This window comes from Citrobacter sp. CK206 (genome assembly GCF_030333125.1).
Taxonomy (GTDB): Bacteria; Pseudomonadota; Gammaproteobacteria; order Enterobacterales; family Enterobacteriaceae; genus Citrobacter_B; species Citrobacter_B koseri.
Map to the genome: position 1 here is coordinate 1 of NZ_JAOWGM010000030.1, position 115343 is coordinate 115343.

Sequence of the window (115343 nt, forward strand, 5' to 3'; positions counted from 1 at the left end):
CTAAACCGACGTTTTTTATAATGTATTTTGTCCATGCATCCGATAACTTCACCTGATTTTTTTGACTAAAAAGGTGATTAAAAACTATGCAAATAGGCTATGTCAGGGTGTCAACAAATGACCAAAATACGGATCTCCAGCGACAGGCCCTGGAACGAGCAGGATGTGAACAGATTTTTGAGGAAAAAATGAGCGGAACGGTTGCAAACAGACCGGCACTAAAACGGCTGCTGCGAGTCCTGAAAGAGGGAGATACGCTCGTTGTTTGGAAACTGGATCGGTTGGGGCGCAGTATGAGAAATCTTGTGTTGCTGGTTGATGAATTGCGTCAACGAGGAGTGCATTTTCGAAGCCTGACAGACAGCATCGATACATCAAGCCCGATGGGACGCTTTATTTTCCATATTATGTCAGCGCTGGCAGAAATGGAGCGTGAATTAATTGTCGAACGAACCAGGGCAGGTTTAGCCGCTGCGCGAGAGAAAGGGAGAATAGGAGGGCGTAGGCCAAAGTTAACGGCAGAACAGTGGGCGCAGGCTGGCAGACTGATAGCTAACGGTGTAGACAGAAAACAGGTCGCGATAATTTATGATGTGGCTGTATGCACGCTCTATAAAAAATTTCCAGCAGGAGAGCGGTAAATTGCCGCATCAGAGCGTATGCAAGACCCTGATGCGGCCAGCTGGCGATCGTTCGATAGTGCGAATATAGAATGGTTGCCAGCCGCCGCGGATTGTATCTGCCCGGCATAACGGATCAATGCGTTTTATCTGAAACTGGTATTAATGCCACGTCTTTTTACTCAGGCTGGTGATAGCTGAAATGGCATGTGCTGAATCATCAAAAAGCCGGGTCAGTACAGGAACCCACTGCCTGTTTTTGTACTCAAGCACCAGATGTCCAGGCAGGTCTTTGCTGACGATGGCAAATGTCCTGAGTTCAGGCGTTGGAACAGGGAGATCGGTGCCAAGCGGGAAATATATTCTTACCCCGGCAATAATCATGTTGTCCATGCTCATCATTCGTTCACCAGCCACATATCGGCTTCTTCAAACATCTCTTCCAGCATACGGTTAAGTCGTTCTTTTTCGGTCTTTGTGCAATCGCTGTTTAATGCGTTAGCCTGCATTGGCTTAACTCTCACGTTGGCATCGGGGAAGATCCGGTGTACGCGCTTTGTCAGCTCGTTAAGAATGATGTTTCTTGCGTCCGGTAGCCCCTCGACATTGCGTTTGTCGTAAACGAGTTCCACAAACATAAAATTCTCCTTTTACTGGTTGGATATACAGTTAAATTTAAACTGTATAAATAAACAGTGTCAAGGTGTTGATGACGATGTTAAGAGGATCTGTGAAATGGTTGTTTTGACGGCGCTTTTACCCCAGTTTTACCCCGAAGCTTCCCCGTTCAAAAAACAGGCATAAAAAAACCAACCGTAAGAGGTTGGTTTTTCTAAGGGATTTTGGTCGGCACGAGAGGATTTGAACCTCCGACCCCCGACACCCCATGACGGTGCGCTACCAGGCTGCGCTACGTGCCGACTTGTGGATGCCAATACTACCGCTTTCCACCACGAATGCAAGGGGATGTCTTGCTAACTGATTTATAATTAATCAGTTAGCAATGAATCGTTTCTCGTCGGTCAGTACCTGCAACAACAGGCTCAGCTGCGGCTTCTGGTCTTTGATCTTCTCGCCGTGTAGATCGTATGTCTGATAGGTGCCGTTATTGTTCAGTACCAGCGTCATTTCCGGCGTGGTAATCGCCAGCGTACTGCCGTCCGCCGCGGTCACCCAGTAATGGCGGCGCGTGGCGTTGAACAGATCCTGTCCCTGCGAGTACTCATTGGCTGGCGTACTGACGTGCAACAGTCGCTGCATCAGCGTCGTCATCAAATCCGTATGGTCGGTCAGAGTGTTGATTCGCTGCGCTGGCGTGCCCGGCCAGTGAATGATCAACGGCACTTGCAGATGGCCGCGAGACCAGGCGAAATGGCTTTCTTCCTGCACTAACGGTACGCCGCGACCGCCCGTAATGATCACCACGGTGTTGTTGAGTTTCCCTGCGTCACGCAGTGCGCTGAGCACCCGGTTAATCTGGGCATCCACGTTCTCTGCGGCGCGGGCATACCGTTTCGCAAAGTCTTTCTGGTTGCTGTCGTCAACGTTTGTGCCGTTGAAGGAAACCCATGAGAACCAGCGGTTATCTTCCTGGGCGTAACGTCCTAACCAGTTAATCCACTGGCTCGCCGTTTGCTCGTCGGACTGCGTTTGCACAGTTGGCATGGAGAAGTCTGACAGCAGCGCCTGGCGGTAGAGCGGGCTGGTGAAGCCGTCAGAAGAGAATAACCCTAACTGATAGCCTTGCTGGTTCAGCGCTGAGATCAGCGCGGCAGGCGTTCTGGTTGACAGAATACCGTCCATATAGCTGGGCGATACGCCATAGAACAGACCAAATATTCCATTGTCAGACGTGTTGCCTGAACTCATGTGGCGCGTGAACGACGTATTCTGTTCGGCGAATGCGGCCAACGCGGGCATCTGTTTTTCATAGCGGGAGTAGTTCAGCGCGTCGACCGTAATTAACAGTACGTTCTGGCCGGTGCCCATGTCGCGATACTGCAAATCGCTCAGCGGATACTGAACGGAAACGGCTTCCGGGTTGCCTTGTTCCACCAGACGGCGCTGATACTCCTGCGCATCCAGCAGACCGTGTTTTTCCAGAAAACGGCGCGCCGTCATCGGGTATGACAGCGGTAAATTCGCGCGCTGCATGGTGATTGGGCGATAGAAGTTGGCGTCTGCCCAGATATACACCACATGCGAAGCGATAAATGAGACGAAAAAGAACGCGGCAAGCGGTTTGGCGAAATGGCGACGTCGCGTCAGGCTGCGCAGCTTTTGCCAGCTCCAGGTCGCAAACAGCATTTCGATTAACAGGATGACCGGCACGCTAATAAACATCAGTTGCCAGTCGCGCGCCATCTCGTTCTGATCGGGGTTAATGACCAGTTCCCAGACAATGGGATTCAGGTGCAGGTGGAAGCGGGTAAAAACTTCGCTGTCGATCAGCAACAGCGTCATGCCCGCCGTCGCCAGGATAGCTGACAAAAAACGCATCAGCCGCTGGGACATGACAATAAATGTCAGAGGAAACAGGATCAGCAGATAGGCGGCGAACACCAGAAAGCTGAAATGCCCGACAATGCTCAGGTACGAGTAAATACGCCCTGCAAGCGTTGTCGGCCAGTCTGCGACAAACAGGTAACGGCTACCGAGCACCATGGCCAGCAGAATGTTGAACAGTGCAAACCAGTGCCCCCAGCTAACCATCTGGGAGACTTTTTCACGGTAGCGCTGACGATGAGTTACCATAAATAGCCGTTCGTTTCCCTTAATGCGCTTTGTCGTCGTTAATTGAAGACTGTAATGCGCGGGCAAAAGAGTTCGCAATCGCCTGGCGTTGAGCCGGTGCGATGCTGGTGTTGATAAGGTTGGTGACCATGTTTCCCAGCACCATCAGGGAAAGGTCGGTCGGTGCCTTATGTTTTTCCAGTACGTTGAGCAGGTCACTCAGTAATTGTTCAACGTGTTCGTCACTATAGCGGGAGTGTTGTGGCATAAATCGCAATCAGTTTGTTCATGAAAGGGCAACATATTACCGTAGCAACAGTTTTTTTTCTGCTTTTTTATCTCCTGTTGCGTCACCGCCCGTCAGGTGATTGAATACCGCCCGGTCATAAAGGAGAGTTTATCATGAGTCTGGATATCAACCAGATTGCCCTGCACCAGCTTATCAAACGTGATGAGCAAAATCTTGAGCTGGTCTTGCGCGATTCATTACTGGAGCCGACAACCACCGTTGTCGATATGGTGGCTGAACTGCACCGGGTCTATAGCGCCAAGAACAAAGCGTACGGCCTGTTCAGCGAAGAGAGTGAACTGGCGCAAACGCTGCGGTTGCAGCGTCAGGGCGAGGAGGATTTTCTTGCCTTTAGCCGTGCGGCGACAGGCCGTTTACGCGACGAACTGGCGAAATACCCGTTTGCGGACGGCGGTATTGTCCTGTTCTGCCATTACCGTTATCTGGCGGTGGAGTATCTGCTGGTGGCGGTGCTGAACAACTTAAGCAGCATGCGCGTGAATGAGAACCTGGATATCAACCCGACGCACTATCTGGATATTAACCATGCGGATATTGTGGCGCGTATCGATTTGACCGAATGGGAAACGAACCCGGAATCCACCCGTTATCTGACCTTCCTGAAAGGCCGGGTAGGGCGCAAAGTGGCCGATTTCTTTATGGATTTCCTGGGCGCCAGCGAAGGGCTGAACGCGAAAGCGCAAAACCGGGGGCTGTTGCAGGCGGTGGACGATTTCACCGCAGAAGCGCAACTGGACAAAGCTGAACGTCAGAATGTCCGTCAGCAGGTGTACAGCTACTGCAATGAGCAATTGCAGTCTGGTGAAGAGATTGAGCTTGAATCGCTGTCGAAAGAGTTATCCGGCGTCAGCGAAGTCAGCTTCAGAGAATTTACCGCTGACAAAGGCTATGAGCTGGAAGAGAGTTTCCCGGCGGACCGCAGCACGCTGCGTCAGCTGACGAAATATGCCGGGAGCGGCGGTGGGTTAACCATCAACTTCGACGCCATGCTGTTAGGTGAGCGGATTTTCTGGGACCCGGCGACCGATACGCTGACGATCAAGGGAACGCCGCCAAACCTGCGCGATCAGCTCCAGCGTCGGACGTCCGGCGGTAATTAACGGTTTTGACGTTATGTGTTGTAACGCCGGATAGCGGTGCAGGCACCTTATTCGGCTTACGGTTCATCGCCTTGTCGCGCACCATAAAAAAACCCCGCCGTGGCGGGGTTTTTCTTCAACTTGTTGGCGATTACGCGCGAACGAAGTCGATGTGAGTCAGCTTCGGCTTGAACGCGTGACGCTGTACAGCCTGAGCTTTAACTTTTACTTCTTTACCGTCAACAACGATGGTCAGAACTTCGCTGTAGAACTCAGCTTTAGCTTGCATGTTCATAACCTGGTCGTGGTCCAGTTCGATAGCAATCGGGGCTTCAGCGCCACCGTAGATGATTGCCGGGAACTTGTTAGCGGCGCGCAGGCGGCGGCTCGCACCCTTACCCTGCTCTTTACGTACTTCTGCGTTGATAGTAAACATTTAAAATCTCTCTTAAATAATTCCTGTTACAGGCGACCCAGCAACAGGTAAGTGATCTGCTTTGCGTATGCAAAAGCGGGCGAGATTCTATACTCAAATGGCTATCACATCAATCAAAAGTACGATTAACCGCGCAATTCATGTGCCCGCCGGAAGCGGCCTTCATAATCGAAGACTTTTTCGCGCACCTGCCAGTACTGACCTTTCATGCGGGCGACGACAAAATCAGGGTGGCGAAGCAGCGCCTGCTGCGCCAGGATATCCGCCGCAGCGATCCAGCGTAACGGAATACCCGGCGTGCGGGTATGCGGGCGAATAAACAACTGTTCAAAGGCGGTGCGTTGAGCGGGCGTCTGCAATCGGAAGCGCTCACTCACATCGGCGCCGTCCTCATCGTAGTAGGTGATTTTCAGCCATTCGCCTTTCCCATCATGCCCGTGTTGTAACGCCATCCCGCTACAGCGCAATACCAGCGCATCTTTGAGTTTTAGCGCCGCTTTCAGCATATCGTCCGGGTCGACCAGAATCGTGTCGCACTCCCGGCAGCGCCGGGCGGCGATATCGTTTTCCGCGTTGCACTGCGGGCAGTTTTTAAAGCGGAAGCGAAAATCGCACTGTTCGCGATGCCCGTCATCATCTTCAAACCAGCCCTGGCAGCGGCGACCGAAATGCTCAATCAGCGTGCCGTCAGCGGTGGTTTTCCCCCAGAAGGTATTGGCGAACCCGCAGGCTGGGCAGAACACCTGCACGGGAACGTTGTCACTTTTGCCTTTTGGCGTGCCCACTTCCGGCGCATACAGATCGTGCGGGTTTCCGGCATAGTCGAGGATCAGACAGTCGGTTTTTCCAGGCGCAAGCCGCAGACCACGCCCCACGATTTGTTGGTAAAGACTGACTGACTCTGTCGGGCGCAGGATAGCGATAAGATCGACATGCGGCGCGTCAAACCCGGTCGTCAGCACGGCGACGTTCACCAGATAACGAAAGCGCTGGGCTTTGAAATCGTTAATCATCACGTCGCGCTCTGCGCCCGGCGTGTCCCCGGTAATCAGCGCCGCATCATCGGTGGGCAGCAAACCCACAATCTCTTTGGCATGTTCGACGGTGGCGGCGAAAATCATCACCCCTTTGCGGGTTTGGGCAAATTCAACAATCTGGCTGATGATGTGCGGGGTCACGCGCTGCTGCTTTTTCAGCTCGCGATTGAGGTCAGCTTCGCTGAACAGGCCGTTACTCTGTGCCTGCAGGCGGCTAAAATCATACTGCACCACGGGCATATCCAGACGCTCCGGCGGCGTCAGATAACCATGCTTAATCATGTAGCGCAGCGGTAACTCATAAATGCAGTCGCGAAAGAGCGCTTTTTCGTCGCCGCGCACCATGCCGTGGTAATGGAAATGATAAATCCAGCCTTTGCCTAACCGGAAAGGGGTGGCCGTCAGGCCGAGCAGACGTAAGTGGGGATTCACTTTACTCAGGTGCGCCAGGATTTGCTGATACTGACTCTCTTCATCGTCGCCGATGCGGTGGCATTCATCGACAATCAACAGCGAAAACTCGCCCTGGAAGGCGTCAAGGTTACGGGCGACCGACTGCACGCTGCCAAACACCACCTTGCCGTGGCTCTCTTTACGCTTCAGACCGGCGGCGAAAATGTCGGCCTCCAGCCCCAGCGCGCAATATTTGGCATGGTTTTGCGCGACCAGCTCTTTTACATGCGCCAGCACCAGCACGCGCCCACGCGCCACTCGCGCCAGCTCGGCAATCACCAGACTTTTGCCTGCGCCGGTCGGCAGGACAATCACAGCAGGCGTGCGGTGGCGGCGAAAATGGTTGAGCGTGGCATCCACGGCTTCTTGCTGGTAAGGACGAAGTGTAAAAATCATGGTCTCACTACGATGAACGGTACAGGGAATAGTATGCCATGAATCATTTCCCTTGAGCGATGGTTAGAGCCCGTTATACTGGATGGACAACGGCTTCATTTTTCGGGCGTTATGCCCGATTTCCGTATTATTACAGGCAAAATCAAACTCATGCGACTTGATAAATTTATCGCTCAGCAACTCGGCGTCAGCCGTGCTATTGCCGGGCGTGAGATTCGTAGTAACCGTGTTATCGTCGATGGCGAAATCATCCGAAACGCGGCGTTTAAACTCCTGCCAGAACATAATGTCGAGTACGATGGCAACACGCTGGTTCAGCAAAATGGTCCGCGCTACTTTATGCTTAATAAGCCTCAGGGCTATGTCTGTTCAACGGACGACCCGGATCATCCCACGGTACTCTATTTCCTTGATGAACCTGTCGCGTACAAGCTGCATGCCGCCGGGCGGCTGGATATCGACACCACGGGACTGGTGTTGATGACGGATGATGGCCAGTGGTCGCACCGGATCACCTCTCCGCGCCATCATTGTGAGAAAACCTATCTGGTCACGCTGGAATCGCCGGTAGCTGCGGATACCGCCGAACAGTTTGCCAAAGGCGTGCAACTGCATAATGAGAAAGACCTCACCAAACCGGCCGTGCTGGAGGTGATCACCCCGACGCAGGTGCGTCTGACCATTAGCGAAGGGCGCTACCACCAGGTGAAGCGGATGTTCGCCGCCGTGGGGAACCATGTTGTCGAACTGCACCGCGAACGCATCGGCGCAATTGTGCTGGATGACGACCTCGAACCTGGCGAGTATCGCCCGTTGACCGAAGAAGAAATCGCCAGCGTCGGTTTATAGACCCGGTGAGCCAGGCGCTTTACGTCCCGCTAAATTCAGGAGTTCATTTGTGACCACCCGGCAGCACTCATCCTTTGCCATTGTTTTTATCCTTGGCCTGTTAGCCATGCTGATGCCGCTGTCGATTGATATGTATCTTCCGGCGCTGCCGGTGATTTCTGCCCAGTTTGGCGTACCGGCGGGCAGCGCGCAGATGACCCTCAGTACCTATATTCTGGGGTTCGCCGTGGGGCAGCTTATTTACGGCCCGATGGCGGACAGTCTCGGGCGCAAGCCGGTTATCCTCGGCGGGACGCTGGTGTTTGCGGCGGCGGCGGTGGCATGCGCGCTGGCGCAGACTATCGACCAGTTGATCATCATGCGTTTCTTCCACGGTCTTGCCGCCGCTGCGGCGAGCGTGGTGATCAATGCTCTGATGCGCGATATCTACCCGAAAGAAGAGTTCTCCCGCATGATGTCATTCGTCATGCTGGTGACGACAATCGCGCCGCTGATGGCGCCGATTATTGGTGGGTGGGTTCTGGTGTGGTTGAGCTGGCATTACATCTTCTGGATTCTGGCGGTGGCGGCGATTCTGGCATCGGTGATGATCTTCTTGTTGATTAACGAGACGCTTCCCGTTGAACGCCGTCAGCCGTTCCATATTCGTACCACGATAGGGAACTTTGCCTCGCTGTTCCGACACAAACGCGTACTGAGCTATATGCTGGCCAGCGGATTTAGCTTTGCGGGAATGTTCTCGTTCCTCAGCGCCGGCCCGTTTGTGTACATCGAGATTAACCATGTGTCGCCGCAGCATTTTGGCTATTACTTTGCGCTGAACATTGTGTTCTTGTTTGTGATGACCATTATCAACAGCCGCTTCGTGCGCCGGGTTGGGGCGTTGAATATGTTCCGTACCGGGTTATGGATTCAGTTTGTGATGGCGGCCTGGATGGTATTCAGCGCGCTGTTTGGCGTGGGCTTTTGGGCGCTGGTGGTTGGCGTCGCGGCGTTTGTCGGATGCGTTTCTATGGTCTCTTCAAACGCGATGGCCGTTATTCTGGATGAATTTCCGCATATGGCGGGCACCGCCTCGTCGCTGGCCGGTACGTTCCGGTTTGGCATTGGCGCGATTGTTGGGGCGCTGCTGTCGCTGGCAACCTTTACCTCCGCCTGGCCGATGATTTGGTCGATTGCTTTCTGCGCAACCTGCTCCATTCTCTTCTATCTCTACGCCAGCCGCCCGAAAAAACGGTGATCTAATACACAACATGGAAGCCGGAAGGCTTCCTTTGTTGACGTACATCAACGTCAAATCCATCATTTTTTCCATTTATGTTTATTTTATGTAAAATCAATTTATGTAAAAAGTCACATCATTGTAGTTAAAAAGGTTGAGTTAGATCGCAGAAACGGGTACATATAGCCCGCAAATACGTCCGGCACTGGCAAAAAATATTTTAATAACGGGCTGTACAGGCCGCTCAGACCAGGGATGTAAGCGTTTTCGATCTGTTTAAGGACGGGTTGTCAATGATGTGTTAATATGGATGTAAATAAATTGTGAAGTGAATGTGCTTCCGGGGAAAGAAAGTGACTACATTACAACTCTCAATCATTCATCGTTTACCGCAGAACTATCGGTGGTTAACGGGTTTTGCAGGTTCAAAAGTTGAACCGATTCCGCAAAACGGGCAGAACACAGAAAACAGTCTGGTGGCGCTCAAACTCCTGAGTCCCGATGGCGATAGCGCATGGCCGGTGATGCATACACTTAGCCAGGCGCTTAGCGACATCGAAGTGCCTTGCTCTGTTCTGGAGTGCGAAGGCGAGCCGTGCCTGTTTGTTAATCGTCAGGACGAATTTGCCGCGACCTGCCGCCTGAAAAATTTCGGCGTAGCGATAGCGGAACCCTTTTCGAACAACAATCCTTTTTGAGCGTCAGCTTAGCGCGAGCAACTGACGCGTATACTCCTGTTGTGGTGCGGTAAAGACACGCTCACATTGCCCCTGTTCCACCACTTCTCCTTGTCGCAGTACAATGACCTGATGGCATAATGCGCGCACAACATGCAGATCGTGGCTGATGAAAATGTAAGCCAGGCGATGCTTTTGTTGTAAAGATTTCAACAGCGCCAGGATTTGTGCCTGAACCGTTCTGTCCAGCGATGATGTCGGTTCATCCAGAATAATCAGCGACGGTTTCAGTATTAGCGCCCTGGCGATAGCGATACGCTGGCGCTGGCCGCCGGAAAATTCCGCCGGGTAACGATGGCGCGTCTCAGCATCCAGACCCACTTCCTTCATGACGGCGATAACCTGTTCTTCGCGCTGCCCGGCAGAAAGGGCCGGTTGATGGACGCGTAAGCCTTCTTCAATAATTTGCAGTACGTTGAGGCGGGGGTTCAGCGATGAGTTCGGGTCCTGAAATACCACCTGAATACGGTGACGAACCGGCAGCAACTGACGGCGGGTTAAATTTTGCAACGGCTGGCCGTCAAAAGTGATGCTGCCCTGCGAACGAATCAACCGCAGCAAGGCCAGGCCGGTGGTGCTTTTCCCTGACCCGGATTCACCGACCAGCCCCAGCGTTTCACCGGGTCGAAGCGCGAAACTCACCTCGTTAACCACGACGTTATGATCCACCACGCGTTTCAGAACCCCTTTTCGAATCGGGAATGCGACGCGAAGCTGGTTCACTTCCAGCAGCGGCGACGACTCACCGGGCAATGGAACCGGGGAGCCGGTGGGTTCGCTGTTCAGCAACTTCTGCGTATAGGGATGCTCAGGCGCGCTAAGCAACGGCAACGCACGGTTTTGCTCCACGCATCGTCCGTTTTGCATCACCGCCACGGTGTCCGCCAGTTTTTTCACAATGCTGAGATTATGGGTGATAAACAGCATACCCATATTCAGTTCGCGTTGCAGTTCACGCAGTAGTTGCAGGATTTGCGCCTGTACGGAGACATCCAGAGCGGTCGTGGGTTCATCGGCGATTAACAGTTCAGGATGCGTGAGCAACGCCATTGCGATCATCACGCGCTGGCGTTCACCGCCTGAGAGCTGATGGGGATAATCGCTCAGCCGTTTCGCGGCCTGACGAATCCCTACGCGATCCAGGCAGCTCAGGATTTCGGCCCTGGCGGCCTCACGGCGCATTCCCCGGTGCAGGGACAGCACTTCGTAGAGCTGTTTTTCCAGCGTATGCAACGGGTTTAGCGATACCATCGGTTCCTGAAAAATCATGGCGATTTTATTGCCCCGCACGCCGCGCAGCGTCTGCTCGCTGGCGTGGAGCAATGACTCGCCATGAAAACGGATATCGCCCGCGAGATACACCGCAGGCGGAGAGGGCAGCAACCGCAGAATCGACAGCGCGGTGACGCTTTTACCGGAGCCGGATTCGCCCACCAGCGCCAGCGTTTCGCCTGCGTCAACCTGTAGAGAGATGTCGTTAACAACCGTGCGCACGTTCTCCTGATGGCGAAAACCTACCGATAAATTCTCAATAGTTAACAGAGGATGCGTCATCTTATACCGCCTTGTTGGGATCAAACGCGTCGCGTACTGCTTCGCCAATAAAAATCAGCAGCGACAATAACACCGCGACGGACAGGAACGCGGTGATCCCAAGCCACGGCGCCTGCAAATTATTTTTACCTTGCAGGAGTAATTCGCCGAGGGAAGGGGAGCCGAGCGGCAGGCCAAATCCGAGAAAATCCAGTGACGTCAATGTGGTAATCGAGCTGCACAAAATGAACGGTAAAAAGGTCAGCGTGGCGACCATCGCGTTGGGCAGCATGTGACGCAGGATAATGCTGCGATCGCTGACGCCCAGCGCCTGCGCGGCGCGGATGTAGTCGAAATTGCGCGTGCGCAGGAATTCCGCGCGAACCACCCCGACCAGGCTCATCCAGCCAAACAGGACGGTAATGGCCAGCAGCCACCAGAAATTGGGTTGCACCACGCTTGAGAGCAGAATAATCAGAAACAGCGTCGGCATTCCTGACCACACTTCGATGAACCGTTGCCCCCACAGGTCGATTTTTCCGCCGTAATACCCCTGCAACGCGCCCGCCAGCACGCCCATTACGCTGGAACAGAGGGTAAGCATCAAACCAAACAGGATAGAGATTCGCGTGCCGTAGAGGATGCGCGCCAACACGTCGCCGCCATTCGCGTCGGTTCCCAGCCAGTTTTGTGCGGACGGCGGAGAGGGGAAGGGTTTATCAGTGGCAAAGTTGATGCTGGTGGCGCCAAAACGCACGGGCGCCCACAGCACCCATCCGTGGTTTTCAAGCTGCTTTTGCAGCCAGGGGTCCTGATAATCCGCCTGCGTTGCGAACGGCCCGCCGAAATCGCTTTCGCTGTAGTTTTTGACCAGCGGAAAGTACCAGCTTCCCTCATAGCGCACCAGCAGCGGTTTATCGTTGGCGACCAGTTCGGCGCACAGACTCAGGCCAAACAGCACCAGGAAAATCCACAGTGACCAGTACCCCCGGCGATTATGACGAAAACGCGCCCAGCGGGCCTGGTTTGCAGGGCTTAATCGCGGCATCAGCGTCCCTCAAAATCAATGCGTGGATCAACCAGCGTATAGCTGATATCGCTCAGGATATTCAGCAGCAAGCCGATCAGGGTGAAAATGTATAACGTGCCAAACATTACCGGGTAGTCGCGTGACACGGTCGCTTCGTAGCCCAGCAACCCCAGCCCGTTTAAGGAAAACATCACTTCAATGAGCAGCGAACCGGTGAAAAACATGCTGATAAAGGTGGCGGGAAAACCGGCGATTACCAGCAGCATGGCGTTGCGGAAAACGTGCTTCCACAGAATGTTTTTTTCGCTCACCCCTTTTGCACGCGCGGTGACAACGTACTGTTTGCGGACTTCATCCAGAAAAGAGTTTTTGGTCAACATGGTCAGCGCGGCGAACCCGCCGATCACCGTCGCCAGTACCGGTAACGTGATATGCCAGAGGTAGTCGGTAATTTTCTGATACCAGGGCAGGGAATCAAAATTGGCGGATACCAGGCCGCGCAGCGGGAAGAGGTCGTAATAGCTACCGCCAGCAAAGAAAACGATCAATAAGATGGCGAACAGGAAGGCGGGGATAGCGTAGCCAACGATGATAAAAGCGCTGCTCCAGATGTCGAAACGGCTGCCGTTATATACCGCTTTGCGGATGCCCAACGGGATCGACACCAGATAAATGATGAGCGTACTCCACAATCCGAGCGTAATGGACACGGGCAGACTGTCTTTGATTAACGTCAGTACGGATGCGCTGCGAAACAGGCTGTCGCCGAAATCGAAACGAACATAGTCCCAGAGCATTTTAAAGTAGCGCTCATGAACAGGCTTATCAAAGCCGTAGCGATGCGTGATCTCCGCGATCACCTCGGGATCTAACCCACGTCCGCCGCGATAGTGGCTGTCGCTAATATTCCCTACGCCGGTCTGGGCGTGGCTGGCGCGAACGCCTTCGCTACCGGCGCCGGGCAGGGCGCCAGACTGGCCGAATTCAATGGCCGCGATCGCCTGGTCAACCGGGCCGCCCGGTGCGATCTGGACAATAAAAAAGTTGATTGTAATGATGGCCCACAGCGTCGGGATCACCAGTAACAGACGTCGAATCAGGTAGGTGCCCATTTATTCTCCCTGTCGTCTGGCGGCGGGAAGTTTTGCCGCTTTGTTGACGTCATACCACCAGGTATCCAGTCCAATGGTGTAGATCGGCCGAATGGCCGGATGGGAAAATTTATCCCACCAGGCGAGCCTGTCTTCCGCCATATACCACATTGGCAGCATGTAGTAATTCCAGGTCAATACCCGATCCAGCGCCCGCCCGAGGGGAACCAGCTTCGTTTTATCGCCCTGGGCGGCAATGATTTGGGCAATCAGTTTATCAATGACCGGGCTTTGCACGCCTGGCGCGTTATAGCTGGAGTCAATGTATTCAGACGCCCAGGATATTTGTAGATCGGAGCTGGGCCACGGCATGGCGCGCCACAGTCGCGGCATCATGTCGTAGTCGCGACTGCGCATACGGTTGGTGATTTGCGAGTTATCAACCTGGCGGATGTTCATCGTGATGCCAAGACGCTGCAAATTATGCTGGAAGGGAAGAACCCACTGGCTGTTGCCGCCTGCCGGAAGCAGCAGTTCAAAGCTCAGCGTTTTGCCGGTCGCGCTGTTAACGCGTTGCTGGCCTTTCAGTACCCATCCCGCCTCTGTGAGTAATTTATCGGCCTTCAGCAGGTTTTCCCGATCGTAGCCATCGCCGTTTGAGACTGGCGGCTGATAAATCCGGGTAAAGACCTCCGGCGGCAGATCCTTTTTCATGGGTGCGAGTAAGACCAGTTCGTCTGCACTGGGGTAGTTTCTGGCGGCATACTCGGTATTCTGGAAATAGCTGTTTGCCCGGCTCCAGGCATTATAAAACAATGCCTTGTTCATCCATTCGAAATCAAATGCCAGGGTTATCGCTTCACGCACGCGACGATCGTTAAATACCGGACGCTGAATATTAAAGGTCAGCCAGCGCGTATCCTGTGCGGATTCATTTTTCTGTTCGTCTTTAACGATGTAATGGTTATCAAAGTTTTTACCGGTGTAGCGCGTTGCCCAGTTTTTCGCGTCATTCTCCAGACGCAGGTCAAACGCCCCGGCCTTAAAGGCTTCAAACGCAACGTTGTCATCAAGGTAATAGTCGTAGCGGATGGTATCAAAGTTCCAGCGCCCCCGGTTTACCGGCAGGTTAGCAGCCCAATAGTTTTTTACCCGGGAATAGACAATATACTGGCCCATTTTCCACTGGGTTATGCGGTACGGGCCGCTGGCAAGAGGAGGCTTAGAGAGTGGGTCGCTGAGCTTATGATCCTTCCAGAATTTTTCCGGCATGACCGGTAAAGAAAACAGGCTGAGCATATCCTCTTTACCGGGTTTGGCTAATTCAATGCGGACGGTAAGCGGAGCGATGGCTTTGACGGTCGTGCCTTTGTACACCAGACGAAATTGCGGCACGCCCTCAGTCATAAATTTATGGAAGGTGAAGGCGACGTCGCGGGCAGTGATGGGCGAACCATCATGAAAACGGGCGCGTGGGTTGATGGTCACTTCCACCCAGGAGTAATCCTCCGCATATCGCGCGTTGTCAGCAATGAGCGGATAGTAGCTGCCGGGTTCGTCGTCAGAGGTGGTAAAAAGCGTGTCGTAAAGCTGCTCGGTACGTGCGCCAGGATTACCGCGCATGGAATAGCGGTTGAAATTATCGAATGTCCCGGTCGCGGAAAGCGTTATCCGCCCCCCTTTTGGCGCCGCCGGATTGACATAATCGAAATGATTAAAATTGAAGGCGTATTTGGGTTCGCCAAGCACGGAAAAGGCGTAACTTTCTTTGATGGCCTGAGCCTGTACGCCAAAGCTGGCCAGGGCGACAAACAGAAGCATTACGCGAGCAATCATCGGAAAATGGTTTCCTTTTCTTATCACCTGCCACCGTCAGGCAAGCGTCAATCCTGAATAATAAGTGACGCAGCCTCTGTTGTGAATCCATTCGGGCAGAAGAGTGCCGTCACCATTTCGGCGCGGGCCGGGTATTCATCCAGTGAACGAAGTCCTCAAGCGCTAAAGGGCGGCTAATCCAGTACCCCTGGAGGAAGTTGACGCCATGATCGCGTAGCCATCGGGCCTGCTCCGGGGTTTCCACTCCTTCCGCAACGGTCAGCATATGCAGGCGCTTAGAGAGCATCAAAACCGCATCCAGAACTGGAGAGGTCACGGTTTCCGTACCAATCGCATTAATAAAGCCCCGGTCGATTTTCAGGTAGTCCAGCGTAAAGCGTTCCAGATAGATGAGGGCGCTATGGCCGGTGCCAAAATCATCAATTGCGATTTCGAATCCAGCGCAGTGCAGCCACTCAAATAATTTAGCCGCTTCATGTTGATTGAGCATATCGCGTTCGGTAATTTCCAGTACGATCTGAAAATGATGCGGCGGTAAGGATTCCGCCAGGAGACGGATGTCCTCTTTAAAGCTGTTGCTGTGCAGGTGGTCAGGCGCGATATTGATGCCAAACTTTGCCCCGACAGGCAGTACCTTCTGCAATGCGGGGGCGTCGCGCGCCACGAGTTTAAACAGATGCTGGGTGAGCGGCACAATAAGCTGCTGGGCTTCTGCGTAATGAATAAACGCGTCAGGCGGGATTTCGCCTGCCGTAGGGTGACGCCAGCGTAACAGCACTTCCAGACCCGTGACCCTGAGCGTTTGGGTATCAACGACCGGTTGATAGACCACATAAAATTGTTCGCGCTTGATAGCCACCAGGATCTCTCGCCCTGGCTTCAGGCGGATAGAGCTGATGTAGTAGCAGAGCAGGGCGGCGATGATACCGCTCATACTGCCCAGCAGCAGGGCATAGCCCACGTCGTTATAGGTCCAGCTGTCGGCGTATAACTGTATCTTCAGCGGCAGCCCTTTTATTGTCGCCTGGCGCGAAGGCGTACCCGACAGCTCTTCCACGGTCATTAAATGCGAAGAAAACGTCGAGAGCACGGTATCGCCAATAATTAATGCGATGCCATCAAAATCTTCCTGTCGGGCGGTGTAAATAAGGTAGGGCGTCAGGTTGATATTCAGCGAGGTAAATACGCCGCTCTCTTTTAATAACGGGTTGCGATACCAAATCGCCATCGCCGGTTTATCCGGCATCATCGGCGTGCCGGGAAGTATCGCCATATCAATTTCTTTGCGGATGTCGATATTGGATACCAGGTCGGTAAGCGGCGTGTCCATCGATCCGGTTGCCGACGAGCAGAAGGCGATTTTGTCTTTGACGAGCAAAAAGGCGCGCACATTCAGGCTAAAAGCGGCGCGGGAGGTCAGCTCGGAAGAGACTTGCTGGCAGTCATTAAGCGTCAGGGGCTGTAACACATCCGTCGTGGCTTTAAGGTCGGCGAAGTAGCTCACCAGATAATGTTGTACGTCGGATATCAGCGTGTCGTATTTGACTTCACGTTTATGCCATGACATTAAAAATTGCAGGCTACTGATAAGTAACGCGACGATGACCCCTGTGAGAATGCAGGTGAGCAGGATTTTTCGCGAGGACGAGGAGGCGCGTGTGAACATAGTTACTGGTTCTACCTGAGGTAACCGAATGCGATTAAAATGCTTGATTTAAAAGACTATAACCTGGATTAAACCGCATCGTCATACTTTTCTACAGGGATGCGATAGAACGCAAAAAAAGCACCGCCGAAGCAGTGCTTTTTATGTGTCTCGTCAGGATTGCCAAGGGATAGCGGTCAGACGAAAAATTAACTGCGGCTCAGAACCCGGCGCCCTTCGTTGTAACGTTTTTTCCAGTAAGGCTCGTTCATGCTGGAAATAATAACGCCGCTACTGGTAGACGCATGAACAAACTGGTTGTTGCCGATGTAGATGCCTACATGACGGCCCGTCGAACCGGCGCGGAACAGAACCAGATCGCCCGTGCGCAGGTTATTGCGCGAAACGGATTTGCCCATTTCCTGCTGCTCATAGGTTGAGCGAGGCAGTTCTAAACCAAATTGTTCACGGAATGTACGCTGTACAAAGCTGGAACAATCGACACCTTTTTTGGTGCTGCCGCCAAGGCGGTAACGCACGCCTTTCCAGTCAGCATACTGATCCATAATCCGCGATTTAACATCGAGGTTACGCACCATATTTTCAAATTCATCCTGAGAGGCTTGCAGTGAAGAGTTATCTCCATTGCCCACAGCATGCGTCTCAGAATGCACGTTCTTTGCGGTATTTGTAGTGCTACATGCAGAAAGCAGAACCGCCACTGCAATCGCGGGAATTCCCCGCAGGATATATCTCAAAATCGGTTGAGACCTGACCATGTTGTTTGTTTTCCCTTGAAGTCCTTAACGACAAATATCGTTATAAAAATGCCAAACGTGACGAGACTAATTACCTGCGCACAATGAGACAATTCTTTAAGGTCAAATCTGTGGCGGAACGCACAAATTTATTCGCAAAGAGAATAATTATCCAGCGAGGCAAAACGAGTTCAAGATTACCCGATCGTTGCTGCCATTGCGAGCAGTTTGGCGGGATTTTTTATAAGAAATTATGATACTGAAAGTGAATTAGTGGCATTGGCTAAATTAAACGCAAATGAGGCGAATAACAGGCAATGCGTTCATTTTCAACGGGAAGAAGATGACAGGAAGATGACGGCGGGGCGGGAAATAATCGACGATCGCCATCAGGAGTGAGAACGCTCTCTGATGGCGATGTTAATTGATGTGATTTATTTGTTTAAATTTTGTTTGTTTTTACCGGGCAGATAATTATCGAAAAACCGTATCACGCGATCGCTGAACGACGTCATTAACAGCCAGGGCAATCCAATCAGCACCGTTGTCAGCGAACCGACCGCAATATCCGTGAACCAGTGGGCGCCGATCATTACGCGCGGAAAGGCAAAAACCACAAATATAATAAGGGCGATGAAACCTGCGACTTTTCCGAAATAACGCAGCATAAATGCGGAAAAAATAAGCAGCATCATTCCGTGATCGCCAGGGAAACTGTCTTTTGACGCATCCTTGGTGGGAATATGCAGGAGATCGCTGACGCGGTGAATATTTTCAAGCGTCAGCGTAGGGCTGGCGCGTTTGACCGGAATAAACGCCTGACCTAACTGATTCACCACAACCGCAGATAAAAGCATCACCAGGCCGATGATGATAATACGCCGACGGCCCGCCGGGGTCTCTTTTAACCAGAAGCTCAGCATCAGGCAGCCCATCGCCAGCAGCGCGCAACCATCAAACGCCCGGTTATTGGTGATCGCCACCAGCCAGAGAAATGCGCGGCTTTCAACCAGCTTCTGGTTAAAGAAGTGGAAAATGTTCGCGTCGAGAGGAGACCAGAATCCGTGATTGACTGGAATATACCACGACAAAAACAACGCCAGACCCGCAGCGTTAATCAGCAGTATGAGGGGATACCGGGTTTTCATTATCATCTCGCCATTCAGTAAAACGGAGGCAACCTTACGCGTCCTCGGCTAAACGAAGCTTCAACAATGCGGTCTGTAATGTATTCCAGTCTGTTTCACTGTCTGAGATGAGTTCGATGCGGCTGTCCGGCGGCGCGACGTTTTGGGTCTCAATATGAAGATCGTCACCCTGACGATTAATACGCACCAGCCCCTCCTTAATGCGCATAACGCCTTTCACTCGTCCAACCGGCGCGAGGCGCGCCCATTCGAGCAGGCCGATGGTGTCGAACACGGTATCTGCATCAAAAATCCAGCCGCAGGCCTGATGCCCCTGGCCGCTGTTCAGGCTGCGACGCCAGCGCTGTTGCGCCGGCAGGCTAAGCGCGGCGAGCCCTTTTCTTTCGGCATGCTGGTGCGCGTGGGCGGCGCTGGCGGGCAGTTCCGCCAGATTCTGGCGCGGTAAATCCAGCAGCTGTCCGTTGATTTGCCCGTGGTCGGCATGAACCAGTTGACGATTGTCGCCGTACTGTTGCCACCAGGTTTGCAGGGCGCTTTCGCTTTCCGGCGTAGCGCGATCGGTTTTATTCGCGACGATGACATCGGCGGCAGCCAGCTGGTCGCGGAAGTTTTCGTTGGCGACGCTCTTTTCATCCAGCAGTAAACGCGGATCAAGGATGCACAGCGTAGCGCGCAGGTCGATCCACGGCTCGTAAACCGGCGCGGTTAACAAATCGAGGATCTGCTTCGGATGGCCAAGTCCTGTCGGTTCGATCAGCAAGCGATCCGGCTTGCCCTGGCGCAGCAGGGTATTTAGCCCCACCTGCATTGGTAATCCGTTCACGCAACACATGCAACCACCGGGGATCTCTTTCAGCAATGCGCCGCTGTCCGCAAGCAGCGCGCCGTCAATGCCCACTTCGCCAAATTCGTTGACCAGCACGGCCCATTTTTCCGCAGGATCTTTGTTGGCTAACAGATGAAGGATAGAGGTTGTTTTTCCACTGCCGAGAAAGCCGGTAATGAGGTTGGTTTTGGTCACGTCTGCTCCAGAATAATGATATGCCGTAACGGCTCGTGCTAATCCTGGCGAAAAAAAACGAAAAAGAGAAGGGCAGAGCGGACGAAGAATTTTTTCGTCCGCTGGAAAGACAGAAATTGTTAATTTTTTAACGTATCAATGACCGCCTGATGCGCGCCATGTTGCGCAATGCGCCGCCAGGCTTGCTCAATGGCCTGCACAAACAGGGGATTTTTCACGAGATCCGTGCCGAAAACCTCCTGCAACGACAGCAGCGCGCTAACCCGCTCCGCGTCACTGCTGCTTTCAACAAGTAGGCGAATTTTTTCACTGAGCGGGTCCCGAATATCAATCGTTGCACCAGCGTCGTCCACGCCGCTGACGTAGCGCATCCAGCCTGCGACGCCCAGCGCCAGCAGCGGCCAGTTACTCCCACGCGTCAGATGTTCGCGAATGCCTTCCAGCATCCGCTGCGGTAATTTCTGGCTGCCATCCATCGCGATTTGCCAGGTCCGGTGCTTCAGCGCCGGATTGGCGAAGCGTTCAATCAGGCTGGCGGCATAGCGGGATAAATCGACGTTGGTGATGCGCAATGTCGGCGCCTGTTCATTCATCATCAGGCGGTAAGCGGCCTCGCGAAACGCGCTGTCCTGCATACAATCGCTGATGTGCTGGAACCCGGCCAGATAGCCGAGATACGCAAGGAACGAATGGCTGCCGTTGAGCATGCGCAGTTTCATTTGCTCCCAGGGCAGCACGTCATCAACCATCTGCACGCCAGCGACTTCCCACTGCGGGCGGCCTGCCACAAAGTTATCTTCAATGACCCACTGTATAAACGGTTCACAACTGATGGCGCAGGGATCGGCGACGCCCAGCTCGCGGGTAATTTCGTCCAGCGACTCCTCTGTGGCGGCAGGCACGATTCTGTCTACCATCGTTCCCGGGAAGCTGACGTGCTGCTGAATCCACGCCGCCAGCTCCGCCGCGCGTTTTTCCGCCATGCCCAGAACGGCGTTTTTAACCACATGGCCGTTATCCGGGATGTTATCGCAGGAGAGAACCGTGAAAGGCGACAACCCGCGCTCACGCCGACGATGCAGGGCCTCCACAAGAATCCCCGGCGCCGAGTGCGGCTCCGTGGGGTGTTGCATATCGTGAATAATGCGCGGGTTTGACACGTCGAGCGAACCGGTTGCCGGATCGATGCAATATCCTTTTTCGGTGATAGTGAGTGACACTATCGCCACCTGCGGCTCGCAAAACTTTTCGATAATAGCGGCAAGCGAATCCAGCTTTGCGTTCAGACACTCCTTGACCGCGCCGACGATAATCGCCTGATTGCCGTTCGCGCCTTTTTCCAGCACGGTGTACAAGTGATTCTGCTCGCGAAGCTGGCTCATCAGGCGATCGCCGCTGAACAGGCTGATCTCGCAGATCCCCCAGTCTCCGCCTTGCGCATTCAGCACTCTGTCGGTCAATAATGCCTGATGGGCGCGGTGAAACGCGCCAAAACCGAAGTGCACAATCCGGGTTTGTAGTTGTTGTCGATCGTAGCGGGGCGTCAGTACGCCTTCCGGGAGTGGGGCAGAGGCAATAGTCTTCATTAAGAACACACCTGATTAACCATTAATTAACAATGGTAGTGTAAAGTTATATGACACCAAATTGAATTGGTATGCCGCATTTATCCGGGGATTGTGAGCTGGATCAATCAATCATGCGCCCTGCGTTGACCATTTACGCGATACCTGTATGGTAGTCATCACTCAGGTAAACTAATTTGGTATAACAACTTGTGAGGTGAAGCAATGGAACAAACCTGGCGTTGGTACGGGCCTAACGATCCGGTATCGCTTGATGATGTGCGTCAGGCTGGCGCAACGGGGGTTGTGACGGCATTGCACCACATTCCGAACGGTGATGTGTGGCCGGTTGAAGAGATTAAAAAGCGCCAGGCCATTCTGGCTGAGAAAGGGCTGACCTGGTCTGTTGTCGAAAGTATTCCGGTGCATGAAGAGATTAAAACCCGCTCCGGGCAGTACCAGACCTGGATTGCAAACTATCAGCAAAGCATCCGTAATCTGGCCGCCTGCGGTATTGATACCGTGTGCTACAACTTTATGCCGATTCTCGACTGGACGCGTACCGACCTTGAATATCCGTTGCCCGATGGTTCCAGAGCGCTGCGTTTCGATCAGATTGCCTTTGCGGCTTTCGAACTGCACATCCTGAAGCGTGACGGCGCGCAAGCGGACTACAGCGAAGAAGAACAGCGCCAGGCGCTGGACTACTTCAACGCCATGAGCGCTGCGGATATCGAAAAACTGACCCGGAATATTATCGCCGGGCTGCCTGGCGCTGAAGAGGGTTATACGCTGGATCAGTTCCGTGCGCGTCTGGCGGAATATAACGGTATCAGCAAAGAGGATTTACGCGAAAATATGGCGGTGTTCCTGCGTGCGATTGTGCCGGTGGCAGAAGAAGTCGGCGTGCGCCTGGCGGTGCATCCTGACGATCCGCCGCGCCCCATCCTCGGCCTGCCGCGCATCGTTTCTACCATTGAAGATATGCAGTGGCTGAAAGAAACCGTAGACAGCATTAACAACGGGTTCACCATGTGTACCGGTTCGTACGGCGTACGCGCGGATAACGACCTGGTGAAAATGATCGAGACGTTTGGCGACCGCATTCACTTTACCCATTTACGCTCAACCTGCCGTGAAGATAACCCGAAAACCTTCCACGAAGGCGCGCATTTGCAAGGGGATGTCGATATGGTCGCGGTGATTACCGCAATTCTTACGGAAGAACAGCGTCGTAAGCTGGCAGGCGATCTGCGTCCGATCCCAATGCGCCCGGATCACGGTCATCAGATGCTTGACGATCTGCATAAGAAAACCAACCCCGGCTACTCCGCTATTGGTCGTCTGAAAGGGCTGGCGGAAATTCGAGGCGTTGAACTGGCGCTGAAAAAGACCCAGTTCCGCGATTTGCTGTAACACTTGTTGGTCATAAAAAAGGACAGCCCTGGCTGTCCTTTTTTGTTGGTGCGTCGGCGACGGGCGCTTAGTCCGCGCGGCCCATGTAGCGGCGTTCTTCAATGTGAATACGGATTTTTTCACCGGCGCTCAGGTATTCCGGCACCTGAATCACCAGACCGGTGCTCAGCGTTGCGGGTTTGTTGCGGGCGCTGGCTGACGCGCCTTTAATGCCCGGTGCGGTTTCCACGATTTCCAGATCAACCGTCTGCGGCAGTTCGAGCGCCAGCAACTGACCGTCCCAGGTCAGCACCTGCATATCCGGCATTCCGCCTTCAGGAATAAACAGCAGTTCTTCTTCAATCTGATCTTTGGTGAAGGTATACGGGGTATAGTCTTCTTTATCCATGAACACATATTCGTTGCCGTCGATATAAGAGAAATCGACGCCACGGCGGCTCAGGGTGACGGTATCAACGATGTCGTCGCCTTTGAAACGCTCTTCGACTTTCAGACCCGTACGGACGTCGGAAAAACGCATTTTGTACAGCGTCGCGGCACCGCGGGCGGTCGGTGACTGAATATCAATATCTTTTACAATCAGCAGTTTGCCGTTGTAGTTCAGTACCATACCTTTTTTAATTTCGTTCGCTCTTGGCATCGAAAAAATCCTGTTGTAGAGAATGTCTAAAATATCGCGTCAAACTACTCGCGCCGGGCGATTCAGGCAAGTGGAATTCACATTCACTTGCTGCCTCGGTGCATCCCGGATGATTTTGTGTATACTGTTCGCCCACTTTCAGTCCGGTGGCTTACGAATAGAGAATACTGTATGGAATGCCGCCCGGATTGCGGAGCATGTTGCACCGCGCCTTCAATCTCCAGCCCCATTCCGGGTATGCCTGACGGTAAACCCGCAAACACGCCGTGCGTCCAGCTTGATGAACATCAACGCTGTAAGATCTTCGGTTCGCCGCTGCGTCCAAAGGTCTGCGCAGGCCTGCAACCCAGCGCCGATATGTGCGGTCAGACAAGGGCACAGGCAATGATCTACCTCATTGAACTGGAAACGCTCACGGCGCCTTAAACGTCTTTAATGCGTGCCAGACAAACCATCGTCGCGAGGGCCATCACCAGCGCAAACCAGAATACGGCGTGGTAATTCCAGATTTCCGCCGCAATCCCCGCCAGCGATCCGGCGATAATCCAGCCTACGCGGATGGTATTGGTATACAGCGTGGTTGCTGAACCCGCCTGGCCGGGCATCAGATCCTGAAAATAGAGCATCCCGATGCCGCCGAGAATGCCGATGTAAATTGCGTTCAGCAACTGCAAGCCGAGCAGAACGACAGGCGAGTGCGCCAGCAGCATACCCGCGTAAAAGCAGAACCCCGCCACGATGGCGATCCGCATCAGCAGACGTTTCCCCAGCCGTTTAGCAAAATAGCCTGCAATCAACATGGTGGGAATTTCCAGCCCGGCGGCAGTCCCCATCATGACGCCGGCAAGTTTTTCCGGCAGATGCAGTTCGTTAATGATAAACAGCGGCATATTAATGATATAGAGGCTGTTGGTTCCCCACATTAATGTGCAGATAACAAAAAGCAGCAGCGTATCGCGGCGATTACGGCGCGGCGCTTCAAGGGTTCCGGCAGCAAGCGGTGCATCTTTACGCATTGACGGTAAAAACAGCCAGACCATTACGCCACAGACGACAAACGCCGCCGCCGCGCTCAGGTACATCACGGTAAAGCTGAACCCCATCGCCAGCGCATAGGCCAGCGGCGGCCCGATCACCCACGCCAGCGAAACCTGGGCGCGCAATATCGAGCTGAACATCACGGCTTCGCGACCGGTGCGATCGGCATGTTCGCGGGCAAGGGCGAACATTTGCGGGTTCGCGGTCGAACCAAAACTACTCAGGAAAACGCCGACGAACAGCAAAATAAAATAGTTGCGGTTCCAGGCAAACAGCACGCAGGCTAACATGCCCAGCACACAGCAAAAAACGATCAGGCTTTTGCGATCGCCTTTTTTGTCGGAGCGCCCGGCCAGAAACTGGCTCACCAGAATGCCGATAACGGCGCTGCCGGTAAAAAAGAAGCCAACCATCCCCGGACGAGCGTGTACCTCATCCGTCAGAAAAAGACTGAGCGTCGGCGTCTGTAACGCACCGGCGATACCCGTCAGAAATGCGACGAGCAGGAATGCCGAAGACGTCAAATCAAACGTTTTTGGTGTGGCGGCAACGGGGGTGTTATGCATGTTTCTGTATCAGTGGTGTGAAGAGACGCGGAGTTTACGCTGCTCGTCAGGAAATAAACAGGTGCCCAAATCAAAATCGCCACAAAAAATCAAAATAGCATTTCAGTCTATGAAGGGAAGATGCTGACGGTGCTGAAACAGATCGTTTTACGGGCAATTCATTTCAGCATTTATTACCTTCCTGAATGAAAAGTGTGCTTTATCTCTAAATTCTGTCATCAATTTTACGACTTTACTTGCGTGCTGAAGCAGAAAGCGCAAGACTTCTTGAAACGTTTCAGCGCTATTTTGTTTTTGATTACAAGTCAGATTAGCGCCTTTTTTCTCATGTTAGCTGAATCGTTTCAAGTTCAGCAGGAGAGGAGAACTATGTTCCAGTTATCGGTTCAGGACATTCATCCGGGCGAACAGGCCGGAAACAAAGAAGAGGCCATTCGCCAGGTTGCCGCTGCGTTAGTGCAGGCGGGCAACGTCGCAGACGGCTACGTCGACGGCATGCTGGCGCGTGAGCAACAGACATCCACTTTCCTTGGCAACGGTATCGCCATTCCGCACGGAACGACCGACACGCGCGATCAGGTGCTGAAAACCGGCGTGCAGGTGTTCCAGTTTCCGCAGGGCGTAACCTGGGGCGAAGGGCAAGTGGCCTATGTGGCGATTGGTATTGCCGCCAGCTCCGATGAGCATCTTGGGTTGCTGCGTCAGCTGACGCACGTATTAAGCGATGACGCTGTGGCTGAACAGTTGAAATCCGCCACGACGGCAGAAGAACTGCGCGCGTTGCTGATGGGTGAAAAGCAGAGCGAACAGCTGAAGCTGGATAACGACACCCTGACGCTGGATGTGACGGCCAGCGACCTGGTGACGCTACAGGCGCTGAACGCCGCGCGCCTGAAAGAAGCAGGCACTGTGGATGCCGCGTTTGTCGCCAGAACCATCAATGAACAGCCGATGAATCTCGGCCAGGGCATCTGGCTGAACGACAGCGCGGACGGCAACCTGCGCAGCGCTATCGCTGTGAGCCGTGCGGCTACGGCGTTTGACGTAGAGGGCGAAGCGGCTGCGCTGCTGGTGACTGTCGCGATGAATGACGATCAGCCCGTCGCCGTGCTGAAGCGCCTTGGCGATCTGCTGCTGAACAATAAAGCTGACCGTTTGCTGAAAGCGGATGCCGCCACCGTGCTGGCGCTGCTGACCAGTGATGAAGCATTGACTGACGACGTGCTGAGCGCCGAATTTGTCGTGCGCAATGAGCATGGCTTACACGCCCGTCCGGGCACCATGCTGGTGAATACCATTAAACAATTTAATAGCGAAATTACCGTGGCAAACCTTGATGGAACCGGAAAACCGGCAAATGGACGCAGTTTGATGAAAGTGGTGGCGTTAGGCGTGAAGAAAGGCCATCGCCTGCGCTTTACGGCGCAGGGCGAAGATGCTGAACAGGCGCTGAAAGCGATTGGCGACGCCATTGCCGCTGGTCTTGGGGAGGGCGCGTAATGAGCAGACGTGTTGCTACTATCACCCTTAATCCGGCATACGACCTGGTCGGTTTCTGCCCGGAGATTGAACGCGGCGAAGTGAACCTGGTGAAAACCACGGGTCTGCATGCGGCGGGTAAAGGCATCAACGTTGCCAGAGTTCTGAAAGATTTAGGTATTGATGTCACGGTTGGCGGTTTCCTGGGTAAAGACAACCAGGACGGTTTCCAGCAGTTGTTCAGCGAGCTGGGCATTGCCAACCGTTTTCAGGTGGTGCAGGGGCGTACCCGCATCAACGTTAAGCTGACGGAAAAAGACGGTGAAGTGACCGACTTTAACTTCTCCGGTTTTGACGTGACTCCGGCTGACTGGGAACGTTTTGTGAACGATTCGCTGAGCTGGCTGGGTCAGTTCGATATGGTCTGCGTCAGCGGCAGCTTGCCGACAGGCGTCAGCCCGGAAGCGTTTACCGACTGGATGACGCGTCTGCGTAGCCAGTGCCCATGCATTATCTTTGATAGTAGTCGTGAAGCGTTGGTGGCGGGTCTGAAAGCGGCGCCGTGGCTGGTGAAACCGAACCGTCGTGAATTAGAAATCTGGGCAGGCCGTAAGCTGCCGGAAATGAAAGATGTGATCGACGCGGCGCACGCCCTGCGTGAGCAAGGTATTGCGCATGTGGTGATCTCTCTCGGTGCGGAAGGGGCGCTGTGGGTGAACGCATCCGGCGAGTGGATCGCGAAGCCACCGTCCGTTGATGTGGTGAGTACCGTAGGTGCAGGGGATTCTATGGTTGGCGGTCTGATTTACGGCCTGCTGATGCGTGAATCCAGTGAACATACGTTGCGTCTGGCGACAGCCGTTGCCGCGCTTGCGGTAAGCCAGAGCAATGTGGGCATTACCGATCGTCCTCAGTTGGCCGCAATGATGGCGCGCGTCGACTTAAAACCGTTTAACTGACAGCAGGAGAGGCATAATGAAAACGCTGCTGATTATTGACGCCAATCTCGGCCAGGCTCGCGCTTACATGGCGAAGACCCTGCTCGGCGCGGCGGCACATAAAGCAAATCTGGAAATTATCGACAATCCGAATGACGCAGAGTTGGCCATTGTGTTGGCTGACGCTGTGCCGAACGACAGCGCGCTGAACGGTAAGAAAGTCTGGCTGGGCGATATTGCCCGTGCCGTGGCGCACCCGGAACTGTTCCTCAATGAAGCGAAAGGACACGCGACGCCATACAGCGCGCCGACAGCGGTTGCCGCCCCGGTAGCGGCCAGCGGCCCGAAACGCGTCGTGGCGGTGACGGCGTGTCCGACAGGCGTTGCGCATACCTTTATGGCGGCTGAAGCGATTGAAACCGAAGCGAAAAAACGTGGCTGGTGGGTGAAGGTCGAAACCCGTGGCTCCGTGGGCGCAGGCAATGCCATCACGCCGGAAGAGGTTGCGGAAGCGGATCTGGTGATCGTGGCGGCTGATATCGAAGTGGATCTGGCGAAGTTTGCCGGAAAACCGATGTACCGCACGTCAACCGGCCTGGCGCTGAAGAAAACCGCGCAGGAACTGGACAAAGCCGTAGCGGAAGCGACGCCGTATGCGCCTACGGGCAAAGCGCAGGCCGCTGCGACAGAAGGGAAAAAAGAGAGCGCTGGCGCATATCGCCATCTGCTGACGGGCGTTTCCTACATGCTGCCAATGGTGGTTGCGGGTGGGTTGTGTATCGCGCTCTCCTTTGCGTTTGGTATTGAGGCGTTTAAAGAAGAAGGTACGCTGGCTGCGGCGCTGATGCAGATCGGCGGCGGTTCCGCCTTCGCGCTAATGGTGCCAGTGCTGGCGGGATATATCGCGTTTTCCATTGCGGATCGTCCAGGCCTGACGCCGGGTCTTATCGGCGGTATGCTGGCGGTGAGCACCGGATCTGGCTTTATCGGCGGTATTATCGCGGGCTTCCTGGCCGGTTATGTCGCGAAACTTATCAGCACTAAACTAAAACTTCCGCAGAGTATGGAAGCGCTGAAACCGATCCTGATCATTCCACTGATTTCCAGTCTGATTGTCGGTCTGGCGATGATTTACCTTATCGGTAAACCGGTTGCCGGCATTCTGGAAGGGCTGACTCACTGGCTGCAAACGATGGGGACGGCGAATGCGGTACTGCTGGGCGCGATCCTCGGCGGTATGATGTGTACTGATATGGGCGGCCCGGTTAACAAAGCGGCGTATGCGTTCGGTGTTGGTCTGCTGAGTACCCAGACTTATGCGCCGATGGCGGCGATTATGGCGGCAGGCATGGTTCCTCCGCTGGCTCTTGGGCTGGCAACTCTGGTTGCGCGTCGTAAGTTCGACAAGGCGCAGCAGGAAGGGGGCAAAGCCGCGCTGGTGCTGGGGCTGTGCTTCATTACCGAAGGCGCGATCCCGTTTGCGGCGCGTGACCCGATGCGTGTCCTGCCATGCTGTATCGTCGGCGGCGCGCTGACAGGCGCAATCTCAATGTGGGTTGGCGCGAAACTGATGGCGCCGCACGGCGGTCTGTTTGTGCTGCTGATTCCTGGCGCGATTACACCGGTGCTGGGCTATCTGCTGGCGATTGTTGCGGGTACGCTGGTTGCCGGTCTGGCCTATGCGTTCCTGAAACGCCCGGAAGCTGAAGTTATCGCGAAAGCGGCATAATGTAAACCTTGTGCCGGATGGTGGCGTGAGCGCCTTATCCGGCCTACGGATACCGATCCTGTAGGCCGGATAAAACGCATTAGCGTCGTCATCCGGCATTTTTCTGCCTTTTTTATCCCCCCCATTTTGTGTCCTGGCTCGCAACTTTTTCCTCCCTTGCAAACTGTATCTATAAAAAATTGTGACTCTGTTCATATCTATTCGCTTTAGGGCTTGCGGATGGATTTACTTTATCAAAAACACGCATATCATGAACACATGTTTTAATATGAACATGTGCTCTAATAATCTCGATTGTGGCGGTGGTTATTCTTAACGAACTCATTGTTATGGCAGCTTAATGCCAGAGGACGTTCTATGCGTGAAACGGAATACATAGTGACGATTGGCTCAGCCAATATGGATGTTGCCGGGTATTCGCATGCTTCTTTAAATTATGCGGACTCCAATCCGGGGAAAATAAAATTTACCCCCGGCGGCGTGGGGCGCAATATTGCGCATAATCTGGCGCTGCTGGGAAAAAACTCATGGCTACTGACGGCCGTCGGGAGTGATTTCTATGGGCAGTCATTGATGGCGCAAACGAATCAATCCGGTGTGCACGTTGATAAATGTCTGATTGTGCCGGGAGAAAATACGTCAAGTTACTTATCCCTGCTCGACAATACCGGAGAAATGCTGGTCGCCATAAATGACATGAGCATTACCGACTTTATTTCGGCTGAATTTTTATCACAGCATGCTGATTTTATTCGTGGGGCAAAAGTGATTGTCGCCGATTGTAATATCAGCGAAGAGGCACTGAACTGGGTGCTGGAAAATGCAGGCGATGTGCCGGTATTTGTTGATCCGGTTTCTGCCTGGAAGTGTGTCAAAATTCGCGAGCGACTTGGCAAAATTCACACGCTGAAACCCAACCGGCTTGAAGCTGAAACCCTTAGCGGCATTCCCCTCTCCGGGCGGGAAGATGTCGGGAGCGTTGCGGCATGGTTTCATGAACATGGCCTGAACCGTCTGGTGCTTAGTATGGGTGGCGACGGCGTTTATTACAGCGATATAAACGGCGAAAACGGCTGGTCGCTCCCCATTAAAACCAACGTCGTCAATGTGACCGGCGCTGGCGACGCCATGATGGCGGGACTCGCCGCCTGCTGGATGGACGGCTTACCCTTTATAGATTCGGTTCGATTTGCACAGGGTTGTTCATCAATGGCGCTTGCCTGTGAATATACCAATAACCCTGATTTATCTGTCGCGAATGTTACATCGTTAGTGGAGAACACAGAATGTCTGAATTAACTCTTTCCTCTGAATTATTACAAATTTCGCCAGAAGTACAGGACGCATTAAAGAGTAAGAAACCCATTGTTGCGCTGGAATCAACCATTATTTCCCACGGCATGCCTTTTCCGCAAAATGCGCAAACGGCAATTGAAGTTGAAGAAACCATTCGTAAGCATGGCGCCGTGCCCGCAACCATTGCCATTATTGGCGGTGTAATGAAAGTGGGCCTGAATAAAGAAGAAATTGAATTATTAGGTCGTGAAGGACATAACGTTACAAAAGTCAGTCGTCGTGACTTACCGTTTGTGGTTGCCGCTGGAAAAAATGGCGCAACGACGGTCGCATCCACCATGATTATTGCCGCACTGGCCGGAATTAAAGTATTTGCAACCGGCGGTATCGGTGGCGTACATCGTGGCGCAGAACATACGTTTGATATTTCTGCTGACTTGCAGGAGCTGGCGCATACCAATGTCACGGTGGTTTGTGCAGGGGCGAAATCAATTCTCGACCTGGGATTAACCACCGAATATTTAGAGACTTTTGGCGTGCCGTTAATTGGCTATCAGACCCAGGCATTACCGGCATTTTTCTGCCGTACCAGTCCGTTTGACGTCAGTATCCGCCTGGACAGCGCGCAAGAGATCGCTCGCGCAATGGCGGTGAAATGGCAAACCGGTCTGAACGGTGGTCTGGTTGTGGCAAACCCGATCCCGGAACAGTTTGCGATGGCGGAAGAGAAAATCAACGCGTCGATCGATCAGGCCGTGAAAGAAGCGGAAGAGCAGGGCGTCGTGGGGAAAGAAAGTACGCCATTCTTGCTGGCGCGCGTGGCGGAACTGACCGGCGGCGATAGCCTGAAATCCAATATCCAACTGGTGTTCAACAACGCTGTACTGGCCTGTGAAATAGCGAAGGAATATCAACGCCTCGCCTGATAAAAACGCACGGGCAGAGAGCGGTCGCCCGCGATATCAAAACCTGGCTTTCACGCCGGGTTTCCTGGCATGAAGGGAAAATCATTATGGATATAATGAGAAGTGTTGTGGGTATGGTGGTACTACTGGCAATCGCATTTCTGCTGTCAGTGAATAAAAAACGTATCAGCCTGCGTACCGTTGGCGCGGCGCTGGTGTTGCAAATCGCCATCGGTGGGATCATGCTTTATTTCCCGCCGGGGAAATGGCTGGTGGAGCAGGCCGCGCTCGGTGTCCACAAGGTGATGTCCTACAGCGACGCGGGTAGCGCATTTATCTTTGGCTCATTAGTAGGGCCAAAAATGGATGTGCTGTTTGACGGCGCCGGGTTTATCTTCGCCTTTCGCGTGTTGCCTGCCATCATCTTTGTGACTGCGCTGATCAGCTTGCTTTACTACATTGGCGTGATGGGACTGCTGATCCGTATCCTCGGCGGTATTTTCCAGAAAGCGCTGAACATCAGCAAGATCGAGTCGTTCGTTGCGGTCACTACCATTTTCCTCGGGCAAAACGAGATCCCGGCGATTGTTAAGCCGTTTATCGATCGTCTCAACCGCAACGAGCTGTTTACCGCCATTTGTAGCGGCATGGCCTCAATCGCCGGTTCGATGATGATCGGCTATGCCGGAATGGGGGTGCCGATTGATTATCTGCTGGCAGCGTCCTTAATGGCGATCCCCGGAGGGATTCTGTTTGCCCGTATGCTGAGCCCGGCAACGGAAGAATCGAAGGTGACGTTTGAAAATCTGTCGTTTACTGAAACGCCGCCAAAAAGCATCATCGAAGCGGCGGCCAGCGGCGCGATGACCGGGCTGAAAATCGCCGCCGGTGTGGCGACGGTGGTGATGGCGTTTGTTGCGATTATCGCGCTGATTAACGGCATCATCGGCGGCGTTGGCGGCTGGTTCGGCTTTGGTCACGCCACGCTAGAAGGGATCTTCGGCTGGGTTTTAGCGCCGCTGGCCTGGATTATGGGCGTGGACTGGAGCGATGCGACGCTTGCCGGTAGCCTGATTGGGCAAAAACTGGCGATTAACGAGTTTGTCGCTTACCTCAACTTCTCTCCATATCTGCAAGCTGCCGGTACGCTGGATGTGAAGACGATAGCGATTATCTCTTTCGCGTTGTGTGGCTTTGCCAACTTTGGTTCAATTGGCGTGGTGGTAGGCGCGTTTTCTGCGATTGCGCCGCAGCGTGCGCCGGAAATCGCCCAGCTTGGAATGCGTGCGCTGGCGGCGGCAACGCTCTCTAACCTGATGAGCGCCACTATCGCGGGGTTCTTTATCGGGCTGGCGTAGTTGTAGTAGACGATTTTGCCGGATGGCGGCTTCGCCTTATCCGGCCTACAGTAACGCACCTCGTAGGCCTGATAAGCGCAGCGCCATCAGGCATATTTGACCCACAGTGGCGCACCCCGTAGGCATGATAAGCGCAGCGCCATCAGGCATATTCGACCCACATTGGCGCACTCCGTAGGCCTGATAAGTGCAGCGCCATCAGGCATATCCGACCCACAGTGACGCAACCGTAGGCCTGATAAGCGCAGCGCCATCAGGCATTATGCCAGGGTTGTTTTCAGCAGATAAAGCGCGTTATCGGCGGAGAGGGTGGGGTTGTTAATACTGATGCTGGCGCGCGATAACGCCGCGCAGGCCATCGCGAAATTCGCGCTATCGCGAAAATCACTTCCCTCCAGAAAGCTGTAGAGCAACCCGGCCATGAAGCCATCATCCGCGCCGAAGCTGTCCACGCGGGTGTGAGACGGCGGGGTGAGTAAAAACTGCTCGCCGTTTTTCTCGCTACAAAAGACCGCTTCATCTTCCAGGCAAACGAAGATTCGCTGTACGCCTTGCTGATGCAGGTCATTGACGGCCTGTACACGGTCGGCATCGGAACGCACCGCTTTTCCCCACAGAATCTCCAGCTCTTTTTGCGTGGGTTTTAACGTATGAATGCGTGAATACCAGGTCCTGATTTTTTCCGCTTTGAACTCTGAAACGGTATCAATAAAGACCGGGATTTCATCCGCAATGGTAAAGACCCATTCGATGGCCTCCGGCGTCAGGTTGCAGTCCGCCAGCACCACGCCAGCGTGACGGATCAGATCCCGCGAGCTATTCAGCAACTGCGGCGTCAGCTGTTGCAGAATGTGGGTGTCGTTAATCGCCAGCACCGTCTCTTCCTGCTGGTTGGCGATGGACAGATAGGTTGAAGTGTTATGCCCATGCAGACGGATACAGCTGGAGATGTTCACGCCAGCCTGACGAGTCTGCTCCAGCAGCGTTTCACCATAAAAATCGCTACCGACCGCAGAGAGCAAATGCACATCGCGACCCAGCAGCGCCAGATTATGCGCAATATTGCGCCCCACGCCGCCAGCAGAACAGTGAATGCTGCCAGGGTTGGAAGCCGCCTGCGGATAATGGATATCCGCCACGCCGCGAATATCCATATTGATCGCCCCGACCACCACGCAATACTCCTGCTCGGTGAGGATATAGCCTTTGCCTTTGATCATCCCTTTACGCATCAGGTCCATAATATGGGCCGCCACGCGTGAGCGACTGATCTGCAAAATATCAGCGATTTCATTTTGCTGAATGAGCGGATTGCGGCGCAGGATCTTGAGGATCTGCTTTTCCCTGTCGTTCATCATTACGCAACCACCTTTGCCGTTTGCTGCGCTTTCAGCCAGGCGATCTCTTCTGCCCAGATATCCGGGTTGATGGTTTCCAGAATCAGCGGAATACCGTCAAAACGATCGTCCTGCATAATCCAGCGAAATGCCTCATGACCAATGTTGCCTTCGCCCAAACTGTGGTGACGGTCAACGCGGCTGCCAAAGGCGCTTTTCGCGTCGTTCAGGTGCATGCCGCGCAGGTATGTAAAGCCCACAACACGCTCAAAGTCGGCGAATGTTTTTTCACATTCGCCGGTGGTACGCAGATCGTAACCGGCCGCGAACGCGTGACAGGTATCAATACAGACGCCCACGCGGGACTTATCGTCCACGCCGTCGATGATGGCGGCGAGATGCTCAAACCTGAATCCCAGATTGCTCCCCTGACCCGCAGTGTTTTCAATGACTGCCGTGACCCCTTGGGTTTTCTCAAGGGCAATGTTGATCGACTCTGCAATTCGCGCCAGACATTCCTCTTCCGGGATTTGCTGTAAATGGCTGCCCGGATGGAAATTGAGCAGCGATAGCCCCAGTTGCTCACAACGCTGCATTTCATCAATAAACGCATCGCGTGATTTTTCCAGCGCTTCGCTGACAGGGTGCCCGAGGTTGATCAGATAGCTGTCGTGGGGAAGGATCTGCGCAGGCGAATAGTGGTATTTCTCGCAGGCGGCCTTAAAGTCATCAATGATTTGGGCTGTGAGCGGCGCGGCGCGCCATTGACGCTGATTTTTCGTGAACAGCGCAAATGCGGTTGCGTCAATTTCTGCGGCGCGAATTGCAGCGTTGGCTAACCCGCCAGCGGCGCTGACATGCGCTCCGATATATTTCATGGAAGACTCCTGTTAAACCCGCTATACACATTATTCTTCAGGTTTGAATAATGTCGTGTATTCGAAAAAAATACTCTCCAATGATAGCGGGTTAACAGGGGCAAAATGTAGTGCTTTATGCGATAAGATGGTGAATCAGTACGTTAATCACGCCGCCGCCAACAATCAGCCAGACAAACAGCACCAGCGCCATCAGTAACGGTTTCGCCCCGGCTTTCTTCAGCGCGCTGACGTGCGTTGTAAGACCCAGCGCGGCCATTGCCATCGCCAGCAGAACCGTATCCAGCGTAATCAACATGTTTACCACCGCCTGCGGCAGCAGATGGAACGAGTTAACGATTGCCACTACGATGAACAGCACCGCAAACCACGGGATGGTGATTTTGCTTTTCTCCGCGCCCGTCGCCGGAGAAAGTTGTTTCACACGGGCGGCCAGCAGAATCAGAAACGGCGCCAGCATCATTACGCGCAGCATTTTGGCAATCACCGCGGCGTTTTCCGCGTCCGGGTTAATGGCGTGTCCGGCGGCAACGACCTGGGCTACTTCATGCATGGTCGAACCAATATAGATGCCGTAGGTTTCCGGGCTAAACCAGTGCGCCAGCAGCGGATACATTGCCGGGTAGAGGAAGATTGCCAGCGTACCGAAAATCACTACCGTCGCGACGGCCACCGTAACTTTACTGGCCTCCGCTTTGACGACAGGCTCCGTTGCCAGCACTGCCGCCGCTCCGCAAATACTGCTTCCGGCGCCAATCAGCCAACTGGTGTGCTTGTCCAGACCAAACACTTTCTGCCCGAGGAAACAGGCGAGTAAAAAAGTGCTGGAGAGCGTCAGTACATCAATCACAATCCCGCTGACGCCCACGTCTGCAATCTGTGAGAAGGTGAGGCGAAACCCGTAGAGAATGATCCCCAGGCGTAATAGATGTTGTTTAGCGAACAGCACGCCGCCGTCACAGCTTTTCCAGATTTGCGGATACACCGTATTGCCGATGACCATTCCCAGTAAGATGGCTAAGGTGAGGGCGCTGAACCCGGCTCCCGCGACGGCTGGAATAGATCCACCCCACAGGGCGGCCCCTGTGATAACTGCGCTCAGGGCAAGCCCCGGTATAAAATGCCACACTGTACGATGGTGATTCTGTAAGGTGAGTTCTGTCATAACCTTCTCCTCTATATGGGTAAAATGTTATGGCGAACTGGTTTAAAAATAAAATTGATTATATATTTATAATTAATCTTTATAAGTGGTAAGCGACGGCCTGCCAGTGGAAAACAACAATGCATATCACGCTACGACAACTAGAAGTTTTTACTGAGGTGCTAAAAAGCGGCTCGACGACCCAGGCATCTGTCATGCTGTCGCTGTCGCAGTCGGCCGTAAGCGCAGCATTGACCGATCTGGAAGGTCAGCTTGGCGTACAGCTATTTGACCGCGTTGGAAAACGGCTGGTGGTCAATGAACACGGGCGCTTGCTGTACCCGCGCGCGCTGGCGCTGCTGGAGCAGGCTGTCGAAATTGAGCAACTGTTTCGGGAAGACAACGGCGCAATCCGCGTTTATGCCAGTAGTACCATCGGCAATTACATCCTGCCTGCGGTAATTGCCCGTTACAGGAAGGACTTTCCCGATCTGCCGTTGGAACTTAGCGTGGGCAACAGCCAGGATGTCATTACGGCGGTGCTCGATTTTCGGGTGGATATCGGCCTGATTGAAGGCCCGTGCCACAATACTGAGATTATTTCTGAGCCGTGGCTGGACGATGAGCTGGTGGTGTTTGCCGCACCGTCCTCGCCGTTGGCGCAAGGGCCGGTAACGCTTGAACAACTTGCCGCCGCGCCCTGGATACTGCGCGAGCGCGGTTCCGGTACGCGTGAGATTGTTGACTACCTGTTGCTTTCGCACTTGCCAAAATTCGAAATGGCGATGGAGTTGGGTAACTCCGAAGCGATCAAACACGCCGTGCGTCATGGTCTGGGCATCAGCTGCCTGTCGCGGCGGGTTATTGAGGAACAGCTTCAGGCGGGAACGTTGAGTGAAATCGCGGTGCCTTTACCGCGCCTGGTGCGAACCCTGTGGCGAATCCACCATCGCCAGAAACACCTTTCCAATGCCTTACAGCGTTTTCTGCGCTACTGCGAATAAGCGTCCTTTGCCGGATGGCGGCGTAAACGCCTTATCCGGCCTACAAACTCAACGCTTATCAGGCCTACAAATGTCGAGCCTGTAGGCCTGATAAGCGTAGCGCCATCAGGCGAATGTCTTAACGCCTATCCGATCTACACTTTACTTATAATCCGCGGCCAGTCATGAAGGTCTCTTATAACTGCGCATTTGTGCCGGAAGGATGGCGTTTCGTCTGCTACAATCGCGCCTCATTTTTTGGATGGATAGCATTTTCACATGGTTTCCGAAACTAAAACCACAGAAGCGCCCGCGTTACGTCGCGAATTAAAGGCGCGTCACCTGACAATGATCGCCATTGGCGGTTCCATCGGTACGGGTCTTTTCGTTGCATCTGGTGCAACCATTTCTGCGGCGGGTCCAGGCGGCGCGCTGTTTTCTTATATCCTGATCGGTCTGATGGTCTACTTCCTGATGACCAGTCTCGGCGAACTGGCGGCGTATATGCCGGTATCCGGTTCATTTGCGACTTACGGTCAGAACTATGTTGAAGAAGGCTTTGGCTTCGCGCTCGGCTGGAACTACTGGTACAACTGGGCGGTGACCATCGCCGTAGACCTCGTGGCCGCACAACTGGTGATGAACTGGTGGTTCCCGGATACGCCGGGTTGGATCTGGAGTGCGCTGTTCCTCGGCGTGATCTTCCTGCTGAACTACATCTCGGTCAGAGGCTTTGGCGAAGCAGAATACTGGTTCTCGCTGATCAAAGTGGCGACCGTCATTATCTTTATCATCGTGGGCGTCATGATGATCGTCGGCATCTTCAAAGGGGCGCAGCCAGTGGGCTGGAGCAACTGGACGACCGGCGATGCGCCGTTTGCCGGGGGTTTTGCGGCGATGATTGGCGTGGCGATGATCGTCGGCTTCTCCTTCCAGGGGACGGAACTGATTGGTATCGCGGCGGGTGAGTCTGAAGATCCAGAGAAAAACATTCCGCGCGCGGTGCGTCAGGTATTCTGGCGTATCCTGCTGTTCTATGTGTTCGCGATCCTGATTATCAGCCTGATTATCCCGTATACCGACCCGAGCCTGCTGCGTAACGATGTGAAAGACATTAGCGTCAGCCCGTTCACTCTGGTGTTCCAGCATGCGGGTCTGCTTTCCGCTGCGGCGGTAATGAACGCGGTTATCCTGACGGCGGTGCTGTCGGCGGGTAACTCCGGGATGTACGCGTCTACCCGTATGCTCTACACCCTGGCCTGTGACGGTAAAGCGCCGCGTATTTTCGCGCAGCTGTCACGCGGCGGCGTTCCGCGTAACGCGCTGTATGCGACGACGGTAATTGCGGGGCTTTGTTTCCTGACGTCGATGTTTGGCAACCAGACGGTATACCTGTGGCTGCTGAATACCTCCGGGATGACGGGCTTTATCGCCTGGCTGGGGATTGCCATCAGCCATTATCGTTTCCGCCGTGGCTATGTGTTGCAGGGTAACGATGTGAAAGATCTGCCGTACCGTTCTGGATTCTTCCCGCTGGGGCCGATCTTTGCGTTTGTGCTGTGTCTGACCATCACGCTGGGTCAGAACTATGAAGCCTTCCTGAAAGACACCATTGACTGGGGCGGCGTAGCGGCAACTTATATCGGGATTCCGCTGTTCCTGGCTATCTGGTTTGGCTACAAGCTGACAAAGGGAACGCACTTTGTTCGCTACAGTGAAATGCACTTCCCGGAGCGTGTGAAGAAATAACCTGGTGCCTGATGGCGTTGCGCTTATCAGGCCTACAGGAGCGACATTTGTAGGCCGGATAAGGCGTTTACGCCGCCATCCGGCAGGTAAAATCAAAAAGCCCCGACATTCATCATGCCGGGGCTTTTTGTTGTACTGAACTTAGAAGTTATAAGTCAGGCCAACCGTGTAACGACGACCGTCGAGAATGGTATCGTAAGTCTCGTAATCGATCTGTTTGTCCAGAACGTTATACACGCCCGCAGTTAACAGCAGATTTTTGTACGCGTAATAACGCACACCAACATCAACCTGCGTATAAGACGGCGTTCCCTGGGCCATTGAAGTACGGCTCAGGTATTCGGAGGTCTTGCCGCGGAAGTTCAGACGGCTCCAGAAGCCAACATCCTGCGTTGCCTGCCAGTCCAGCGTGGTGTTGAACATATGCTTCGGCATTTTATTCAACGGCTTGCCAGAGAACTGGCCGCTTTTCTGCTCAGATTCGGTATAGGTGTAGTTCGCCGTCCAGTTGAGATCGCGGGTGATCTTCCAGCCAAAGGTGGACTCCACGCCGCGCATATTGGCTTTATCAACGTTGACGCGATCGCTGACAAAGTCGTATTTCTCACCACCAATAGTACAGGCCGGATCTGAACTGCTGTTGCAGCGACGCACTTCAGTTATCTTATCTTTGAAGTCGGTATTGAACAGCGTCACGCCAGCGTTAAGGTTATCTCCGTTATCCCACAGCAGGCCCAACTCTTCGCTCAGGCTCTTTTCTGGTTTCAGGTCTGCGTTACCGACAATAATACCGTTCAGACGACCGCCGCCGGTAATCTGTCCCCAGGTCGGGGAGGACTGGCGCAGATCCGGTGCGCGGTAGCCCGCAGAGACGCCGCCTTTTAAGGTCCACTGATCGGTAAGATGCCATACGCCATAGCCACGCGGCGTCCAGTTGTCGCCATAGTTTTCATCTTTATCCATACGGATACCGCCGGTCAGCGTAAAGCTGTCGGTCATCGCCCACTCATCTTCAGCAAACAGCGCCCAGCTCCAGCGGGTCAGCTTGTTCACGTCTTCGTAGGCTTTTAACTGGTTGCCGTTATCGCTCAGTTTCTCGTAACGATACTGCCCACCTAATGTCAGGGTATGCGCGCCGAGGAAGATCTGGTTCTGGTTATTAAAGATGGTGTTGTAAGACTTCATCTGGCGACCGGGGTTGTTGGTCTCTTCCTGCTGAATGTAGCTGGTGGTGTTGAAGTCGTCGTAATAACCGCTGTGGGTTAAGGAATAAGTGGTGTGCTCATAGCGGTTTTCGCTTTTGCTGTTTGGCTTACAGCTACCGTTGCGGCAGCTTTCTTCTGCCATTGACTTGCCTGGCGTACTGTCGCGATCCTGCAATTCACGCGCGATGTCGAAGTCAAAATCGTTTTTATCATCTGGCGTAAAGTTAAGCGTTAAAGCCCCGTTGCGCAGGCGCTGCTCGTTGTAGCCATTGACGATTTTGTCTTCCGCACGGCGAGAGAGCAGCCCGGTCACTTTCGCTCCCAGCAATCCGTCAATCAGCGGGCCGGACGCATAAGCGTTGGTCTGGTACAAATCACCGGAGTCCCTGTCTTCCTGGAAGGTGGCGTCGCCATGCAGGGAGCCGGTCCAGCCTTTCGTGTTGGACACTTTTTTGGTGATCACGTTAATGACGCCACCCATCGCATCTGAACCGTAAAGCGATGACATTGGCCCGCGAATAACTTCAATACGCTCGATCGATTCCAGCGGCGGCAGCCAGCCTTGCTCGATCCCGGAATTATCGCTGTTCGGACGCGTGCCGCGCGTGCTGATGCGCTTACCGTTGACCAGGAACAGCGTGTATTGCGAAGCCATCCCGCGGATGCTGATATCGCTACTGCTGCCGCCGCCGGTAACGACGACTCCGGGCACATCTTTCAGCGCATCGGTGACATCGCGATAGGCTTTGTCTTCGATCTGCTGTTTGGTGATAACGGAGATAGACGCGGGGGCGTTCTGGATTTTCTGCTCAAATCCCGTGGCGGTAACAACGACGGTGTCCTGATCGGCAGCATAGACGAGCGATGGGAGACACGCTGCGCATACTGCGGCAGCGATAGCCTTAACGTGAGGTATGGTCATTTTTGTCATTCCATTAAATGAGTAAAACTGCGAGCCATGAAAAAAGGCCATGACAACGGTATGTATTTGTCTTTTAAGTACTCTTTGCGGTGAATAAGCGGGACGAATTGTACAAAAGAATGAATATTTGTAAACACAAATGATAATTGAAATCATTTGTGTTTAATTGTTTTTCACGGAAAGGGATTTCAAATCAATAAGATGGCGGATCGTAAATGTGAGGAAATTTTGAAGAAAAAATGGAGAAATGAAGGATGAAAAGGAGGGCAGATACCCTCCGTTGTTACGTTATGGCAATAGATTATCGTTTTTTACAGACGATGGAGACGAGAAAGTAGCGCCAGGGAGAGCGTGGTTAATAAAATAGCGATGAAGGCGTAAATATAGACGCCAGACCATTCCCAGCTATTTTTCACCAGAATGACCGGTACGCCGGCCATTGCCGCGCCAACATAACTGAATAATCCCCGGAAACCGGTAATAGAACCCGCAGCATCTTTGTGAGTAACGTCCAGGCAGCCGACGGCAAAAAGCATATGCGGCCCGTACAGTGCAAATCCCATGATGGTGAAAAGTACGGCGGTGATGGTGTAAGAGGTATCCTGCACCAGTGGGATAAGCACGATGCATACGCAGAGCATTAAGGCGAAGATTAACCCCGTCATCCAGCGGTTGCTTTTAAACATAAAGTCTGACAAATATCCGGCCAGCAGTCCCCCTGCCAGCCCGCCAGCTTCGAACCACGAGATAATGGAGTTTGCTTTAATCAGGCTCCAGCCGTGTACCTGCGAGTAATAGATTTGCGGCCAGTCATTGAGAATAGTGCGCGCAATATACACGGACATATCGCCTACGATGATGATCCATACCAGTGGGTTGGTCAGAATGTATTTAACGAACACCTGCCAGAAGCTCAGATTGACCGGGCTGGCTTTTACCTGTGCAAGCTCGGTAGGGTCGTTACGCCATTCGCCGACATTGGGTAGCCCGAGGGTGCCGGGACGATCCTGAATCGTAAACAGCGCGACAACCCCCATCAGAAGGGAAATGACTCCAGGGACATAGAAGCCCATTTTCCAGCTGCCGCTAAAGGCAATGGCGAAGCTGGTGAGCAGCGGGGCAAGGCTGCCGCCAATGTTATGCGCTGCTTCAACGATTGCCCACCAGCGCCCGCGTTCGTTTTTTGAGAACCAGGAGGCCATAATTTTCGCCATTGGCGGGAAGCTGGTGCCCTGGAGAATCGCATTGAGGCTGTACAATACGTAGAACGCCGCGACGCTATCGGAAAAGCCAAAGAGAATATTGACGATGCCGACGCCAATCAGCACCGGGCCGGTCATGGCTTTAGGGTTAATTTTATCAACCAGCATGCCGCCAACAAACTTCATGGAACCATAAAGAATGTAAAAAATGGAGGACATGATGGCGAAATCTTCTGCGGTTAGCGACGTATCCGCCAGCATGGCTGGCATCGCAGCAGAAAAGTTTTTACGGGTCAGATAGAATACGGCATAAGAGATAAATACCGAGGTGATGATCTCTGTGCGAAATTTTTTATAAGTATGATCAATCTCTTTTTTCGCGTTCATAACAGGCCGATCGGCCTGACTGAAAATAAATGCTTTTATGTTCATCGTGAGTTTCCCTTCCGGCGACGGAAATGTGGTTATAATTCATCTTCAATAAAGAACAGAAGTGATTCGAATCCATGAAAATTAATCTGATGATGGATTGTTTCTCTGACAACGGGTTTTGCCCGCCACGCGATACCGGTTCCCGCGTACGTTAGCATCGGCAGATCGTTTGCGCCGTCGCCGCAGGCAATAATGTTGTGTACAGCGAGGTTGAGTTGTGTTGCCAGCGCAGAGAGCGTTTGCCGCTTTTTCCTGGCATTCATGATCGGGAGGGTAATATTGTCCGTCAGGACGTTATCTTTTATTTCAACCGTGTTGGAAAAGGCGTAGTCGAGCTGATACTTTTCTTTCAGTCGTTGGGTGAAAATATCCAGACCACCGGAAATAATGGCCGTTTTAAACCCTTTGTTTTTCAGTACCGGCAACATAGCGGCAAGGCCGGGGGAAATCGTCATTCGATCGCAAACGGCATTGAGAACATCACAGTGCGTGCCTTTTAACATGCGAATACGGCGGGTAAAACTGGTGTCGAAATCTACTTTCCCTTCCATCGCCTGTTGGGTCATCTCCGCGATTTGCGCAGAGATGCCAAGCGTGTGAGCGATTTCATCCACGCCTTCCTCTTCAATAAACGTTGAGTCCATATCAAATGCAATCACTCCCTTTGTGGGGATGCTCTGAGGTTTGACAAAAAAATCAAACTGCAATTGCAGTGATGCAGCGCGTAATTTCTGATAAATAGCCTGCGTCAGCATTTCATCGGGTAGCGTAAGTTTTAAATAATCCTTATTGATTAATGCCAGATGCCGACGCTCTAATAAATAATGACATTGCATCGCGTGAGAACGAAGAAAATCATTATATAACCACGCCTGAAGTTGCTCTGTGTTTGTTGATGTGACGAAGTAAGTTATTGCCATCATGTTGCTCCTTTGCATTGCGCTTTATTATAATGGGCGGCGTTTGTTTCTTGTGCGTCGTGCTATCACAGATATGAATGTTAAAGAAAAGATAAAATGGTATTATTTCTAATACCTGATAATGAATAAGCATGAAAAGTATCATTTTTAATATGTTGATTACGGTATATTATCGCCATCCCACCCTGCGCTTTTTTTAGGAATACATATATAAAAATGGAAAGTTGCGTTGATATATTCAAAATTGTGATAGGTCCATCCAGTTCAAGAACCGTGGGGCCAATGCGTGCGGCTTGCAATTTCATTTCGCAGCTAAAACGGCAGGATACGCTGCCGTTACTCAGGAATATTGAAATTGAATTGTTTGGCGCATTATCGTTAAGCCGTAAATGCCACAATGTTGATGCCGCGCTTTATCTGGGATTGCTGGGAAATCAGCCGGAGAAGGTGGATTTACGTATGCAACTGACCGCCATCAGGCGTGCGGAAAATGACGGTATGCTTGACGTGCCTGCCCCGGCGAACAGTACGGTGACAGTGGCGGTGAAAATTATTGCGAATCACCATGCGCATCCTGGACATCCTTATGCGATGACCTTTCGCGCCAAAGATGATTACTTTACGTTATACGAGGAGACGTGGTTTTCGACCGGCGCCGGGCAGGTACGAAAATACGGTGAGTCTGCGCCCGTGGCGACAGATCAGACACGCGCCTCTCCCTTTGCCTTTCGCAACGCCGCGCAGTTGCAGACGCTGTGCCAACGCAACGGGCTTTCCGTTGCGGCGCTGATGATGAAAAATGAGCTGAACAGCCATTCTCAGCCCTCATTACAGCGCTATTTAACGCAGGTCTGGGAGGTTATGAAGCAGGCCGTTCACCGTGGCCTGCATACCGAAGGGCTGCTTCCCGGCCCTTATCAGATCCCGCGTCGGGCCTGCGCATTGCATAAATCGTTGTGTATGAAGCCTTCGGCAGCGGATTTTCTGACAACCCTGAACTGGGTTAACGTGTTTGCTATTGCCGTGAGTGAAGAGAATGCGGCAGGCGGGCAGATTGTCACGGCGCCGACGAATGGCGCAAGTGGCATTATTCCGGCGGTATTGAGCTGGTACGATAAGTTTGTTTGTCCGCTGGACGCGGGCGCCATCACCCGTTTTTTTCTTACGGCAGGTGCCGTCGCGCTGTTGTTTAAACAGAATGCGTCGATTTTAGGATCGGAAGTGGGATGCCAGGGGGAAATCGGCGTCGCATGTTCGATGGCGGCGGCAGGGCTGGCGGAGCTGATGGGCGCATCCGTCGGGCAGGTATTAAGCGCTGCGGAAATTGCGATGGAGCACCATCTGGGGTTGACCTGCGATCCGGTTGGCGGGCAGGTGCAAATTCCCTGTATAGAAAGAAACGCCATCTCTGCCGTAAAAGCCATTAATGCGGCGACGATGGCGATGAGCCGCATCAGCGAGCCTTGTATTTCTCTGGATGAAATTATTGCCGCCATGTATGAAACCGGCAAAGACATGAGCGCAAAATATCGCGAGACTTACCACGGATGCCTCGGAAAAATTCAGCCAAGAAAAAGGTGCTAGTACATTGAAATACCAAACAATGAATAATGACGAGATCGTCTGGTCGCTCTGCGCGCGTATCAAGGAAACGCGGATTTCCCTGTCTATGACGCAACAGCAGCTTGCCGATCGCGCGCAGGTAGGCATCGCGACGATCAAGCGTATTGAGAAAGGCGCTGGCCTGAACCTCGATACGCTGATTTCTCTCCTGCGCGCGCTTGATAAACTGCACAATCTGGATGCGATTTTGTTTGAATCAGAAATGCGCAATTTTAGCGAGAGCGAGAGTGTCGGGCGACTTCAGATTCGCCAGCAGGTTGCTGATTTAAACCGGAAATCGTCTGCGCCGCAAGCCGATGACAATAACGATATTGCGGCGCTGGAAAAAGCCGTTTACTGGTGATCAGCTCAGCAGATGCTGTGCATGGAAGCGCAGATGATCCTCAATAAACGAGGCGATAAAGTAATAACTGTGGTCGTAGCCCGGTTGAATACGTAACGTCATCGGCCAGTCCTTCTGGCGCGCGGCTTCGGCCAGTACCGCCGGTTGTAGCTGATCGGCGAGGAACTGATCGTTATCGCCTTGATCAATCAGCGTTGGAATGGCGTGTTCCGGCTGGCTGGCGAGCATCAGCGCGCAACTGTCCCATTCAACCCAGGCCGATCTCTCTTCCCCCAGATAGGCCGTAAACGCTTTTTCTCCCCACGGTACGCGGCACGGATTCACGATGGGCGCAAAGGCGGAAACGCTGGTGTATTTCCCCGGATTCTTCAGCGCCATGATCAATGCGCCGTGTCCGCCCATTGAATGTCCGCTGATCGCGCAACGTTCACCCACGTTAAACTGCGACTGGATCAGCGCCGGGAGTTCATCGCGCAGGTAGTCGTACATGCGGAAATGCGTGGCCCAGGGCTGCTGCGTCGCGTTGAGATAGAATCCCGCGCCTTTACCTAAATCATAACCTTCGTCATCGGCGACCTGTTCGCCGCGCGGACTGGTGTCCGGCATCACCAGCACAATGCCCAGTTCGGCGGCAATGCGTTGCGCACCGGCTTTGGTGGTGAAGTTCTCATCATTACAGGTTAACCCTGACAGCCAGTACAGCACCGGAGGTGGCGTTGTACTGCGGGGCGGCGGGAGAAAGATGCTGAATGTCATGGCGCAATTCAGCGTGGTGGAGTCGTGTCGCCAGCGTTGCTGCCAGCCTTCAAAACAACGGTGCTCTTCGAGCATATCCATGCGTGGCTCCTTTTGTGTTGAACCTGAATGAGTCGTGCAATTTCCCCATAATACAGATTATTCATTGCGCTGTGAGTAACTTTCACTTCCGCATTTATCTAACATGCTTCATCATCTACACAACTTTACATTAACACTTGGCGTCATGGCTCGTCAGATTTAGCGCGCGGAACCGCCGTGGGGAATCCGGGACATGAAAGGCAGCGGCGATTTCAATAATTATCGTTGTGAATACTGGATTATGTGCGCCGCCTCACGCACAATAAACGGGCTGCCAACAGCCTAAAAACTTTGCCCCACGCAGGGCAGAGGCGCCACACCTGCAGGAGAAGAATAAATGTCATCACTCAGTAAAGAAGCGGCCCTGGTTCATGAAGCGCTGGTTGCGCGTGGTCTGGAAACGCCGCTGCGCCCGCCCGTGCATGAGATGGATAACGAAACGCGCAAACGTCTTATTTCGGGGCATATGACCGAGATTATGCAGTTGCTGAATCTCGACTTGAGCGATGACAGTCTGATGGAAACGCCGCATCGCATCGCTAAAATGTATGTCGATGAGATTTTCTCCGGCCTTGATTACGCCAATTTCCCGAAGATCACCGTGATTGAAAACAAGATGAAAGTGGATGAAATGGTGACGGTGCGCGATATCACGCTTACCAGCACCTGCGAACACCATTTCGTCACGATCGACGGGAAAGCGACGGTGGCCTATATCCCGAAAGATTCGGTGATTGGCCTGTCGAAGATTAACCGTATTGTGCAGTTCTTTGCGCAGCGCCCGCAGGTTCAGGAGCGTCTGACCCAACAGATTCTGACCGCGCTGCAAACGCTGCTTGGCACCAATAACGTCGCAGTCTCAATCGACGCTGTGCATTACTGCGTGAAAGCGCGCGGCATTCGAGATGCGACCAGCGCCACCACCACGACTTCCCTCGGCGGATTGTTTAAATCCAGCCAGAACACGCGCCAGGAGTTCCTGCGCGCCGTGCGTCACCATAACTGATCAGGGCAGGGAGTATGGAGCGTAATGTCACGCTGGATTTTATTCGTGGCGTCGCCATCCTCGGTATCCTGCTTCTTAATATCAGCGCCTTTGGCTTGCCAAAGGCGGCTTACCTTAATCCCGCCTGGTATGGCAAGATCACCGCGTCTGACGCATGGACGTGGGCGATCCTCGACCTGTTCGCGCAGGTAAAATTCCTTACGCTTTTTGCGCTGTTATTCGGCGCGGGTCTGCAAATGCTGCTGCCGCGCGGCAAACGCTGGATTCAGTCGCGTCTGACGCTGCTCGTCCTGCTGGGCTTTATCCACGGTTTGCTGTTCTGGGATGGCGACATTCTGCTGGCGTATGGCCTTGTCGGCCTGATTTGCTGGCGACTGGTGCGCGACGCGCCGTCGGTAAAAAGTTTATTTAATACCGGTATTTTGCTCTATCTGGCGGGGATTGGCGTGTTGCTGCTGTTAGGGTTCATCTCGGCGAGTGAAACCAGCCGCGCCTGGACGCCGGATGCCTCTGCCTTGTTGTATGAAAAATACTGGAAGATTAACGGCGGCATGGAGGCGGTCAGCAACCGGGTCGATCTGCTGTCGAACAGTCTGCTGGCGCTGGGGGCGCAGTATGGCTGGCAACTGGCGGGAATGATGCTGCTGGGCGCGGCGCTGATGCGCAGCGGCTGGCTGAAGGGCCAGTACAGTCTGCAACACTACCGGCGTACGGGCGTATTGCTTGTCGTCGTCGGCGTGCTGATTAACCTTCCGGCCATTATTGTACAGTGGCGGCTGGACTGGGCGTATCGCTGGTGCGCTTTTCTGCTACAGGCGCCGCGTGAATTGAGCGCGCCGTTTCAGACTATAGGTTACACCGCGTTGATGCTGGGATTCTGGCCGCAGCTCAGCCGTTTTAAACTGGTCATTGCCATTGCCTGCGTAGGGCGGATGGCGTTGAGCAACTATCTGTTGCAGACGCTGATCTGCACCACGCTGTTCTACCAGTTCGGTTTATTTATGAAATTCGACCGACTGACGCTGCTGATATTCGTCATTCCTGTCTGGCTGGCGAACCTGCTTTTCTCCTGGATTTGGCTGCGTTTCTATCGGCAAGGGCCGGTGGAATGGCTCTGGCGGCAATTAACCCTCCGTGCGTCCGGGACGTCATTATCGGGAACATCCAGATAACGATCTGGATCACATTCATTAACAAAACGCATGTAACCGTTTCCAGCCCTGTGACCTTACTCACGTAGTCCTGAACGAAGCGCTGACAAAATACCCACCTGCTAAACACAGGGTGTCTGTGAGCAACGGCAATCTCAAACAGGGTAGTGAATATGGTAACCATTCGTGATGTGGCACGTCAGGCTGGCGTTTCCGTAGCGACCGTTTCTCGCGTGCTGAATAACAGTGCGCTGGTCAGTCCCGATACGCGCGAAGCGGTAATGAAGGCGGTCACGCTGCTGGGTTACCGCCCTAATGCTAATGCGCAAGCGCTGGCGACGCAGATAAGCGACACCATCGGCGTGGTGGTGATGGACGTGTCAGATGCGTTTTTTGGCGCACTGGTCAAAGCGGTGGATGTGGTTGCCCAACAACACAACAAATATGTGCTGATCGGCAACAGTTATCATGAGGCTGAAAAAGAGCGTCATGCCATCGAGGTTCTGATTCGCCAGCGCTGTAACGCATTGATTGTTCACTCGAAAGCGTTAAGTGACCAGGAGCTGGGAGCGTTTATGGACCAGATCCCAGGCATGGTGCTGATCAATCGTATTGTGCCGGGTTATGCCCACCGTTGCGTGTGCCTGGACAATATCAGCGGCGCAAAAATGGCGACCCGCATGCTGCTCAATAATGGTCATCAACGGATTGGTTATCTGGCTTCCAGCCACCGCATTGAAGATGACACGATGCGTAAAGAAGGGTGGCTGAGCGCGTTGCAGGAGCAGGGGATTACACCGCCAGAAAGCTGGATTGGCACGGGTTCCCCGGACATGCAGGGCGGTGAAGCGGCGATGGTGGAACTGTTGGGGCGAAACCTGCAACTGACCGCCGTATTCGCCTATAACGACAGCATGGCCGCTGGCGCGCTCACGGCGTTAAAAGACAATGGTATTGCCATCCCGTTACATCTTTCCATCATCGGTTTTGATGATATTCCTATTGCCCGTTACACCGACCCGCAGCTGACCACGGTGCGTTATCCCATTGCTTCGATGGCGAAAATGGCAACGGAACTGGCGTTGCAGGGCGCGGCCGGCACGCTGGATTCAACGGCGACGCACTGTTTTATGCCAACGCTGGTGCGTCGTCATTCGGTTGCGCTAAGACAGAATGCGGCCCCGATCACTAACCAGCAACGTCAGGGGATGTAACCGCTTTCAATATGTGAGTAAATTCACAGTATCTTAACAATACGATAGCTATGATGGCACCGTTTGAAGCACTGTAAATACTATGTAACGGTGAATAATCACTTTTAACGCATCGTCAGGGCATTAAACAGCAATTAAAGCATATTTTTGGAGCGTTACCGGGCACGGAAGAAAGATTTTTTAACAGTGAGCTTCGGCGTTCAGTAACACTTCATTAACGTTCTGCCCTGCCGAGCATTTTTCTCAAGTACTACCCTGCATAATAAAACCGGAGATACCATGAATAAGAAGGCGTTAACTCTGTCTGCTGTGATGGCAAGCATGTTATTTGGCGCGGCTGCGCACGCTGCTGATACTCGCATTGGTGTGACGATTTATAAATATGACGATAACTTTATGTCCGTCGTGCGTAAAGCTATCGAAAGAGACGCCCAGGCGGCGCCTGATGTGCAGTTGCTGATGAATGACTCGCAGAACGATCAGTCCAAGCAAAACGACCAGATCGACGTGCTGTTGGCAAAAGGGGTAAAAGCGCTGGCGATCAACCTGGTTGACCCGGCTGCGGCAGGTACGGTAATTGAGAAAGCGCGTGGTCAGAATGTCCCGATTGTGTTCTTCAACAAAGAACCTTCCCGCAAAGCGCTGGATAGCTATGACAAAGCCTATTACGTCGGCACTGACTCCAAAGAATCCGGTATCATCCAGGGCGATCTGATCGCTAAACACTGGCAGGCTAACCAGGGTTGGGATCTGAACAAAGATGGCCAAATCCAGTTCGTACTGCTGAAAGGCGAGCCGGGCCACCCGGATGCTGAAGCGCGTACCACCTATGTTATCAAAGAGCTGAACGACAAAGGCATCAAAACCGAGCAGCTGCAAATGGATACCGCAATGTGGGATACCGCAATGGCGAAAGACAAGATGGACGCATGGCTGTCCGGCCCGAACGCCAACAAAATTGAAGTGGTTATCGCGAATAACGACGCAATGGCGATGGGCGCGGTAGAAGCGCTGAAAGCGCACAATAAAACCAGCGTTCCGGTATTCGGCGTGGATGCGTTACCTGAAGCGCTGGCGCTGGTGAAATCCGGCGCGCTGGCAGGTACCGTGCTGAACGATGCCAACAACCAGGCGAAAGCCACCTTTGATCTGGCGAAAAACCTGGCCGATGGTAAAGGCGCGGCTGACGGCACCGACTGGAAAATCGAGAACAAAATTGTTCGCGTTCCGTACGTAGGTGTTGATAAAGACAATCTGGCTGAGTTTACCAACAAGTAATTCGTATATCGTTTTCTTTGGGCGCAATAACATTGCGCCCTTTATTAACGCACTCTGCGAGGCCAACAAGGTATAATTATGGTCAGCACTACTACTCCGTCGTCAGGTGAATACTTGTTGGAAATGAGCGGCATCAACAAGTCTTTTCCCGGCGTAAAGGCACTTGACAATGTTAATTTAAAAGTCCGCCCGCACTCGATTCACGCCTTAATGGGGGAGAATGGCGCAGGAAAATCAACATTATTAAAATGCCTTTTTGGGATCTATCAAAAAGATTCCGGTAGCATTTTATTTCAGGGGAAAGAGATCGATTTTCATTCTGCCAAAGAAGCTCTGGAGAATGGTATTTCGATGGTTCACCAGGAGCTAAACTTGGTGTTACAGCGCTCCGTCATGGATAACATGTGGTTAGGGCGTTACCCAACCAAAGGTATGTTTGTCGATCAGGATAAAATGTACCGGGATACCAAAGCGATATTTGATGAACTGGATATTGATATCGATCCGCGTGCGCGTGTCGGGACATTATCTGTTTCACAAATGCAGATGATCGAAATTGCGAAGGCGTTTTCCTACAATGCCAAAATTGTGATCATGGATGAGCCGACCTCTTCATTAACGGAAAAAGAGGTTAACCATCTGTTCACTATTATTCGCAAACTGAAGGAGCGCGGCTGCGGTATTGTGTATATCTCGCATAAAATGGAAGAGATTTTCCAGCTGTGCGATGAAGTCACCGTTTTGCGCGACGGCCAGTGGATTGCGACGCAGCCGCTGGAAGGGCTGGATATGGACAAGATCATCGCCATGATGGTGGGTCGTTCCCTGAACCAGCGTTTCCCGGACAAGCAAAACAAGCCGGGAGAGGTCATTCTGGAAGTGCGTAACCTGACGTCTCTGCGCCAGCCGTCGATCCGCGATGTCTCTTTTGATCTGCATAAAGGGGAAATTCTCGGGATTGCGGGTCTGGTAGGGGCAAAGCGTACCGATATTGTTGAAACGCTTTTTGGTATCCGGGAAAAATCATCGGGTACGATTACGCTGCACGGCAAAAAGATTAATAACCACAACGCGAACGAAGCCATTAATCACGGTTTCGCGCTGGTAACGGAAGAACGTCGTTCAACCGGGATCTACGCGTATCTGGATATTGGTTTTAACTCTTTAATTTCCAACATCCGCAATTACAGAAATAAAGTCGGTTTGCTGGATAATTCCCGCATGAAGAGCGATACCCAGTGGGTTATTGACTCAATGCGCGTGAAAACGCCAGGTCATCGCACGCAAATTGGCTCTCTTTCGGGGGGCAACCAGCAGAAGGTCATTATTGGCCGGTGGCTGTTAACGCAGCCAGAAATATTAATGCTGGATGAGCCAACGCGCGGTATTGATGTCGGCGCGAAATTTGAAATCTATCAACTGATTGCGGAACTGGCGAAAAAAGAGAAGGGGATTATTATCATTTCTTCCGAAATGCCGGAATTGTTAGGGATTACAGATCGTATTCTGGTAATGAGCAATGGCCTTGTTGCCGGGATTGTTGACACAAAAACAACAACGCAAAACGAAATTCTGCGTCTTGCGTCTTTGCACCTTTAAGATCAGGGGCTCCTCATGAGTGCGTTAAATAAGAAAAGTTTTCTTACTTATCTGAAAGAAGGCGGAATTTACGTTGTTCTTTTAGTCTTGCTGGCCATTATTATTTTCCAGGACCCTACATTTTTAAGTCTGCTGAACTTAAGTAACATTCTGACGCAGTCCTCCGTGCGTATTATCATCGCGCTGGGTGTGGCAGGGTTGATTGTCACCCAGGGGACTGACCTGTCTGCGGGACGTCAGGTTGGCCTGGCGGCCGTGGTCGCCGCAACGCTGTTGCAGTCCGTGGAAAACGCCAATAAGGTCTTCCCGGAAATGGCCACCATGCCGATTCCGCTGGTGATCCTGATTGTCTGCGCAATTGGGGCCGTCATTGGTCTGCTTAACGGCATTATCATTGCGTACCTTAATGTGACGCCGTTCATCACGACCCTGGGCACGATGATTATCGTTTATGGCATCAACTCCCTGTATTACGACTTCGTCGGGGCGTCGCCGATTTCGGGGTTTGATAGCGGGTTCTCGACGTTTGCGCAGGGCTTTATTGCGCTGGGCAGTTTCCGGCTCTCCTACATTACCTTCTATGCGCTGATTGCGGTGGCGTTCGTCTGGATCCTGTGGAATAAAACCCGTTTCGGTAAGAACATTTTCGCTATCGGCGGCAACCCGGAAGCGGCAAAAGTGTCCGGCGTTAACGTGGGGCTGAACCTGCTGATGATCTATGCGTTGTCCGGTGTGTTCTACGCATTCGGCGGTTTGCTGGAAGCGGGGCGTATCGGTTCTGCGACCAACAACCTCGGCTTTATGTATGAGCTGGATGCGATTGCGGCCTGCGTGGTCGGCGGCGTGTCGTTTAGCGGCGGCGTCGGGACGGTATTCGGCGTTGTGACCGGTGTGATTATCTTTACCGTCATCAACTACGGCCTGACCTATATCGGCGTGAACCCTTACTGGCAGTACATCATTAAAGGCGGCATCATTATCTTCGCGGTGGCGCTGGACTCGCTGAAATACGCCCGTAAGAAGTAATTACCGGCATGAAAAAGCCCGAAGCAGGCAACTGTTTCGGGCTTTTTTATTTCTGCGCGTTATCTAAAGAACAGAAAATAAATGCCTGCGGCGAGCGTACAAACCGACATGCACAGATATAACCCGATGTAGCTCCAGTAAAGGAGAGGGGTTTCTGCACGGTAGGCGTATACGGGTTCGCGGGCGTTCCTGACGATTTTATCCACGGCGCCAGAGCGCCAGCCTTTGTAGGCTTCCCGTAAGCTAAACAGCATCACCATCAGGACGGCGATGACCACAAAGATCGTTTTCCCTTCCACGCTTATTTTCCTTGTTTCTTTTGCAGTTCCAGCAATTGCTCAGGCGTTACTGCTGGGTAGCCCTGGGCGTCATCCGGCACCTGATGCATTGTTGGAATGGGAACTAACGGGCCTAAGAAGCGAGGTTCCCGTTTGAAAATATAGAGGTCTGCCAGCGCGCCGAATCGGGCGCCAAATTCACGTACGCGTACCGTTAACATATCTTTTGGCGACGGCACCGCATAGCACTGAGCCTGAATTCCCATATGCAGCGCAATAAACAGCGCGCGTTCACAGTGGAAACGCTGGGTAATGATGATGAAGTCGTTGGTATCAAACACTTTGCGCGTGCGCACAATGGAGTCCAGCGTGCGAAAACCGGCATAATCGAGCACGATGTCGGCAGGATCAACGCCCCCGGCGATCAGATCCTTACGCATCGTCATCGGTTCGTTATAGCTTTGCAGCGCGTTATCGCCGCTGAGCAGCAGATAATTGACCTTGCCGCTGTTGTAGGCGTTTAACGCGCCCTGAATGCGGTAGCGGTAATACTGATTAATGACGCCGGTGCGATAGTATTTTGCGGTGCCTAATACCACTCCCACCTGGCGGTAGGGGAGATCCTGTAATTCGTCGTAAATATAGGGCGCGGTTTTCCAGCTCATCCATCTGTCGAGACCAAGCACAGTCAACAGCAGCAAGCCGATCAGGACTAACAGGCTGTAAAACACGCGCTTTAACATGCAGAGAACTCGATAAAGGGATGAAATTTCAATCAGGCTACTGTACCCGCTGTCGAAGCGCAAGAAACAGCAGTCTGATTGGGGGGATTTTAGACATTCTTGCCATTTGCATGTTGCCCGATGGCGCTGTGCTTATCGGGCCTACGCACATTGCGTGTTCCAGGGCTTAACCCAGCAGTACGCGGTCGATATTATTGCAGCCTAACGCTTTCAGCGTGGCGGCGGTGGCGTCCCACTGGATTAACGGCGCGTCGGCTTTCTCCGCCAGAATTGCGCGCTGAATATCTGGATAGTCATACCCGTTCAGGTTCAGCAGATTCAGTGCGCCCTGCAAAGGCGGCAGCGTAGGGTTAAAGGCGGCGTTCTCGGCATAGCTGCCGGTGAAAATACGCCCGTCTTTGCATTCCAGCGCTACGCCGCTTGGGGAGTGGCTGTAAGGCATATGACATTTATTGGCGGCGGCAATCGCTGCCTGAGTCAGCGCGTCGCCCTCCAGCGCGAAACCGTGATCCTGCTCGTCCATCAGCAGCGTTTTGATCTCCAGGTCTTTCGGGCCGAAAGCATCAGGCAGATAGTCGCGTAAGGTATGCGGTACGCGCCCCGGCAGGTGGATACGCAGATCCAGGCCGCTGTTCAGTTCGTTCATAAACTGACGGCAATGACCGCAAGGGGTGTAGTTAACCGTGATGGCGGCGAGCCCTTTTTCACCGCGCAGCCAGGCATGGCCGATCGCGCTTTGCTCGGCATGAACGGTTTGCTGCATCGTCGCGCCCAGGAACTCCATATTCCCACCGAAATACCAGGCCCCACTGATGCCGCGCGCGATAGCGCCAACGTTAAAGTGGGAAAGGTCGGTGCGTGCGCAGGCGGCAGCCAGCGGCAGGAGCGCGAAAGCCAGCGCGTCTTCGTCCAGCCCCGATTCACGCTTAAGCGTCGAGACCTGCTCCGCAGTCAGCATGGCGGGAAAATGCTCATCTGCCAGAATCGGCGCCAGCGCTGATTGCAGATTATCCGCAAGTTGGCCAAAAGCAGTTTGAAAACGTGGATGCATGGCGTTGCCTCATAACAATGTAATGGAATCGTAGTTTACGGAGCTGTTACGGCTTTATATGTGATCCAAATCTCATTGTTATTGCAACTTGTGAAACTTAAATTAAAAATGCGCGACGCATCGCAAATTTTAACCCGCTACCGCCAGAATAATCGGGAAGAGAAACGGCGCCAGCAGCGAGGTGATGATCCCGCAGATCACCAGCGCCAGCGAACTGAACGCCCCTTCCTGGTAATCCAGCTCGGCGCAGCGTGCAGTGCCCAGGGCGTGCGAGGCGGTTCCCATTGCCAGACCGCGTGCGGCTTTGGTACGGATACGCATGAGGTTGAGCAGGGTATGACCAAATACGGCGCCCAGTATCCCGACGAAAATAACGCAGACGGCGCTAATGGCGGGAATGCCGCCGATGCTGCCGCCCACCGCCATTGCGATTGGGGTTGTGACCGATTTCGGTAATACCGATGCGGCGATTTCCGGCGTGGCGCCCATCAGTAAGGCGACAGTGGTTCCGGTCACCATGGCGACCACGCTGCCGACGAAGCAGATCGTGATGATGGATTTCCAGCGGGCGCGGATCTGGTGCAGTTGTTCATATAAAGGGTACGCCAGCGCCACGACGGCGGGTTGCAGCAGGTCGTTGAGCACCTCGCTGCCTTTAAAATAGTGATCGTAAGGAATGCCGGTCAGCATCAGAAACGGGATGATGACCACCATGGCAACCAGCAACGGGTTAAGCAACGGCATCTTAAAGCGCGCAGCCAGTTTGCGGGCGGCGAAAAAGACCGCCAGCGTCAGGGGTAACGACCACCAGATATACGACATCATTTTTTCGATCCTTTCTGCCCTAACACTTTTCGTTCACCGTGTACGATATGCGAACTCCAGCTCACGACCAGGAAAACAACCAGCGTACTGATCGCACAGGAGACCACCACCGGGCCAAACTGCGCGCGCAGCAAATCGAAGTACTGCATGACGCCGACGCCAATCGGCACAAACAGCAGCGCCATGTAACGGATCAGGACATAGCATCCCGGGTTTACCCACTTCGCTGGCAGAATTTGTAGCGCCAGTAAAACAAACAGAATCAACATGCCGATGATGCTGCCGGGAATCGTAATAGGAAGCAGCGATGCAATGAAAATACCCGCATACAAACAGGCATATATCAGTACAAATGCGCGTAAATACTGCCAGATGATATTCAGTGATTTACTCATGGTAAAAGCCCTTGATGAAACAGATTCATCATACAATTAAACTTTAAAACGTGCTACCGATCACATCATGAATTCTGAGCATAGTGGAAATAGACAACGGGAACATCGGGCAACGCCCCGTTGCCCGCGCTAAACCTGCGCCAGAAAATGCAGAAAACGACTCAACGCGAGAGAAGGGGTCTCGTTCTTGCGCCAGAACATGCCCACGCTTCCTTTCTGTTCTATTTTCGGCAGGTTTAAGATAGCCAACTGGCCCTGGCTGGCATAGCGTTGCGCCAGGCGTAGAGAAAGAATAGAGATCATATCGCTGCTTTGCAGCAAATTGGTGCTGACGTTCATCGAGGCGGATTCGATGGTGTTTTCCGGCAGCATCACGCCGTTGTCCACCAGGGCGTTATCAATGCTGATGCGAATTGGCGTACCGGTCGGCCAGACAATCCAGCGCCAGTGGGCGAGGTCGTTCCAGGAAAGCGTGGCGTGTGAGGCCAGAGGATGATGGGGGCGGGCGACAAAGCAGACCGGTTCGGTGTAGAGCACCTGATAGTTTAACGGCAGCTGGAGTGCCCGACCGCCTACGCGGCCTACCACCACGTCCAGCGACCCGGCGAGCAGATCGTGTAAAAGCGGGGTCATGACTTTTTCTTCAATATTCAGGTGCAGCGTCGGCATCTCATTGAGCAGGCAGAGGATCGCCTGCGACACGCAGTCTGTCGCGACCGGTGAACAGCCGATTTTCAGGCTTCCCACCAGCCCACCTTGCTTAAAGCGCGCGATCTCATACTGCGAACGTTCCATATCGTTGATGAGCCGCTGCGCATGCTGGAGCAACAGCTTGCCCCCTTCTGAAGGGCGTAACCCCTTGCTGTGGCGTTCAAAAAGCGTGATTCCGATCTCATCTTCAAGCTGTGACAGCCACTTCGACAGCGCGGGCTGGGTGATGTTCATCATTCGCGCAACGTGGGTCAGATTCCCTTGTTCCCCCAGCGCGACCAGCATTTGCAGGTGGTGCAGCTTCAATTTTTGCGCCCAATTCGCCATTTGATATAACCCCCAGGTTATGCCTCTGCCCGAAATGCCATTGTACATTTCATCGCCATGATTACAAACTTGCAACATACAAAAAACAAAAATGACATCTACCTTACCTGCACCGAGGCATTCACTATGACTCAACGACGTGATCTACAAGCACTGATTGACGCCGCCCCCGTCGGCAAAATGCAGTGGCGCGTTATCATCTGCTGCTTTCTGGTGGTAATGCTCGACGGTTTTGATACGGCCGCAATTGGCTTTATTGCGCCGGATATCCGTACGCACTGGCAATTGAGCGCCAGCGATCTGGCTCCGCTGTTCGGCGCGGGTCTGCTGGGGCTGACGGCAGGGGCGCTATTGTGCGGCCCGCTGTCAGACCGTTTTGGCCGTAAACGGGTGATTGAACTGTGCGTGGCGCTGTTTGGCGCCTTGAGCCTGCTTTCCGCCTTCTCGCCGGATTTGCAAACGCTGGTGGTACTGCGCTTTTTAACCGGGCTGGGGCTGGGCGGCGCGATGCCGAATACCATCACGATGACGTCGGAATACCTTCCCGCCCGCCGTCGCGGCGCGCTGGTAACGCTGATGTTCTGCGGGTTTACCCTCGGTTCGGCGATGGGCGGCATCGTCAGCGCGCAACTGGTGCCGCTGATTGGCTGGCACGGCATTCTGGTGCTCGGTGGCGTATTGCCCTTAATGCTGTTCTTCGCCTTGCTGTTTGTTCTGCCCGAGTCACCACGCTGGCAGGTGCGTCGTCAGCGCCCGCAGGCGGCGATTGCCAGAACGGTTAGCGCCATCACCGGCGAACGCTACGACAATACGCATTTCTATCTTCATGAAGCCGCCGCCATTTCAAAAGGCAGTATCCGCCAGCTTTTTGTCGGGCGTCAGCTTCCCATTACCCTGATGTTATGGGTCGTGTTCTTCATGAGCCTGCTCATTATCTACCTGCTCTCCAGCTGGATGCCGACGCTCCTGAACCACCGGGGAATCGATTTGCAGCATGCCTCCTGGGTCACTGCCGCATTCCAGGTCGGCGGTACGCTCGGCGCGCTGTTACTCGGTGTACTGATGGACAAGCACAATCCGTTCCGGGTGCTGGCCGTGAGCTACGCGCTGGGCGCGGTCTGCATCGTGATGATTGGCCTGAGCGAAAACGGACTGTGGCTGATGGCGCTGGCGATTTTTGGTACGGGCATTGGCATCAGCGGATCGCAGGTGGGGTTGAATGCCTTAACTGCGACGCTGTACCCGACTCAAAGCCGTGCAACCGGCGTGAGCTGGTCCAATGCCGTCGGGCGCTGTGGCGCCATTGTCGGTTCGCTCTCCGGCGGCATGATGATGGCGATGAATTTCTCTTTCGATACGCTGTTTTTCGTCATCGCGATTCCGGCTGCCATTAGCGCGGCGATGCTCGCCATGTTGACGGCGGTTGTCCGCCACTCAGCCTCTGAACCTGACGTGCTGCCCCGGGCAGGCGTCGTGAACGAATAAGGAGAACCTCCATGTCTGAAGTGAATCAGGATGTTAAACACAACCGTCAGCAGTTTTATCAGCACATTTCCGGGCAAAACCTGACGCCGCTCTGGGAGTCGCTGCACCACCTGGTGCCGCAAACGCCGAACGCCAATTGCGCGCCTGCGTACTGGAACTATCAGGAGATCCGCCCGCTGTTGCTGGAAAGCGGCAACCTGATTGGCGCGAAAGAGGCTGTCCGCCGGGTACTGGTGCTGGAAAACCCGGCGCTGCGCGGACAGTCGTCAATTACCGCGACGCTGTACGCAGGGCTGCAATTGATTTTACCGGGCGAGGTGGCGCCGAGTCATCGCCACAACCAGTCGGCGCTGCGTTTTATTGTGGAAGGGCAAGGCGCGTTCACCGCCGTTGACGGCGAGCGGACGCAGATGCACCCGGGCGACTTTATTCTGACGCCGCAGTGGCGCTGGCACGATCACGGCAACCCTGGCGACGAGCCGGTGGTATGGCTGGACGGTCTGGATCTGCCGCTGGTGAATACGCTGGGCTGCGGGTTTGCAGAAGATTACCCGGAAGAACAGCAGCCGGTGACGCGCAAAGAAGGCGATTACCTGCCGCGCTACGCCGCCAACATGCTGCCGCTACGCCACCAGGTCGGCAATTCCTCGCCGATTTTCAACTACCGCTACGACCGTAGCCGTGAAGCGCTGCATGACCTGACCCGGATGGGGGAACCTGACGAGTGGGATGGCTACAAGATGCGCTATGTCAACCCGGTCACCGGGGGCTATCCGATGCCTTCGATGGGCGCGTTTTTGCAACTGTTGCCGAAAGGGTTTGCGTCGCGCGTGGCGCGCACGACCGACAGCACCATTTATCACGTTGTGGAAGGTTCCGGGCAGGTCACCATTGGCAATGAGACGTTCCACTTCACGGCGAAAGATATCTTTGTGGTGCCGACATGGCACGGGGTGTCGTTCCAGACCACGGAAGATACCGTTTTATTCAGTTTTTCGGACAAACCGGTTCAGGAAGCCCTCGGCTTGTTCCGCGAAGCGCGTTATTAAATTGGGAGAGAAAAGATGAGCAAATATGTATTCGAACCTCAGGCGCCAGTCGCGGTGCCGGTTGTTGGCAGCGATGAGCAATTCCCGGTTCGCCGCGTCTACTGCGTTGGCCGTAACTACGCCGCCCATGCCCGTGAGATGGGGTTCGATCCCGATCGTGAGCCGCCGTTCTTCTTCTGCAAACCGGCCGATGCGATCGTACCGGTTGCGGCTGGCGAAACGCTGGCGCTGGCCTATCCGTCGCAGACCGATAACTATCACTATGAAATTGAACTGGTGGTGGCGATAGGCAAGCAGGGCAGCGATATTCCGCTTGAGCAGGCGCATGAGTATGTCTGGGGCTATGCCACCGGGCTGGATATGACCCGCCGCGACCGCCAGATGGAAATGCGCCAGATGGGGCGCCCGTGGGAAATCGGCAAAGCGTTTGATTTGTCCGCGCCGATTGCGCCGCTGCATAAAGCAACCGATGTGGCAGACGTCAACAACGCGCCGATTTGGTTACAGGTAAACGGGGAAGATCATCAGCGCAGCGATATTCGCCATCTGATCTGGTCCGTCAATGAAACCATCAGCTACCTGTCCGGCTTTTTTGAACTGCAACCGGGCGACCTGATTTTCACCGGCACGCCGGAAGGGGTTGGGGCAGTGGTGAAAGGGGATGTGATTACCGGCAATGTGGAAGGGTTAACGCCGATCGCCGTGAAGATTGTCTGAGGTGAATGATGAAGCTGTACAGTTTTTTTAATAGCTCGGCGTCTTATCGCGTGCGTATCGCGCTGGCATTAAAAGGCATCGATTATGAGACGGTGGGCGTCAACATTCGTATCGGCCAGCAGAATGCGCTGAGCTATCGACGGATGAACCCGAGCGGGCTGGTGCCGACGCTGGTGACTGATGACGGTGAATCTCTCGGGCAATCGCTGGCAATCATCGACTGGCTGGATCGCCACTTCCCGCAGACGCCGTTGCTGCCGCAGGTCGATCCGGCGCGCAGCCAGGCGCTGGAAATTGTCTATGCCATTGCCTGTGATATTCACCCGGTGAACAACCTGCGCGTACTGCGCTACCTGACTGACGAGCTGAAGATCGGCGAAGAAGACAAGAAACGCTGGTACGCCCACTGGGTGCAACAAGGGCTTAGCGCGGTGGAACAGCTGTTGCGCCAGGGGCAGTCCGGGCAGTTTTGCGTGGGGGATGCGCCCACGCTGGCGGATTGCTGCCTGATTCCACAATGGGCCAATGCGCTGCGAATGGGATGCGACCTGAGCGGTTATCCGCGCTGCAAGGCGGTTTATGACGCCTGCACCCGGCTTCCGGCCTTTATCGCCGCTGCCCCCGAAAATCAACAAGACAAAATTTCAGCCTGATAAGGAGAACGACAATGGCTAAAGTGACAAGCGCAATTATCGTGGGTGGCGGTATTGGCGGCGCAGCGACCGCGCTGTCGCTGGCGCGCCAGGGCATTAAAGTGATGCTGCTGGAAAAGGCTCATGAAATTGGTGAGATTGGGGCGGGGATTCAGCTCGGGCCGAATGCGTTTTCCGCGCTGGACAGCCTCGGCGTTGGCGAAGTGGCTCGCCAGCGCGCGGTCTTTACCGATCATATTACGATGATGGACGCCGTGAATGCCGAAGAGGTCGTGCGCATTGAAACCGGCCAGACCTTTCGCGACCATTTTGGCGGCCCGTATGCCGTGATTCACCGGGTGGATATTCATGCCACCGTCTGGGAAGCGGCGCTGACCCACCCGGGCGTGGAGTACCGGACTTCGACGAATATTGTCGATATCCGCCAGACGCCGGACGATGTAACGGTGTTTGACGAGCAAGGGAATAGCTGGACGGCAGATATTCTGCTGGGCTGCGATGGCGTGAAATCGGTCGTGCGCCAGAGTCTACTTGGTGATACGCCGCGCGTGACCGGGCATGTGGTGTACCGGGCCGTGGTGGAGTGCGACGACATGCCGGAAGATTTGCGTATCAACGCGCCGGTGCTGTGGGCCGGGCCGCATTGCCATCTGGTGCATTATCCGTTGCGCGGCGGGAAACAGTACAATCTGGTGGTGACGTTCCATAGCCGTCAGCAGGAGGAGTGGGGCGTGAAAGACGGAAGCAAAGAAGAGGTGCTCTCTTATTTTGCCGGGATTCACCCGCGTCCGCGTCAAATGCTCGACAAACCCACCTCCTGGCGCCGTTGGGCGACCGCTGACCGGGAACCGGTAGAGAAATGGGGAACCGACCGCATCACGCTGGTGGGCGACGCCGCGCACCCGGTTGCGCAATATATGGCGCAGGGCGCCTGCATGGCGCTGGAAGATGCCGTTACGCTGGGTAAAGCGCTGGAGCGTTGTCATGGTGATGCGCAGCAGGCCTTTGCGTTGTATGAGTCGGTGCGTATTCCCCGCACGGCGCGAATTGTCTGGTCAACCCGCGAGATGGGGCGCGTCTACCATGCCGCAGGCGTGGAGCGACAGGTGCGTAATCTGCTGTGGAAAGGCAAATCCCAGCAGGAGTTTTATCGCGGCATTGAGTGGCTGTATGGCTGGAAGGAAGATAACTGCCTTGAGCCGCGCTGAGAGACTTTAAACCGCACCACAGAGGCGCTACCATAGCGCCTCTTTTTTTGCAGGTAACGAAATGCTATGCGTGTTTTACTGGCGCCGATGGAAGGCGTGCTCGACTCTCTGGTGCGCGAGCTACTGACCGAGGTTAATGATTACGATCTGTGCATCACGGAGTTTTTGCGCGTGGTGGATCAGCTTCTGCCGGTAAAAGTGTTTCATCGCATCTGCCCGGAACTGCACAATGCCAGCCGCACGGCGTCCGGCACAGTCGTGCGTATTCAACTGCTGGGGCAATACCCGCAGTGGCTGGCGGAAAACGCCGCCCGCGCGGTGGAGCTGGGCTCATACGGCGTGGATTTAAACTGCGGCTGTCCGTCGAAAATGGTGAACGGCAGCGGAGGCGGGGCGACGTTGCTCAAAGATCCTGAGCTTATCTATCAGGGGGCAAAAGCGATGCGCGAAGCCGTGCCTGCGCATTTACCGGTCACGGTGAAAGTGCGTCTGGGCTGGGACAGCGGCGAAAGAAAATTTGAAATTGCCGATGCCGTCCAGCAGGCAGGGGCGACAGAGCTTGTCGTGCATGGGCGAACCAAAGAGCAGGGTTATAAAGCCGAACATATTGACTGGCAGGCGATTGGCGAGATCCGCCAGCGACTCACTATTCCGGTTATCGCCAATGGTGAAATCTGGGACTGGCAGAGCGCGCAAGAGTGTATGGCGGTCAGCGGCTGCGACGCAGTGATGATGGGACGTGGAGCGTTAAACATCCCGAATCTCAGCCGCGTGGTGAAATATAACGAACCGCGTATGCCCTGGCCGGAAGTGGTCTTACTGCTGCAAAAATACACCCGGCTGGAAAAGCAGGGGGATACCGGGCTGTATCATGTGGCGCGTATTAAGCAGTGGCTGGGGTATTTGCGTAAGGAATATACGGAAGCCACCGCGCTATTTCAGGAAATCCGTGCGCTTAATAATTCCCCTGATATTGCTCGCGCCATTCAGTCCATTGATATTTAAATCGCCTTATCAGGCCGCGTGCCTGATGGCGCTTCGCTTATCAGGCCTACAGACTACAGACTGTGTAGGCCGGATAAGACGGTACGTCGCCATCCGGCAGCGGTCAGCGGTTCGACAGGGAACTACGCAAAGGGCAAATATCATTCCATGAAATACTTTAATCATAATCATCTGTTTCAATTATAATTTTCTAATTATATTTTTCCTTTTCCAAAGATGTATTGCCACGCGTAACTAAAAAACAGGACGCAACACCACGTAATCTCTGCGCACCTTTTCTTACCAGAACGTCTCCATGAACCGCGATTCTCTCCTGGCCACAACGGTGTGCCTGTCTCTTTTTACGCTGCTGGCGGGTTGCGCGCCGATGCACGATACCCGCCAGTCGCTGACGCGACAAACGCCTGCTGCACAGGTTGATTCACCAGTACCGACGGCAATAAAAAACGGTTGGCCGGACAGCCAGTGGTGGAAGGCGTACCACGATCCCCAGCTTGATGCCTTAATTGACAACGCATTACAGCATTCTCCTGATATGCAGGTGGCTGAACAGCGTATACAACTCGCCGAGGCGCAGGCGAAGGCGGTTGAAGCGCAGGATGGCCCCCAGCTGGATTTCTCTGCGGATGTTGAGCGCCAGAAAATGTCTGCGGAAGGGCTGATGGGGCCGTTTGCCATCACCGATCCGGCGGCGGGAACCACCGGGCCGTGGTACACCAACGGGACGTTCGGCTTAACCGCCGGTTGGGATCTGGATCTCTGGGGCAAGAATCGGGCTGAAGTCAGCGCGAGAATCGGCGTAGTGAAAGCGCGTGAAGCGGAACAGGCGCAAACCCGGCAACTGCTGGCAAGCGGTGTCGCGCGTTTATACTGGGAATGGCAGACGCAGGCGGCGCTTAAAGCGGTGCTGACGCAAATCGAACATGAACAGCAAAACGTCATTACGGTTGATCGCCAGCTGTATCAAAACGGTATTACCTCCTCGGTCGAAGGGGTGGAAACCGATATTGATGCCGGTAAAACGCAGCAGCAGCTAAATGATGTGGCCGGTAAAATGAAGATTATTGAGGCGCGTCTGAGTGCGCTGACCAATGCGCAATCGGCCTCGCTGACCCTGCATACGGTTGCTCTGCCAGTGACTGAAAGCCAGTTGCCCGCTCAGTTGAGCTATGAACTTCTGGCTCGCCGGCCCGATTTACAGGCGGCGCACTGGTACATTGAGTCCTCTTTAGGCAGCGTTGACGCCGCAAAAGCGGCGTTTTATCCCGATATCAACCTGATGGCGTTTCTGCAACAGGACGCCCTGCACCTGAGCGATCTGTTTCGCCATTCCGCACAGCAGATGGGCGTCACCGCCGGGCTGACGCTGCCGATCTTTGACAGCGGCAGGCTGAACGCCAGTCTTGATATCGCGAAAGCGCAAAGTAATCTCTCTGTCGCGAATTACAACAAAGCGGTGGTGGATGCGGTGAATGATGTGGCGCGCGCCGCCAGTCAGGTTGAAACGATGGCTGAAAAAAATCAGCACCAACGGCAGATTGAGTATGACGCACAGCGGGTGGTTGGTCTGGCACAGGCGCGGTTTAATGCCGGAATTATTGCGGGCTCCCGCGTCAGCCAGGCGAAGATCCCGGCGCTGCGGGAACATTGCAACGGCCTGATTTTGCAAGGGCAATGGCTGGATGCGTCCATCCAGCTCACCAGCGCGCTGGGCGGCGGTTATCATCTTTGAGCGTCGTGCCGGATGGCGCTTTAATGCAGGCCAAATAAGGCGTTCACGCCGCCATCCGGCGTGAAGCGCTAAGGCGCATCAGGCTTATTGCGCCGTTTTAACCACCAGCGAGCGCCAAAAACCAGCCCAACCACCAGCGCCAGCCAAATCACATGCTTTATATGCTGGTCGAAACTGTGCAGCCACGGCGCGATCACCTCGCCGCCAATATAGCCCAGGGTGGTAAACAGCAAAGCCCAGATCATCGCCCCCAGAATATTCAGCGGCAGAAAGATTTTAGGCGGCAGGTGGCTGGCGCCAATCAATAGCGGCCCAATAATGCGAAAGCCGTACATAAATCGGGAACCGATCACAAACAGGTACGGGCGACGCTGGATCATTTTCTGCGCCAGATGAATTTTGGCGCGGTGTCGGGAAAAGCGCCGCAAAATTTTGCCGCCATAGCGACGACCCAACAAATAGAGCACCTGATCGCCAATCATGCCGCCGAGTGCGACAGAGAGCACCACCAGAGGGAATTTAAGCAATCCCTGATGGGCTGCCACGCCGCCTAACAGGGTGATGGTCTCGCCTTCCGCCATACTGCCAATAATCAGCGCGGCGTAACCGTAATGCGTGATAAGACTGTTGATATCCATACGTGAAAACGACCTCCCGCCTTTAGCATACACCCTATCAATGTTTATGGCCGGAAAAGGCGCAACGTTAGCGCATCGGTTTTTATGCGCTGTACATAAAATAATCGAAAGCTGAATTATACTTGAAGTATTGAGATCCAGAGCTGACAAGCAGGGGGGCGGTATGAACCATGTCTGGGGGCTATTTTCCCATCCCGATCGTGAAATGCGCGTGATCAAAAGCGAAAACGAAACGGTGTCGCATCACTATACCCACCATGTGCTGCTGATGGCGGCGATCCCGGTGATTTGCGCCTTTATTGGCACTACGCAAATTGGCTGGAATTTTGGTGATGGCAATGTGCTGCGCTTGTCTCTGTTTACAGGGCTGGCGTTCGCGGTTCTGTTTTACGGCATGATGCTGGCCGGGGTTGCCGTGATGGGGCGGGTCATCTGGTGGATGGCGCGCAACTACCCGCAACGGCCTTCCCTGGGACACTGTATGGTCTTTGCCGGGTATGTCGCAACGCCGCTGTTTTTAAGTGGTCTGGTGGCGCTTTATCCGCTGGTGTGGCTCTGTGCGTTAGTCGGTACTGTCGCACTGTTTTATACCGGCTATCTGCTGTATCTCGGCATCCCGACATTCCTGAACATCAGTAAAGAGGAAGGTCTGAGCTTTTCCAGTTCGACGCTGGCTATCGGCGTGCTGGTACTGGAAGTGTTGCTGGCGATGACGGTGATCCTGTGGGGATATGGATACCGGTTATTCTGAGATATGAAAAGAATTCGGGTCGCAGGAGGGCGATAAATGGACAACCGCAGCGCGCCTGCGGCCCGAAACAGGGAAGAGACGGGTGTAAAAGCCAGCATGCAGCATTTCGTGACGATTCTCTTATGGCGACAACGCTGTCGGGTCGCTATGATGCCGGAGCTAGCTTGAGTAAAATCCTGGCTCAGGCGGTGTACGTTCTACGTGCGTGAATCATTATCAGAAATCTCATCATGCTGAAATTCCGAGTTTCATTATTTAGCCTTGCCCTGATGCTGGCTGTCCCTTTTGCGCCACACGCTGTGGCGAAAACCGCGGCTGCCGCCGTAGCGTCTCAACCGGAAATTGCTTCTGGAAGCGCGATGATTGTTGATCTGAACACCAACAAAGTGATCTATTCGAACCACCCGGATCTTGTGCGTCCGATTGCGTCGATCACCAAATTAATGACGGCGATGGTGGTGCTTGATGCGCGACTGCCGCTGGATGAAAAACTGAAAGTCGATATCAGCCAGACGCCGGAAATGAAAGGCGTTTACTCACGCGTGCGTCTGAACAGTGAAATCAGCCGTAAAAATATGTTGCTGCTGGCGCTGATGTCCTCGGAAAACCGGGCGGCGGCAAGCCTGGCGCATCATTATCCGGGTGGCTATAACGCTTTTATTAAAGCGATGAATGCTAAAGCCAAAGCGTTGGGCATGACCCACACCCGTTTTGTGGAGCCGACGGGACTGTCGATTCATAACGTATCGACCGCCCGTGACCTGACGAAACTGCTGATTGCCAGCAAGCAGTACCCGCTGATTGGTCAGTTAAGCACCACGCGTGAGGATATGGCGACCTTTGCAAACCCGGCGTACACCTTGCCGTTTCGCAATACGAATCACCTGGTGTACCGCGATAACTGGAATATTCAGTTGACCAAGACCGGGTTTACCAACGCTGCGGGTCATTGCCTGGTGATGCGCACGATGATCAACAACAAACCGGTGGCGTTAGTGGTGATGGATGCCTTTGGCAAATATACCCATTTTGCCGATGCCAGCCGTTTACGCACCTGGATTGAAACCGGCAAAGCGATGCCCGTTCCGGCCGCCGCGTTGAGTTACAAAAAGCAGAAAGCCGCGCAGATGGCCGCAGCAGGCGAGCAGACCGCGCAAAACGATTGAGTTTGTTGATATGTGCCTGAATCCGGCCTACAGTTTGTAGGCCGGATAAGGCGCTTGCGCCGCCATCCGGCACGATATTTAAAACAGCTCCATCGCTGTAAATACGAGAAATCAATGCGTCTCGTCGGACGCCGCTTCTTTCCAGAATTTCAGCTTACTTGTTTTACCAATACCCGGATTCATGCTGTTGGTGGGGTCATTTTCACGATAAAAACGCGCCAGCGTCTCCGGCGCTTTGTACAAATGACCAACGTTATGCTCTGCCGGATATTGCGCGCCGCGCTGGCGCAGCAGTTCCAGCATTTGCTCTTTCAGCGCATGGGCATCGATGCCTTTCTTCACGATGTAATCCTGATGGAAGACATAGCACATGAAATGACCGTAATAGAGTTTATGCACCAGCTGGCTGTCAATTTCCGGCGGCAGATGCTCATACCATTCGGTGTCGTTACGTCGTAAGGCGATATCCAGTGCGAGAATATCCTCCACCTCATCGGCATGCACTGCCTGATAACGGATCGCCGCGCCTGCTGCGGCAAAACGGTGCAGGAACGCTTTGCTGCCTTCCTCCGGGGTACAGGCAAAGAAATCGCCCTCGGCGGTTTTGAAAAACTCGGTCAGCCAGCTTTGCGCTTCCGCCACTCCGTCTCCCGCCATTTTTAACAGCAGATGATGCTCATATTTGTCGCGCCAGCTTTTCATGCGCGGCGGCAGATGGTTAGGGAATAAATGGCCGAACTTCTGCATCGCGCGGTCGGTGAAATGCGGGCGGAAGATTTTTACCTTTTCCAGCATCGCGTCGGTACGGCCTTTGAGCGTAAAGAAGAACGGCATTTTGTCGGTGCCGAGCTTGTCGATCATCAGGAACGTATCTTTGCCATATTTCTCCGCGATGTCGTAAATATCGCGGTGCATATATTCACCGGCAACCGGCAGGTTGTCGAACTTCGCCAGGATATGACGACGAATCTCGGTCAGCACGTCGGGCTGATTGGTGCCGATGTAAAAGACCTGCTGGTTTTTTTCCGCCTCGAAAGTGTCCAGCCGCACGGCGAACACCGCCAGCTTACCCGCGCAGCCGGAGGATTCGAACAGGCGATCCGGGTCAGCGTTATAGCGGGCAGGGGTATCGGCCTCAATGTCCCTGACGCGAGTCACGTAGTCGTAATCGTGGGCGTGGCGGCCATCGTGGCGCACATCTTCATCTTTGATGCGTTCATCATCGAGTGTGCTGAGGATCTGTTCCGGGGTCTGGCCCAGTTCGATGCCCAGATGGTTCACCAGCTGTAATTTGCCCTGTTCATCAATGCGCGCGAACAGCGACATTTCGGTATACGCCGGGCCGCGTTGTACCAGCGACCCGCCGGAGTTATTGCAGATGCCGCCAATAACTGACGCGCCGATACAGGAGGAACCGATAACCGAGTGCGGTTCGCGACCAAAAGGTTTAAGCGCTTTTTCCAGTGAGTACAGCGTGGTGCCTGGGTATGCCAGCACCTGTTCGCCTTTACTGAGGACGTGCAGCTTGTCGAGGCGTAGCGTGCTGATGATGACAATTTCGCGATCGTAATCGTTGCCGTTCGGCGTGGAACCTTCAGTCAGGCCGGTATTGGCGGCCTGCATCAGAATGATTTTATCGGCGTTTACGCAGACGTTCAGTACGCGCCACAATTCCAGCAGCGAGCCGGGGAAGACCACGGCCAGCGCTTCGCCCTGACCAGAACGGAACCCCTTGCGGTAGCGGGCGGTTTTTGCAGGATCGGTGAGCAGGTGCGAATGACCCACCAGACGGGTGAGCTCGTTAAGAAAGGCTTTATTATCTGTCGTTGTAATGGAAGACATTCTCCACTCCTTGTGGTGGGACAAACTATCGGAACTAAGCATAGCGCTTTGTATGACAATACGCTTTCTCATGCAACTTGTCTCGGTGCAGGCTTAGCGTATTCCTGATCCTCCTCTCTGCGCAGGGGACGTTAAAAAAATCAGAGAATAACCTTAGCTTTCTTCTCCTCTCCCGATTAGGCTTATGGCAAACTGCGGTTTTTGTTATATTTTTGCTGCCACGTCGGGCTAAAGAAAAAGAGAGAATCAAGATGAAATGGCTATGTTCTGTAGGTGTTGCGGTAAGCCTTGCGTTGCAGCCAGCGCTGGCGGAAGCGTTGTCTGGCAACCATCCGCTGACGCCTGAAGCTCGGGATGCGTTTGTCACTGAATTGCTCACGAAAATGACCGTTGATGAGAAAATCGGTCAGCTGCGTTTGGTAAGTGTTGGGCCCGACAACCCGAAAGAAGCCATCCGGGAGATGATCAAAAACGGGCAGGTCGGGGCGATTTTTAACACCGTCACCCGCCAGGATATCCGAAAAATGCAGGATCAGGTGATGGAACTGAGCCGCCTGAAAATCCCTCTCTTTTTCGCCTATGACGTGCTGCACGGGCAGCGTACCGTTTTCCCTATCAGCCTCGGCCTGGCCTCCTCGTTTAATCTGGAGGCGGTAAAAACCGTGGGTCGCGTCTCGGCGTATGAGGCGGCTGACGATGGCCTGAACATGACCTGGGCGCCGATGGTGGATGTGTCCCGCGATCCGCGCTGGGGACGCGCGTCGGAAGGCTTTGGTGAAGATACGTATCTGACGGCGATTATGGGCAAAACGATGGTCGAGGCGATGCAGGGCAAAAGCCCGGCGGATCGCTATTCGGTGATGACCAGCGTGAAACATTTCGCCGCCTATGGCGCGGTTGAGGGCGGGAAGGAATACAACACCGTCGATATGAGCCCGCAGCGCCTGTTTAACGACTATATGCCGCCGTATAAAGCCGGGCTGGACGCGGGCAGCGGCGCGGTGATGGTGGCGCTCAACTCACTGAACGGCACGCCTGCGACGTCAGATTCGTGGCTGTTGAAAGAGGTGCTGCGCGACGAGTGGGGCTTTAAAGGCATCACCGTTTCCGATCACGGCGCGATCAAAGAGTTGATTAAACACGGCACGGCATCCGACCCGGAAGACGCGGTGCGCGTGGCGCTCAAGTCCGGCATCAACATGAGTATGAGCGATGAGTATTACAGCAAATACCTGCCGGGGCTGGTCAAATCAGGCAAAGTAACGATGGCGGAACTGGACGATGCCGCGCGCCATGTGCTGAACGTGAAATATGACATGGGGTTGTTTAACGATCCGTACAGCCACCTGGGCGCAAAAGAGTCCGATCCGCAGGACACGAACGCTGAGAGCCGTCTGCATCGCAAAGACGCGCGCGACGTTGCGCGCGAAAGTCTGGTGCTGCTGAAGAACCGTCTGGAAACGCTGCCGTTGAATAAATCCGGCACCATTGCGGTGGTGGGGCCGCTGGCTGACAGTCAGCGTGATGTGATGGGAAGCTGGTCTGCCGCTGGCGTCGCCAGCCAGTCCGTTACGGTGCTGACGGGGATTAAAAACGCGCTGGGCGACAAAGGCAAAGTGATATACGCCAAAGGGGCGAATGTCACTAATGACAAAGGCATTGTTGATTTCCTCAATCAGTATGAGGAGGCGGTGAAAGTAGACCCTCGTTCGCCAGAAGCGATGATTGACGAGGCCGTTAATGCCGCGAAACAGTCCGATGTGGTTGTGGCCGTTGTCGGGGAAGCGCAGGGTATGGCGCATGAGGCTTCCAGTCGCACCGATATTCAGATCCCGCAAAGCCAGCGCGATCTGATCGCGGCGTTGAAGGCGACGGGTAAACCGTTGGTGCTGGTGCTGATGAACGGTCGTCCGCTGGCGCTGGTGAAAGAAGATCAGCAGGCTGACGCCATTCTGGAAACCTGGTTTGCCGGTACGGAAGGCGGTAACGCCATTGCTGACGTTCTGTTCGGCGACTATAACCCGTCGGGTAAACTGCCGATGTCCTTCCCGCGCTCTGTCGGGCAGATCCCGGTTTACTACAGCCATCTCAACACCGGTCGTCCGTATAACGCCGACAAGCCGAACAAGTACACCTCCCGCTACTTTGACGAGGCGAATGGCCCGCTGTATCCGTTTGGTTATGGTCTGAGCTACACCACGTTTACCGTTTCCGATGTGACGCTCTCTGCGCCCACCATGAAGCGCGATGGCGCGGTAACGGCCAGCGTGCGGGTGACGAATACCGGCAAGCGCGAGGGGGCGACGGTAATCCAGATGTATTTGCAGGATGTCACGGCATCGATGAGTCGTCCGGTAAAACAGCTGAAAGGCTTTGAGAAGGTAACGCTGAAGCCGGGAGAAACGCAGACCGTTAGCTTCCCGATTGATATTGAGGCGCTGAAATTCTGGAACCAGCGTATGAAGTATGACGCGGAGCCCGGCAAGTTTAACGTCTTTATTGGCGTCGATTCCGCCCGTGTGAAGCAGGGCGAGTTTGAACTGCTGTAGCCACGCGCCATGCCTGTCAGCTCCGTAGGCCGGATAAGACGCGTTAGCGTCGCTATCCGGCACCGGTGCGCCTGATTGCCGGATGGCGCATGCGCTTATCCGGCCTGTGAATTGCTCCTGCCTTTTGTTGCTCTGCTATTTTTCAACTATGCTTTTTCCTCAAGTCTCTGAAAAGGGATGTAAAAGAATGAGGAAAGCAGCATGACAATTTCAAAAACAGGGGCGGGGGCGCTGCTGCTGTTAGCGGCGGTCAGTCTGCCGTTGCAGGCCGCATCACCCGTAACGGTCGGATCAAAAATCGATACGGAAGGCGCCTTGCTTGGCAACCTGATTTTACAGGTGCTGGAAAGCCACGGCGTTAAAACGGTGAATAAAGTGCAACTGGGTACAACCCCGGTAGTACGCGGCGCGATTACCTCCGGCGAGCTGGATATTTACCCGGAATATACCGGAAACGGCGCATTCTTCTTTAAAGACGAAAACGATCCGGCATGGAAAAACGCACAGGCGGGGTTTGAAAAAGTCAAAAAACTGGATGCTGAGCAGAACAAGCTGGTCTGGTTAACGCCAGCGCCTGCAAACAATACCTGGACGATTGCGGTACGCCAGGATGTTGCGGAAAAGAATAAACTGGTTTCGCTTGCGGATCTCGGACGCTATCTGAAAGAGGGCGGAACGTTCAAACTGGCCGCCTCCGCCGAGTTTATCGAACGCGCCGATGCGCTGCCTGCCTTTGAAAAAGCCTACGATTTTAAACTGAATCAGAACCAGTTGCTGTCGCTGGCTGGCGGCGATACGGCGGTGACCATTAAAGCGGCCGCTCAGCAAACGTCCGGCGTAAACGCGGCAATGGCCTATGGCACCGACGGCCCGGTCGCGGCGCTGGGGCTGCAAACACTGAGCGATCCGCAAGGCGTCCAGCCTATCTATGCGCCTGCTCCGGTGGTTCGTGAGTCGGTGCTAAAAGAATATCCGCAGATGGCGGAATGGTTGCAGCCGGTCTTTGCCAGCCTGGATGAAAAAACGTTGCAACAGTTGAATGCCAGTATCGCCGTTGAAGGGCTGGATGCGAAAAAAGTCGCGGCAGATTACCTGAAGCAAAAAGGCTGGGTGAAGTAACACATTTTGTATCAGGTCAGTAAGGTGTCAAAAGTCAGTCTTAACCGTGTGTTGCTGCTGTTGGTGATCCTGACGGGGGTTGCCGCCGCGCTGCCTTTCGTCAACTACGCCCCCAATCGCCTGGTGTCAGGGGAGGGGCGTCAGATCTGGGATATCTGGCCGGGTTCGGTTTCTCTGCTGGCGGGCGCCGGGTGCGCATTGCTGGTGTTGTGTTTTGTCCCTGGGAAAAAGGGCAGCGTGCTGACGCTTGTGCTGGCGCAGGCGCTGGTGATCGCCATGCTCTGGAGCGTGGGGAAAGCGGCAACGCATCTGGCGCAGGCCGGCAGCCCGCTGGCGCGCACCAGCCTGGGGAGCGGCCTGTGGCTGGGTCTTGGGCTCACCCTGCTGGCCTGTAGCGATGCCATTCGCCGTATCACCACCCAACCGTTCTGGCGCTGGCTTCTGCATGCGCAAATTGCGCTCTTACCGCTGGCGCTGCTGCTCACCGGCGCATTCAACGATCTCTCTTTACTCAAAGAGTACGCGAACCGGCAGGATATTTTTGATAATGCGCTGGTTCAGCACCTGACGCTGCTGGCGGGAACCGTGTTGCCCGCGTTGCTGATTGGCGTACCGCTGGGCATCTGGTGCTCGTTTGCAACGGCGCGGCAGGGGCCGGTCTTTGCCGTTCTGAATGTTATCCAGACCATCCCTTCCGTTGCGCTGTTTGGCCTGCTGATTGCCCCGCTTGCCGGGCTGGTGAAGGCCTGGCCCTGGCTGGGAACGCTTGGCGTGGCGGGAACCGGGTTAACGCCCGCCCTGATTGCGCTGGTGCTCTATGCGTTACTGCCGCTGGTGCGCAGCGTGGTTGCCGGGCTTAACCAGGTGCCGCGAGACGTGCTGGAAAGCGCGCGGGCGATGGGGATGAGCGCTTCTCAACGCTTTATCCATGTACAACTGCCGCTGGCGTTGCCGGTTTTTTTACGCAGCCTGCGCGTGGTCATGGTGCAAACGGTGGGGATGGCGGTCATCGCCGCCCTGATTGGGGCGGGAGGGTTTGGCGCTCTGGTCTTTCAGGGACTGCTCAGCAGCGCCGTTGATCTGGTTCTGCTGGGGGTGATCCCGGTCATTGCGCTGGCCGTGCTGATCGACGCGCTGTTTGATTTATGGATCGCACTCCTGAAGGTAACGAATGATGATTGAATTTAGCCATGTCAGCAAAACCTTCGGTGCGCAGAAGGCCGTCAACGACCTCAATCTGCATTTTCGCGAAGGCAGCTTTTCAGTGTTGATTGGCACATCGGGGTCGGGAAAATCCACCACGCTGAAGATGATTAACCGCCTGGTGGAGCATGACAGCGGGGTGATCCGTTTTGCCGGGGAAGAGATCCGCAGCTTGCCGGTGCTGGAACTGCGTCGTCGCATGGGGTACGCCATCCAGTCGATCGGCCTTTTCCCGCACTGGACGGTGGCGCAAAACATTGCCACCGTACCGCAACTGCAAAAGTGGTCGCGCTCGCGTATTGATGACCGCACAGAAGAACTGATGGCGCTGCTGGGGCTGGACGTGAATTTGCGTCACCGTTATCCGCACCAGCTCTCTGGCGGGCAACAGCAGCGCGTTGGGGTGGCCCGCGCGCTGGCTGCCGATCCGCAAGTATTGCTGATGGATGAGCCGTTTGGCGCGCTGGACCCGGTAACGCGCGGGGCGCTTCAGCAGGAGATGACCCGTATTCACCGGCTGCTTGGCCGCACCATCGTGCTGGTGACGCACGATATCGACGAGGCGCTGCGTCTGGCGGAGCATCTGGTGCTGATGGATGGCGGCGAAGTGGTACAGCAGGGCACGCCGCTGGAAATGCTGACCGCGCCGGCGAATGATTTTGTGCAGGCGTTTTTTGGGCGCAGCGAACTGGGCGTGCGGCTGCTGTCGCTGCGCAGCGTGGGGGATTATGTGCGTCGCCATGAGCAAGTGGGCGGTGACGCGCTGGCGGAAGAGATGACGCTGCGCGATGCGCTGTCTGTCTTTGTGGCGCGAGGGTGCGACGTATTGCCGGTGGTGGATCAGCAGGGCACTCCCTGCGGGACGCTCCATTTTCGCGATCTGCTTTCGGAGGCGCTGCCCGGTGAAACGACTGTCTGATCCACTGCTCTGGCTTATTGTCGCTTTTCTGGCGCTGCTTGCGGGGCTGCCGTACAGCCAGGCGGTGTTTGGCGCGCTGTTTCCGCAGCTGCCACGACCGGTTTACCAGCAAGAAAGCTTTATGGCGCTGGCGCTGGCCCATTTCTGGCTGGTGGGTGTATCAAGCCTGATTGCTGTGGCGGTTGGCGTCGGGGCGGGGATTGCGGTCACTCGCTCATGGGGGGCAGAGTTTCGCCCGCTGGTGGAAACCATCGCCGCCGTCGGGCAGACCTTTCCGCCGGTCGCGGTGCTGGCGATAGCCGTTCCGGTGATGGGGTTTGGTCAGGAGCCAGCCATTATCGCGCTGATCCTCTACGGGGTTTTGCCGATATTGCAGGCCACGCTCGCCGGGCTGGGGGCGATTCCCGCCAGCGTCATGAGCGTGGCGCGCGGGATGGGAATGAGCCGGGGACAGCAGCTGTGGAAAGTCGAATTGCCGCTGGCCGCGCCGGTGATTCTGGCGGGGATTCGCACCTCGGTAATCATCAATATTGGGACTGCGACGATCGCCTCGACGGTGGGCGCCAGCACGCTCGGCACGCCGATTATCATCGGGCTGAGCGGCTTTAACACCGCCTATGTGATTCAGGGGGCTTTACTGGTCGCGCTGGCGGCGATCATTGTCGATCGCCTGTTCGAGCGTCTGGTGCTGCGCCTTAACCGGCACGTAAAATAAACGTATAGCCAGCGAGCATCACGCCGCCGATACCGCCGATAGCCATCAGCAGGAAGAGGGTAATCACACCGATTTTAGCTGCGCGCATTGTGCACTCCTTATGTTAACAAAAGGATTGTACCGTAAAGCACGTTTGTTAATGAATCATTAAATGCGCAGAATGTCTGATCACGCATTGGTGCAGCCATCCGGTAAGGCTACAGGCCCAGCGGGTAAATATCGTGCCCCTGCGCGCGCCAGGCATTGAGTTGCTGCTGCTGCGCGGGCGTTTGCGTCTCGCCGCACCAGATAAGCAGCGTCCTGCCGTCAAACAGCTCCGGGCGAAGCTGGTTCAGCGAGTGAGCCAGCACATCGACGCGCCATCCTTGCTGGCTGGCGACCCAGCCCTCCAGCCACAGCCGGGTGGTATCGTGAATATTCCAGCCGACCACCAGCGCGTCTTTCCCCTGTTTTTTGCGCGCGGAGGCAAGACAAATCGCAATGTAATTGATCAAGATGCCGTCAAGGATGCCGAGCAGCGCCTGGAGAGTGGGTTGCTGGCACTGTAAGCGTCGTCGCAGAGGAGTAAACAAGTGCGTGGTGAGCGTCTGGGCGGGGTAATCCTGCCCACGTTCTTTAATCCATAGTCTGAGGCTATGCAGATTGTTGCTTTGCAAATAGTGCAGCAGCGTCTCCTGCTGTTCGCGCCAGCCGTTTTGCACATCGATGTTATCGTTGCTGAGCAGCACTTTGACCTTACTGACCTGCACGCCGTTATCAATCCAGCGTTTAATCTCCCGAATCCTGTCGATATCGGCGTCATTAAACAGGCGGTGCCCCCCGTCTGTTCGCTGGGGCTTTAATAATCCGTAACGCCTCTGCCACGCGCGTAACGTGACAGGGTTGATATCACAAAGCAAAGCCACTTCACCTATTGTGTAAAGCGCCATCGTTTCACCCTTGCTCGCGAGGTCCCAGTTTTACTTTAGACGCTCTTTTACGAACCAGGTAGTTTTGTCTGTTTTTTAATCAGTGCGCGGGTGAGATTGTGGCCTGACGTGCGCTTTTGAGTGATCGTTCTCACGAATTCATGTTTTTTTGCAACAGTTCAAAGAAAGATAAGCGCAGCCAATGTATGTTACGCGTTTTTAAGAGATGTGTGGTTTGCGGGTATGTACGAGTTTAATCTGGTGTTGCTGCTGCTTCAGCAGATGTGCGTGTTTCTGGTCATTGCGTGGTTAATGAGTAAAACACGTTTATTCATCCCGTTAATGCAGGTTACCGTTCGCCTGCCGCATAAATTTCTCTGTTATATCGTCTTCTCTATTTTCTGCATTATGGGCACCTGGTTTGGGTTGCACATCGAAGATTCCATTGCCAATACCCGTGCGATTGGCGCCGTGATGGGCGGCTTGCTGGGCGGGCCTGTGGTCGGCGGCCTGGTTGGACTCACCGGCGGTTTACACCGTTATTCGATGGGCGGGATGACGGCGCTGAGCTGCATGATCTCCACCATTGTTGAAGGGTTGTTAGGCGGCCTGGTGCATAGCGTGCTGATCCGTCGCGGGCGCACCGATAAAGTCTTCAGCCCGTTAACGGCCGGGGCGATTACCTTCGTCGCTGAACTGGTGCAAATGCTGATCATTTTGTTGATCGCCCGACCTTTTGAAGATGCGTTGCATCTGGTAAGCAGTATTGCCGCGCCCATGATGGTGACTAACACCGTCGGGGCGGCGCTGTTTATGCGCATTTTGCTCGACAAACGCGCGATGTTTGAAAAATACACTTCGGCGTTTTCCGCCACCGCGCTGAAAGTGGCGGCCTCCACGGAGGGTATCCTCCGTCAGGGCTTTAACGAAGTGAACAGCATGAAGGTGGCCCAGGTGTTGTATCAGGAACTGGACATCGGCGCAGTAGCGATCACCGATCGCGACAAACTGCTGGCATTTACCGGCATTGGCGACGATCATCACCTGCCGGGGAAACCTATTTCATCAAGCTACACGCTGAAAGCGATTGAGACCGGTGAGGTGGTGTATGCCGATGGTAACGAAGTGCCTTACCGCTGCTCGTTGCATCCGCAGTGCAAATTAGGCTCAACGCTGGTGATTCCGCTGCGCGGCGAAAACCAACGCGTGATGGGCACCATCAAACTGTATGAAGCCAAAAACCGGCTCTTTAGCTCCATCAACCGAACGCTGGGCGAGGGGATTGCGCAACTGCTGTCGGCGCAGATTCTGGCCGGGCAGTATGAACGCCAGAAAGCGCTGCTCACACAGTCGGAAATTAAACTTTTGCATGCGCAGGTGAATCCTCATTTCCTGTTTAACGCGCTTAACACCATTAAAGCGGTGGTGCGCCGCGACAGCGAACAGGCCAGCCAACTGGTGCAGTATCTCTCGACCTTCTTTCGCAAGAACTTAAAGCGCCCCTCGGAGATTGTGACCCTTGCCGATGAAATTGAGCATGTGAATGCCTATTTGCAAATTGAGAAGGCGCGCTTCCAGGCGCGGTTGCAGGTGAATTTAAACGTGCCGGAGGAACTTTCGCACCAGCAACTGCCCGCGTTCACTCTGCAACCGATTGTGGAAAACGCCATTAAGCACGGCACGTCGCAACTGCTCGGCACCGGCGAAGTCTCCATTACGGCCAGACAGGACGGGCAGCATCTGATGCTGGACATTGAGGATAACGCCGGGTTGTACCAGCCCACGACCAATGCCAGCGGCCTGGGGATGAACCTGGTGGATAAACGGCTGCGCGAACGCTTTGGCGATGATTACGGCATCAACGTGGCCTGCGAACCCGATCTCTTTACCCGGATAACCTTACGACTTCCCCTGGAGGAAAACGCATGATTAAAGTGCTGATTGTGGATGATGAGCCGTTAGCGCGGGAAAATCTGCGGATTCTGTTACAGGAACAAAGTGATATTGAGATTGTGGGTGAGTGCTCGAATGCGGTAGAGGCGATTGGCGCGGTGCATAAGCTGCACCCGGACGTGCTGTTTCTCGACATCCAGATGCCGCGCATCAGCGGGCTGGAAATGGTCGGGATGCTCGATCCAGAACATCGACCGTACATTGTTTTTCTGACCGCTTTTGACGAATACGCCATTAAAGCGTTTGAAGAGCACGCTTTTGACTATCTGCTTAAGCCCATTGAAGAGAAGCGGCTGGAGAAAACGTTGGCGCGTCTGCGACAGGAACGAAACATGCAGGACGTTTCGGTGCTGCCGGAAAATCAACAAGCGTTGAAATTCATTCCCTGCACCGGGCACAGCCGTATTTATCTGTTGCAAATGGATGACGTGGCGTTTGTCAGCAGCCGGATGAGCGGCGTGTACGTAACCAGCAGCGAGGGGAAGGAAGGGTTTACCGAATTGACGCTGCGAACGCTGGAGAGCCGCACGCCGTTATTGCGCTGCCATCGTCAGTATCTGGTGAATATGGCGCAGTTGCAGGAAATTCGTCTGGAGGATAATGGTCAGGCCGAGCTGATTTTGCGCAACGGTTTAACGGTTCCTGTCAGCCGTCGCTACCTGAAAAGTTTAAAAGAGGCGATTGGGCTGTAAAAGACTGCTAAAATGATTTTTTGCCTCATTAACACCCGAAGGCCCCATGCTGAGTAACGATATTCTGCGTAGCGTGCGCTACATCCTGAAAGCAAACAATAACGATCTGGTGCGCATTCTGGCGCTGGGTAATGCCGAAGCCACTGCGGAACAGATTGCTGTCTGGTTGCGTAAAGAAGAGGAAGAGGGCTTTCAACGTTGCCCGGATATCATCCTCTCTGCTTTCCTGAATGGGCTGATTTACGAAAAGCGTGGTAAAGATGAGTCCGCGCCAGCGCTGGAGCCGGAGCGCCGCGTTAACAATAATATTGTGCTGAAAAAGCTGCGTATCGCGTTCTCGCTGAAAACCGACGATATTCTTGCGATTCTGACGGAGCAAAAATTCCGCGTCTCGATGCCGGAAATCACGGCGATGATGCGCGCCCCGGAGCATAAAAACTTCCGCGAGTGCGGCGATCAGTTCTTGCGCTATTTCCTGCGCGGGCTGGCGGCGCGTCAGCACGAGAAGAAAGCGTAATAAGATAAGCGGTAGGCCGGATAAGGTGTTTGCACCGTCATCCGGCGTGGTTCGCTGGCGTACTGGAATAAAAAAGCCGGAGAATGTCTCCGGCTTTTTTGTTTATTTCACCTGCTGGCCTGGCTTCGCACCGTCATCCGGGCTTAACAGGAAGATATCTTTCCCGCCAGGACCGGCGGCCATCACCATCCCTTCAGAGATGCCGAAGCGCATTTTACGCGGGGCCAGGTTGGCGACCATCACCGTATGGCGACCAATCAGCGCCTGCGGGTCAGGGTACGCGGAACGGATGCCGGAGAAGACGTTGCGCTTTTCGCCGCCCAGATCCAGCGTCAGACGCAGCAGTTTGTCAGAACCCTCAACGAACTCAGCGTTTTCAATCAGCGCCACGCGCAGATCGACCTTAGCGAAATCGTCAAAGGTAATGGTTTCCTGAATCGGGTCGTCTGCCAGCGGGCCGGTAACTGGCGCCGCCGCCGCTTTCACCTCTTCTTTCGAGGCTTCAACCAGCGCATCAACCTGTTTCATGTCGATGCGGTTATACAGCGCTTTGAAGGCGTTAACCTTGTGGCCCAGCAGCGGTTGCGCGATTGCATTCCAGCTCAGCTCGGTGTTCAGGAACGCTTCCACACGTTCGCTCAGCGTTGGCAGAACCGGCTTCAGGTACGTCATCAGCACGCGGAACAGGTTGATGCCCATCGAGCAGATCGCTTGCAGGTCGGCATCGCGGCCTTCCTGTTTCGCGACAACCCACGGCGCCTGTTCATCAACATAGCGGTTAGCCATGTCCGCCAGCGCCATAATTTCACGGATCGCTTTACCGAATTCGCGGCTTTCCCACGCTTCGCCGATGACCGCTGCTGCGTCGGTGAAGGTTTTGTACAGCGCGGGATCGGCCAGTTCAGCAGCCAGTACGCCATCGAAACGCTTGTTGATAAAGCCCGCGTTACGGGAAGCCAGGTTGACGACTTTGTTGACGATATCCGCGTTGACGCGCTGCACGAAGTCTTCCAGATTCAGGTCGATGTCATCGATGCGGGAAGAGAGCTTCGCCGTGTAGTAATAGCGCAGGCTGTCGGCGTCAAAATGGTTCAGCCAGGTGCTGGCCTTAATAAAGGTGCCGCGCGATTTAGACATCTTCGCGCCGTTCACCGTTACATAGCCGTGAACGAACAGGTTGGTCGGTTTGCGGAAACCGCTGCCTTCCAGCATGGCCGGCCAGAACAGGCTGTGGAAGTAGACGATATCTTTACCGATGAAATGGTATAGCTCGGCGTCAGAATCTTTCTTCCAGTAGTCGTCAAAGCTGGTCAGATCGCCGCGCTTGTTGCACAGATTCTTGAATGAACCCATGTAGCCGATCGGCGCATCCAGCCAGACGTAGAAAAATTTGCCCGGCGCATTCGGGATTTCAAAACCGAAGTATGGCGCGTCACGGGAGATATCCCACTGTTGCAGGCCGGATTCAAACCACTCCTGCATTTTGTTCGCCACCTGCTCCTGCAACGCGCCGCTGCGGGTCCACGCCTGCAACATTTCGCTGAAAGAGGGCAGGTCAAAGAAGAAGTGCTCAGAGTCGCGCATCACCGGCGTAGCGCCGGAAACCACGGATTTCGGCTCGATAAGCTCGGTCGGGCTATAGGTCGCGCCGCACACTTCGCAGTTATCGCCGTACTGGTCTGGAGACTTACATTTCGGGCAGGTGCCTTTTACAAAACGATCCGGCAGGAACATGCCTTTTTCTGGATCGTAGAGCTGAGAGATGGTGCGGTTCTTAATGAAACCGTTCTCTTTCAGGCGGGTGTAAATCAGCTCGGACAGCTCGCGGTTCTCTTCGCTGTGCGTTGAGTGGTAGTTGTCATAGCTGATGTTAAAACCTGCGAAATCAGTCTGATGCTCCTGACTCATTTCACCAATCATCTGCTCTGGCGTAATCCCCAACTGCTGTGCTTTCAGCATGATAGGGGTGCCGTGTGCGTCGTCCGCGCAGATGAAGTTGACCTGGTGGCCGCGCATTCGCTGGTAACGGACCCAGACATCAGCCTGGATGTGCTCCAGCATATGGCCGAGGTGGATGGAGCCGTTGGCGTACGGCAGCGCGCACGTTACCAGAATTTTCTTCGCGACTTGAGTCATAGTAGGTATTACTTCTTCTCTAGTAAAAGGGGGTTCTGATGTTACCTGAAAGGGAATAACTACGCCAAGTGATAAGGGCATTAATCCATAAATGAATAATTATTACCGCAGGAGTAAACTAGAAAGTTACAATTGTACTTTTCATAACGATAAAAAGGAGTCGGGATGAACGCACAATCCCAGGCTAAATCACCAGAGACCCTGCGCGCGATGGTCGCCGGGACGCTGGCGAATTTTCAGCACCCAACCCTGAAGCATAACCTGACGACGTTGAAAGCGTTGCACCATGTCGCCTGGCTGGATGACACGCTGCACGTTGAGCTGGTCATGCCGTTTGTCTGGCACAGTGCGTTTGAGGTGTTAAAAGAGCAATGCAGCGCCGATTTACTGCGGATTACGGGCGCGAAAGCCATTGACTGGAAGCTGTCGCATAACATCGCGACGCTGAAGCGCGTTAAAAATCAGCCTGGCATTAACGGCGTGAAGAACATTATCGCCGTCAGTTCCGGTAAAGGCGGCGTGGGAAAATCGTCTACCGCTGTTAACCTGGCGTTAGCGCTGGCGGCGGAAGGGGCGAAAGTCGGTATTCTGGATGCTGATATCTACGGCCCGTCTATCCCGACCATGCTGGGGGCTGAGAATCAGCGTCCAACTTCGCCGGACGGCACCCATATGGCGCCGATTATGTCTCACGGTCTGGCGACCAACTCCATCGGTTATCTGGTGACGGATGACAATGCGATGGTATGGCGCGGCCCGATGGCCAGCAAAGCGCTGATGCAGATGTTGCAGGAAACGTTGTGGCCGGATCTGGATTACCTGGTACTGGATATGCCGCCGGGAACCGGTGACATTCAATTGACGTTGGCGCAGAACATTCCGGTTACAGGCGCGGTTGTCGTTACCACGCCGCAGGACATCGCGCTTATTGACGCCAAAAAAGGCATTGTGATGTTCGAGAAGGTCGAAGTACCGGTGCTCGGGATTGTTGAAAACATGAGTATGCATATCTGTAGCAACTGCGGTCACCATGAGCCAATTTTTGGCACCGGCGGCGCACAGAAACTGGCCGAGCAGTACCGTACTCAACTGCTGGGGCAGATGCCGTTGCATATCAGCCTGCGTGAAGATCTCGATCGCGGAACGCCGACGGTAATCAGCCGTCCCGACAGTGAGTTTACCGCGATATACCGCGAGCTGGCAGGGCGCGTTGCGGCGCAACTGTACTGGCAGGGTGAGGTTATTCCCGGAGAAATAGCTTTCCGCGCGGTTTAATTTCGCCTGAACCGTCAGGATGACTGCTATTCACCGCATCAGAAATATATTGATGCGGTGAATATATTAATGAAATAATCATCACACTATTATTTATTTTCCCTTCATTATTTGGGCGCTTTTCTTAAAAAATCGCCAAATACATCATTTGAATTGATCATAGCTATCTTATTAATTTATTATCTCGATTGGTCTTACAATGAACCAGCGAGCATAATTTCCCGTGAAGATAAACTGTGCTGTGCTCTCTTTTACGACAGGATTAACGCTAAACATGAAGAATCCTTTGCTGATGGGAATTATAGTTCTGGCTTATGGAATGAGTTCTCCTGTTTTTGCTTCTGATACCGCGACGCTCACGATTAGCGGAAGCGTCACGACCCCAACCTGTCACGCTGACGTTGTGGATACTCAGTTGCAACAGCGTTGCGGTAATAACACCTATCTGGCAAACGCAGGAGAAACGGCTTCAATGCCGGTCAGAGGCGTTGTAACGGAAGTTATCACTCTGCCTGGAGGCTCTGCTCGCCAGATAGTCTTAAACCGCTACGACTAAAATAACGTGAATACGAGAAAGTCCACATTATTTTCATGAATGATGTGGGCTTTTTTATTTATATTTTGAATGTATTTAATGATAAATCACGATTATTAATAAATTCTAAAAATGATAATTAGTACAACTTATTTGTTGTAATTATATTGCATTCTGTAAATTGTTTTAAATCAACAAAACAACACGTTTACATTGCGATAACGTTTTGTGTGTGCGAATTTAGTTTCAAGAGTTAATCCCTCTTAACAAATAGAAATTCATTTATTAAGGAAGATACTATGAAACGTTCAATTATTGCTGCCTCCGTATTGTCTGCTATTTTTATGAGTGCCGGGGTTTTTGCGGCGGATGCAGATTATGGTGAACTGATTATTACGGGTAAAGTTGTTGGCACAACATGTAAATTTGTTGGTGATGCAACTGCAAAGATTGATATGAACCAGGTGGGGGTGGACCGTTTAAATATACTGAATGCTGGCGGCGTTTATGATGGATATTCTAACTCCACTATCACGCCGTTGAAAGTTGAGTGTACGGGTGATAATGCACCTCGTATTACCTTCTCCCGTTCACAGTTTGATAGTTCACATACCTCTGTTACACGAAATACTGCATCAAACAATGGCGCTGGTTTCTCTGTCTATTATGACGGGACTAAGGTTAATGCAGATAATGGTATTTCCCTGGATAAAAGTGATGATGGGAAATATGAGCTTAGCTTCTCAGCGCGTTATGCTAATCTGGCTGGACAAAATAATGTAACTGCGGGTGAGGTGAGTTCCTCTTTGACGCTGACGGTAGTAACTGATTAACACACCCTTTTAGTCGGCGGCGTTTTGTCGCCGCCGATTTCTCTGATAATAAGGTGAGTTAACCATGAGAAAGATAATGGCATTATTGTTGGCTGGTGCTGTAATGCCTGCGTGGGCAGGTATTTATATTTACGGCACACGGATTATTTATCCAGCCCAGAAAAAAGAAATTACTGTACAGTTAATGAATGAAGGTACGCGTAGCGCGTTGGTGCAGTCATGGATTGATGACGGCGACACCAGTTTGCCGCCTGAAAAAATTCAGGTGCCATTTGTTCTGTCACCGCCAGTCGCCCGAGTGATTGCGGGTTCTGGCCAACAACTGAAGATTAAATTACTTGAGAATAGATTGCCGGGTGATCGTGAAAGTCTGTTCTTTCTCAATGTGTTGGATATCCCGCCAAATTCAGCAGAAACGGAAGGGAAAAATGTAATCAAATTTGCGATGCAAAACCGTGTGAAGTTTATCTACCGTCCACAAGGAATTTCTTCTGTAGATAAAAATAGCTTTTCTCGTCTGCGGATTAGTAAATCATACAACGGCATAAATATCAAAAATAATTCAGCAAACTGGATTACCATCCCTGAAATTGTTGGAAAAACCAAAATTAATAAAGAAACTTATGTGCTTGCACCCTGGTCAGATAAATTAGTAAGCACTTCTGTTGGCGTTAATCATTATACTGTCACACTTATTGATGATCATGGTAATTATTTGAGTGAGAAAGTAAAAACGGATAGATAGCCCAAGGATTGGTTATGTTAAAGATAAACTCCATTACGTTAGCGATCCTTTCTGTGCTGGTGATATCCCCGGTATGGGGAGAAACCGAAACATTTGACACACACTTTATGTTTGGCGGATTAAAAGGTGAAAAGGTTTCCCGTTATCAGATCGACGGAGATAAACCGATGCCGGGTCTTTATGATATGGATGTTTATCTTAACAATCAGTGGCGTGGCCGTTACGAATTAAATATCCAGGATGATCCTGATGATACTTGCTTGTCTATAGCTCAGTTGCATCAGATTGGTATTAAGTCCGATGGTCTTCAAGTGGATAAGAAAGTTGATTGTGTATCGCTACGAGCCGCAGTTCAGGGGGGGAATATTAGCTATGATATCAGTCAGTTTGCTCTAAATTTGACGGTGCCTCATGCCTACGTGAATGAATACGAGCCGGGTTATATGTTACCTGAAACCTGGGATCGGGGCATTAATGCTCTATACATGTCTTATTATGCCAGTCAGTATTACAGTAATTATAAAAGTGGTGGTAATGATGAAAGCAGCTACGTAAGTCTGAACAGTGGGCTAAATCTGTTTGGCTGGCAGTTACATTCGAATGCAAACTTCACGAAAAGTAATGATGCCAGCGGAGAATGGAAAAATAATACATTGTATATGGAACGTGGCATCCCTGAAATATTAGGAACGCTACGTGCCGGGGATATGTATACCGGAACCGATCTGTTTGACTCTGTACGTTTCACCGGGATACGTATCTGGCGCGATATGCAAATGCTGCCCAATTCGAAACAAAACTTTACACCCATTGTTCGTGGTATTGCACAAAGTCATGCTTTAGTAACCATTGAACAGAATGGCTTTATTGTCTATCAAAAAGAGGTTCCGCCTGGCCCATTTGCGATTGCCGATCTACAGCTTGCTGGAGGTGGTGCCGATTTGGATGTCAGTGTAAAAGAAGCTGATGGTTCAGTTTCCCATTATCTTGTGCCTTATTCATCTGTACCTAATATGCTACAGTCTGGCGTATCAAAATACGATATTGCGGCAGGGCGTAGCCATATAGAAGGCGCGACAAAGCAGACGGATTTTTTGCAAGCCAATTATCAGTATGGATTAAATAATCTACTGACATTATATGGTGGCACTATGCTGTCCGACCATTACCAGGCCTTTACATTAGGCACTGGGTGGAATACACACATTGGTGCTGTTTCTGTGGATGCCACTCAGTCTCATAGTAAACAGGATAATGGTGATGTTTTTAATGGTCAAAGTTATCAGATAGCGTGGAATAAATATGTTTCACAAACAGGTACGCAGTTTGCGTTAGCAGCCTATCGTTATTCTTCACGTGATTACCGTTCATTTAATGATCATGTCTGGGCGAATAATAAAAACAGCTATCATCGGGATAACAATGATGTGTATGACATCACTGATTATTACCAAAATGATTTTGGTCGTAAGAATAGTTTTTCTGTCAATATAAACCAGGGGTTACCAGAGGGATGGGGGAACCTGGCACTGAGCGGATTATGGCGTGATTATTGGGGACGCAATGGCAGCGGAAAGGATTATCAGTTGAGTTATTCTAATGACTGGCGGCGTATTAGTTATACCTTGTCTGCGAGTCAGAGTTATGATGAGGATAATCGGGAGGATAAGCGTCTTAATATTTATATTTCCATCCCATTCTCCTGGGGCGATGGCGTCACGGCAACGGAACGCGATCTCTTTGTTTCAAACTCAACGACGTTTGATAACGAAGGCTATCAGTCGAATAATACCAGCCTAAGCGGCATTGCGGGTGGTCGAGATCAATTTAGCTATGGCGCGAATCTTGCGCATCAGCGGCAAAATAATGAAACAAGCGCAGGTGGAAACCTGACGTGGCGAGCGCCGGTTGCGACGGTAGGCGCCAGCTATAGCCAGTCTAATAAATACCGGCAGGCTGGTGGGAATATCCAGGGGGGAATTGTCGCCTGGTCTGATGGCATACATTTAACCAACCGCCTCTCAGATACACTTGCCATTATTAAAGCGCCTGGGTTAGAAGGGGCAGCAGTGCAAGGTCACCGTTATCTGACCACGGACAAGAATGGGTATGCCATATATGACAGTCTGACGCCATATCGTGAAAACTTTTTAACGTTGGATCTTTCCCATACCTACAGTGATGTCGAACTACGCGGTAATCGTAAGGGGATTGTGCCTTATCGTGGTGCGGTTGTGTTAGCTGAGTTTGAAACCGACAGGCGCAAGCCCTGGTATTTTCTGGCGCGACGTCCAGATGGTTCTCCATTAACCTTCGGTTATGAAGTAGAAGATCATTCCGGGAAAAATGTTGGCTTAGTTGGGCAAGGAAGTCGCCTTTTTATCCGTACAGATAATGTTCCTGCCTCTTTGAAAGTCGCGACAAACAAGCAGCAAGGATTGTTTTGCATTATTACTTTTGATGGCGTAATTGATGAGAATAAGACCTATATTTGCCGATGAAAAGGACTTGCTATGAATAAGTATTGGTTAATATTATTACTGTTATTCCCTGTCTTATCACAGGCTAAATGTTCACTAGGGAATAACACAACCGCACAACAATCTATTGAAATAGATATGACATCAGGTGCTGCGGTGATTCCTGTCAAAACTAATTTACATGATACGTTTACCTGTAATGCGTCAAGCGACAAGATGTATTATGCGACGCCTTTACAAAATTATATCGTTGAGTTTAAAGGAACAGGGTCGCAGAAATCCATTTTTATGCAATTAAAGCTGACGGGAAATGGGTTTCCCGTTACGATTGGTAACCAGGAGACTACAACAGATAATGTGATCAATACGAAGTCGTTTACGCTTGAAGCGAACTATATAAAGTCTGGAACTGCGGATTTAACCGTTTCAGGTAATAGCATTAACTTAAACCGTCCTGCTATCAGCATTCTTACTGATAATACCTGTAATAATAATCTTTTCTCATGGATTCTTTGTTGGATAACGGGAAAGCTAAACAGTAATGTTTCTTATTCACAAAACATTATTTTTACAGTAAAACATAAACCTACGACCTGCCATTTTTCACAGAATCAATATGTTATTGCGATGCCAGAAACAACATTAAATGAGATAATAACTGGAAATAATACGAAAACAGGAACCACGAATCTGATTTTAAACTGTGATAGCGTATATAATGTTACGACTAATCCAGTGAGTTTCAACGTTTCTCATGGTGACTGGAATGAAAACGGCACGATACTTAAAAATACGCTGACGGAGGGTGCAAAAGGTGTGGGGTTTCAGATATACAGTGGCTCAGGTACTACGCCTTTAATGCAGGGTGATATACTAAGAACAATGGTAAAAATGACCAGTATTGAGGATAAGTATACTATCCCGATCACCGCAAAATATGTCAGAGTCAGCAACGAACCATTACGACCTGGAAATTTGCAAAGCAAAGTAATATTTGCTGTTTCATATGATTAAGTCATTTCTCTGAAAACGCGTCCTTTTCTGAATGAAAGGACGTGTTTTGTCTGTTGTTTTTACAGTAAAGCATTTACCGATGATAAAAAATCTCGCCGTCGTAGGCTTTGATAATTTTGCCGTCGGTGTCGTTAATCAGTACATAAGCGCCGCCCATATAGGTCCAGTGGGTTCCTGCGTCGGGCGCTGGCAGATTGCGTTGCTTCCATTGCTTAATATTGTACTCGTCGGTGCGGTACAGCTCAGGAACGGTATCACCAGGTTTGAAATGGGTAAAGTCGGCAACAAAGCTGCTCAATTCGTACTGATCAATCCCCGTTGCGGCGGGTGCGGCCCAGACTGCGCTGGTTGCCAGCAGCAGTGCGCCCATTAAAAATTTATTCTTCATACCCATAAACTCTCCACGTATTCGGGTCATAAAAATCAGTCGTGTATCATTCTCACTGTGTAGCAAGTCTGACAAGAACTATTTTGTTATCACGCCAATAATTTCGTAAAAAGTGTAAACGAAAGCGTGCGCAAGCAACACATGCCGTAGGCAGTTCGCATCACGAATGACGGTTTTGGGAACTATCTGACCTGAGCTGGAGCCAGCGATATCGGCATTTCGCTGATTTACATCCCCTGACGCACCCAGTATCCTGTTGGCGAAACATGCATAATAAATGCTTCGGTTTCAACGACTCGGGGTGCCCCTTTTCACGAAGGGCTGAGACATACCCGTATTACCTGATCTGGATAATGCCAGCGTAGGGAAGTCTGACACTGCTCGTGTCCCTTCTTCACGCGGGCAGGAGCTGAACCATGCAGCCTGACCTGCACAGCCGTACGCTTGCGGCCCATACCTTACAACAATTTCGTATCCTTTCTCCGCTGACCCACTGTATGACGAACGACGTCGTACAGAACTTTACCGCCAATACATTACTGGCATCAGGCGCCTCACCGGCGATGGTGATTGAGCCCGAAGAGGCGCGCCAGTTTGCTGCTATCGCCAGTGCGTTACTGATTAACGTCGGCACGCTGACCCGGTCGCGCGCGGAGGCCATGCGCGCTGCGACAGAGCAGGCCCATATAGCGAAAACCCCTTGGACGCTTGATCCCGTGGCGGTTGGCGCGCTCGATTATCGCCGCCGTTTCTGTCTGGAACTGCTGTCTCTTAAGCCCAGGGCAATACGCGGCAATGCCTCGGAGATCCTCGCCCTGGCTGGATTAGCGGCGGGCGGGCGTGGAGTGGATACCACCGATACGGCGGTATCGGCGTTACCGGCCGCTCAGGCGCTGGCGCGTCAGACGGGGGCCGTCGTTGCGGTAACGGGGGAGGTGGATTACGTCACCGACGGGCAGCGTACCGTCAGCGTTACCGGCGGCGATGTGCTGATGACGCGCGTTGTCGGGACGGGATGCGCCTTATCTGCGGTTGTGGCGGCCAGTTGCGCGCTGCCGGGAAATACGCTGGACAATGTGGCGTCAGCCTGTAGCTGGATGAAGCAGGCCGGGCAGTCTGCTGCCGAACGCAGTCAGGGACCCGGGAGCTTTATTCCGGCTTTTCTTGATGCGCTGTATCACCTTAATGCGGAGGAGCAGGTATGAAACGGATTAACGCGTTAACCATTGCAGGCACTGACCCAAGCGGCGGCGCCGGGATTCAGGCCGATTTGAAGACCTTTTCGGCGCTGGGCGCGTATGGTTGCTCCGTCATTACGGCGCTGGTGGCGCAAAATACCCGTGGCGTGCAGTCGGTGTACCGCATTGAGCCAGATTTTGTCGCAGCGCAGCTGGATTCTGTCTTCAGCGATGTGCGTATCGACACCACCAAAATCGGTATGCTGGCGGAAACGGATATTGTTGAAGCTGTTGCAGAGCGTTTGCAGCGTCACCAGGTGCAAAACGTGGTGCTGGATACGGTGATGCTGGCGAAAAGCGGCGATCCGCTGCTTTCTCCGTCAGCGGTGGAGACGTTGCGCAGCCGGTTATTGCCGCAGGTGTCGATTATCACGCCGAATCTGCCGGAGGCTGCGGCATTGCTGGATGCGCCGCACGCCCGCACGGAACAGGAAATGCTGGAACAAGGGCGTGCGCTACTGGCGCTGGGCTGTGGCGCCGTGCTGATGAAAGGTGGTCATCTGGATGATGCGCAAAGCCCGGACTGGCTCTTTACCCGTGAAGGGGAGCAGCGTTTTACCGCCCCACGGGTGATGACCAAAAATACCCACGGCACCGGGTGTACGCTGTCGGCGGCGTTGGCGGCGCTGCGCCCGCGCCATAGCAACTGGGCCGATACGGTACAGGAAGCAAAAACCTGGCTTTCGGCGGCGTTAGCCCAGGCGGATACGCTGGAGGTAGGTGAGGGGATTGGCCCGGTACATCATTTCCACGCGTGGTGGTAATGGTAGTATACTGATCCCAGACTTGTCGGCCTGGAAAAAGATAAATGGAACAAGCGCATACCCGGCTTATCGCGCAACTGAATGAACGAATTGCCGCGGTGGATAACACGCCGCTGTACAGGAAGTTTGCCGAGACGGTCAAAAATGCCGTTCGCAGCGGGATTCTTGAGCATGGCAACATTTTGCCCGGCGAGCGCGATCTCAGCCAGTTGACCGGCGTTTCGCGTATTACGGTGCGCAAGGCAATGCAGGCGCTGGAAGAAGAAGGCGTCGTGACCCGCGCCCGTGGCTACGGAACGCAGATTAATAACATCTTCGAATATTCCTTGAAAGAGGCGCGCGGCTTTTCGCAGCAGGTGGTATTGCGCGGTAAAAAGCCGGATACCCTGTGGGTCAACAAGCGGGTAGTGAAATGCCCGGATGAGGTGGCGCAGCAGCTGGCGATCGCCGCAGGCAGCGATGTGTTCTTGCTCAAACGTATTCGTTATGTGGATGAGGATGCGGTGTCCATTGAGGAGTCCTGGGTTCCCGCGCACCTGATTCATGATGCGGACGCCATCGGGATCTCGCTGTATGACTATTTCCGCAGCCAGCATATCTTTCCGCAACGTACACGCTCTCGCGTCAGCGCGCGTATGCCGGATGCGGAATTTCAGTCACATATTCAGATGGACAGCAAAGTGCCGGTGCTGGTGATCAAGCAGGTGGCGCTTGACCAGCAACAGCGGCCCATTGAATACAGCATCAGCTACTGTCGCAGCGATCTATACGTTTTTGTGTGCGAGGAGTAGCGCCTCGCGCGTTGGCGCGCAATCGCCGCCGCGATGGCCTACCACCCAGGAGGCGACCGCGTTCCCCAGCAGCACCGCGTCTGCAAGCGCCCAGCCGGATGCCAGCCCGGCCAGCATGCCTCCCGCGTGGCTGTCTCCCGCGCCAATGGTATCGACGACCGTTGTGGCAAATGCGGGCACGCAGCCGGATGATTGCTGGCTGAAATACCATGCCCCGTCTTTATCGTGGCGGACAATAACCGGTGAGGCAAACGCCGCAAGCCAGGCGGCGCCAAACGCGTCGGGTTCATGACTAAAGCCAAACCGTTCGGCAGCAATGTCTGCCTCCTGACGGTTCAGCGATACCAGCGGATGGCAGGCCATAATCCGCGCCATTAGCGGGTCGGGAATGTCGCCGATTCGCGGCCCGAAGTCGATAAACGGCGTCACGCGCTCTAACCCTTCCAGCCAGCTCACCAGCAGTTCGCCGCATGGCGAGGCGAGTTGATAACCGGAAAAGTAGATCCAACTGTCGGGCGGAATTGTCAACTGCGCCAGCCAGTCGGCATTCCATTGGTTCTCAACGCCGCTGAACGACATAAACGTGCGTTCGCCATCCGGTTCTACCAGCGCCAGACACCAGCCGTTGTCTCCCTCTGCGTTGTCGATCAGGCTGTGTAACCCCTCTTTCGCCATGCGATGACGAATAATGTCTGACCATACGCCCTGACCGAGGGGCAGGGCATTACTGGCCTCAATCCCCAGACGCTTTAAGGCGACGGCGATATTGAGCGCGCAGCCGCCGACGTTGACGCCTTGCTGTTTAAGCTCAATATCGCAGCCACGCCAGGGCAGCGCGTAAGCATCGGCAATCACATCAATGACCGCAGCGCCCACGACCGTCACCGGCTGGCGGCGGGCTAAATCGGGCAGCAACGCCCGCAGGCGCGTTGTGTTCATACCGCCTCCCGCTGCTGGCGATAGCGCGCCAGCGCGGTGGCATAGCGCATGAAGTCCAGTTGGTTTACCGCGTCCAGCTCATCTTTCAGCGCAGGCTCGATGGCCTCCACGCCGTGCAGCGCGCCACAAATCGCCGTTGCCATCGCCCCAATGGTGTCGGTGTCGCCGCCGAGATTGGCGCACAGAATGGCGCAGCGGTTAGGGTCGGTATTGGCCAGCTCGACCATTGCGATGGCGCAGGGCACCGATTCAATGGTGCTGGTGCCCGCGCCAACCACCTGGTAAAGCTGCTCGCTGGCGGATTCAATACCGTTCGCGTCACGGACGATCTTCAGTGCGATCTCCAGGCGAGCCGAGAGCGAGGCGCTAAAGGTCGTGATGCGTTTTTGCTGCGCATAGTGGGCGATAGCCGGTAGCGAATCGACAATATCAGACCAGCAATCACCTTCAATCGCGCGTGAGATAGCCCATGCCACAACGACCGCACCAGCAACAGCCAGGTCTGACTTGTGCGTCGGGCTGGAGGCCAGGGCCACATCATCAATAAACGCATCCAGATCGCGTGGCGGAAGCAAGCACCCCAGTGGGGAAACGCGCATGGCCGCCCCGTTGGTCACGCCGTTGTTTTCCAGTTCAGCAACGGGCTTGCCGTCACGAATGGCGTTCAGCGCAATTTTCGACGTCGGGCCAAGAACGTTCTTATTAAAGGCGTCAAAGCGCAGCGCCCAGTCCAGAATGTTACGGCCAATCAGGTCCGGGTCGATCTGCCCGTCGCGCTCCAGCAGCGCATCCGCCAGACACAGCGCCATCGACGTATCGTCAGTAAATTCAGCGCGGTTAAAATAGCAGGCCGCGTTATTTTCCGCAGGGCCGGGCAGAAAGCGATCAATCCAGCCAAAATGCGCTTTTACGCGCGTTCTGGGCCATAGCTCCGACGGCATTCCCATCGCATCCCCTAACGCCTGCCCATAAAGGGCACCGAGAATACGTTCAGCTTTCATTTAACTTCCCCTTGTGTCAGCGCAATATCGCGATCGTCCACTTTAATCGCAGTGATCTCTTTGTCGGATTCGCGAAAGAAAATCATAAACAACACGGCAATCACGGCGATCATCACCGCCCCGAATGTCCACATGCCCGCCCAGTTGAAGGTGAGGCCGTTTACCGGCTCTTTATAGGCAAACATTTTTTCCATCATCACGCCGCCGAGGCGGTAGCCCAGCAGGCTGCCAAACCCCTGACAGCAGAGGGTGATCAACCCCTGAGCGGCAGTACGCATATGCACAGGCGCTTTTTTATCGACATAGATATAGGCCGTAACATAGTAGAAGTCGTAACTGACGCCGTGCAGCAAAATGCCAAGAAACAGTAGGGCATAGGTGAAATATTCTTCCGCGCCGCCGTAAACAAAAAAGCCGTAGCGGATTGCCGCAGTGATAAGACCAAGCAGTAAGACCTTTTTAATGCCAAAGCGCTTCGTGAAGAAGGGTAACGCCAGCATAAAGAAGATTTCGGAGAACTGGCCCAGCGTCATCCAGCCGGTGGCGTTTTTCATGCCGACTTCCGTCAGATAGCCATTTGCGAAGATGTAGTAGAACGCCAGCGGCATCGCAAACAGGAACGAGCAGAAGAAAAAGACCAGGAAGTTTTTATCGCGCAGCAGGATCAGCGCATCCAGCCCCAGCATAACTTTAATGTCCAGCTTGCCGGTGCTTTTTGGCGGCGTATCCGGCAGGAAGAACGCAAAGGCGCCCAGCAGGACGGAACTGCCTGCGGTGATCAACAGCGGAATATTGGTTGGCGAGATATCGTTATAGCCCAGCATTTGCGGTAAGAAGCCGCACGCCAGCCCGGATGCGATCCAGCCAATGGTGCCCATCACGCGAATGCGTGGGAAATCGCGCTCGACGTCCGGCACGTTGGCGAAGGCGATGCTGTTCGTCAGCGCAATAGTGGGCATATAGGTTAAGGAGTAGGCCAGCAGCAGCGGGAAGAACCCGGCGAATGTTGTTTGCTGCGCGGCGAAATACATCAGGACTGCGCCTGCGAACATCAGCACCGCCAGCACTTTTTGTGCGGAGAAAAAGCGGTCAGTCAGTGAGCCGACGAGAATCGGCGAGAGAATGGCGGCAATCGCGGTACATGCGTAAGACCAGCCGATTTCTCCGGCGCTAAAACCGCTTTTGTTCAGCCAAAGCCATAGGGGGACGAACCAGGCGCCCCAGATAAACCACTCCACGAACATCATGAACGACAGTTTCACTGTAGTTTTCATCGTTAAATCCTTCATGACAGGTAAGGTACGCAATGACAGTACCACTTAATAATACCTTTTAAATACCTTTGAAGCGTAAATTTGACTGCTGTAACACTTTTTCGTACCTGAAACGTGCCAGCAGATAGCGCTGAAAAATGCGCTACAGATGGAAAAAATGGCCGGTCAGTACCAGGCTTATTGCTGCCCGCAAAACGCGGGTCAGGACAATCCACATTCCGGTATTCAATCGGAACTTACGGGAGCATAGCTATGACTGATATTGCGCAGTTGCTTGGCAAAGACGCCGACAGCCTTTTACAGCATCGTTGTATGACCATTCCTTCTGACCAACTTTATTTACCCGGACATGACTACGTAGACCGCGTGATGGTTGATAACAACCGTCCGCCTGCCGTACTGCGTAACATGCAGACGCTGTATAATACCGGACGTCTGGCCGGAACGGGCTACCTCTCCATTCTGCCCGTCGATCAGGGCGTTGAACATTCTGCCGGGGCGTCGTTTGCCGCAAACCCGCTTTATTTTGATCCAAAGAATATCGTCGAACTGGCTATTGAAGCAGGCTGTAACTGCGTGGCCTCGACGTATGGGGTACTGGCATCGGTTTCACGCCGTTACGCGCACCGCATTCCGTTCCTCGTCAAACTGAACCACAACGAGACGTTGAGCTACCCAACGGAGTACGATCAAACGCTCTATGCCAGCGTTGAGCAGGCGTTCAATCTGGGCGCCGTGGCCGTTGGCGCGACCATTTACTTTGGTTCTGAGCAGTCGCGTCGTCAGATTGAAGAGATTTCCGCCGCTTTTGAACGTGCGCATGAGCTGGGGATGGTGACCGTCCTGTGGGCATACTTGCGTAACTCTGCATTTAAAAAAGACGGCGTGGATTACCACGTTTCCGCCGACCTGACCGGGCAGGCTAACCACCTGGCGGCGACGATTGGCGCAGATATCGTCAAACAAAAAATGGCGGAAAATAACGGCGGCTATAAGGCGGTGAATTTCGGTTACACCGACGATCGTGTTTACAGCAAGCTGACCAGCGATAACCCTATCGATCTGGTGCGTTACCAGTTAGCTAACTGCTATATGGGGCGCGCGGGGCTGATTAACTCCGGCGGCGCGGCGGGCGGCGAGACCGATCTCAGCGACGCTGTGCGTACTGCGGTTATCAACAAACGCGCGGGCGGCATGGGCCTGATTCTGGGGCGTAAAGCCTTCAAGAAAACAATGGCGGATGGCGTGAAACTGATTAACGCCGTGCAGGACGTCTACCTGGACAATAAAGTGACGATTGCCTGATGTCACGTATCCCTCCCCAGGTTTTCGGGGAGGGGTATTGGTTATCAGGACGGCGCAAAAATCACTCTCTGAGCATTTTCGCCATGTGTTGCAATTGCTTATAGGCCTCGTAACGACGATGATGCAATGGCTGATACGCTGTCTGTGGGTAATAACAGGTATCCACATGCGTAAACTGCGTCATGGCCTCGGCAACCGAGGGGGAAATATTTCCGGCGACGGCGCCAAGGATTGCGGAACCTAATAGAACGGGCTCGCTGCACTGGGTGGTTAATACCGGAAGTCCGCAGGTATCGGCTAATAGTTGCCGCACCAGAGGATGCTGACCCGCACCGCCGCTAATCACGATATTTTTGTTCCGTACGCCGCAGGCATTCTGCGCATCAATAATTTGCCGCAAACCGTAACCGATACCGCACAGTCCCGCCACATACAACGCCAGTAAATTGTCCAGGTCGCGTTCCATACCCAAGCCGCAAATAACGGCGCGTGCGTGCGGGTCGGCAAACGGTGCGCGGTTGCCTAAAAACTCCGGTACAACATGAATACCCGCCGCCAGCGTGACGGCGTCCGACGCCTGCGGCGCTTTTTCTGACACCCGATCGGCAAGATAAACCGGCAGCGGTAATCCTGCCTCCTGCGCCAGTTTCCGCGCGTCTTCGGCGGCGGGATGAAACGCCAATAGCTGATCGATAGCCGCGCCCGCGGCGCTTTGCCCTCCCTCAACAAGCCAGAGCCCTGGCACCATCGCGCTGTAATACGGCCCCCAGACGCCGGGAACGAAAACGGGATCGTTCGTTGAAGTCATGGTGCAGGATGAGGTGCCAAACACATATGCCATATTATTGAGGGCGCCGCCTTCAACGCCGACAGTCCCGATGCCGCCCGCATGGGCGTCAATCAGACCCACGGCGACCGGTGTGCCCGCAGGCAGGCCCATCTCCTGCGCCGCCTGCGCGGTTAAGCCGTCGCCACAGGGCGTACCCGGCGGCACGATGCGCTGCCCGATGCGGGCAAACTCGTCATCAGCCAGTTCTGCCAGCCCGATCGTGCGGAAATAGTCCGGGTCCCAGCGGTTTTCATGAGCAAGCCAGGTCCATTTGCAGGTGACTGTACAGATGGAGCGGGCAAGGTCGCCGGTGGCGCGCCAGGTCAGGAAGTCTGCAAGGTCGAAAAATTGCCATGCGTTTTCGTACACCTCGCGGCGATTTTCCTTCAGCCATAAAATCTTAGGCGTTTCCATTTCCGGTGAGATTTTCCCGCCGACATAGTTCAGCACCGGATGTTGGCTGGCGTTAATGCGTTCAGCCTGTTCAGTCGCGCGATGGTCCATCCAGACGATGATGTTTTGCGCCGCATCGCCTTCGGCGCTCACGGGGAGCGGCGCGCCGTTTTTATCCAGAACCACCAGCGAGCAGGTGGCGTCGAAACCGATCCCCGCCACGCTTTCCGGCGCCGCGCCGGACTGCCTGAGCGCTTCCCGGATGCAGTGACAAACGGCCTGCCAGATCTCCTGGCTGGACTGCTCCACGCGGCTGCCGCTCCGGTGAGTGGTGGTGATTTTTTGCGTGACATGAGAGAGCAACGTGCCGCTCAGGTCGAAGATGCCTGCGCGGACGCTGCCTGAACCAACATCCACGCCGATAACGGTTTTCTGTAAGCTGTTCATGGCGCTTTTCCTCACAGATCAACGCTGTTGGGGAGGATAACCAGATCGCGAACAGTGACGTTTTTCGAACGAGTGACCATAAACAGTACCGATTCTGCGACTTCGATCGGCTGCATCAGGCTGCCATTTGCCAGCGCTTCTTCCATTTTCGCCTGCGGCCAGTCGTCCAGCAGCGCGGTCACTACCGGCCCCGGCAGCACCGCTCCGACGCGTACGCCATGTTCGGACACCTGACGGCGGGTTGTATGGACAAAGGCCTGAACGGCAAATTTGGAGGCCGTGTAAATAGGTTCCCAGATGACCGGTACAACGCCAGCGATAGAACTGGTGAAAATGATATCGCCGGATTTTTGCGCAATCATATGCGGCAATACGGCGCGGACGCAGCGAAATGCGGCATTGATGTTGAGGTTCAGTACGCGATCCCAGACGTCAGGATCGCCCTCGGCGACCGGCCCGCCAATGTAAGCGCCTGCGTTAGCATGGAAAATATCCAGCCCACCGGCCAGCTCGATAATGCCTGCCAGCAGGTTGTCGACCTGCCCGGTATTGAACAAGTCGATTTGCAGCGCAAACGCGTTATCGCCCAGTTCCGCGACGATTTTCTTCAGCTTCTCGCCTTCGCGGTCGATCAGGACCACTTTTGCTCCTGCGGCAAGCAGGGTTTTCGCACACTCAAGGCCGATACCGGAGGCTGCGCCGGTAATGGCTGCAACCTTGCCGTTGAGGGAAGTATTCATGGAGGGGACAGAGTGATTCATTTTATAATCCTTTATGCATAGGTGATTTTTAAGGTGTATTTGCTTCTGCGCGAAGAACGGGGGCGTTCTGACTGGCGTGTGAAGCATATTGCTCAATCGATGAAGCTGATCTAGCACTTGTTTATTTCCTCAGCAAGAGACATTCAAAATGAAGAGGCGATTTTGTGACGCGCGTTGAGAAAACGAAGAAAACAACCATCTACGACCTGGCTGAGTTAACCGGGGTTTCCGCCAGCGCGGTGAGCGCAATTTTGAATGGCAACTGGAAGAAGCGACGCATTAGCGCAAAGCTGGCGGAGAAGGTGACCCGGATTGCTGAAGAGCAGGGATATGCGGTGAACCGACAGGCCAGCCTGCTTCGCAGTAAGAAATCGAATGTCATCGGGATGATTGTCCCGAAATACGACAACCGCTACTTTGGCTCCATTGCTGAAAAGTTTGAAGAGATGGCGCGTGCCAGGGGGCTGCTGCCCATCATTACCTGTACGCGGCGTCAACCGGATCTGGAGGTTGAAGCGGCGAGGGCGATGCTCTCCTGGCAGGTGGACTGGGTTATCGCCACCGGGGCGACGCACCCGGATAAGATCGCGCAGATGTGTCATCAGGCGGGTGTGCCCACGCTGAACCTCGATCTGCCCGGAACGCTGGCGCCGTCGATTATTTCGGATAACTATGCGGGGGCTAAAGCGCTGACGGAAAGCATTCTCGCCAGCAGCCAAAAGCGGTATGGCGTTTTGGCTCCGCTGACGTTTGTGGGGGGGCGAATCACCGACAATAACACCGCCGAACGTTTGCGCGGCTTCCTCGACGCGCATAAAGCGTGTGGATTGACGGTGCCGGAAACGCAGCAACTGGTTACGGGTTATTCTTCCGCAAGGGTGGAAGGGCTACTGAAATCGGTCTACCCGTCGCCTGATATTCCGCTGCCGGGGCTGTTTGTTAATTCGACAATTTCGCTCGAAGGGGTGGTGCGCTGGCTGGCGCAGAACGGGCAGACAGGAAGCCATCAGCCGCCAATGGGCTGTTTTGACTGGGACCCGTTTGTCTCTCTGCTGGGGCACGATATCGATATGGTGCGCCAGGATGTGCCAGCCATGCTGGACAAAGTGTTTGAGATTGTGGATTCCGGCGACACCACAATACGTCGTATTGAGATCCCGCCGGAATTGATCGCCAGCCAGAACATGGCGCGTTAGCGCGTCAGCAACCAGCGCGCGGTATGTTCATCGGTGACCAGGCCGTTGATCCAGCCGCCTTTCAGTGCGGCGAGGATAGCAGGGCGCTTATCTTCACCGCAGGCCGCCGCAATACGCGGACACTGGCTCTGGCGTATATCGTAGCTGGTGATGTAGCGGTTGATGAGGCTATCCACTACGTTGCCGTCTGCGTCAATAAAGCGGCCAAGTATTTCCCCCACGCCGCCGCGCGCGGTCAGTTCGTCCAGTTGCGCCTCATTGATAAAACCGTCTTTGAAGATAGGACTCTGTTTCCCCAGCGCGCCGATACCGACAAAAATGACCTCCGACGCTTCGGCGACGGCAGAGACGTTGCGAAACAGACGGCTGGTGCACCACATCTCGTATTCATCACAGGATTGCGCATAGCGTGGCGCGGGCCACTGGTAATATTTGCCCTGAATTTTACGCGCCAGCAACAGTGGGACGTCGTCGTAATAGTTACATTGTCCGTGTTCGTTCATGGCGCTGATCAACGCCACGCAGCGCGTATTGCGACTGTCGAAATCAATGCGTTTGATGGTTTTTTTCAGCGTCAACCCGGAACCAATGCCGACTACCGTCGGTTTGTCGCCCTGTAAGTAGCGGGCCATCAGTTGATAACAGCCAAAGGTTACGCTGTCGAGGGTGCTTTCGCTGCTGTAGGCGGGAACAATATTGCAGTTAATTAACTGATACTTTTCCTGCAAAAGCTGCGCGTAATCGAGGCAGTTCGCGACGGGATGGTGCAGACCAATCGAAACAATGCCTTCCTCTTTCGCCGCAGCGATAAGGCGTTGTACCACCGGTCTTGACGTCCCAAGCTGGCTGGCTATCTCACTTTGGTTTAAACCCGCAATGTAGTACATCCATGCGGCCCGGACTTTCTGATCCAGCCTGATGTCATCTTCTTTGCTCACGTTTCCCTACCTTAAGAGTGGCGTTGGGGGCGTTAATTTCCCTCAACCGATAAGGTCATTCTGGCGGGTGCTCAGGATTGAGGCAAGCTCTTTGCTCTTTTGTGGTCATTTGTAATTTTATAGAGCAATTGCTCTTTTGTGATCTACGGCTCTTATTTAATACAAATGATCGACTAAAGTGCAGGCATAACCTCACTGGAGAGCAGAACAATGAACGATCAATACACATGGCTTCATATTGGCTTAGGTTCTTTTCACCGCGCCCATCAGGCGTGGTATCTGCATCGTCTGATCGCTTCCGGCGATACGCGCTGGCACATTGCCGCCGGTAATATTCGCAATGACGCCGAGCACGTTGTGCAGGCGCTGGCGGCGCAAAACGGTCGTTATGTGCTGGAAACGGTCAGCCCGGAGGGCGAACGTGAGTACGAAGAGATCACGTCGATTCAGAAACTGCTGCCGTGGCAGGCGGATTTGCAGCCGCTGATTGCCGAAGGCGCCAGAGCGCAGACCAAAGTGATCGCCTTTACCGTGACGGAAGGGGGCTACTACCTGAACACCAGCCACAAGCTGGAAGTGAATAACCCCGATCTGGCGAGCGATCTCAACGGCGGCTGTAAAACGATTTACGGCGTCATTACCCGCATTCTGGAAGCGCGTATGGCCAATAACGCAGGGCCGCTGACGCTGCTCAACTGCGACAACGTGCGTCACAACGGTGAACGGTTCCACGATGGTCTGGTTGAGTTTTTACAACTGACCGGCAAACAGGCGGTGATTGACTGGCTTAGCGCCAATGCGACCTGCCCGAATACGATGGTGGACCGCATCACGCCGCGTCCGGCAGCCGATCTTCCGGCGCGTATCAAAGCGCAGACGGGCATTGATGATAAAGCGCCGGTAATGGGCGAAACCTTTATCCAGTGGGTGGTTGAAGATCGTTTCCGCGATGTGCGTCCTGCGCTGGAAAATGTCGGTGTGGAGCTGGTGACGTCTGTTATCCCGTATGAAGAGGCGAAAATCCGCATCCTCAACTCATCACATAGCTGCATTGCGTGGGCGGGTACGTTAATCGGCCAGCAGTATATTCATGAAAGCACTCTGACGGACTTTATCTACCAGATTGCCGACCGCTACGTGACGGAAGACGTGATCCCTTGCCTGGGAGATAACGGCATCGATCTCCCGACCTATCGTGATGTGGTGCTTAAGCGTTTTACCAACCCGCATATTCAGGATACCAACCAGCGCGTTGCCGCCGACGGATTCTCGAAAATCCCGGCGATGATTGCGCCGACGCTGCGCGAGTGCTATCAGCGCGGTGCGCGGCCGAACGCTACCGCTATGCTGCCCGCACTGTTTTACGTCTTCATGGAGCAGTGGCACAAGGGCACGCTGCCTTATGAATACCAGGACGGCATTTTGGATGCGCCAGCGGTACATGCCATGTTTGAATCCGCCGATCCAATCGCGGCGTATGCCAGTGATAAAGCGCTGTTTGGCGACCTGACGGAACGTGATGATTTCGCCGCGCTGCTGCGCGAGAAAATCGCCGCTGTTCACACGCTGATTAACTGAGAGGTGGCTATGTATCTGGGTATCGATCTCGGCACATCTGAAGTGAAGGCGCTGGTCATTGATGAAAATAATGACATTGTCGCCACCCATAGCGCGCCGCTGACGATTCAGCGGCCCCATCAACACTGGTCAGAGCAATCACCGGAAGCCTGGTGGGACGCGACGGAGTATCTGATGTCCACCCTGCGGGAGAAATGTGGTCATCACTGGCAGGCGATTAAGGCGATCGGTCTTTCCGGTCAGATGCATGGCGCGGTACTGCTTGACGCCGCCGGGAATACGATCCGCCCGGCGATTCTGTGGAATGACACCCGTAGCGCCCAGGAGTGTGCAGAGCTGGAAGAAATCGCCCCAGAGCTGCATCAGGTTGCCGGTAACCTGGCGATGCCGGGGTTTACCGCGCCGAAATTGCTGTGGGTGCGTCGCCATGAACCGCAGAATTTTGCCCGCATCGAAACGGTGCTGCTGCCGAAGGATTATCTGCGTTTCAAAATGACGGGTAAAAAAGTCTCCGACATGTCCGATTCAGCAGGGACGCTGTGGCTTGACGTCGAGAAGCGCGACTGGTCGGATGCGCTGCTGGAGAAATGCGGGCTGACGCGGGCCAATATGCCGGAGCTGGTGGAAGGCTGCGATATTTCTGCCACGCTCGATCCCGTCGTCGCGCAACGCTGGGGGTTAACCCCTTCGGTGGTGGTCGCCGGGGGCGGCGGAGACAACGCGGTCAGCGCTATTGGCGTTGGCGCGGTATCGCCCGGCGATGCGTTTATTTCACTGGGGACGTCCGGCGTGCTGTTTGTGGTGACGGACGCGTACCGTCCCGCGCCGCAATCCGCAGTACATGCTTTTTGCCATGTCCTGCCGAATCTATGGCACCAGATGAGCGTAATGCTCAGCGCCGCCAGCTGTCTGCAATGGTTCTGCCGCCTGGTAGGGACAACGGAAACGGAACTGCTGGAAGAAATCGCGCAGTTAAGCGATGCGGAAAAAGCCAGCGCGCCGATGTTCCTGCCGTACCTTTCCGGCGAACGCACGCCGCATAACGATCCTGACGCCCGGGGCATGTTCTGGGGGCTGACGCACTCCAGCCAGCGCGCGCTGATGGGGTATGCGGTGCTGGAAGGCGTCAGTTTCGGCATCGCTGACGGGCTTCGTGTTCTGCAAGAGAGCGGTACAAATATCGAACAATGTTCGCTGGTGGGCGGCGGCGCCCGAAGTCCGTTCTGGGCGCAACTGCTGGCAGATATTCTGGATATGCCCGTGGTGACGCACAAAGGCGGAGAAACCGGCGGCGCGCTGGGCGCGGCGCGACTGGCGTGCCTTGCGGCAGGTAAACCGTTGGCGTCCGTTTGCGAAAAACCGGAAGTCTACAAAACCTGGTATGGCGATCCGGTTCGCCACACGGCGCTGATGCAGCGTTATCAGCAGTTTAACGCACTGTACCGAAACGACCTGAACTATCGAAATCAATAATTTCTATAACAAAAGCCCTCCGGTGAATGTACCGGAGTGGCTCCCTGCACCCTAAAACGAGGTCAATATGTCGTTAACTAACAAACAATGGCTGGGATTACCCTTAAGTCTGGTCTGGGGGTATATCGCCATCGCCGTATTCATGACTGGTGATGGTTTCGAGCTGGCATTTTTGTCGCACTACATCAAAGCGCTGGGTTTTACCCCGGCGGAAGCCTCCTTTGCCTTTACGCTATATGGCCTGGCGGCGGCGCTGTCGGCTTGGGTATCCGGTGTAGTGGCGGAGATCATCACGCCGCAAAAAACCATGATGATCGGCTTTGTGCTGTGGTGCGTATTCCACGTATTGTTCCTCGTTTTTGGGCTGGGTCAGTCCAACTACGCCTTAATTCTGCTGTTTTACGGTATTCGCGGTCTGGCGTATCCGCTGTTCCTTTACGCGTTTATCGTCGCCATTGTGCATAACGTCCGCAGCGACAGCACCAGCGCCGCGCTGGGCTGGTTCTGGGCGGTCTACTCTATTGGGATCGGCGTTTTCGGCAGTTATATCCCGAGTTTTACCATTCCGCATATTGGCGAAATGGGCACCCTGTGGCTGGCGCTGGCGTTCTGTCTGACCGGCGGTGTTATCGCGCTGGTTTCGCTGCGTAAAATTGAAACGCCGCGCCATATGCAAAACCTCACCACCCGTGAAAAGTTCAGCGAACTGGGGCGTGCGGTCACGCTGATTTACACCAACCGTAGCATTATGTTGTCCAGTATCGTGCGTATTATCAATACGTTATCGCTGTTCGGTTTTGCGGTGGTCATGCCGATGATGTTTGTGGATGAACTGGGCTTCACCACCTCTGAATGGCTACAGGTATGGGCGGCGTTCTTCTTCACAACCATCTTCTCCAACGTCTTTTGGGGCGTACTGGCAGAGAAAATGGGCTGGATGAAGGTTGTCCGCTGGTTTGGCTGCATCGGGATGGCGCTCTCCAGCCTCGCGTTTTATTACATTCCGCAGCACTTTGGCCATAACTTCGCGATGGCGCTGGTTCCGGCAATCGCGCTGGGGATCTTCGTTGCCGCGTTTGTGCCGATGGCCGCCGTCTTTCCTGCGCTTGAGCCAAAACACAAAGGGGCCGCGATTTCGGTCTACAACCTGTCGGCTGGGCTTTCCAACTTCCTCGCCCCGGCGATCGCCGTGGTGTTGTTACCGCACTTCAGCACCATTGGCGTCGTGATTGCGTATACGTTGCTCTATATTGTGGCGTTTATTCTGTGTCCGTTCATTCGTGTTGAACAACCCGGATTCACGCGTCAGGAGGCATGTGAAGGCGAGACGGTCGGTATTTCTTAATGATGTCGGGCCCGGCTGCGCTGCCGGGCCTTTTTAAGGCGGCAAATGATGAAGAGTAAAGCGGTAATTTTCGACATGGATGGCGTCATCATTGACTCCGAAGGGCTGTGGCGTCAGGCGCAAAAAGACGCGCTGGCAGGCTGGGGAGTGACGGTTAATGACGAGGAGTGTGAAACGTTAACCAAAGGGAAGCGACTGGATGAGATTGCCCGCGTCTGGTGCGAATACTGCCCGTTGCAGACAGACCCCGGGGTGCTGGAGTCGGCCATTCGCAAACGCATTACCGGACTTATTGTAACGGAAGGCGAAGCGATGGACGGCGTCTACGCGGTATTGCATCATTTTCGCCACGGGGGGTATCGGATTGCGCTGGCTACGTCATCATCCCATCAGGTTATTGAGGCTGTTCTCTCTAAACTTAATCTCCGGGGGCATTTTGACGTCATTTGCAGCGCTGACGATGAACGCTACGGCAAACCGCACCCGGCGGTGTATCTCTCCGCGCTGAAAAAGCTGGGCCTGCCCGCCGCAGAGTGTCTGGTGATTGAAGACAGCCTGAGCGGTTTTCGCGCCGCGCAGGCCGCCGGAATTGATACCATCGTGGTGTCTGACGGCTGCCAACATCCCTGCTTTAGTGAGGCCATCGGGCGCTACACGTCAATGCCGCAACTCCTGGATACGCTGGCCCCGCCGGTTCGGGCCGCAGGGTAAATGACCCGTTTGTGAGCGCAGAGGTTCCGGGATGTCGCCGGTCTGATTATCCCTCTCTGCGCTTACTTTCTTTTTTCGTTAGCGCAGTAACGGGCAGTCTGGCGGCAAACGGCAACGCAGCGCGTTGGGAAGTATTTCAATATGAAATTCCTGACCGCTGAGCGGCTCGCCATCGAGGTTAAAGGTGATTTCATGCGGAGCCTGAATATCAAACCAGGCGGATGCGCCATCGACAATGTTGGGGTTCTCTTCCGGCTGCGTCAATGTGGAAAACAGCGCCGGAAGCAGCTCCTCCCCGGTGAAGATCCGCAGTTGCAGCAGCCCGTCATTAATGAGTGCGCCAGGGCAGAGCTGTTGTCCGCCACCGGCCTGACGACCATTACCAATGCCAATCACCAGCGCATCGCCCTGCCAGTGAAAATTCTCGCCGCGAATCTCACAGCGATCGGGCTTGAGGGTGTCCATGCGCATCAGCCCATGAATAAAGTAAGAGACGCCGCCCAGCGCGGCCTTGAGTTTTTCCGGTGTTTCGGTGGTGATGCGCGTCCCGAAACCCCCTGTCGCCATATTAATAAAGCAGGTTTTATCGTTGACCTGAGCGATATCGATCGCAACCTCGTTACCGGCAATCGCCAGTTTTAAGGCTTTATCCAGCGCTTCCGGGATGCCAGCGCTGGTGGCGAAGTCATTGGCCGTGCCCAGAGGCAAAATGCCAAGCGCGGGAACGTTGCCGCCCTGACACTGAATCAGCGCGGCGGAAACCTCATTGATGGTGCCGTCGCCGCCGCCCGCAATAACTGTCTCAACGCCAAGCTGTCGGGCTTCATCAACATAACGCTGGGCATCGCCTTTTTCCCAGGTAACCCGGACGTGAATTTCCACGCCCTCATCGCGAAGTAGCCCTATCGCGTCGCGCAGGGGCTGATTATCAGCGCCTTTGCCATTTAAAATCAGTAAGCTGGCGGGAAACGTAGCCATCCTTTGTTTGCCTCTGTCGTTAACCTGTTGAAAGTGTATAGCAGAAAAGGCGCGGAAAGGTCAGAACAGGCTGAAAATGAATCAGGAGCGTAAAGGAAAGGATAAAGACTCAGCCCAAAAAGCCCCGGAAACCGGGGCTTTTTGGGCTATTCGAGGATGAGTTGCTCGGGAGCGCAGTTATACAGTTTTGCTAATCTTTCGATGTTATCTTTACGTGGGCGTTCTGACTTCTCAAACTCTGAGACAGTCGCCTGTTTGATGCCCAGGGCTTCCGCAACCTGTTTTTGCGTCATCCCTCTGTAAATGCGCCATGCCGCTTGCATGGTGCAATTTCGCTCAGAAAGTATGCTGATCACTTCGTTGGGGTAACGAACATTATCAGATGCGCCTGATTCGTCTTGTACAGTGTCATACAGTTCATCAAGATCTCTGTCGCTAACTAACTTTTCGAAGAGGTCAATTGGCACAACAGCAGAGACTCTGCGGCCTCGACTGTCTGTAATAAATTGGATAGCGGCCATAAGATTACCTTTTTTACATTTACATGCTAATAGTTGTTGTCGGTTAATTAACAAATTGTTTACAGAGGGAAACGGGCGGGTTTCCCCGCCGTCTGTCAGTAGGTTGATGAGCTACGGCGTAATATGCGCTGAATTTCAACGATCAGCGGCTCTCCGTTTACAAATACGAAGAGAACTCGATAGCTTTTCACCCTTAATCTGTACTGCCCGTCTTGATCCGTGAGTTTTTTGATATCCAGAGAGCTAATGTCTGGGTATAACTGCATGGCGTTTACTTTCTCACGTACAGCTTTTTGATCATCAGCAGGTAGCTTTCGCAGATCCTTAACGGCTCTACCCGTCCAGAGTATCTGGGTCATAAAACATCCCCTGTAAAACAAATTGTTAAAGAGCACACCCTACATGGCAGGTCTTAAATATAGGGTTTTAACCCTATATTGTCAAATTATACCTCTATTTTTATAGGGGAAGGGCGCTGAGTGAACAAGGCGTGTGTGCCAAAAACACATGGATGTGAAACGAGAATGGAACAACTAAGATGTGGATACTGGAGGGAATGGCTCTTTTCCAGTGTGCAACGATGAGATAAAAAATAAGCCTGCGTAAGGGAGATTACGCAGGCTAAGGAGGTGGTTCCTGGTACAGCTAGCATTTATGGGTTATGTTTTTCAGCGCCTCGGATAATACCCGTAATGAACGAGGCGGTATGTGATCGATTTCTAAGAATCTTCCCATAATGAAAAAATAACGTGGATTAACTACTTAGCGTGTGGGTTCCGCGTGGATTCGCCGGAAAAATTACGCATTAACAACGCATAATTCAGATCCATATCCTGCGGCACCGGCATCCAGACGGTGTAGCCATCGCCAGGCGCCACCGGCATTGTTTCACCTTTGGCGTTTTCCATATGCTCCAGAGTGAAGTTGACGTTCCCCTGCGGCGTCATCAGCTCCAGGCTGTCGCCGATGGAGAATTTGTTCTTCACGGCAACGGCGGCAAGGGTGCCTTTACGCTCGCCGGTGAACTCACCCACGAACTGCTGACGTTCAGAAACAGAGTAACCGTACTCGTAATTCTGGTAGTCATCATGCGTGTGGCGACGCAGAAAGCCTTCGGTGTAACCGCGATGCGCCAGGCCTTCCAGCGTTTCCAGCAGTTGCGGATCAAACGGCTTGCCCGCAGCGGCATCGTCGATCGCTTTGCGATAAACCTGAGCGGTACGCGCACAGTAGTAGAAGGATTTGGTACGGCCTTCGATTTTCAGTGAGTGCACGCCCATTTTGGTCAGGCGTTCAACGTGAGCAATGGCGCGCAGATCTTTCGAGTTCATGATGTAGGTGCCGTGTTCATCTTCGAACGCGGTCATGTATTCGCCCGGACGCTGAGCTTCTTCGATCATAAACACTTTGTCGGTCGGTGCGCCGATACCCAGCGTCGGCTCGACGTTCTGTACCGGAATCGGTTCGTATTTATGGACGATGTTGCCCACGACGTCTTCTTTCCCTTCCTGCACGTTATATTCCCAACGGCAGGCGTTGGTGCAGGTTCCCTGGTTCGGATCGCGTTTGTTGATGTAGCCAGAGAGCAGGCAACGACCGGAGTAGGCCATGCACAGCGCGCCGTGTACGAAGATTTCGATCTCCATTTCCGGCACCTGTTGACGAATCTCTTCAATCTCTTCCAGCGACAGTTCGCGGGAAAGAATAACGCGGGTCAGCCCCATCTGGTTCCAGAACTTCACCGTTGCCCAGTTTACGGCGTTGGCCTGCACCGAAAGGTGAATCGGCATCTCCGGGAAGTTTTCACGTACCAGCATGATAAGCCCGGGATCGGACATGATCAGCGCATCCGGCCCCATTTCCACAACCGGTTTAAGATCGCGAATAAAGGTTTTCAGTTTCGCGTTATGCGGCGCAATGTTCACGACCACATAGAATTTTTTGCCAAGCGCGTGGGCTTCGTTAATGCCGAGCTGCAAATTCTCGTGGTTAAATTCGTTGTTGCGCACGCGCAGGGAGTAACGCGGCTGGCCCGCATACACGGCATCTGCGCCATAAGCGAAAGCGTAACGCATATTTTTCAGCGTTCCCGCCGGGGAAAGGAGTTCCGGTTTAAACATAATTTTCTCGTTCTGATGACAGGTCAGATCCGCTTCACTGAATGAGGCGGTTAGGGGAGTGCCCCTACGTTAAGGGCGGGCATTGTAGCGCTGTGGGGGAGGCAGGTAAAGAAAAACGCCGGATGGCGGCGTAGCGCCTTCTCTGGCCGACAACGCTCTTATTTGTCGGTCGGATCAGCGGAGCGTCATCCGGCTATTGCAGGCGTGACTTATGCAATCCGGCAGGTATCCGCTTCCCAGCGATACCCGACGCCGTATACCGCACGGATGAACGACTGTTCGGCGTCCAGCGATTCCAGCTTGCGGCGCAGGTTTTTGATGTGGCTGTCAATGGTGCGGTCCGTCACCACGCGATAATCATCGTAGAGATGATTAAGCAACTGCTCGCGGGAGAAGACTTTCCCCGGCTCGTGAGACAGCGTTTTCAACAGGCGAAACTCTGCGGGGGTCAGGTCGAGCATCTTGCCGCGCCAGGATGCCTGAAAACGGCCTTCATCGACAATCAGCGGGCTTTGCGCGTCCAGCTGTTGCAGCTCACGCTGCGGCTTGCAGCGGCGCAAAATCGTTTTCACGCGAGCGACCACCTCACGGGGGCTGTAAGGTTTGCAGATGTAATCATCGGCGCCAATCTCCAGCCCAAGCAGGCGGTCGATCTCTTCAATCTTTGCCGTGACCATCACGATGGGCACGTCAGAAAAACGGCGAATTTCCCGGCACAGCGTCAGGCCGTCCGTACCTGGCAGCATTAAGTCCAGCAGGATCAGGTCTGGCGGTGTTTGATGCACATACTGCAATACCTGATCGCCATGACTGATTAGCGTGGGGGCATAACTTGCGGCGCGCAGATAGTCGATCAGCAGTTGTCCCAGCTTGGGTTCATCTTCCACGATTAAAATACGCGGCGTGTTTTCATCAATGGGTAACTCAGTCATACATCTCTCTGTAAATCGCGTTCCAGCGGTAACTCTACTGTAATGCTAAGCCCGCCAAAAGGCGAATGGGACGCCCGGATACGACCATTATGCGCTTGTACGATATTGTCGCAAATCGCCAGTCCCAGACCGGACCCGCCGCTGGCGCGGTTGCGGGAGCCTTCTGTGCGGTAGAAACGTTCAAACAGTTTTTGTAACTGCTCATCGCGAACGCCGGGCGCGGAATCGGCGAACGTTAACAGCAGCATGTTGTCGCGCTGCTCGGCGGAAATGTGCAGGCTGCCGCCGCTGTCGGTGTAGCGCAGACTATTTTCCAGCAGATTATTGAATAACTGCATCAGACGATCCGGATCGCCGAATACCATCACGCTGTCAGGAAGGGAAAAGTGTAACGTCAGCCCACGGCTGGCGAAGCGCTCGCGAAACGCGCCGCCCGCCACCTCCAGCAGGGGAATCAGGTCCACCGATGTTTTCTGGTACGCCAGCGCGCCTTCATCGGACATAGAAAGCTGATGCAGATCGTCAACCAGCTTGGTGAGCGTGCCGACTTCAGCCTGGAGCGAGGCCACCGATTCGGGCGTAAACTGGCGGACTCCGTCCTGGATAGCCTCCAGCTCACCGCGCAATACCGCCAGCGGCGTGCGCAGTTCGTGGGAGATATCCGCCATAAAATCGCGGCGCATTTGCTGATTTTTTTCCAGCGTGCTGGCGAGCTGGTTAAAATCCTGCGCCAGTTTACCCAGTTCATCCGCGCTGGTCGGCGTTACGCGCGTCGTGAAGTCGCCTGCGGCCAGTTTGTGCGTGCCTTCCACCAGCCGCTTAACGGGCGCCAGCAACCCGCGCGCCAGCGGAAACGTCGCCAGCGCCGCCAGCAGAGTCGACAACGCCACGATCAGCCAGCTGGTACGGCGCTGTTGCTTATCAAAATTAATATCGGTATTGCGCGTCAGTCGCTCAACGGGAGAGGCAATCACCGCGCCAACCTCCACACCGTTTACGTGAATAGCCCGGCGGGTGCCATCACGCGGGACTGGCGCTCGCGGGCCGACCAGCACATTGGCGTGTTGATCGACGACCCAAAATTGGGTTCGCCAGCCATGCGGCGGCATCCCGGGGCCGGGTTTGTTATCGTCGTTGTCATGCTCAAAAGAGCGCAGGATCTGGAAAACGAAGCGATCGTTATTGCGTAAAAAACGCCAGTTGCCGTGCAGCGAGTACTGCTCGCCCAGCGCGTCGCCGAGCATCTGCAACCGCTGTTCGTTGCCATGTTTGATGTAGTCGATAAACCCACGCTCAAAGCTGATGCGTACGGCCCAGTGCATGCTGATCAGCAAGACAATGCAGGTGGCGAAAATCGCCAGAAACAATTTGCCGGTAATACCGGGCCGCCAGAACTTCATTGCGTGCTCCTTTTGCGTCGTGAAATGACGGCGTTTTTATGCGTGTCGTTCGGCACCCGGGCGAAGATGAGTGCGGGCAGCGCGATAATCAGGGCCATGCACAGCCAGGTATACATAAACACCGTGTGGCTCGCGCCGCTGTCGGCCGCGATATGTTGTTGACCAAACATGCCCAGCAGCAGCCCGGCGATGGTCACGCCAATACTCATCGACAGCTGCATGATCATGGACAGCAAGCTGTTGCCGCTGCTGGCGAGTTCATCGGGCAGATCTTTGAGCGTTAAGGTGTTCATGGATGAAAAACGGGTGGAGTTGACCATGCCTTGCAGGAACAGCACAAAGGGCAGGGCGTAATACCAGCCAAGCATCGCAACGCTCATAAACAGCAGGCTGACCAGCGACAGACCGAGGGTGGTGGCGACCAGTACGCGACGATAGCCAAAGCGGTTTACCACCTGTACGACGATACGTTTCATTCCCATGCTGCCGAGTACCATCGGGATCATCATCAACCCGGCATGAAACGGCGAGAACCCCAGACCAATCTGCAAAAAGACCGGCGTCATGAAGGGCAGCATGCCGCTCCCGACGCGCCCGGCGAAGCTACCAGACAGGCCCAGCGAGAAGGTGTGGGTGCGAAACAGCGCCAGACTAAACAGCGCGCGCGGATTGTTTTTGGCGTGTTTCAGGTAGAGCGCAATCGCCAGGATGCCGCACAACACCAGTGCGCCCAGTGAGAGAGGCGAGAGCCCCGTGCCTTTGCTGCCGTCCAGCGCCATCGTCAGTACCGCCATGCCGACGGCCAGCAGGAGGAACCCTGAAAGATCGAAGCGCCGGGTTTGCATGGTGTAGTTCGGCATCAGCATGAGCGTCGCAATCGCCCCGACAATGCCGACCGGAATGTTAATCAGGAAAATCCAGTGCCAGGAGGCGTACTCGACCAGAATGCCGCCCAGCGCCGGGCCGAGCAGCGGCCCGACCTGACCGGGCAGCGTGACGAACGTCATTGCCGCCATATATTGTTCGCGCGGAACGATCTTCATGACCGTCAGTCTGCCGACCGGCACCATCATGGCGCCGCCCACGCCCTGTAAAACGCGCGCCAGCACCAGTTCATTCAGCGTGCTGGACCAGGCGCAAAATAGCGATCCCAACGTAAACAGCACAATGGCGGTAAAGAAGATATTACGCACGCCGACTTTATCTGCCAGCCAGCCGCTGGCAGGCAGCATTACCGCCACGGTCAGTACATAGGAAACCACGACCATGTGCATATGCAGCGGGCTTTCCCCCAGACTGAGCGCCATAGAGGGAAGCGCGGTGTTGACGATTGTGGTATCCAGCGATTGCATAAAAAAGCCGAATGCCACAATCCAGAGTTGCCAGCGTGTGCTGTCAGGAAGTTCTGTCATGGCTCTGTTATGGATTCCGGTTGGCTATTATTACGTGAAAAACGCAGCCGCAGACGGTCGAAAAAGAGATAGACCACCGGGGTGGTATAGAGCGTCAGCAGCTGGCTCATCACCAGTCCGCCCACGATCGTAATCCCTAATGGTTGACGTAACTCTGAACCATCGCCCCCGGAGATAACCAGCGGCAGCGCGCCAAACAGCGCCGCCAGCGTGGTCATCATGATTGGGCGAAAACGCAGCAGACAGGCCTGGAAAATCGCCTGTTCCGGCGTCAGGTTGCCGTTTCTCTGTGCCTCAAGCGCAAAATCGACCATCATGATGGCGTTTTTCTTCACAATGCCAATTAATAGCATGATCCCGATGAGCGCGATTAGGCTGAACGGGGCATTGAACAGCTCCAGCGCCAGTAGCGCCCCCACGCCTGCGGAGGGGAGGGTAGAGAGGATGGTCAGCGGATGAACATAACTTTCATACAATATCCCCAACACAATATAGACCGTCGCGATCGCCGCCAGGATCAGAATCACCTGCGAATTCATCGTCTCCTGGAAAACCTGTGCCGTGCCGGCGAAACTGCCGCGCACCGTTGACGGTACGCCAAGCTGTGTCATCGCCCGGTTGATGGCTTCCGTCGCTTCGGACAGCGACGTGCCCGTAGGCAGGTTAAACGCGATAGTCGAGGCGGCGGACAACCCCTGGTGATTCACTGACAGCGGCGCATTGGCGG

Annotated in this window: 105 protein-coding genes, 1 tRNA gene and 1 riboswitch (1 of these 107 running past the window's edge); of the genes, 55 read left to right on the top strand and 51 right to left on the bottom strand. The window is 53.9% G+C overall.

The annotated features are described in order from the left end of the window. Positions 1-86 precede the first annotated feature (86 nt). Positions 87-641 carry a recombinase family protein gene (locus tag OGX81_RS17250; RefSeq protein WP_110494442.1) on the top strand — a complete coding sequence of 185 codons (555 nt, stop codon included), beginning with the start codon at positions 87-89 and terminating at the stop codon, positions 639-641. Positions 642-782: 141 nt separating this feature from the next. Here OGX81_RS17250 and OGX81_RS17255 read toward each other — a convergent pair whose 3' ends face one another. The 5 genes from OGX81_RS17255 to OGX81_RS17275 all read right to left on the bottom strand — a co-directional run bounded on the left by OGX81_RS17255 (position 783) and on the right by OGX81_RS17275 (position 3621). After that, entirely contained in the window at positions 783-1037 is a 255-nt protein-coding gene (locus OGX81_RS17255) for a hypothetical protein (RefSeq protein ID WP_286487623.1), read from the bottom strand. Further along, positions 1019-1258 carry a DinI family protein gene (locus OGX81_RS17260; protein WP_104868300.1) on the bottom strand — a complete coding sequence of 80 codons (240 nt, stop codon included), beginning with the start codon at positions 1256-1258 and terminating at the stop codon, positions 1019-1021. Before OGX81_RS17260 ends, OGX81_RS17255 begins: the two co-directional genes overlap by 19 nt. A 205-nt stretch (positions 1259-1463) precedes the next feature. Continuing rightward, positions 1464-1540, bottom strand: a tRNA-Pro gene (locus tag OGX81_RS17265). Positions 1541-1613: 73 nt separating this feature from the next. Continuing rightward, the gene (gene yejM, locus OGX81_RS17270) at positions 1614-3374 is read right to left on the bottom strand and encodes an LPS biosynthesis-modulating metalloenzyme YejM (protein WP_104868431.1); all 1761 of its coding nucleotides are present in this window, start codon (positions 3372-3374) and stop codon (positions 1614-1616) included. Positions 3375-3393: 19 nt separating this feature from the next. Next, the gene (locus OGX81_RS17275) at positions 3394-3621 is read right to left on the bottom strand and encodes a YejL family protein (protein WP_012131565.1); all 228 of its coding nucleotides are present in this window, start codon (positions 3619-3621) and stop codon (positions 3394-3396) included. A 134-nt stretch (positions 3622-3755) separates the two neighbouring features. Between OGX81_RS17275 and yejK the strand changes: the two genes are divergently transcribed. Continuing rightward, positions 3756-4763: a nucleoid-associated protein YejK gene (gene yejK, locus OGX81_RS17280; protein WP_012131566.1), complete on the top strand. Its 1008-nt coding sequence runs from the start codon at positions 3756-3758 to the stop codon at positions 4761-4763. Positions 4764-4893: 130 nt separating this feature from the next. On the opposite strand, the gene rplY is transcribed toward yejK, so the two are convergent. Both rplY and radD read right to left on the bottom strand, forming a co-directional pair. Continuing rightward, entirely contained in the window at positions 4894-5178 is a 285-nt protein-coding gene (gene rplY / locus OGX81_RS17285) for a 50S ribosomal protein L25 (RefSeq protein WP_012131568.1), read from the bottom strand. Between the two features lie 125 nt (positions 5179-5303). Then, a complete protein-coding gene (gene radD / locus OGX81_RS17290; protein WP_104868432.1) occupies positions 5304-7064 on the bottom strand; it encodes a DNA repair helicase RadD in 1761 nt (586 codons plus the stop codon). A gap of 150 nt (positions 7065-7214) precedes the next feature. On the opposite strand from radD, the gene rsuA reads away from it, so the two are divergent. The 3 genes from rsuA to OGX81_RS17305 all read left to right on the top strand — a co-directional run bounded on the left by rsuA (position 7215) and on the right by OGX81_RS17305 (position 9833). After that, positions 7215-7913 (top strand): 16S rRNA pseudouridine(516) synthase RsuA, encoded by a 699-nt coding sequence (gene rsuA, locus OGX81_RS17295; protein WP_047463976.1) that lies wholly within the window; start codon positions 7215-7217, stop codon positions 7911-7913. A gap of 49 nt (positions 7914-7962) precedes the next feature. Then, positions 7963-9153, top strand: a complete 1191-nt coding sequence (locus tag OGX81_RS17300) for a Bcr/CflA family multidrug efflux MFS transporter (protein WP_024130168.1) — start codon at positions 7963-7965, stop codon at positions 9151-9153. Positions 9154-9488: 335 nt separating this feature from the next. Continuing rightward, the gene (locus OGX81_RS17305) at positions 9489-9833 is read left to right on the top strand and encodes a YejG family protein (RefSeq protein WP_047462451.1); all 345 of its coding nucleotides are present in this window, start codon (positions 9489-9491) and stop codon (positions 9831-9833) included. A gap of 3 nt (positions 9834-9836) precedes the next feature. Here the strand turns inward: OGX81_RS17305 and yejF are convergent, their stop codons facing one another. The 9 genes from yejF to OGX81_RS17350 form a co-directional block, all read right to left on the bottom strand. Further along, positions 9837-11426, bottom strand: coding sequence for a microcin C ABC transporter ATP-binding protein YejF (gene yejF, locus OGX81_RS17310; protein ID WP_104868433.1), 1590 nt, complete (start codon positions 11424-11426; stop codon positions 9837-9839). A gap of 1 nt (position 11427) precedes the next feature. Further along, positions 11428-12453, bottom strand: a complete 1026-nt coding sequence (locus OGX81_RS17315) for an ABC transporter permease (protein ID WP_060815836.1) — start codon at positions 12451-12453, stop codon at positions 11428-11430. After that, positions 12453-13547 (bottom strand): microcin C ABC transporter permease YejB, encoded by a 1095-nt coding sequence (locus OGX81_RS17320; protein ID WP_104868434.1) that lies wholly within the window; start codon positions 13545-13547, stop codon positions 12453-12455. Before OGX81_RS17320 ends, OGX81_RS17315 begins: the two co-directional genes overlap by 1 nt. Then, positions 13548-15362 carry an extracellular solute-binding protein gene (locus tag OGX81_RS17325; RefSeq protein WP_104868435.1) on the bottom strand — a complete coding sequence of 605 codons (1815 nt, stop codon included), beginning with the start codon at positions 15360-15362 and terminating at the stop codon, positions 13548-13550. Positions 15363-15471: 109 nt separating this feature from the next. Further along, on the bottom strand, positions 15472-17028 hold the full coding sequence (locus OGX81_RS17330; protein WP_104868436.1) for a cyclic di-GMP phosphodiesterase: 1557 nt from the start codon (positions 17026-17028) through the stop codon (positions 15472-15474). A 188-nt stretch (positions 17029-17216) separates the two neighbouring features. Continuing rightward, positions 17217-17786 carry a bifunctional murein DD-endopeptidase/murein LD-carboxypeptidase gene (mepS, locus tag OGX81_RS17335; RefSeq protein WP_012131581.1) on the bottom strand — a complete coding sequence of 190 codons (570 nt, stop codon included), beginning with the start codon at positions 17784-17786 and terminating at the stop codon, positions 17217-17219. A 413-nt stretch (positions 17787-18199) separates the two neighbouring features. Beyond that, positions 18200-18919: a phosphatase PAP2 family protein gene (locus tag OGX81_RS17340; protein WP_047462461.1), complete on the bottom strand. Its 720-nt coding sequence runs from the start codon at positions 18917-18919 to the stop codon at positions 18200-18202. A gap of 28 nt (positions 18920-18947) precedes the next feature. Next, positions 18948-19934, bottom strand: coding sequence for a CobW family GTP-binding protein (locus OGX81_RS17345; protein WP_104868437.1), 987 nt, complete (start codon positions 19932-19934; stop codon positions 18948-18950). Positions 19935-20053: 119 nt separating this feature from the next. Further along, positions 20054-21520 carry a mannitol dehydrogenase family protein gene (locus OGX81_RS17350; protein WP_104868438.1) on the bottom strand — a complete coding sequence of 489 codons (1467 nt, stop codon included), beginning with the start codon at positions 21518-21520 and terminating at the stop codon, positions 20054-20056. Between the two features lie 204 nt (positions 21521-21724). Here OGX81_RS17350 and uxuA point away from each other — a divergent pair, with 204 nt between their 5' ends. Beyond that, positions 21725-22915 (top strand): mannonate dehydratase, encoded by a 1191-nt coding sequence (uxuA, locus tag OGX81_RS17355; RefSeq protein WP_012131587.1) that lies wholly within the window; start codon positions 21725-21727, stop codon positions 22913-22915. Between the two features lie 67 nt (positions 22916-22982). Here the strand turns inward: uxuA and yeiP are convergent, their stop codons facing one another. After that, on the bottom strand, positions 22983-23555 hold the full coding sequence (yeiP, locus tag OGX81_RS17360; RefSeq protein WP_012131588.1) for an elongation factor P-like protein YeiP: 573 nt from the start codon (positions 23553-23555) through the stop codon (positions 22983-22985). Between the two features lie 171 nt (positions 23556-23726). Between yeiP and OGX81_RS17365 the strand changes: the two genes are divergently transcribed. Further along, complete coding sequence (locus OGX81_RS17365; protein ID WP_024130170.1) at positions 23727-23981, top strand: YkgJ family cysteine cluster protein; 255 nt, start codon at positions 23727-23729, stop codon at positions 23979-23981. Here the strand turns inward: OGX81_RS17365 and setB are convergent. Further along, positions 23978-25159, bottom strand: a complete 1182-nt coding sequence (gene setB / locus OGX81_RS17370) for a sugar efflux transporter SetB (RefSeq protein WP_047462472.1) — start codon at positions 25157-25159, stop codon at positions 23978-23980. The two genes, OGX81_RS17365 and setB, sit on opposite strands and share 4 nt — an antisense overlap. A 369-nt stretch (positions 25160-25528) precedes the next feature. Here setB and fruB point away from each other — a divergent pair, with 369 nt between their 5' ends. From fruB to OGX81_RS17400, 6 genes are all read left to right on the top strand, one after another. Next, positions 25529-26659: a fused PTS fructose transporter subunit IIA/HPr protein gene (gene fruB, locus OGX81_RS17375; protein ID WP_104868439.1), complete on the top strand. Its 1131-nt coding sequence runs from the start codon at positions 25529-25531 to the stop codon at positions 26657-26659. After that, positions 26659-27597 (top strand): 1-phosphofructokinase, encoded by a 939-nt coding sequence (gene fruK / locus OGX81_RS17380; protein ID WP_012131592.1) that lies wholly within the window; start codon positions 26659-26661, stop codon positions 27595-27597. The genes fruB and fruK overlap by 1 nt, the downstream gene beginning before the upstream one ends. 16 nt (positions 27598-27613) lie before the next feature. Then, positions 27614-29305, top strand: coding sequence for a PTS fructose transporter subunit IIBC (gene fruA / locus OGX81_RS17385; protein ID WP_104868440.1), 1692 nt, complete (start codon positions 27614-27616; stop codon positions 29303-29305). Positions 29306-29662: 357 nt separating this feature from the next. Next, positions 29663-30604: a pseudouridine kinase gene (locus OGX81_RS17390; RefSeq protein WP_012131594.1), complete on the top strand. Its 942-nt coding sequence runs from the start codon at positions 29663-29665 to the stop codon at positions 30602-30604. Then, positions 30592-31527 (top strand): pseudouridine-5'-phosphate glycosidase, encoded by a 936-nt coding sequence (locus tag OGX81_RS17395; protein ID WP_104868441.1) that lies wholly within the window; start codon positions 30592-30594, stop codon positions 31525-31527. Before OGX81_RS17390 ends, OGX81_RS17395 begins: the two co-directional genes overlap by 13 nt. Before the next feature lie 86 nt (positions 31528-31613). Next, the gene (locus tag OGX81_RS17400) at positions 31614-32864 is read left to right on the top strand and encodes a NupC/NupG family nucleoside CNT transporter (protein WP_104868442.1); all 1251 of its coding nucleotides are present in this window, start codon (positions 31614-31616) and stop codon (positions 32862-32864) included. A 260-nt stretch (positions 32865-33124) separates the two neighbouring features. Here the strand turns inward: OGX81_RS17400 and OGX81_RS17405 are convergent, their stop codons facing one another. From OGX81_RS17405 to OGX81_RS17415, 3 genes are all read right to left on the bottom strand, one after another. Next, positions 33125-34219, bottom strand: a complete 1095-nt coding sequence (locus OGX81_RS17405; protein ID WP_024130172.1) for a sugar kinase — start codon at positions 34217-34219, stop codon at positions 33125-33127. 2 nt (positions 34220-34221) lie between these two features. Beyond that, entirely contained in the window at positions 34222-35079 is an 858-nt protein-coding gene (gene nfo, locus OGX81_RS17410) for a deoxyribonuclease IV (protein WP_104868443.1), read from the bottom strand. Between the two features lie 115 nt (positions 35080-35194). Continuing rightward, entirely contained in the window at positions 35195-36244 is a 1050-nt protein-coding gene (locus OGX81_RS17415) for a YeiH family protein (RefSeq protein WP_012131604.1), read from the bottom strand. A gap of 119 nt (positions 36245-36363) precedes the next feature. On the opposite strand from OGX81_RS17415, the gene yieE reads away from it, so the two are divergent. Together yieE and lysP are read left to right on the top strand one after the other, a co-directional pair. Next, entirely contained in the window at positions 36364-37227 is an 864-nt protein-coding gene (yieE, locus tag OGX81_RS17420; protein ID WP_012131605.1) for a DNA-binding transcriptional regulator YeiE, read from the top strand. 258 nt (positions 37228-37485) lie between these two features. Continuing rightward, complete coding sequence (gene lysP / locus OGX81_RS17425) at positions 37486-38955, top strand: lysine-specific permease (RefSeq protein ID WP_012131607.1); 1470 nt, start codon at positions 37486-37488, stop codon at positions 38953-38955. A gap of 141 nt (positions 38956-39096) precedes the next feature. On the opposite strand, the gene OGX81_RS17430 is transcribed toward lysP, so the two are convergent. The 3 genes from OGX81_RS17430 to serB all read right to left on the bottom strand — a co-directional run bounded on the left by OGX81_RS17430 (position 39097) and on the right by serB (position 43636). Continuing rightward, positions 39097-41082 (bottom strand): ligand-gated channel protein, encoded by a 1986-nt coding sequence (locus OGX81_RS17430; RefSeq protein ID WP_024130173.1) that lies wholly within the window; start codon positions 41080-41082, stop codon positions 39097-39099. Positions 41083-41393: 311 nt separating this feature from the next. After that, positions 41394-42716, bottom strand: coding sequence for an MFS transporter (locus tag OGX81_RS17435; protein ID WP_012131609.1), 1323 nt, complete (start codon positions 42714-42716; stop codon positions 41394-41396). Positions 42717-42748: 32 nt separating this feature from the next. Continuing rightward, positions 42749-43636: a phosphoserine phosphatase SerB gene (gene serB, locus OGX81_RS17440; RefSeq protein WP_104868445.1), complete on the bottom strand. Its 888-nt coding sequence runs from the start codon at positions 43634-43636 to the stop codon at positions 42749-42751. A gap of 216 nt (positions 43637-43852) precedes the next feature. On the opposite strand from serB, the gene OGX81_RS17445 reads away from it, so the two are divergent. Continuing rightward, positions 43853-45220: an L-serine ammonia-lyase gene (locus tag OGX81_RS17445; protein WP_072025320.1), complete on the top strand. Its 1368-nt coding sequence runs from the start codon at positions 43853-43855 to the stop codon at positions 45218-45220. Positions 45221-45224: 4 nt separating this feature from the next. Then, positions 45225-45602: a helix-turn-helix transcriptional regulator gene (locus OGX81_RS17450; RefSeq protein ID WP_104868446.1), complete on the top strand. Its 378-nt coding sequence runs from the start codon at positions 45225-45227 to the stop codon at positions 45600-45602. On the opposite strand, the gene fghA is transcribed toward OGX81_RS17450, so the two are convergent. Next, positions 45603-46439: an S-formylglutathione hydrolase gene (gene fghA / locus OGX81_RS17455; protein ID WP_104868447.1), complete on the bottom strand. Its 837-nt coding sequence runs from the start codon at positions 46437-46439 to the stop codon at positions 45603-45605. 337 nt (positions 46440-46776) lie between these two features. On the opposite strand from fghA, the gene folE reads away from it, so the two are divergent. The 6 genes from folE (at position 46777) to mglC (ending at position 53713) form a co-directional block, all read left to right on the top strand. Then, positions 46777-47445, top strand: coding sequence for a GTP cyclohydrolase I FolE (gene folE / locus OGX81_RS17460; protein WP_012131616.1), 669 nt, complete (start codon positions 46777-46779; stop codon positions 47443-47445). Between the two features lie 14 nt (positions 47446-47459). Continuing rightward, positions 47460-48617, top strand: coding sequence for a DUF418 domain-containing protein YeiB (yeiB, locus tag OGX81_RS17465; RefSeq protein ID WP_104868448.1), 1158 nt, complete (start codon positions 47460-47462; stop codon positions 48615-48617). Positions 48618-48769: 152 nt separating this feature from the next. Next, positions 48770-49810 (top strand): HTH-type transcriptional regulator GalS, encoded by a 1041-nt coding sequence (gene galS, locus OGX81_RS17470; RefSeq protein WP_012131618.1) that lies wholly within the window; start codon positions 48770-48772, stop codon positions 49808-49810. A 279-nt stretch (positions 49811-50089) separates the two neighbouring features. Further along, positions 50090-51088, top strand: coding sequence for a galactose/glucose ABC transporter substrate-binding protein MglB (mglB, locus tag OGX81_RS17475; protein ID WP_012131619.1), 999 nt, complete (start codon positions 50090-50092; stop codon positions 51086-51088). Between the two features lie 78 nt (positions 51089-51166). After that, the gene (mglA, locus tag OGX81_RS17480) at positions 51167-52687 is read left to right on the top strand and encodes a galactose/methyl galactoside ABC transporter ATP-binding protein MglA (RefSeq protein ID WP_047462502.1); all 1521 of its coding nucleotides are present in this window, start codon (positions 51167-51169) and stop codon (positions 52685-52687) included. 15 nt (positions 52688-52702) lie between these two features. Next, positions 52703-53713 (top strand): galactose/methyl galactoside ABC transporter permease MglC, encoded by a 1011-nt coding sequence (gene mglC / locus OGX81_RS17485; RefSeq protein ID WP_012131621.1) that lies wholly within the window; start codon positions 52703-52705, stop codon positions 53711-53713. A gap of 59 nt (positions 53714-53772) precedes the next feature. Here the strand turns inward: mglC and OGX81_RS17490 are convergent, their stop codons facing one another. The 6 genes from OGX81_RS17490 to OGX81_RS17515 all read right to left on the bottom strand — a co-directional run bounded on the left by OGX81_RS17490 (position 53773) and on the right by OGX81_RS17515 (position 58043). Continuing rightward, positions 53773-54012 (bottom strand): DUF2542 family protein, encoded by a 240-nt coding sequence (locus tag OGX81_RS17490; RefSeq protein ID WP_012131622.1) that lies wholly within the window; start codon positions 54010-54012, stop codon positions 53773-53775. 2 nt (positions 54013-54014) lie between these two features. Continuing rightward, positions 54015-54734 carry an outer membrane permeability protein SanA gene (gene sanA, locus OGX81_RS17495; RefSeq protein WP_012131623.1) on the bottom strand — a complete coding sequence of 240 codons (720 nt, stop codon included), beginning with the start codon at positions 54732-54734 and terminating at the stop codon, positions 54015-54017. Between the two features lie 166 nt (positions 54735-54900). Continuing rightward, positions 54901-55785, bottom strand: a complete 885-nt coding sequence (gene cdd / locus OGX81_RS17500) for a cytidine deaminase (protein ID WP_104868449.1) — start codon at positions 55783-55785, stop codon at positions 54901-54903. 129 nt (positions 55786-55914) lie between these two features. Then, positions 55915-56610 carry a CidB/LrgB family autolysis modulator gene (locus tag OGX81_RS17505; RefSeq protein WP_012131625.1) on the bottom strand — a complete coding sequence of 232 codons (696 nt, stop codon included), beginning with the start codon at positions 56608-56610 and terminating at the stop codon, positions 55915-55917. Beyond that, on the bottom strand, positions 56607-57005 hold the full coding sequence (locus OGX81_RS17510) for a CidA/LrgA family protein (RefSeq protein WP_012131626.1): 399 nt from the start codon (positions 57003-57005) through the stop codon (positions 56607-56609). The genes OGX81_RS17505 and OGX81_RS17510 overlap by 4 nt, the downstream gene beginning before the upstream one ends. A 129-nt stretch (positions 57006-57134) precedes the next feature. Beyond that, positions 57135-58043, bottom strand: a complete 909-nt coding sequence (locus tag OGX81_RS17515) for a LysR substrate-binding domain-containing protein (protein ID WP_024130178.1) — start codon at positions 58041-58043, stop codon at positions 57135-57137. Between the two features lie 126 nt (positions 58044-58169). Here OGX81_RS17515 and mhbT point away from each other — a divergent pair, with 126 nt between their 5' ends. The 7 genes from mhbT (at position 58170) to mdtQ (ending at position 65892) form a co-directional block, all read left to right on the top strand. Beyond that, positions 58170-59528 (top strand): 3-hydroxybenzoate transporter MhbT, encoded by a 1359-nt coding sequence (gene mhbT / locus OGX81_RS17520; RefSeq protein WP_047462511.1) that lies wholly within the window; start codon positions 58170-58172, stop codon positions 59526-59528. Positions 59529-59539: 11 nt separating this feature from the next. Beyond that, positions 59540-60577 carry a gentisate 1,2-dioxygenase gene (gene gtdA / locus OGX81_RS17525; protein WP_012131629.1) on the top strand — a complete coding sequence of 346 codons (1038 nt, stop codon included), beginning with the start codon at positions 59540-59542 and terminating at the stop codon, positions 60575-60577. A gap of 15 nt (positions 60578-60592) precedes the next feature. After that, positions 60593-61294: a fumarylacetoacetate hydrolase family protein gene (locus OGX81_RS17530; RefSeq protein ID WP_058669417.1), complete on the top strand. Its 702-nt coding sequence runs from the start codon at positions 60593-60595 to the stop codon at positions 61292-61294. Between the two features lie 8 nt (positions 61295-61302). Next, on the top strand, positions 61303-61947 hold the full coding sequence (maiA, locus tag OGX81_RS17535; RefSeq protein WP_104868450.1) for a maleylacetoacetate isomerase: 645 nt from the start codon (positions 61303-61305) through the stop codon (positions 61945-61947). Between the two features lie 14 nt (positions 61948-61961). Next, positions 61962-63155 (top strand): 3-hydroxybenzoate 6-monooxygenase, encoded by a 1194-nt coding sequence (locus tag OGX81_RS17540; protein WP_104868451.1) that lies wholly within the window; start codon positions 61962-61964, stop codon positions 63153-63155. Positions 63156-63221: 66 nt separating this feature from the next. Continuing rightward, complete coding sequence (gene dusC, locus OGX81_RS17545) at positions 63222-64160, top strand: tRNA dihydrouridine(16) synthase DusC (RefSeq protein WP_012131633.1); 939 nt, start codon at positions 63222-63224, stop codon at positions 64158-64160. 295 nt (positions 64161-64455) lie between these two features. Beyond that, on the top strand, positions 64456-65892 hold the full coding sequence (gene mdtQ / locus OGX81_RS17550) for a multidrug resistance outer membrane protein MdtQ (RefSeq protein ID WP_286487624.1): 1437 nt from the start codon (positions 64456-64458) through the stop codon (positions 65890-65892). A gap of 68 nt (positions 65893-65960) precedes the next feature. On the opposite strand, the gene OGX81_RS17555 is transcribed toward mdtQ, so the two are convergent. After that, positions 65961-66530, bottom strand: a complete 570-nt coding sequence (locus OGX81_RS17555; RefSeq protein WP_049011492.1) for a DedA family protein — start codon at positions 66528-66530, stop codon at positions 65961-65963. A 163-nt stretch (positions 66531-66693) separates the two neighbouring features. Between OGX81_RS17555 and OGX81_RS17560 the strand changes: the two genes are divergently transcribed. After that, on the top strand, positions 66694-67281 hold the full coding sequence (locus OGX81_RS17560) for a Yip1 family protein (protein ID WP_012131637.1): 588 nt from the start codon (positions 66694-66696) through the stop codon (positions 67279-67281). A gap of 230 nt (positions 67282-67511) precedes the next feature. Next, a complete protein-coding gene (gene pbpG, locus OGX81_RS17565; RefSeq protein WP_012131638.1) occupies positions 67512-68447 on the top strand; it encodes a D-alanyl-D-alanine endopeptidase in 936 nt (311 codons plus the stop codon). A 111-nt stretch (positions 68448-68558) separates the two neighbouring features. On the opposite strand, the gene dld is transcribed toward pbpG, so the two are convergent. Continuing rightward, complete coding sequence (gene dld / locus OGX81_RS17570) at positions 68559-70289, bottom strand: D-lactate dehydrogenase (RefSeq protein WP_104868453.1); 1731 nt, start codon at positions 70287-70289, stop codon at positions 68559-68561. Between the two features lie 251 nt (positions 70290-70540). Here dld and bglX point away from each other — a divergent pair, with 251 nt between their 5' ends. From bglX to OGX81_RS17595, 5 genes are all read left to right on the top strand, one after another. Then, on the top strand, positions 70541-72838 hold the full coding sequence (gene bglX / locus OGX81_RS17575) for a beta-glucosidase BglX (RefSeq protein ID WP_104868455.1): 2298 nt from the start codon (positions 70541-70543) through the stop codon (positions 72836-72838). A 201-nt stretch (positions 72839-73039) separates the two neighbouring features. After that, positions 73040-73957, top strand: a complete 918-nt coding sequence (osmF, locus tag OGX81_RS17580) for a glycine betaine ABC transporter substrate-binding protein OsmF (RefSeq protein ID WP_012131641.1) — start codon at positions 73040-73042, stop codon at positions 73955-73957. A 24-nt stretch (positions 73958-73981) separates the two neighbouring features. Beyond that, a complete protein-coding gene (locus tag OGX81_RS17585; protein ID WP_104869118.1) occupies positions 73982-75139 on the top strand; it encodes an ABC transporter permease in 1158 nt (385 codons plus the stop codon). Next, positions 75132-76079 carry an ABC transporter ATP-binding protein gene (locus tag OGX81_RS17590; protein WP_024130184.1) on the top strand — a complete coding sequence of 316 codons (948 nt, stop codon included), beginning with the start codon at positions 75132-75134 and terminating at the stop codon, positions 76077-76079. Before OGX81_RS17585 ends, OGX81_RS17590 begins: the two co-directional genes overlap by 8 nt. Continuing rightward, the gene (locus OGX81_RS17595) at positions 76063-76794 is read left to right on the top strand and encodes an ABC transporter permease (protein ID WP_049011719.1); all 732 of its coding nucleotides are present in this window, start codon (positions 76063-76065) and stop codon (positions 76792-76794) included. The genes OGX81_RS17590 and OGX81_RS17595 overlap by 17 nt, the downstream gene beginning before the upstream one ends. On the opposite strand, the gene OGX81_RS17600 is transcribed toward OGX81_RS17595, so the two are convergent. Together OGX81_RS17600 and mlrA are read right to left on the bottom strand one after the other, a co-directional pair. Continuing rightward, positions 76775-76882 (bottom strand): protein YohO, encoded by a 108-nt coding sequence (locus OGX81_RS17600; protein WP_047462533.1) that lies wholly within the window; start codon positions 76880-76882, stop codon positions 76775-76777. The genes OGX81_RS17595 and OGX81_RS17600 overlap by 20 nt on opposite strands. A 109-nt stretch (positions 76883-76991) precedes the next feature. Next, positions 76992-77723, bottom strand: a complete 732-nt coding sequence (mlrA, locus tag OGX81_RS17605) for an HTH-type transcriptional regulator MlrA (protein WP_012131645.1) — start codon at positions 77721-77723, stop codon at positions 76992-76994. 222 nt (positions 77724-77945) lie between these two features. Between mlrA and OGX81_RS17610 the strand changes: the two genes are divergently transcribed. Genes OGX81_RS17610 through OGX81_RS17620 form a run of 3 tightly spaced genes read left to right on the top strand, consistent with a single transcriptional unit; the run spans position 77946 to position 80864 of the window. After that, a complete protein-coding gene (locus tag OGX81_RS17610) occupies positions 77946-79631 on the top strand; it encodes a sensor histidine kinase (protein ID WP_012131646.1) in 1686 nt (561 codons plus the stop codon). Then, positions 79628-80347 carry a two-component system response regulator BtsR gene (gene btsR / locus OGX81_RS17615; protein WP_012131647.1) on the top strand — a complete coding sequence of 240 codons (720 nt, stop codon included), beginning with the start codon at positions 79628-79630 and terminating at the stop codon, positions 80345-80347. Before OGX81_RS17610 ends, btsR begins: the two co-directional genes overlap by 4 nt. Before the next feature lie 46 nt (positions 80348-80393). After that, the gene (locus OGX81_RS17620) at positions 80394-80864 is read left to right on the top strand and encodes a YehS family protein (protein WP_012131648.1); all 471 of its coding nucleotides are present in this window, start codon (positions 80394-80396) and stop codon (positions 80862-80864) included. A 102-nt stretch (positions 80865-80966) separates the two neighbouring features. Here the strand turns inward: OGX81_RS17620 and metG are convergent, their stop codons facing one another. Beyond that, on the bottom strand, positions 80967-83000 hold the full coding sequence (gene metG / locus OGX81_RS17625) for a methionine--tRNA ligase (RefSeq protein WP_104868456.1): 2034 nt from the start codon (positions 82998-83000) through the stop codon (positions 80967-80969). Positions 83001-83165: 165 nt separating this feature from the next. Here metG and apbC point away from each other — a divergent pair, with 165 nt between their 5' ends. The 6 genes from apbC to OGX81_RS17655 all read left to right on the top strand — a co-directional run bounded on the left by apbC (position 83166) and on the right by OGX81_RS17655 (position 89882). Further along, entirely contained in the window at positions 83166-84275 is a 1110-nt protein-coding gene (apbC, locus tag OGX81_RS17630) for an iron-sulfur cluster carrier protein ApbC (protein ID WP_012131650.1), read from the top strand. 274 nt (positions 84276-84549) lie between these two features. Then, positions 84550-84831, top strand: coding sequence for a YehE family protein (locus OGX81_RS17635; RefSeq protein WP_024130185.1), 282 nt, complete (start codon positions 84550-84552; stop codon positions 84829-84831). A 278-nt stretch (positions 84832-85109) separates the two neighbouring features. Then, the gene (gene yehD, locus OGX81_RS17640) at positions 85110-85643 is read left to right on the top strand and encodes a fimbrial protein YehD (RefSeq protein WP_012131652.1); all 534 of its coding nucleotides are present in this window, start codon (positions 85110-85112) and stop codon (positions 85641-85643) included. A gap of 64 nt (positions 85644-85707) precedes the next feature. Continuing rightward, a complete protein-coding gene (locus tag OGX81_RS17645) occupies positions 85708-86388 on the top strand; it encodes a fimbrial assembly chaperone (RefSeq protein WP_012131654.1) in 681 nt (226 codons plus the stop codon). A gap of 14 nt (positions 86389-86402) precedes the next feature. Continuing rightward, a complete protein-coding gene (locus OGX81_RS17650; protein ID WP_012131655.1) occupies positions 86403-88889 on the top strand; it encodes a fimbrial biogenesis outer membrane usher protein in 2487 nt (828 codons plus the stop codon). A 12-nt stretch (positions 88890-88901) separates the two neighbouring features. Then, complete coding sequence (locus OGX81_RS17655; RefSeq protein WP_104868457.1) at positions 88902-89882, top strand: fimbrial protein; 981 nt, start codon at positions 88902-88904, stop codon at positions 89880-89882. Positions 89883-89955: 73 nt separating this feature from the next. Here OGX81_RS17655 and rcnB read toward each other — a convergent pair whose 3' ends face one another. Further along, positions 89956-90276 carry a Ni(II)/Co(II) efflux transporter accessory subunit RcnB gene (gene rcnB, locus OGX81_RS17660; protein WP_024130186.1) on the bottom strand — a complete coding sequence of 107 codons (321 nt, stop codon included), beginning with the start codon at positions 90274-90276 and terminating at the stop codon, positions 89956-89958. A gap of 281 nt (positions 90277-90557) precedes the next feature. After that, positions 90558-90655, top strand: a riboswitch (TPP riboswitch). A 31-nt stretch (positions 90656-90686) separates the two neighbouring features. Here rcnB and thiM point away from each other — a divergent pair. Genes thiM through OGX81_RS17675 form a run of 3 tightly spaced genes read left to right on the top strand, consistent with a single transcriptional unit; the run spans position 90687 to position 93063 of the window. Continuing rightward, positions 90687-91475, top strand: coding sequence for a hydroxyethylthiazole kinase (gene thiM / locus OGX81_RS17665; protein ID WP_058669407.1), 789 nt, complete (start codon positions 90687-90689; stop codon positions 91473-91475). Then, complete coding sequence (thiD, locus tag OGX81_RS17670) at positions 91472-92272, top strand: bifunctional hydroxymethylpyrimidine kinase/phosphomethylpyrimidine kinase (protein WP_047462552.1); 801 nt, start codon at positions 91472-91474, stop codon at positions 92270-92272. Before thiM ends, thiD begins: the two co-directional genes overlap by 4 nt. A 44-nt stretch (positions 92273-92316) precedes the next feature. Beyond that, entirely contained in the window at positions 92317-93063 is a 747-nt protein-coding gene (locus OGX81_RS17675; protein WP_012131660.1) for a GntR family transcriptional regulator, read from the top strand. On the opposite strand, the gene OGX81_RS17680 is transcribed toward OGX81_RS17675, so the two are convergent. The 3 genes from OGX81_RS17680 to OGX81_RS17690 are packed head-to-tail and all read right to left on the bottom strand — an operon-like array spanning position 93037 to position 96277. After that, on the bottom strand, positions 93037-94002 hold the full coding sequence (locus OGX81_RS17680) for a PfkB family carbohydrate kinase (protein ID WP_104868458.1): 966 nt from the start codon (positions 94000-94002) through the stop codon (positions 93037-93039). The genes OGX81_RS17675 and OGX81_RS17680 overlap by 27 nt on opposite strands. Further along, positions 93999-95003 (bottom strand): ADP-ribosylglycohydrolase family protein, encoded by a 1005-nt coding sequence (locus tag OGX81_RS17685; protein WP_047462557.1) that lies wholly within the window; start codon positions 95001-95003, stop codon positions 93999-94001. Before OGX81_RS17685 ends, OGX81_RS17680 begins: the two co-directional genes overlap by 4 nt. Next, a complete protein-coding gene (locus tag OGX81_RS17690) occupies positions 95000-96277 on the bottom strand; it encodes a nucleoside permease (protein ID WP_047462559.1) in 1278 nt (425 codons plus the stop codon). Before OGX81_RS17690 ends, OGX81_RS17685 begins: the two co-directional genes overlap by 4 nt. A 252-nt stretch (positions 96278-96529) precedes the next feature. Between OGX81_RS17690 and fbaB the strand changes: the two genes are divergently transcribed. Next, positions 96530-97582, top strand: coding sequence for a class I fructose-bisphosphate aldolase (gene fbaB / locus OGX81_RS17695; RefSeq protein ID WP_012131665.1), 1053 nt, complete (start codon positions 96530-96532; stop codon positions 97580-97582). A 61-nt stretch (positions 97583-97643) separates the two neighbouring features. On the opposite strand, the gene OGX81_RS17700 is transcribed toward fbaB, so the two are convergent. Further along, the gene (locus tag OGX81_RS17700) at positions 97644-99251 is read right to left on the bottom strand and encodes an FGGY family pentulose kinase (protein ID WP_047462561.1); all 1608 of its coding nucleotides are present in this window, start codon (positions 99249-99251) and stop codon (positions 97644-97646) included. Between the two features lie 11 nt (positions 99252-99262). Then, positions 99263-100012: an SDR family oxidoreductase gene (locus OGX81_RS17705; RefSeq protein ID WP_024130189.1), complete on the bottom strand. Its 750-nt coding sequence runs from the start codon at positions 100010-100012 to the stop codon at positions 99263-99265. Positions 100013-100176: 164 nt separating this feature from the next. Between OGX81_RS17705 and OGX81_RS17710 the strand changes: the two genes are divergently transcribed. Further along, a complete protein-coding gene (locus OGX81_RS17710; protein ID WP_104868460.1) occupies positions 100177-101208 on the top strand; it encodes a LacI family DNA-binding transcriptional regulator in 1032 nt (343 codons plus the stop codon). On the opposite strand, the gene OGX81_RS17715 is transcribed toward OGX81_RS17710, so the two are convergent. Then, on the bottom strand, positions 101205-102146 hold the full coding sequence (locus OGX81_RS17715; RefSeq protein ID WP_012131669.1) for a sugar-binding transcriptional regulator: 942 nt from the start codon (positions 102144-102146) through the stop codon (positions 101205-101207). The genes OGX81_RS17710 and OGX81_RS17715 overlap by 4 nt on opposite strands. Before the next feature lie 210 nt (positions 102147-102356). Between OGX81_RS17715 and dalD the strand changes: the two genes are divergently transcribed. The 4 genes from dalD to OGX81_RS17735 all read left to right on the top strand — a co-directional run bounded on the left by dalD (position 102357) and on the right by OGX81_RS17735 (position 107253). Continuing rightward, positions 102357-103724, top strand: a complete 1368-nt coding sequence (dalD, locus tag OGX81_RS17720; RefSeq protein WP_047462567.1) for a D-arabinitol 4-dehydrogenase — start codon at positions 102357-102359, stop codon at positions 103722-103724. A gap of 9 nt (positions 103725-103733) precedes the next feature. Beyond that, the gene (xylB, locus tag OGX81_RS17725; RefSeq protein WP_012131671.1) at positions 103734-105197 is read left to right on the top strand and encodes a xylulokinase; all 1464 of its coding nucleotides are present in this window, start codon (positions 103734-103736) and stop codon (positions 105195-105197) included. Between the two features lie 67 nt (positions 105198-105264). Further along, positions 105265-106542 (top strand): RbtT/DalT/CsbX family MFS transporter, encoded by a 1278-nt coding sequence (locus OGX81_RS17730; protein WP_104868461.1) that lies wholly within the window; start codon positions 105265-105267, stop codon positions 106540-106542. A gap of 48 nt (positions 106543-106590) precedes the next feature. After that, entirely contained in the window at positions 106591-107253 is a 663-nt protein-coding gene (locus tag OGX81_RS17735) for an HAD family hydrolase (protein ID WP_104868462.1), read from the top strand. A 78-nt stretch (positions 107254-107331) separates the two neighbouring features. On the opposite strand, the gene yegS is transcribed toward OGX81_RS17735, so the two are convergent. The 8 genes from yegS to mdtC all read right to left on the bottom strand — a co-directional run. Further along, the gene (yegS, locus tag OGX81_RS17740) at positions 107332-108231 is read right to left on the bottom strand and encodes a lipid kinase YegS (protein ID WP_104868463.1); all 900 of its coding nucleotides are present in this window, start codon (positions 108229-108231) and stop codon (positions 107332-107334) included. A gap of 146 nt (positions 108232-108377) precedes the next feature. After that, positions 108378-108752, bottom strand: a complete 375-nt coding sequence (locus OGX81_RS17745; RefSeq protein WP_012131676.1) for a helix-turn-helix domain-containing protein — start codon at positions 108750-108752, stop codon at positions 108378-108380. A gap of 95 nt (positions 108753-108847) precedes the next feature. Beyond that, the gene (locus OGX81_RS17750; protein ID WP_012131677.1) at positions 108848-109111 is read right to left on the bottom strand and encodes a type II toxin-antitoxin system RelE family toxin; all 264 of its coding nucleotides are present in this window, start codon (positions 109109-109111) and stop codon (positions 108848-108850) included. Between the two features lie 399 nt (positions 109112-109510). Beyond that, positions 109511-110872, bottom strand: a complete 1362-nt coding sequence (gene trhP, locus OGX81_RS17755) for a prephenate-dependent tRNA uridine(34) hydroxylase TrhP (RefSeq protein ID WP_104868464.1) — start codon at positions 110870-110872, stop codon at positions 109511-109513. 209 nt (positions 110873-111081) lie between these two features. Continuing rightward, positions 111082-111804, bottom strand: coding sequence for an envelope stress response regulator BaeR (gene baeR / locus OGX81_RS17760; RefSeq protein ID WP_012131679.1), 723 nt, complete (start codon positions 111802-111804; stop codon positions 111082-111084). Further along, positions 111801-113204, bottom strand: coding sequence for an envelope stress sensor histidine kinase BaeS (baeS, locus tag OGX81_RS17765; RefSeq protein WP_047462573.1), 1404 nt, complete (start codon positions 113202-113204; stop codon positions 111801-111803). Before baeS ends, baeR begins: the two co-directional genes overlap by 4 nt. Beyond that, positions 113201-114616, bottom strand: coding sequence for an MFS transporter (locus OGX81_RS17770; RefSeq protein ID WP_012131681.1), 1416 nt, complete (start codon positions 114614-114616; stop codon positions 113201-113203). Before OGX81_RS17770 ends, baeS begins: the two co-directional genes overlap by 4 nt. Then, a protein-coding gene (gene mdtC / locus OGX81_RS17775) for a multidrug efflux RND transporter permease subunit MdtC (protein WP_012131682.1) crosses the window boundary here: on the bottom strand, positions 114613-115343 show its 3' end. Its footprint extends 2356 nt past the window's final position; the window shows 731 of its 3087 coding nt (coding positions 2357-3087); its start codon lies off the right edge, out of view; the stop codon is at positions 114613-114615. The genes OGX81_RS17770 and mdtC overlap by 4 nt, the downstream gene beginning before the upstream one ends.

Coding starts and splice junctions, on each gene's coding strand:
- OGX81_RS17250 (WP_110494442.1), top strand. CDS start 87: ATGCAAATAGGCTATGTCAGGGTGTCAACAAATGACCAAAATACGGAT.
- OGX81_RS17260 (WP_104868300.1), bottom strand. CDS start 1,258: ATGTTTGTGGAACTCGTTTACGACAAACGCAATGTCGAGGGGCTACCG.
- yejM (WP_104868431.1), bottom strand. CDS start 3,374: ATGGTAACTCATCGTCAGCGCTACCGTGAAAAAGTCTCCCAGATGGTT.
- OGX81_RS17275 (WP_012131565.1), bottom strand. CDS start 3,621: ATGCCACAACACTCCCGCTATAGTGACGAACACGTTGAACAATTACTG.
- yejK (WP_012131566.1), top strand. CDS start 3,756: ATGAGTCTGGATATCAACCAGATTGCCCTGCACCAGCTTATCAAACGT.
- rplY (WP_012131568.1), bottom strand. CDS start 5,178: ATGTTTACTATCAACGCAGAAGTACGTAAAGAGCAGGGTAAGGGTGCG.
- radD (WP_104868432.1), bottom strand. CDS start 7,064: ATGATTTTTACACTTCGTCCTTACCAGCAAGAAGCCGTGGATGCCACG.
- rsuA (WP_047463976.1), top strand. CDS start 7,215: ATGCGACTTGATAAATTTATCGCTCAGCAACTCGGCGTCAGCCGTGCT.
- yejF (WP_104868433.1), bottom strand. CDS start 11,426: ATGACGCATCCTCTGTTAACTATTGAGAATTTATCGGTAGGTTTTCGC.
- OGX81_RS17315 (WP_060815836.1), bottom strand. CDS start 12,453: ATGCCGCGATTAAGCCCTGCAAACCAGGCCCGCTGGGCGCGTTTTCGT.
- OGX81_RS17320 (WP_104868434.1), bottom strand. CDS start 13,547: ATGGGCACCTACCTGATTCGACGTCTGTTACTGGTGATCCCGACGCTG.
- OGX81_RS17325 (WP_104868435.1), bottom strand. CDS start 15,362: ATGATTGCTCGCGTAATGCTTCTGTTTGTCGCCCTGGCCAGCTTTGGC.
- OGX81_RS17330 (WP_104868436.1), bottom strand. CDS start 17,028: ATGTTCACACGCGCCTCCTCGTCCTCGCGAAAAATCCTGCTCACCTGC.
- mepS (WP_012131581.1), bottom strand. CDS start 17,786: ATGGTCAGGTCTCAACCGATTTTGAGATATATCCTGCGGGGAATTCCC.
- OGX81_RS17340 (WP_047462461.1), bottom strand. CDS start 18,919: ATGATAATGAAAACCCGGTATCCCCTCATACTGCTGATTAACGCTGCG.
- OGX81_RS17350 (WP_104868438.1), bottom strand. CDS start 21,520: ATGAAGACTATTGCCTCTGCCCCACTCCCGGAAGGCGTACTGACGCCC.
- uxuA (WP_012131587.1), top strand. CDS start 21,725: ATGGAACAAACCTGGCGTTGGTACGGGCCTAACGATCCGGTATCGCTT.
- yeiP (WP_012131588.1), bottom strand. CDS start 23,555: ATGCCAAGAGCGAACGAAATTAAAAAAGGTATGGTACTGAACTACAAC.
- OGX81_RS17365 (WP_024130170.1), top strand. CDS start 23,727: ATGGAATGCCGCCCGGATTGCGGAGCATGTTGCACCGCGCCTTCAATC.
- setB (WP_047462472.1), bottom strand. CDS start 25,159: ATGCATAACACCCCCGTTGCCGCCACACCAAAAACGTTTGATTTGACG.
- fruB (WP_104868439.1), top strand. CDS start 25,529: ATGTTCCAGTTATCGGTTCAGGACATTCATCCGGGCGAACAGGCCGGA.
- fruK (WP_012131592.1), top strand. CDS start 26,659: ATGAGCAGACGTGTTGCTACTATCACCCTTAATCCGGCATACGACCTG.
- fruA (WP_104868440.1), top strand. CDS start 27,614: ATGAAAACGCTGCTGATTATTGACGCCAATCTCGGCCAGGCTCGCGCT.
- OGX81_RS17390 (WP_012131594.1), top strand. CDS start 29,663: ATGCGTGAAACGGAATACATAGTGACGATTGGCTCAGCCAATATGGAT.
- OGX81_RS17395 (WP_104868441.1), top strand. CDS start 30,592: ATGTCTGAATTAACTCTTTCCTCTGAATTATTACAAATTTCGCCAGAA.
- OGX81_RS17400 (WP_104868442.1), top strand. CDS start 31,614: ATGGATATAATGAGAAGTGTTGTGGGTATGGTGGTACTACTGGCAATC.
- OGX81_RS17405 (WP_024130172.1), bottom strand. CDS start 34,219: ATGAACGACAGGGAAAAGCAGATCCTCAAGATCCTGCGCCGCAATCCG.
- nfo (WP_104868443.1), bottom strand. CDS start 35,079: ATGAAATATATCGGAGCGCATGTCAGCGCCGCTGGCGGGTTAGCCAAC.
- OGX81_RS17415 (WP_012131604.1), bottom strand. CDS start 36,244: ATGACAGAACTCACCTTACAGAATCACCATCGTACAGTGTGGCATTTT.
- yieE (WP_012131605.1), top strand. CDS start 36,364: ATGCATATCACGCTACGACAACTAGAAGTTTTTACTGAGGTGCTAAAA.
- lysP (WP_012131607.1), top strand. CDS start 37,486: ATGGTTTCCGAAACTAAAACCACAGAAGCGCCCGCGTTACGTCGCGAA.
- OGX81_RS17430 (WP_024130173.1), bottom strand. CDS start 41,082: ATGACCATACCTCACGTTAAGGCTATCGCTGCCGCAGTATGCGCAGCG.
- OGX81_RS17435 (WP_012131609.1), bottom strand. CDS start 42,716: ATGAACATAAAAGCATTTATTTTCAGTCAGGCCGATCGGCCTGTTATG.
- serB (WP_104868445.1), bottom strand. CDS start 43,636: ATGGCAATAACTTACTTCGTCACATCAACAAACACAGAGCAACTTCAG.
- OGX81_RS17445 (WP_072025320.1), top strand. CDS start 43,853: ATGGAAAGTTGCGTTGATATATTCAAAATTGTGATAGGTCCATCCAGT.
- fghA (WP_104868447.1), bottom strand. CDS start 46,439: ATGGATATGCTCGAAGAGCACCGTTGTTTTGAAGGCTGGCAGCAACGC.
- folE (WP_012131616.1), top strand. CDS start 46,777: ATGTCATCACTCAGTAAAGAAGCGGCCCTGGTTCATGAAGCGCTGGTT.
- yeiB (WP_104868448.1), top strand. CDS start 47,460: ATGGAGCGTAATGTCACGCTGGATTTTATTCGTGGCGTCGCCATCCTC.
- galS (WP_012131618.1), top strand. CDS start 48,770: ATGGTAACCATTCGTGATGTGGCACGTCAGGCTGGCGTTTCCGTAGCG.
- mglB (WP_012131619.1), top strand. CDS start 50,090: ATGAATAAGAAGGCGTTAACTCTGTCTGCTGTGATGGCAAGCATGTTA.
- mglA (WP_047462502.1), top strand. CDS start 51,167: ATGGTCAGCACTACTACTCCGTCGTCAGGTGAATACTTGTTGGAAATG.
- mglC (WP_012131621.1), top strand. CDS start 52,703: ATGAGTGCGTTAAATAAGAAAAGTTTTCTTACTTATCTGAAAGAAGGC.
- sanA (WP_012131623.1), bottom strand. CDS start 54,734: ATGTTAAAGCGCGTGTTTTACAGCCTGTTAGTCCTGATCGGCTTGCTG.
- cdd (WP_104868449.1), bottom strand. CDS start 55,785: ATGCATCCACGTTTTCAAACTGCTTTTGGCCAACTTGCGGATAATCTG.
- OGX81_RS17505 (WP_012131625.1), bottom strand. CDS start 56,610: ATGATGTCGTATATCTGGTGGTCGTTACCCCTGACGCTGGCGGTCTTT.
- OGX81_RS17510 (WP_012131626.1), bottom strand. CDS start 57,005: ATGAGTAAATCACTGAATATCATCTGGCAGTATTTACGCGCATTTGTA.
- OGX81_RS17515 (WP_024130178.1), bottom strand. CDS start 58,043: ATGGCGAATTGGGCGCAAAAATTGAAGCTGCACCACCTGCAAATGCTG.
- mhbT (WP_047462511.1), top strand. CDS start 58,170: ATGACTCAACGACGTGATCTACAAGCACTGATTGACGCCGCCCCCGTC.
- gtdA (WP_012131629.1), top strand. CDS start 59,540: ATGTCTGAAGTGAATCAGGATGTTAAACACAACCGTCAGCAGTTTTAT.
- OGX81_RS17530 (WP_058669417.1), top strand. CDS start 60,593: ATGAGCAAATATGTATTCGAACCTCAGGCGCCAGTCGCGGTGCCGGTT.
- maiA (WP_104868450.1), top strand. CDS start 61,303: ATGAAGCTGTACAGTTTTTTTAATAGCTCGGCGTCTTATCGCGTGCGT.
- OGX81_RS17540 (WP_104868451.1), top strand. CDS start 61,962: ATGGCTAAAGTGACAAGCGCAATTATCGTGGGTGGCGGTATTGGCGGC.
- dusC (WP_012131633.1), top strand. CDS start 63,222: ATGCGTGTTTTACTGGCGCCGATGGAAGGCGTGCTCGACTCTCTGGTG.
- mdtQ (WP_286487624.1), top strand. CDS start 64,456: ATGAACCGCGATTCTCTCCTGGCCACAACGGTGTGCCTGTCTCTTTTT.
- OGX81_RS17555 (WP_049011492.1), bottom strand. CDS start 66,530: ATGGATATCAACAGTCTTATCACGCATTACGGTTACGCCGCGCTGATT.
- OGX81_RS17560 (WP_012131637.1), top strand. CDS start 66,694: ATGAACCATGTCTGGGGGCTATTTTCCCATCCCGATCGTGAAATGCGC.
- pbpG (WP_012131638.1), top strand. CDS start 67,512: ATGCTGAAATTCCGAGTTTCATTATTTAGCCTTGCCCTGATGCTGGCT.
- dld (WP_104868453.1), bottom strand. CDS start 70,289: ATGTCTTCCATTACAACGACAGATAATAAAGCCTTTCTTAACGAGCTC.
- bglX (WP_104868455.1), top strand. CDS start 70,541: ATGAAATGGCTATGTTCTGTAGGTGTTGCGGTAAGCCTTGCGTTGCAG.
- osmF (WP_012131641.1), top strand. CDS start 73,040: ATGACAATTTCAAAAACAGGGGCGGGGGCGCTGCTGCTGTTAGCGGCG.
- OGX81_RS17590 (WP_024130184.1), top strand. CDS start 75,132: ATGATTGAATTTAGCCATGTCAGCAAAACCTTCGGTGCGCAGAAGGCC.
- OGX81_RS17600 (WP_047462533.1), bottom strand. CDS start 76,882: ATGCGCGCAGCTAAAATCGGTGTGATTACCCTCTTCCTGCTGATGGCT.
- mlrA (WP_012131645.1), bottom strand. CDS start 77,723: ATGGCGCTTTACACAATAGGTGAAGTGGCTTTGCTTTGTGATATCAAC.
- OGX81_RS17610 (WP_012131646.1), top strand. CDS start 77,946: ATGTACGAGTTTAATCTGGTGTTGCTGCTGCTTCAGCAGATGTGCGTG.
- btsR (WP_012131647.1), top strand. CDS start 79,628: ATGATTAAAGTGCTGATTGTGGATGATGAGCCGTTAGCGCGGGAAAAT.
- OGX81_RS17620 (WP_012131648.1), top strand. CDS start 80,394: ATGCTGAGTAACGATATTCTGCGTAGCGTGCGCTACATCCTGAAAGCA.
- metG (WP_104868456.1), bottom strand. CDS start 83,000: ATGACTCAAGTCGCGAAGAAAATTCTGGTAACGTGCGCGCTGCCGTAC.
- apbC (WP_012131650.1), top strand. CDS start 83,166: ATGAACGCACAATCCCAGGCTAAATCACCAGAGACCCTGCGCGCGATG.
- OGX81_RS17635 (WP_024130185.1), top strand. CDS start 84,550: ATGAAGAATCCTTTGCTGATGGGAATTATAGTTCTGGCTTATGGAATG.
- yehD (WP_012131652.1), top strand. CDS start 85,110: ATGAAACGTTCAATTATTGCTGCCTCCGTATTGTCTGCTATTTTTATG.
- OGX81_RS17645 (WP_012131654.1), top strand. CDS start 85,708: ATGAGAAAGATAATGGCATTATTGTTGGCTGGTGCTGTAATGCCTGCG.
- OGX81_RS17650 (WP_012131655.1), top strand. CDS start 86,403: ATGTTAAAGATAAACTCCATTACGTTAGCGATCCTTTCTGTGCTGGTG.
- OGX81_RS17655 (WP_104868457.1), top strand. CDS start 88,902: ATGAATAAGTATTGGTTAATATTATTACTGTTATTCCCTGTCTTATCA.
- rcnB (WP_024130186.1), bottom strand. CDS start 90,276: ATGGGTATGAAGAATAAATTTTTAATGGGCGCACTGCTGCTGGCAACC.
- thiM (WP_058669407.1), top strand. CDS start 90,687: ATGCAGCCTGACCTGCACAGCCGTACGCTTGCGGCCCATACCTTACAA.
- thiD (WP_047462552.1), top strand. CDS start 91,472: ATGAAACGGATTAACGCGTTAACCATTGCAGGCACTGACCCAAGCGGC.
- OGX81_RS17675 (WP_012131660.1), top strand. CDS start 92,317: ATGGAACAAGCGCATACCCGGCTTATCGCGCAACTGAATGAACGAATT.
- OGX81_RS17680 (WP_104868458.1), bottom strand. CDS start 94,002: ATGAACACAACGCGCCTGCGGGCGTTGCTGCCCGATTTAGCCCGCCGC.
- OGX81_RS17685 (WP_047462557.1), bottom strand. CDS start 95,003: ATGAAAGCTGAACGTATTCTCGGTGCCCTTTATGGGCAGGCGTTAGGG.
- OGX81_RS17690 (WP_047462559.1), bottom strand. CDS start 96,277: ATGAAAACTACAGTGAAACTGTCGTTCATGATGTTCGTGGAGTGGTTT.
- fbaB (WP_012131665.1), top strand. CDS start 96,530: ATGACTGATATTGCGCAGTTGCTTGGCAAAGACGCCGACAGCCTTTTA.
- OGX81_RS17700 (WP_047462561.1), bottom strand. CDS start 99,251: ATGAACAGCTTACAGAAAACCGTTATCGGCGTGGATGTTGGTTCAGGC.
- OGX81_RS17705 (WP_024130189.1), bottom strand. CDS start 100,012: ATGAATCACTCTGTCCCCTCCATGAATACTTCCCTCAACGGCAAGGTT.
- dalD (WP_047462567.1), top strand. CDS start 102,357: ATGAACGATCAATACACATGGCTTCATATTGGCTTAGGTTCTTTTCAC.
- xylB (WP_012131671.1), top strand. CDS start 103,734: ATGTATCTGGGTATCGATCTCGGCACATCTGAAGTGAAGGCGCTGGTC.
- OGX81_RS17730 (WP_104868461.1), top strand. CDS start 105,265: ATGTCGTTAACTAACAAACAATGGCTGGGATTACCCTTAAGTCTGGTC.
- OGX81_RS17735 (WP_104868462.1), top strand. CDS start 106,591: ATGAAGAGTAAAGCGGTAATTTTCGACATGGATGGCGTCATCATTGAC.
- yegS (WP_104868463.1), bottom strand. CDS start 108,231: ATGGCTACGTTTCCCGCCAGCTTACTGATTTTAAATGGCAAAGGCGCT.
- OGX81_RS17745 (WP_012131676.1), bottom strand. CDS start 108,752: ATGGCCGCTATCCAATTTATTACAGACAGTCGAGGCCGCAGAGTCTCT.
- OGX81_RS17750 (WP_012131677.1), bottom strand. CDS start 109,111: ATGACCCAGATACTCTGGACGGGTAGAGCCGTTAAGGATCTGCGAAAG.
- trhP (WP_104868464.1), bottom strand. CDS start 110,872: ATGTTTAAACCGGAACTCCTTTCCCCGGCGGGAACGCTGAAAAATATG.
- baeR (WP_012131679.1), bottom strand. CDS start 111,804: ATGACTGAGTTACCCATTGATGAAAACACGCCGCGTATTTTAATCGTG.
- baeS (WP_047462573.1), bottom strand. CDS start 113,204: ATGAAGTTCTGGCGGCCCGGTATTACCGGCAAATTGTTTCTGGCGATT.
- OGX81_RS17770 (WP_012131681.1), bottom strand. CDS start 114,616: ATGACAGAACTTCCTGACAGCACACGCTGGCAACTCTGGATTGTGGCA.